The 110982-nt window shown below is 64.2% G+C and carries 111 protein-coding genes (1 of these 111 only partly in view); 58 read left to right on the top strand and 53 right to left on the bottom strand.

Annotated elements, in window-relative coordinates:
• Positions 1 to 630 precede the first annotated feature (630 nt).
• Positions 631 to 1038 (bottom strand): acyl-CoA thioesterase, encoded by a 408-nt coding sequence (locus AAHM40_RS02420; RefSeq protein WP_028626933.1) that lies wholly within the window; start codon positions 1036 to 1038, stop codon positions 631 to 633.
• Between the two features lie 274 nt (positions 1039 to 1312).
• On the opposite strand from AAHM40_RS02420, the gene AAHM40_RS02425 reads away from it, so the two are divergent.
• Positions 1313 to 2602 (top strand): MFS transporter, encoded by a 1290-nt coding sequence (locus tag AAHM40_RS02425; RefSeq protein WP_342243268.1) that lies wholly within the window; start codon positions 1313 to 1315, stop codon positions 2600 to 2602.
• Between the two features lie 172 nt (positions 2603 to 2774).
• On the opposite strand, the gene AAHM40_RS02430 is transcribed toward AAHM40_RS02425, so the two are convergent.
• Entirely contained in the window at positions 2775 to 4079 is a 1305-nt protein-coding gene (locus AAHM40_RS02430; RefSeq protein WP_342243269.1) for a PQQ-dependent sugar dehydrogenase, read from the bottom strand.
• Positions 4080 to 4237: 158 nt separating this feature from the next.
• On the opposite strand from AAHM40_RS02430, the gene AAHM40_RS02435 reads away from it, so the two are divergent.
• From AAHM40_RS02435 to AAHM40_RS02465, 7 genes are all read left to right on the top strand, one after another.
• The gene (locus AAHM40_RS02435) at positions 4238 to 5209 is read left to right on the top strand and encodes a phosphate ABC transporter substrate-binding protein PstS family protein (protein ID WP_342243270.1); all 972 of its coding nucleotides are present in this window, start codon (positions 4238 to 4240) and stop codon (positions 5207 to 5209) included.
• Positions 5210 to 5726: 517 nt separating this feature from the next.
• A complete protein-coding gene (locus tag AAHM40_RS02440; RefSeq protein ID WP_342243418.1) occupies positions 5727 to 7712 on the top strand; it encodes an ABC transporter permease subunit in 1986 nt (661 codons plus the stop codon).
• Positions 7713 to 7879: 167 nt separating this feature from the next.
• The gene (pstA, locus tag AAHM40_RS02445) at positions 7880 to 9550 is read left to right on the top strand and encodes a phosphate ABC transporter permease PstA (RefSeq protein WP_342243271.1); all 1671 of its coding nucleotides are present in this window, start codon (positions 7880 to 7882) and stop codon (positions 9548 to 9550) included.
• Between the two features lie 69 nt (positions 9551 to 9619).
• On the top strand, positions 9620 to 10453 hold the full coding sequence (pstB, locus tag AAHM40_RS02450; protein ID WP_342243272.1) for a phosphate ABC transporter ATP-binding protein PstB: 834 nt from the start codon (positions 9620 to 9622) through the stop codon (positions 10451 to 10453).
• Positions 10454 to 10595: 142 nt separating this feature from the next.
• Positions 10596 to 11339, top strand: coding sequence for a phosphate signaling complex protein PhoU (phoU, locus tag AAHM40_RS02455; protein ID WP_137822267.1), 744 nt, complete (start codon positions 10596 to 10598; stop codon positions 11337 to 11339).
• A 164-nt stretch (positions 11340 to 11503) separates the two neighbouring features.
• Entirely contained in the window at positions 11504 to 12415 is a 912-nt protein-coding gene (locus AAHM40_RS02460) for a response regulator (protein ID WP_342243273.1), read from the top strand.
• A 104-nt stretch (positions 12416 to 12519) separates the two neighbouring features.
• Positions 12520 to 13416, top strand: a complete 897-nt coding sequence (locus AAHM40_RS02465) for a peptidoglycan DD-metalloendopeptidase family protein (protein ID WP_342243274.1) — start codon at positions 12520 to 12522, stop codon at positions 13414 to 13416.
• A 118-nt stretch (positions 13417 to 13534) separates the two neighbouring features.
• Here AAHM40_RS02465 and AAHM40_RS02470 read toward each other — a convergent pair whose 3' ends face one another.
• The 3 genes from AAHM40_RS02470 to phoB all read right to left on the bottom strand — a co-directional run bounded on the left by AAHM40_RS02470 (position 13535) and on the right by phoB (position 16983).
• Positions 13535 to 14875 (bottom strand): hemolysin family protein, encoded by a 1341-nt coding sequence (locus AAHM40_RS02470; protein ID WP_342243275.1) that lies wholly within the window; start codon positions 14873 to 14875, stop codon positions 13535 to 13537.
• Positions 14876 to 14952: 77 nt separating this feature from the next.
• Positions 14953 to 16257 (bottom strand): phosphate regulon sensor histidine kinase PhoR, encoded by a 1305-nt coding sequence (gene phoR / locus AAHM40_RS02475; protein ID WP_342243276.1) that lies wholly within the window; start codon positions 16255 to 16257, stop codon positions 14953 to 14955.
• Between the two features lie 36 nt (positions 16258 to 16293).
• The gene (gene phoB, locus AAHM40_RS02480; protein WP_028626921.1) at positions 16294 to 16983 is read right to left on the bottom strand and encodes a phosphate regulon transcriptional regulator PhoB; all 690 of its coding nucleotides are present in this window, start codon (positions 16981 to 16983) and stop codon (positions 16294 to 16296) included.
• Positions 16984 to 17305: 322 nt separating this feature from the next.
• Here phoB and AAHM40_RS02485 point away from each other — a divergent pair, with 322 nt between their 5' ends.
• Entirely contained in the window at positions 17306 to 17692 is a 387-nt protein-coding gene (locus AAHM40_RS02485) for a COG4315 family predicted lipoprotein (protein ID WP_342243277.1), read from the top strand.
• A gap of 35 nt (positions 17693 to 17727) precedes the next feature.
• Here AAHM40_RS02485 and ubiA read toward each other — a convergent pair whose 3' ends face one another.
• Both ubiA and AAHM40_RS02495 read right to left on the bottom strand, forming a co-directional pair.
• The gene (gene ubiA / locus AAHM40_RS02490) at positions 17728 to 18570 is read right to left on the bottom strand and encodes a 4-hydroxybenzoate octaprenyltransferase (protein ID WP_446731530.1); all 843 of its coding nucleotides are present in this window, start codon (positions 18568 to 18570) and stop codon (positions 17728 to 17730) included.
• Between the two features lie 217 nt (positions 18571 to 18787).
• The gene (locus AAHM40_RS02495) at positions 18788 to 19342 is read right to left on the bottom strand and encodes a chorismate--pyruvate lyase family protein (RefSeq protein WP_342243279.1); all 555 of its coding nucleotides are present in this window, start codon (positions 19340 to 19342) and stop codon (positions 18788 to 18790) included.
• Positions 19343 to 19507: 165 nt separating this feature from the next.
• Between AAHM40_RS02495 and AAHM40_RS02500 the strand changes: the two genes are divergently transcribed.
• The 5 genes from AAHM40_RS02500 (at position 19508) to AAHM40_RS02520 (ending at position 22203) form a co-directional block, all read left to right on the top strand.
• Positions 19508 to 19675 (top strand): rubredoxin, encoded by a 168-nt coding sequence (locus AAHM40_RS02500; protein ID WP_028626917.1) that lies wholly within the window; start codon positions 19508 to 19510, stop codon positions 19673 to 19675.
• 150 nt (positions 19676 to 19825) lie between these two features.
• Positions 19826 to 19993 carry a rubredoxin gene (locus tag AAHM40_RS02505; RefSeq protein ID WP_028626916.1) on the top strand — a complete coding sequence of 56 codons (168 nt, stop codon included), beginning with the start codon at positions 19826 to 19828 and terminating at the stop codon, positions 19991 to 19993.
• A gap of 71 nt (positions 19994 to 20064) precedes the next feature.
• A complete protein-coding gene (locus tag AAHM40_RS02510; protein ID WP_342243280.1) occupies positions 20065 to 21213 on the top strand; it encodes an NAD(P)/FAD-dependent oxidoreductase in 1149 nt (382 codons plus the stop codon).
• A gap of 188 nt (positions 21214 to 21401) precedes the next feature.
• On the top strand, positions 21402 to 21674 hold the full coding sequence (locus AAHM40_RS02515) for an HU family DNA-binding protein (protein ID WP_016495401.1): 273 nt from the start codon (positions 21402 to 21404) through the stop codon (positions 21672 to 21674).
• A gap of 136 nt (positions 21675 to 21810) precedes the next feature.
• On the top strand, positions 21811 to 22203 hold the full coding sequence (locus tag AAHM40_RS02520; RefSeq protein WP_137823846.1) for a helicase: 393 nt from the start codon (positions 21811 to 21813) through the stop codon (positions 22201 to 22203).
• Between the two features lie 112 nt (positions 22204 to 22315).
• On the opposite strand, the gene AAHM40_RS02525 is transcribed toward AAHM40_RS02520, so the two are convergent.
• The 6 genes from AAHM40_RS02525 to exbB all read right to left on the bottom strand — a co-directional run bounded on the left by AAHM40_RS02525 (position 22316) and on the right by exbB (position 29100).
• Complete coding sequence (locus tag AAHM40_RS02525; protein ID WP_342243281.1) at positions 22316 to 23722, bottom strand: HDOD domain-containing protein; 1407 nt, start codon at positions 23720 to 23722, stop codon at positions 22316 to 22318.
• 91 nt (positions 23723 to 23813) lie between these two features.
• Positions 23814 to 25889: an ATP-dependent DNA helicase RecG gene (recG, locus tag AAHM40_RS02530; RefSeq protein ID WP_342243282.1), complete on the bottom strand. Its 2076-nt coding sequence runs from the start codon at positions 25887 to 25889 to the stop codon at positions 23814 to 23816.
• Positions 25886 to 26824 carry a hydrogen peroxide-inducible genes activator gene (locus AAHM40_RS02535; RefSeq protein WP_342243283.1) on the bottom strand — a complete coding sequence of 313 codons (939 nt, stop codon included), beginning with the start codon at positions 26822 to 26824 and terminating at the stop codon, positions 25886 to 25888. Before AAHM40_RS02535 ends, recG begins: the two co-directional genes overlap by 4 nt.
• Positions 26825 to 26911: 87 nt before the next feature.
• Positions 26912 to 27649, bottom strand: coding sequence for an energy transducer TonB (locus AAHM40_RS02540; protein ID WP_342243284.1), 738 nt, complete (start codon positions 27647 to 27649; stop codon positions 26912 to 26914).
• The gene (exbD, locus tag AAHM40_RS02545) at positions 27646 to 28071 is read right to left on the bottom strand and encodes a TonB system transport protein ExbD (RefSeq protein ID WP_342243285.1); all 426 of its coding nucleotides are present in this window, start codon (positions 28069 to 28071) and stop codon (positions 27646 to 27648) included. The genes AAHM40_RS02540 and exbD overlap by 4 nt, the downstream gene beginning before the upstream one ends.
• 3 nt (positions 28072 to 28074) lie before the next feature.
• A complete protein-coding gene (gene exbB / locus AAHM40_RS02550; protein ID WP_342243286.1) occupies positions 28075 to 29100 on the bottom strand; it encodes a tonB-system energizer ExbB in 1026 nt (341 codons plus the stop codon).
• A 211-nt stretch (positions 29101 to 29311) separates the two neighbouring features.
• On the opposite strand from exbB, the gene AAHM40_RS02555 reads away from it, so the two are divergent.
• The 3 genes from AAHM40_RS02555 to AAHM40_RS02565 all read left to right on the top strand — a co-directional run bounded on the left by AAHM40_RS02555 (position 29312) and on the right by AAHM40_RS02565 (position 31662).
• Positions 29312 to 30163: an SDR family oxidoreductase gene (locus AAHM40_RS02555; RefSeq protein ID WP_342243287.1), complete on the top strand. Its 852-nt coding sequence runs from the start codon at positions 29312 to 29314 to the stop codon at positions 30161 to 30163.
• Positions 30164 to 30165: 2 nt separating this feature from the next.
• Positions 30166 to 30966, top strand: coding sequence for a helix-turn-helix transcriptional regulator (locus AAHM40_RS02560; protein ID WP_342243288.1), 801 nt, complete (start codon positions 30166 to 30168; stop codon positions 30964 to 30966).
• A 69-nt stretch (positions 30967 to 31035) separates the two neighbouring features.
• Complete coding sequence (locus tag AAHM40_RS02565) at positions 31036 to 31662, top strand: LysE family translocator (protein ID WP_342243289.1); 627 nt, start codon at positions 31036 to 31038, stop codon at positions 31660 to 31662.
• A gap of 48 nt (positions 31663 to 31710) precedes the next feature.
• Here AAHM40_RS02565 and AAHM40_RS02570 read toward each other — a convergent pair whose 3' ends face one another.
• The 6 genes from AAHM40_RS02570 to AAHM40_RS02595 form a co-directional block, all read right to left on the bottom strand.
• Entirely contained in the window at positions 31711 to 32445 is a 735-nt protein-coding gene (locus tag AAHM40_RS02570) for a hypothetical protein (RefSeq protein WP_342243290.1), read from the bottom strand.
• A 56-nt stretch (positions 32446 to 32501) separates the two neighbouring features.
• The gene (locus tag AAHM40_RS02575; RefSeq protein WP_028626903.1) at positions 32502 to 32882 is read right to left on the bottom strand and encodes a RidA family protein; all 381 of its coding nucleotides are present in this window, start codon (positions 32880 to 32882) and stop codon (positions 32502 to 32504) included.
• A 28-nt stretch (positions 32883 to 32910) separates the two neighbouring features.
• On the bottom strand, positions 32911 to 35019 hold the full coding sequence (spoT, locus tag AAHM40_RS02580) for a bifunctional GTP diphosphokinase/guanosine-3',5'-bis pyrophosphate 3'-pyrophosphohydrolase (RefSeq protein WP_342243291.1): 2109 nt from the start codon (positions 35017 to 35019) through the stop codon (positions 32911 to 32913).
• A gap of 60 nt (positions 35020 to 35079) precedes the next feature.
• Positions 35080 to 35343, bottom strand: a complete 264-nt coding sequence (rpoZ, locus tag AAHM40_RS02585) for a DNA-directed RNA polymerase subunit omega (RefSeq protein WP_016495387.1) — start codon at positions 35341 to 35343, stop codon at positions 35080 to 35082.
• A 174-nt stretch (positions 35344 to 35517) separates the two neighbouring features.
• Positions 35518 to 36138, bottom strand: coding sequence for a guanylate kinase (gmk, locus tag AAHM40_RS02590; RefSeq protein WP_028626901.1), 621 nt, complete (start codon positions 36136 to 36138; stop codon positions 35518 to 35520).
• A gap of 12 nt (positions 36139 to 36150) precedes the next feature.
• Positions 36151 to 37014 carry a YicC/YloC family endoribonuclease gene (locus AAHM40_RS02595; RefSeq protein ID WP_342243292.1) on the bottom strand — a complete coding sequence of 288 codons (864 nt, stop codon included), beginning with the start codon at positions 37012 to 37014 and terminating at the stop codon, positions 36151 to 36153.
• Positions 37015 to 37150: 136 nt separating this feature from the next.
• On the opposite strand from AAHM40_RS02595, the gene rph reads away from it, so the two are divergent.
• Together rph and AAHM40_RS02605 are read left to right on the top strand one after the other, a co-directional pair.
• A complete protein-coding gene (rph, locus tag AAHM40_RS02600; RefSeq protein ID WP_342243293.1) occupies positions 37151 to 37870 on the top strand; it encodes a ribonuclease PH in 720 nt (239 codons plus the stop codon).
• A 28-nt stretch (positions 37871 to 37898) separates the two neighbouring features.
• Complete coding sequence (locus AAHM40_RS02605; RefSeq protein WP_342243294.1) at positions 37899 to 38264, top strand: DUF4870 domain-containing protein; 366 nt, start codon at positions 37899 to 37901, stop codon at positions 38262 to 38264.
• A gap of 55 nt (positions 38265 to 38319) precedes the next feature.
• Here AAHM40_RS02605 and AAHM40_RS02610 read toward each other — a convergent pair whose 3' ends face one another.
• Positions 38320 to 39099 (bottom strand): exodeoxyribonuclease III, encoded by a 780-nt coding sequence (locus AAHM40_RS02610; protein ID WP_342243295.1) that lies wholly within the window; start codon positions 39097 to 39099, stop codon positions 38320 to 38322.
• Positions 39100 to 39179: 80 nt separating this feature from the next.
• Here AAHM40_RS02610 and pyrE point away from each other — a divergent pair, with 80 nt between their 5' ends.
• A complete protein-coding gene (gene pyrE, locus AAHM40_RS02615) occupies positions 39180 to 39821 on the top strand; it encodes an orotate phosphoribosyltransferase (protein WP_028626896.1) in 642 nt (213 codons plus the stop codon).
• A gap of 22 nt (positions 39822 to 39843) precedes the next feature.
• The gene (locus tag AAHM40_RS02620) at positions 39844 to 40437 is read left to right on the top strand and encodes a DUF4124 domain-containing protein (RefSeq protein ID WP_446731528.1); all 594 of its coding nucleotides are present in this window, start codon (positions 39844 to 39846) and stop codon (positions 40435 to 40437) included.
• A 6-nt stretch (positions 40438 to 40443) separates the two neighbouring features.
• Here AAHM40_RS02620 and AAHM40_RS02625 read toward each other — a convergent pair whose 3' ends face one another.
• The 5 genes from AAHM40_RS02625 to coaBC are packed head-to-tail and all read right to left on the bottom strand — an operon-like array spanning position 40444 to position 46177.
• On the bottom strand, positions 40444 to 40887 hold the full coding sequence (locus tag AAHM40_RS02625; protein WP_342243296.1) for an acyl-CoA thioesterase: 444 nt from the start codon (positions 40885 to 40887) through the stop codon (positions 40444 to 40446).
• Between the two features lie 59 nt (positions 40888 to 40946).
• Positions 40947 to 41852: an acetylglutamate kinase gene (argB, locus tag AAHM40_RS02630; RefSeq protein WP_028626893.1), complete on the bottom strand. Its 906-nt coding sequence runs from the start codon at positions 41850 to 41852 to the stop codon at positions 40947 to 40949.
• Between the two features lie 21 nt (positions 41853 to 41873).
• Positions 41874 to 44468 carry a phosphomannomutase/phosphoglucomutase gene (locus tag AAHM40_RS02635; protein WP_446731529.1) on the bottom strand — a complete coding sequence of 865 codons (2595 nt, stop codon included), beginning with the start codon at positions 44466 to 44468 and terminating at the stop codon, positions 41874 to 41876.
• Positions 44469 to 44506: 38 nt separating this feature from the next.
• Entirely contained in the window at positions 44507 to 44962 is a 456-nt protein-coding gene (dut, locus tag AAHM40_RS02640; protein WP_342243297.1) for a dUTP diphosphatase, read from the bottom strand.
• A 6-nt stretch (positions 44963 to 44968) separates the two neighbouring features.
• Positions 44969 to 46177: a bifunctional phosphopantothenoylcysteine decarboxylase/phosphopantothenate--cysteine ligase CoaBC gene (coaBC, locus tag AAHM40_RS02645; protein WP_342243298.1), complete on the bottom strand. Its 1209-nt coding sequence runs from the start codon at positions 46175 to 46177 to the stop codon at positions 44969 to 44971.
• Between the two features lie 134 nt (positions 46178 to 46311).
• Between coaBC and radC the strand changes: the two genes are divergently transcribed.
• Positions 46312 to 46986: a RadC family protein gene (gene radC, locus AAHM40_RS02650; RefSeq protein WP_342243299.1), complete on the top strand. Its 675-nt coding sequence runs from the start codon at positions 46312 to 46314 to the stop codon at positions 46984 to 46986.
• On the opposite strand, the gene AAHM40_RS02655 is transcribed toward radC, so the two are convergent.
• Complete coding sequence (locus tag AAHM40_RS02655; RefSeq protein WP_342243300.1) at positions 46983 to 48557, bottom strand: ABC transporter substrate-binding protein; 1575 nt, start codon at positions 48555 to 48557, stop codon at positions 46983 to 46985. The two genes, radC and AAHM40_RS02655, sit on opposite strands and share 4 nt — an antisense overlap.
• A 357-nt stretch (positions 48558 to 48914) precedes the next feature.
• Here AAHM40_RS02655 and rpmB point away from each other — a divergent pair, with 357 nt between their 5' ends.
• Positions 48915 to 49151: a 50S ribosomal protein L28 gene (gene rpmB / locus AAHM40_RS02660; RefSeq protein WP_028626887.1), complete on the top strand. Its 237-nt coding sequence runs from the start codon at positions 48915 to 48917 to the stop codon at positions 49149 to 49151.
• Positions 49152 to 49161: 10 nt separating this feature from the next.
• Positions 49162 to 49317 carry a 50S ribosomal protein L33 gene (rpmG, locus tag AAHM40_RS02665; protein WP_003464575.1) on the top strand — a complete coding sequence of 52 codons (156 nt, stop codon included), beginning with the start codon at positions 49162 to 49164 and terminating at the stop codon, positions 49315 to 49317.
• A 287-nt stretch (positions 49318 to 49604) separates the two neighbouring features.
• Here rpmG and AAHM40_RS02670 read toward each other — a convergent pair whose 3' ends face one another.
• Positions 49605 to 49970 (bottom strand): cupin domain-containing protein, encoded by a 366-nt coding sequence (locus AAHM40_RS02670; RefSeq protein ID WP_137823062.1) that lies wholly within the window; start codon positions 49968 to 49970, stop codon positions 49605 to 49607.
• Positions 49971 to 49984: 14 nt separating this feature from the next.
• Positions 49985 to 51325, bottom strand: a complete 1341-nt coding sequence (locus AAHM40_RS02675) for an aspartate aminotransferase family protein (RefSeq protein ID WP_342243301.1) — start codon at positions 51323 to 51325, stop codon at positions 49985 to 49987.
• A 230-nt stretch (positions 51326 to 51555) separates the two neighbouring features.
• On the opposite strand from AAHM40_RS02675, the gene AAHM40_RS02680 reads away from it, so the two are divergent.
• Complete coding sequence (locus tag AAHM40_RS02680) at positions 51556 to 53049, top strand: aldehyde dehydrogenase (protein ID WP_342243302.1); 1494 nt, start codon at positions 51556 to 51558, stop codon at positions 53047 to 53049.
• 125 nt (positions 53050 to 53174) lie between these two features.
• A complete protein-coding gene (locus tag AAHM40_RS02685; RefSeq protein WP_342243303.1) occupies positions 53175 to 54326 on the top strand; it encodes an MFS transporter in 1152 nt (383 codons plus the stop codon).
• Between the two features lie 121 nt (positions 54327 to 54447).
• Here the strand turns inward: AAHM40_RS02685 and AAHM40_RS02690 are convergent, their stop codons facing one another.
• Both AAHM40_RS02690 and AAHM40_RS02695 read right to left on the bottom strand, forming a co-directional pair.
• On the bottom strand, positions 54448 to 55770 hold the full coding sequence (locus AAHM40_RS02690; RefSeq protein WP_342243304.1) for an NAD(P)/FAD-dependent oxidoreductase: 1323 nt from the start codon (positions 55768 to 55770) through the stop codon (positions 54448 to 54450).
• Positions 55771 to 55881: 111 nt separating this feature from the next.
• The gene (locus tag AAHM40_RS02695; protein ID WP_016495366.1) at positions 55882 to 56370 is read right to left on the bottom strand and encodes an Lrp/AsnC ligand binding domain-containing protein; all 489 of its coding nucleotides are present in this window, start codon (positions 56368 to 56370) and stop codon (positions 55882 to 55884) included.
• Between the two features lie 158 nt (positions 56371 to 56528).
• Here AAHM40_RS02695 and dadA point away from each other — a divergent pair, with 158 nt between their 5' ends.
• The 5 genes from dadA to AAHM40_RS02720 all read left to right on the top strand — a co-directional run bounded on the left by dadA (position 56529) and on the right by AAHM40_RS02720 (position 60593).
• On the top strand, positions 56529 to 57827 hold the full coding sequence (gene dadA, locus AAHM40_RS02700) for a D-amino acid dehydrogenase (RefSeq protein ID WP_342243305.1): 1299 nt from the start codon (positions 56529 to 56531) through the stop codon (positions 57825 to 57827).
• Positions 57802 to 58155: a RidA family protein gene (locus AAHM40_RS02705; RefSeq protein ID WP_274802367.1), complete on the top strand. Its 354-nt coding sequence runs from the start codon at positions 57802 to 57804 to the stop codon at positions 58153 to 58155. Before dadA ends, AAHM40_RS02705 begins: the two co-directional genes overlap by 26 nt.
• Positions 58156 to 58222: 67 nt before the next feature.
• Complete coding sequence (gene alr, locus AAHM40_RS02710) at positions 58223 to 59290, top strand: alanine racemase (RefSeq protein ID WP_342243306.1); 1068 nt, start codon at positions 58223 to 58225, stop codon at positions 59288 to 59290.
• A gap of 199 nt (positions 59291 to 59489) precedes the next feature.
• Entirely contained in the window at positions 59490 to 60038 is a 549-nt protein-coding gene (locus AAHM40_RS02715; RefSeq protein WP_028626878.1) for a cupin domain-containing protein, read from the top strand.
• A gap of 132 nt (positions 60039 to 60170) precedes the next feature.
• Entirely contained in the window at positions 60171 to 60593 is a 423-nt protein-coding gene (locus AAHM40_RS02720) for a c-type cytochrome (protein WP_342243307.1), read from the top strand.
• Positions 60594 to 60677: 84 nt separating this feature from the next.
• Here AAHM40_RS02720 and AAHM40_RS02725 read toward each other — a convergent pair whose 3' ends face one another.
• Together AAHM40_RS02725 and rep are read right to left on the bottom strand one after the other, a co-directional pair.
• The gene (locus AAHM40_RS02725) at positions 60678 to 61250 is read right to left on the bottom strand and encodes a xanthine phosphoribosyltransferase (RefSeq protein WP_342243308.1); all 573 of its coding nucleotides are present in this window, start codon (positions 61248 to 61250) and stop codon (positions 60678 to 60680) included.
• Between the two features lie 45 nt (positions 61251 to 61295).
• Complete coding sequence (gene rep, locus AAHM40_RS02730; RefSeq protein ID WP_342243309.1) at positions 61296 to 63308, bottom strand: DNA helicase Rep; 2013 nt, start codon at positions 63306 to 63308, stop codon at positions 61296 to 61298.
• A 278-nt stretch (positions 63309 to 63586) separates the two neighbouring features.
• Between rep and AAHM40_RS02735 the strand changes: the two genes are divergently transcribed.
• Positions 63587 to 65239 (top strand): putative bifunctional diguanylate cyclase/phosphodiesterase, encoded by a 1653-nt coding sequence (locus AAHM40_RS02735; RefSeq protein ID WP_446731531.1) that lies wholly within the window; start codon positions 63587 to 63589, stop codon positions 65237 to 65239.
• A 72-nt stretch (positions 65240 to 65311) separates the two neighbouring features.
• On the opposite strand, the gene AAHM40_RS02740 is transcribed toward AAHM40_RS02735, so the two are convergent.
• Positions 65312 to 66703: a NorM family multidrug efflux MATE transporter gene (locus tag AAHM40_RS02740; protein ID WP_342243311.1), complete on the bottom strand. Its 1392-nt coding sequence runs from the start codon at positions 66701 to 66703 to the stop codon at positions 65312 to 65314.
• Between the two features lie 138 nt (positions 66704 to 66841).
• Here AAHM40_RS02740 and AAHM40_RS02745 point away from each other — a divergent pair, with 138 nt between their 5' ends.
• Positions 66842 to 67759 carry a LysR substrate-binding domain-containing protein gene (locus AAHM40_RS02745; RefSeq protein WP_342243312.1) on the top strand — a complete coding sequence of 306 codons (918 nt, stop codon included), beginning with the start codon at positions 66842 to 66844 and terminating at the stop codon, positions 67757 to 67759.
• Here AAHM40_RS02745 and AAHM40_RS02750 read toward each other — a convergent pair.
• From AAHM40_RS02750 to AAHM40_RS02765, 4 genes are all read right to left on the bottom strand, one after another.
• Complete coding sequence (locus AAHM40_RS02750; protein ID WP_342243313.1) at positions 67756 to 68556, bottom strand: TlpA disulfide reductase family protein; 801 nt, start codon at positions 68554 to 68556, stop codon at positions 67756 to 67758. The two genes, AAHM40_RS02745 and AAHM40_RS02750, sit on opposite strands and share 4 nt — an antisense overlap.
• A gap of 127 nt (positions 68557 to 68683) precedes the next feature.
• Complete coding sequence (locus AAHM40_RS02755; protein WP_342243314.1) at positions 68684 to 70660, bottom strand: BCCT family transporter; 1977 nt, start codon at positions 70658 to 70660, stop codon at positions 68684 to 68686.
• Positions 70661 to 70772: 112 nt separating this feature from the next.
• A complete protein-coding gene (locus AAHM40_RS02760) occupies positions 70773 to 72269 on the bottom strand; it encodes a YifB family Mg chelatase-like AAA ATPase (protein WP_342243315.1) in 1497 nt (498 codons plus the stop codon).
• 38 nt (positions 72270 to 72307) lie between these two features.
• Positions 72308 to 72571: an accessory factor UbiK family protein gene (locus tag AAHM40_RS02765; protein ID WP_342243316.1), complete on the bottom strand. Its 264-nt coding sequence runs from the start codon at positions 72569 to 72571 to the stop codon at positions 72308 to 72310.
• A 414-nt stretch (positions 72572 to 72985) separates the two neighbouring features.
• Here AAHM40_RS02765 and glnK point away from each other — a divergent pair, with 414 nt between their 5' ends.
• The 4 genes from glnK to sutA all read left to right on the top strand — a co-directional run bounded on the left by glnK (position 72986) and on the right by sutA (position 75634).
• Entirely contained in the window at positions 72986 to 73324 is a 339-nt protein-coding gene (glnK, locus tag AAHM40_RS02770; RefSeq protein ID WP_003457590.1) for a P-II family nitrogen regulator, read from the top strand.
• 34 nt (positions 73325 to 73358) lie between these two features.
• Complete coding sequence (locus AAHM40_RS02775; RefSeq protein WP_342243317.1) at positions 73359 to 74678, top strand: ammonium transporter; 1320 nt, start codon at positions 73359 to 73361, stop codon at positions 74676 to 74678.
• Between the two features lie 139 nt (positions 74679 to 74817).
• Positions 74818 to 75243, top strand: coding sequence for a secondary thiamine-phosphate synthase enzyme YjbQ (locus AAHM40_RS02780; protein ID WP_342243318.1), 426 nt, complete (start codon positions 74818 to 74820; stop codon positions 75241 to 75243).
• A gap of 76 nt (positions 75244 to 75319) precedes the next feature.
• Entirely contained in the window at positions 75320 to 75634 is a 315-nt protein-coding gene (gene sutA / locus AAHM40_RS02785; protein WP_280285283.1) for a transcriptional regulator SutA, read from the top strand.
• 112 nt (positions 75635 to 75746) lie between these two features.
• Here the strand turns inward: sutA and AAHM40_RS02790 are convergent, their stop codons facing one another.
• The 6 genes from AAHM40_RS02790 to lptM are packed head-to-tail and all read right to left on the bottom strand — an operon-like array spanning position 75747 to position 80315.
• Positions 75747 to 76451, bottom strand: coding sequence for an HAD family hydrolase (locus AAHM40_RS02790; protein WP_342243319.1), 705 nt, complete (start codon positions 76449 to 76451; stop codon positions 75747 to 75749).
• Positions 76448 to 77344 carry a tyrosine recombinase XerC gene (gene xerC, locus AAHM40_RS02795; protein WP_342243320.1) on the bottom strand — a complete coding sequence of 299 codons (897 nt, stop codon included), beginning with the start codon at positions 77342 to 77344 and terminating at the stop codon, positions 76448 to 76450. Before xerC ends, AAHM40_RS02790 begins: the two co-directional genes overlap by 4 nt.
• Before the next feature lie 29 nt (positions 77345 to 77373).
• Complete coding sequence (locus AAHM40_RS02800; protein ID WP_028626862.1) at positions 77374 to 78075, bottom strand: DUF484 family protein; 702 nt, start codon at positions 78073 to 78075, stop codon at positions 77374 to 77376.
• Positions 78072 to 78902, bottom strand: coding sequence for a diaminopimelate epimerase (gene dapF, locus AAHM40_RS02805; RefSeq protein WP_342243321.1), 831 nt, complete (start codon positions 78900 to 78902; stop codon positions 78072 to 78074). Before dapF ends, AAHM40_RS02800 begins: the two co-directional genes overlap by 4 nt.
• Positions 78903 to 78912: 10 nt before the next feature.
• Positions 78913 to 80160: a diaminopimelate decarboxylase gene (lysA, locus tag AAHM40_RS02810; protein WP_342243322.1), complete on the bottom strand. Its 1248-nt coding sequence runs from the start codon at positions 80158 to 80160 to the stop codon at positions 78913 to 78915.
• Between the two features lie 14 nt (positions 80161 to 80174).
• Positions 80175 to 80315 carry an LPS translocon maturation chaperone LptM gene (gene lptM, locus AAHM40_RS02815; RefSeq protein ID WP_003457568.1) on the bottom strand — a complete coding sequence of 47 codons (141 nt, stop codon included), beginning with the start codon at positions 80313 to 80315 and terminating at the stop codon, positions 80175 to 80177.
• A gap of 140 nt (positions 80316 to 80455) precedes the next feature.
• Between lptM and AAHM40_RS02820 the strand changes: the two genes are divergently transcribed.
• The 4 genes from AAHM40_RS02820 to rnk all read left to right on the top strand — a co-directional run bounded on the left by AAHM40_RS02820 (position 80456) and on the right by rnk (position 82577).
• Positions 80456 to 81499, top strand: coding sequence for an AraC family transcriptional regulator (locus AAHM40_RS02820; RefSeq protein WP_342243323.1), 1044 nt, complete (start codon positions 80456 to 80458; stop codon positions 81497 to 81499).
• Positions 81500 to 81510: 11 nt separating this feature from the next.
• Positions 81511 to 81843, top strand: coding sequence for an iron donor protein CyaY (gene cyaY / locus AAHM40_RS02825; protein ID WP_028626857.1), 333 nt, complete (start codon positions 81511 to 81513; stop codon positions 81841 to 81843).
• Complete coding sequence (locus tag AAHM40_RS02830; RefSeq protein ID WP_342243324.1) at positions 81824 to 82027, top strand: DUF1289 domain-containing protein; 204 nt, start codon at positions 81824 to 81826, stop codon at positions 82025 to 82027. Before cyaY ends, AAHM40_RS02830 begins: the two co-directional genes overlap by 20 nt.
• A 142-nt stretch (positions 82028 to 82169) precedes the next feature.
• Entirely contained in the window at positions 82170 to 82577 is a 408-nt protein-coding gene (rnk, locus tag AAHM40_RS02835) for a nucleoside diphosphate kinase regulator (protein ID WP_028626856.1), read from the top strand.
• 96 nt (positions 82578 to 82673) lie between these two features.
• On the opposite strand, the gene AAHM40_RS02840 is transcribed toward rnk, so the two are convergent.
• The 4 genes from AAHM40_RS02840 to argH all read right to left on the bottom strand — a co-directional run bounded on the left by AAHM40_RS02840 (position 82674) and on the right by argH (position 87669).
• A complete protein-coding gene (locus AAHM40_RS02840) occupies positions 82674 to 85511 on the bottom strand; it encodes a class I adenylate cyclase (RefSeq protein ID WP_342243325.1) in 2838 nt (945 codons plus the stop codon).
• A 104-nt stretch (positions 85512 to 85615) separates the two neighbouring features.
• Positions 85616 to 85858, bottom strand: coding sequence for a TIGR02647 family protein (locus AAHM40_RS02845; protein ID WP_028626854.1), 243 nt, complete (start codon positions 85856 to 85858; stop codon positions 85616 to 85618).
• Positions 85859 to 85937: 79 nt separating this feature from the next.
• Positions 85938 to 86216, bottom strand: coding sequence for a hypothetical protein (locus tag AAHM40_RS02850; protein WP_342243326.1), 279 nt, complete (start codon positions 86214 to 86216; stop codon positions 85938 to 85940).
• 58 nt (positions 86217 to 86274) lie between these two features.
• Complete coding sequence (gene argH / locus AAHM40_RS02855) at positions 86275 to 87669, bottom strand: argininosuccinate lyase (RefSeq protein ID WP_342243327.1); 1395 nt, start codon at positions 87667 to 87669, stop codon at positions 86275 to 86277.
• 219 nt (positions 87670 to 87888) lie between these two features.
• Between argH and AAHM40_RS02860 the strand changes: the two genes are divergently transcribed.
• From AAHM40_RS02860 to AAHM40_RS02885, 6 genes are all read left to right on the top strand, one after another.
• On the top strand, positions 87889 to 88971 hold the full coding sequence (locus tag AAHM40_RS02860; protein ID WP_342243328.1) for a sensor histidine kinase: 1083 nt from the start codon (positions 87889 to 87891) through the stop codon (positions 88969 to 88971).
• Positions 88968 to 89714, top strand: coding sequence for a LytR/AlgR family response regulator transcription factor (locus AAHM40_RS02865; RefSeq protein ID WP_016495333.1), 747 nt, complete (start codon positions 88968 to 88970; stop codon positions 89712 to 89714). The genes AAHM40_RS02860 and AAHM40_RS02865 overlap by 4 nt, the downstream gene beginning before the upstream one ends.
• Positions 89715 to 89843: 129 nt before the next feature.
• The gene (gene hemC, locus AAHM40_RS02870; RefSeq protein ID WP_342243421.1) at positions 89844 to 90785 is read left to right on the top strand and encodes a hydroxymethylbilane synthase; all 942 of its coding nucleotides are present in this window, start codon (positions 89844 to 89846) and stop codon (positions 90783 to 90785) included.
• Positions 90782 to 91552, top strand: coding sequence for a uroporphyrinogen-III synthase (locus tag AAHM40_RS02875; RefSeq protein WP_342243329.1), 771 nt, complete (start codon positions 90782 to 90784; stop codon positions 91550 to 91552). The genes hemC and AAHM40_RS02875 overlap by 4 nt, the downstream gene beginning before the upstream one ends.
• 16 nt (positions 91553 to 91568) lie before the next feature.
• Complete coding sequence (locus tag AAHM40_RS02880; RefSeq protein ID WP_342243330.1) at positions 91569 to 92702, top strand: uroporphyrinogen-III C-methyltransferase; 1134 nt, start codon at positions 91569 to 91571, stop codon at positions 92700 to 92702.
• Positions 92699 to 93949, top strand: coding sequence for a heme biosynthesis HemY N-terminal domain-containing protein (locus AAHM40_RS02885; protein WP_342243331.1), 1251 nt, complete (start codon positions 92699 to 92701; stop codon positions 93947 to 93949). Before AAHM40_RS02880 ends, AAHM40_RS02885 begins: the two co-directional genes overlap by 4 nt.
• Before the next feature lie 51 nt (positions 93950 to 94000).
• Here AAHM40_RS02885 and AAHM40_RS02890 read toward each other — a convergent pair whose 3' ends face one another.
• On the bottom strand, positions 94001 to 95080 hold the full coding sequence (locus AAHM40_RS02890; protein ID WP_342243332.1) for a PQQ-dependent sugar dehydrogenase: 1080 nt from the start codon (positions 95078 to 95080) through the stop codon (positions 94001 to 94003).
• A gap of 109 nt (positions 95081 to 95189) precedes the next feature.
• Between AAHM40_RS02890 and AAHM40_RS02895 the strand changes: the two genes are divergently transcribed.
• The 3 genes from AAHM40_RS02895 to AAHM40_RS02905 all read left to right on the top strand — a co-directional run bounded on the left by AAHM40_RS02895 (position 95190) and on the right by AAHM40_RS02905 (position 97814).
• On the top strand, positions 95190 to 95681 hold the full coding sequence (locus AAHM40_RS02895) for a disulfide bond formation protein B (protein WP_342243333.1): 492 nt from the start codon (positions 95190 to 95192) through the stop codon (positions 95679 to 95681).
• Positions 95682 to 96005: 324 nt separating this feature from the next.
• Positions 96006 to 96476 carry an Rsd/AlgQ family anti-sigma factor gene (locus tag AAHM40_RS02900; RefSeq protein ID WP_028626844.1) on the top strand — a complete coding sequence of 157 codons (471 nt, stop codon included), beginning with the start codon at positions 96006 to 96008 and terminating at the stop codon, positions 96474 to 96476.
• Positions 96477 to 96728: 252 nt separating this feature from the next.
• On the top strand, positions 96729 to 97814 hold the full coding sequence (locus AAHM40_RS02905; protein WP_342243334.1) for an AlgP family protein: 1086 nt from the start codon (positions 96729 to 96731) through the stop codon (positions 97812 to 97814).
• Here AAHM40_RS02905 and AAHM40_RS02910 read toward each other — a convergent pair.
• Complete coding sequence (locus tag AAHM40_RS02910; protein WP_342243335.1) at positions 97811 to 98275, bottom strand: TIGR02444 family protein; 465 nt, start codon at positions 98273 to 98275, stop codon at positions 97811 to 97813. The two genes, AAHM40_RS02905 and AAHM40_RS02910, sit on opposite strands and share 4 nt — an antisense overlap.
• 50 nt (positions 98276 to 98325) lie before the next feature.
• Here AAHM40_RS02910 and abc-f point away from each other — a divergent pair, with 50 nt between their 5' ends.
• The 5 genes from abc-f to AAHM40_RS02935 all read left to right on the top strand — a co-directional run bounded on the left by abc-f (position 98326) and on the right by AAHM40_RS02935 (position 104104).
• Positions 98326 to 100236 carry a ribosomal protection-like ABC-F family protein gene (gene abc-f, locus AAHM40_RS02915; protein ID WP_342243336.1) on the top strand — a complete coding sequence of 637 codons (1911 nt, stop codon included), beginning with the start codon at positions 98326 to 98328 and terminating at the stop codon, positions 100234 to 100236.
• On the top strand, positions 100236 to 100775 hold the full coding sequence (locus AAHM40_RS02920; RefSeq protein ID WP_342243337.1) for a mechanosensitive ion channel family protein: 540 nt from the start codon (positions 100236 to 100238) through the stop codon (positions 100773 to 100775). Before abc-f ends, AAHM40_RS02920 begins: the two co-directional genes overlap by 1 nt.
• 72 nt (positions 100776 to 100847) lie before the next feature.
• The gene (gene rhtB / locus AAHM40_RS02925) at positions 100848 to 101480 is read left to right on the top strand and encodes a homoserine/homoserine lactone efflux protein (protein ID WP_342243338.1); all 633 of its coding nucleotides are present in this window, start codon (positions 100848 to 100850) and stop codon (positions 101478 to 101480) included.
• Positions 101481 to 101705: 225 nt separating this feature from the next.
• Entirely contained in the window at positions 101706 to 103595 is a 1890-nt protein-coding gene (locus AAHM40_RS02930; protein ID WP_342243339.1) for a cytochrome c/FTR1 family iron permease, read from the top strand.
• Between the two features lie 56 nt (positions 103596 to 103651).
• Positions 103652 to 104104, top strand: a complete 453-nt coding sequence (locus AAHM40_RS02935; protein ID WP_342243340.1) for a YaiI/YqxD family protein — start codon at positions 103652 to 103654, stop codon at positions 104102 to 104104.
• 75 nt (positions 104105 to 104179) lie between these two features.
• Here the strand turns inward: AAHM40_RS02935 and AAHM40_RS02940 are convergent, their stop codons facing one another.
• The 3 genes from AAHM40_RS02940 to AAHM40_RS02950 all read right to left on the bottom strand — a co-directional run bounded on the left by AAHM40_RS02940 (position 104180) and on the right by AAHM40_RS02950 (position 106285).
• Positions 104180 to 104650, bottom strand: a complete 471-nt coding sequence (locus AAHM40_RS02940) for a thioesterase family protein (protein WP_342243341.1) — start codon at positions 104648 to 104650, stop codon at positions 104180 to 104182.
• A 134-nt stretch (positions 104651 to 104784) separates the two neighbouring features.
• Entirely contained in the window at positions 104785 to 105441 is a 657-nt protein-coding gene (gene elbB / locus AAHM40_RS02945; RefSeq protein ID WP_342243342.1) for an isoprenoid biosynthesis glyoxalase ElbB, read from the bottom strand.
• Between the two features lie 13 nt (positions 105442 to 105454).
• Entirely contained in the window at positions 105455 to 106285 is an 831-nt protein-coding gene (locus AAHM40_RS02950) for a dienelactone hydrolase family protein (RefSeq protein WP_342243343.1), read from the bottom strand.
• A 223-nt stretch (positions 106286 to 106508) separates the two neighbouring features.
• Here AAHM40_RS02950 and AAHM40_RS02955 point away from each other — a divergent pair, with 223 nt between their 5' ends.
• Positions 106509 to 107744, top strand: coding sequence for a sterol desaturase family protein (locus AAHM40_RS02955; protein ID WP_342243344.1), 1236 nt, complete (start codon positions 106509 to 106511; stop codon positions 107742 to 107744).
• 1 nt (position 107745) lies between these two features.
• Here AAHM40_RS02955 and AAHM40_RS02960 read toward each other — a convergent pair whose 3' ends face one another.
• Entirely contained in the window at positions 107746 to 108306 is a 561-nt protein-coding gene (locus AAHM40_RS02960; protein WP_280285311.1) for a DedA family protein, read from the bottom strand.
• Positions 108307 to 108542: 236 nt separating this feature from the next.
• Between AAHM40_RS02960 and hemB the strand changes: the two genes are divergently transcribed.
• Positions 108543 to 109556: a porphobilinogen synthase gene (gene hemB, locus AAHM40_RS02965; protein ID WP_342243345.1), complete on the top strand. Its 1014-nt coding sequence runs from the start codon at positions 108543 to 108545 to the stop codon at positions 109554 to 109556.
• 20 nt (positions 109557 to 109576) lie between these two features.
• Positions 109577 to 110982: the 5' portion of a polyphosphate kinase 1 gene (gene ppk1, locus AAHM40_RS02970; protein ID WP_342243346.1), read on the top strand. 814 nt of this gene lie beyond the right edge of the window; 1406 of the gene's 2220 nt are visible here — the first part of the coding sequence; the start codon lies at positions 109577 to 109579; its stop codon lies off the right edge, out of view.

The raw sequence follows: 110982 nt of genomic DNA on the forward strand, positions 1-110982 counted from the left end.
TAGAACGTCCTGAGCCAAGCTGCTTGCCGAGTTCTGCGGATGTTTCTGGTTTCGCCTTCCCAGGCGAGTCTCTTTTGGCAGTCGTCGGGATGCCGCACCACCCAAAAGAAACCAAAAGGGCTTGCCCCTGCATCCGGCCCCGGCTTGGCCGGGGTTCCCTCGCTCCATCGTTGCTCCGGGGGCACGGCGCGAGGGGCCATCCATGGCCCCGCACGCCTCTCGCGGCATCCATGCCGCTCGTCCCCCTGACTCGCTACGCTCGCCCTGCGGGCCAGCCGTCGGCTGTTACTTCGCTTCGCTCCGTTTCACAACGATTCCGCTCGGCCTCCTGAAGGGGCGTAGTCGCTGCCCCACCTCGTCTGCCCGGTTTCAGGCCCGTGTGGGCTTCAGGATGACTCATGCCTCGCCGGCGCAAGTCACCCCTCGCCCTCTGGGAGAGGGGCGGGGGTGAGGGTTGTATCCGGCTGGCGCGGAAGCCTAGAGGGCCCGCGCTAGAAGGCTTCACTCAACGTTGCAACAGCTAACGCAGACATAGCCATTGAAATCGCCCCTACAGGGCTCCCTTGGATGTCAGTGCGAACCCTGGAAACGAAAAAGGGCCGCTTGCGCGACCCCTTCTGCGATGGCCTGTCAGCCCCGACGCGGTGGGACCGGGCGGGTGCGGCCACTGCCGTCGATGGCGACGAAGACGAACACCGCTTCGGTGACCTTGCGCCATTCGCTGGACAGCGGGTCGTCGCTCCAGACTTCCACGAGCATCTGAATGGAGCTGCGGCCGATCTCCAGGGTCTGGGTATAGAAAGAGAGCTGGGCGCCCACGGCCACTGGCACCAGGAACGCCATGCGGTCGATGGCCACCGTGGCCACGCGGCCCGCGGCGACCTTGCTGGCCATGGCGGTGCCGGCGAGGTCCATCTGGGAGACCAGCCAGCCGCCATAGATGTCGCCGAAGCCGTTGGTTTCCCGCGGGAGCGCGGTGATCTGCAGGGCGAGATCGCCTTGCGGGGTGAGGTTCTCGTCTTCTTCGATCTCGATCATGCCGGGACTGCCTGTTTCGTGTGTGCGGCGCCAATGCCTGGAAAGGGGCTGTGCCCCTTCCTTCCCTGTGCGCCAGCCGACCCACTGCATGCCGACCTGCGCTGAACTGCGGGCAGTATATAGGTACGGCAGGGCGCCAGACGACCGTTGTGGCGCATCAGCGGCGGTTTTGTGGCTGAGACTGTGTACATGTGACGCTTTTTGATATGTTGCCTGGCGATTTGCCGCCAAAGCAGCGGCAAACGCACTGCACCCCCAGACGAGAATCCCCCACATGTCTTCCGTGCTCGCCCCCGAGGCGCCTGCCTCGCGTCCGCTGACCCGCAGCGACTACAAGACCCTGTCGCTTTCTGCGCTCGGCGGGGCCCTGGAGTTCTACGACTTCATCATTTTCGTGTTCTTCGCCGCCGTGGTGGGCAAGCTGTTCTTCCCCGCCGAGATGCCGGAGTGGCTGCGCCAGTTGCAGACCTTCGGCATCTTCGCCGCCGGCTATCTGGCGCGGCCTCTGGGCGGTATCGTCATGGCGCACTTCGGCGATCTCCTGGGTCGCAAGCGCATGTTCACCCTGAGCATCTTCCTGATGGCGGTGCCGACCCTGGTGATGGGCCTGTTGCCCACCTACGAGCAGATCGGCATCTGGGCACCCCTGGCGCTGCTGGCAATGCGCGTGATTCAGGGCGCGGCCATCGGTGGTGAAGTGCCGGGCGCCTGGGTCTTCGTGTCCGAGCACGTACCGTCGCGCTACATCGGCTATGCCTGCGGCACGCTGACGTCAGGCCTGACCGCGGGCATCCTGCTGGGCTCGCTGATGGCGACCCTGATCAACAGCCTCTACACCCCGGCAGAAGTGCTGGATTGGGCCTGGCGCCTGCCGTTCCTGATTGGCGGTGTGTTCGGGCTGTTTGCCGTGTACCTGCGCCGCTGGTTGCACGAAACCCCGGTGTTCGCGGAGATGCAGCAGCGCAAGGCGCTGGCCGAGGAAGTACCGCTGAAGACGGTGCTGCGCGAGCATCGCGGCGCCATCGTGCTGTCCATGCTGCTGACCTGGGTGCTGTCGGCGGGCATCGTGGTCGTGATTCTGATGACCCCGACCCTGCTGCAGACCGTCTACGGTTTCGACGCCGCCACGGCGCTCAAGGCCAACAGCCTGGCCATCGTGCTGTTGTCCATCGGTTGCGTGGCTTCCGGCGCGATCGCTGACCGCATCGGCGCCGGACGCACCTTCCTGGTGGGCGGCCTGCTGCTGGCGATCAGCTCCTGGACCTTTTACACCAGCCTCAAGGCCCATCCGGACTGGCTGTTCCCGCTCTACGCGATTACCGGCCTGTTCGTCGGCACCATCGGTGCGGTGCCTTATGTGATGGTCAAGGCTTTCCCGCCGGTCGTGCGCTTCTCCGGCCTGTCGTTCTCCTACAACCTGGCCTACGCCATCTTCGGCGGCCTGACTCCGATGGTGGTATCGCTGCTTATGAAGTGGGACAGCCTGGGACCGGCTTATTACGTCGCGGCCCTATGCGGCGTGGCGATGCTGATCGGCCTGTTCCTGATGGCGAAGAAGCGTTGATTCTCCGCCAGGCTTGACTGCCCTCACCCCGCCCCTCTCGCAGTGGGAGAGGGCGTTTTCCGTGCAGTCAGTAGGATGGGTAGAGCCCGCGAAACCCATCGTTCCGCGGTGATGGTTTCGCTCCGTTCTACGCCATCCTGCGGGTCTGGCCTATGCCGTCGACGCTCGAACCTCACTTCTTCGCCGCACTCACCCGCCACACTTTATTGCCCACGTCGTCGGTCACCAGCAGCGCGCCCTTGCTGTCGAGCTTCACGTCAACCGGCCGGCCCTGGGCGTTGCCCTTGGCGTCGAGGAAGCCGGTGAGTACGTCGACCGGCTGGCCATGCGGCTTGCCGCCCTTGAAGGGCACGTAGATCACCTTGTAGCCACTGTGGGGCTTGCGGTTCCACGAGCCATGCTGGCCGACGAAGAGACCATTCTGGAATTTCGGCAGTTTGCTGCCCTTGGCGAAGGCGATGCCCAGGGAGGCGGTGTGTGGGCCGAGGGCGTAGTCGGGCACCAGGGCTTTGGCCACCAGATCCGGGCGTTGTGGCTGGACCCGCGCGTCCACATGCTGGCCGAAGTAGCTCCAGGGCCAGCCATAGAAGCCGCCGTCCTTCACCGAGGTGATGTAGTCCGGCACCAGGTCGCTGCCCAACTCGTCTCGCTCGTTCACCGCTGTCCATAGCGTGCCGGTCTGGGGTTCCCAGGCCAGGCCCACCGGGTTGCGTAGCCCGGTGGCATAGAGGCGCTTGCTGCCGCTGTCGCGGTCCAGTTCCCAGATCGCTGCACGGCCTTCTTCGGCCTCCAGGCCGTTCTCGCCCACGTTGCTGTTGGAGCCCACTGTTATATAGAGCTTGCGGCCGTCGCGGCTGGCGATGACGTTCTTGGTCCAGTGATGATTGAGTCCGGCGGGGAGGTCGGTGACCTTGTTGCCCGGCTCGCTGATTTCCGTGGCGCCTTTTACGTAGGGGAAGCGCAGCAGCGCATCGGCGTTGGCGACGTAGAGGTCCTTGCCCACCAGCACCATGCCAAAGGGCGAGTTGAGGCCGCTGAGGAAGGTGCTGCGCAGGTCGGCCACTCCGTCGCCGTTGATGTCGCGCAGCAGGGATATGCGGTTGGCGCTCGGCACCTGGGCGCCGGCGCGCTTCATGAACCAGTCAGCCACCCAGCTCTTGATGCCCGCTGGCTTGTCGGCGTTCGGCGCGGCGCTTTCCGCCACCAGGACGTCACCGTTGGGCAGTACATAGAGCCAGCGCGGGTGTTGCAGGCCTTCGGCGAAGGCGTTGACCCTGGCTCCAGGCGCGGCCACGGGCGTGGTACCTGGCGCCCAACCGGTGGCCGGCGCGATGTTGACGGTGGGGATGAAGGTCTTGTTGGGGGCCGGCAGTTGTGGGTTGGGACCAGTACCGTCCTCGACCTTCAGGGTGGCTTGTTCGCTGCACGCGGTGCAGATCGCCAGCAGCGCGGCGGGCAGCAAGGGATGACGCGTCATGGGGCTGTCTCCAGGTGGTGATTCGAGCGAGATCCCTCGTTGGACAAGCAATGATGGCCATTCATCCAATTGTCACAATCAATTCATAGAGTGGTCATACGGCCTCTCGATACTGGCCCCCGTTGCATTCAACCCCTCGTCCTGCTTAGGAGCAAGGCATGAAACTGAAGCGTTTGATGGCGGCCCTGACCTTCGTCGCCGCCGGCGTTGCCACCGCCAGTGCGGTAGCTGCCGTCGATCCGGCCATTCCGTCCTACCAGAAGACCACTGGTGTTTCCGGCAACCTGTCCAGCGTGGGTTCCGACACCCTGGCCAACCTGATGACCCTGTGGGCCGAGGCGTACAAGCGCGAATACCCGAACGTGAACATCCAGATCCAGGCCGCCGGTTCTTCCACCGCGCCGCCGGCTCTGACCGAAGGCACCGCTAACCTGGGCCCGATGAGCCGCAAGATGAAGGACGTCGAGCTGCAGGCCTTCGAAGAGAAGTATGGCTACAAGCCGACCGCCATTCCGGTTGCAGTCGACGCCCTGGCAATCTTCGTGCACAAGGACAACCCGATCAAAGGCCTGACCATGCAGCAGGTCGACGCGATCTTCTCCGCCAACCGCCTGTGCGGTGGCAAGAGCGACGTCAAGACCTGGGGCGACCTGGGCGTGACCGGCGACCTGGCTTCCAAGCCGGTTCAGCTGTTCGGTCGTAACTCGGTATCCGGCACCTACGGCTACTTCAAGGAAGAAGCCCTGTGCAAAGGCGACTTCAAGCCGAACGTGAACGAGCAACCGGGTTCCGCTTCTGTTGTTCAGTCCATCAGCCAGTCCGTCAACGGCATCGGCTACTCGGGCATCGGCTACAAGACTTCCAGCGTGAAGACTGTTGCCCTGGCCAAGAAAGAGGGTGGCGAGTTCGTTGAAGACAACGAGCAGAACGCTCTGAACGGCAGCTACCCGCTGTCCCGCTTCCTCTACGTCTACGTGAACAAGGCACCGAACAAGCCGCTGGCTCCGCTGGAGGCCGAGTTCGTGAAGCTGGTGCTGTCCAAGCAGGGTCAGGAAGTGGTGGTCAAGGACGGTTACATCCCGGTCCCGGCCAAAGTTGCTGAGAAAGTACTGAAAGATCTGGGTCTGTAATCCAGGCCTGATAAGGGAGCGGTCGCCTCATGCGTGCCGCTCCGCAAGGACGCAAGAGCGACGGGAGACCCTCGTCGCGCGAGCCCACCCGAGGCCTCCTCCGGGTGGGCTTCGCCACGTCAACTCGCTGTAATCTTTCTGTCACACGAAGGCCGTAGTCTGTGCCCCCATCGTAAAAGCCTATGCGCGCTGACTGTGGCAAGAGCCCGAATCCATGACTGACCTGGCCAACTCCCTGACTACCTCGAAGAACCCTCCCGAGCGCATCGACTTCAATACGCCTGCGCTGCAGCGCAAGCGCAAGATGCGTGCGCTCAAGGACCGCCTGACCCACTGGTACGTGCTGGTGGGCGGTCTCGCCGTTCTCGGCGCCATTACCCTGATCTTCTTCTACCTGGCCTATGTGGTGCTGCCGCTGTTCAAGGGTGCGGAACTGGCCGCGCGCAAGGAGCAGAACCCCGCCTGGTTGCAGCAGGATGCCGGAAAGCCCCTGTTGCTGGCCTTGGAAGAGCAGAACATGGTCGGCATGCGCGTTGCCGACAAGGGCGAGGTGCAGTTCTTCTCGGTCAAGGACGGCAGCGCGCTCAAGCGCCAGCAATTGCCAGTGCCGGCGGGGGCCAGCGTGGTCTCCATCGGCCAGGACCAGCCGGGTAGCCCGCTGGTGGTACTGGGCCTGTCCAACGGCCAGGCGCTGATCTTCAAGCACAGCTACAAGATCACCTACCCGGACAACCAGAAGACCATTGAGCCGGTTGTCAGCTTCCCCTATGGCGAAGCGCCTTTGGCGCTGGATACCCAGGGCCGCGCGATCGATCACGTTGCCCTGAGCATCAATGACGAGACCCTGCTCCTGGCCGGTTCCACCGGTAACCAGCTGCTCGTGCAGCAGGTGGTCAGCGAAGAAAACATGATGACTGGCGAGGTCACCCAGGAGCAGGCCCGCATAGAGCTGCCGCAGATCGCCGAGCCCATCAAGGCGATCTACATCGACCCGCGCCAGCAATGGCTCTATGTGCTGAACGGACGAGCCCAGGCCGACGTCTTCAGTCTTCGCGAGCCCGCCCTCAACGGTCGCTACAAGCTGCTGGAAGACGGCGAGCGCGAAGTCACCGCCAGCGCCATGCTGCTGGGTGGTATTTCCCTGATGGTGGGCGACTCCAAGGGCGGCATCACCCAGTGGTTCATGGCTCGCGATCCGGATGGCTCCTCGCGTCTGAAGCACATTCGTGACTTCCAGCTGGGCTCCAGCCCGGTGGTGCAGATTACTGCCGAAGAGCGGCGCAAGGGCTTCGTTGCCCTGGACTCCACTGGCCACCTCGGTGTGTTCCACAGCACCGCACACCGTACCCTGCTGGTGGAGCCGGTAGCCGACAGCTCCGGCCTTCTTGCCCTGTCGCCGCGTGCCAACCGCATCGTGGTCGAAGAGGGCGGCAAGCTGCTGCCGTTCCGCCTCAGCAACCCGCACCCGGAGATTTCCTGGAGCGCGCTGTGGAGCAAGGTCTGGTACGAGAGCTATGACGAGCCGAAGTATGTCTGGCAGTCCACCTCGGCCAGCACCGACTTCGAACCCAAGCTGAGCCTGGCGCCGCTGACCTTCGGTACCTTGAAGGCGGCCTTCTACGCCATGCTGCTGGCCGCCCCGCTGGCCATCGCCGCTGCGATCTACACCGCCTACTTCATGGCCCCGGCCATGCGTCGCAAGGTCAAGCCGGTGATCGAGCTGATGGAGGCGCTGCCCACCGTGATTCTGGGCTTCTTCGCCGGTCTGTTCCTGGCGCCCTACGTGGAAGGCCACTTGCCGGGTATCTTCAGTTTGCTGGTGCTGACCCCCTTCGGCATCCTGCTGGCCGGCTTCATCTGGAGTCGCCTGCCGGAGTCCATCCGCCTGCGCGTGCCGGACGGCTGGGAAGCGGCCATCCTGATTCCGGTGGTGGGCCTCACCGCCTGGTTTGCGCTGGGTATGAGCCCGCTGCTGGAAAACTGGTTCTTCGGCGGTGACATGCGCCTGTGGATCAGCAATGACCTGGGCATCACCTACGACCAGCGCAACGCCCTGATCGTCGGCCTGGCCATGGGCTTCGCGGTGATCCCGAACATCTTCTCCATCGCCGAAGACGCTGTGTTCAGCGTGCCCCGCAGCCTGACCTACGGCTCGCTGGCCCTGGGCGCCACGCCCTGGCAGACCATGACCCGCGTGGTGCTGCTGACCGCCAGCCCCGGCATCTTCTCGGCCCTGATGATCGGCCTCGGCCGTGCCGTGGGCGAGACCATGATCGTGCTGATGGCCACCGGCAACACCCCGGTAATGGAAGTGAACATCTTCGAAGGCATGCGCACCCTGGCCGCCAACGTGGCCGTGGAAATGCCGGAGTCGGAAGTTGGCGGCAGCCATTACCGGGTGCTGTTCCTCTCGGCGCTGGTGCTGCTGACTTTCACCTTCGTCATGAACACCCTGGCTGAGCTGATCCGTCAGCGGCTGCGCAAGAAATACGCATCTCTTTAAGAGCGACGCTCCGGGCGTCGCAACTGATCCCCCTCTCCCTCCGGGAGAGGGGGGTCCGAAGGACCGGGTGAGGGATGGTTGGCCGAGTGCCGAAACCGCTCCCCCAGAAATACGAAACCTCCGGCTTCGGCGGGAGGAACTGAAAGACTCAAGCGGTGGAGAAATCCGTGAAAAAGGTTTCCCTGAAGGACTGGTTCAAAAGTGGCGCACCGGGCGTCTGGATAAGTGGTGGCGCGGTTTCCATCGCGGTCATCATGACCATTGGCCTGCTCGCGGTGATTGCCGTGCGTGGCCTTGCCCACTTCTGGCCGGCCGATCTGGTGGAGGCGCAGTACGCCGTTCCCGGCCAGGCAGCCAAGCCGGTAATCGGCGAAGCGGTGCAGGTCGAGGAAGTGTCCCGCGTGCGCCTGAAAGGTGCCGGCCTGCCGGTGCCGGAAGAAGGCCCCGAGTTCATGACCCGTGAACTGCTCAAAGTAGGCAACCGTGATGTCTACGGTAGCGACTTCACCTGGGTGGTGGGCGAGTGGCTCCAGGACCAGAAGTACCCGACCGAACTGGTGGCGTTGGAGCGCCGCGAGTGGGGCAACTTCTACGGTCGTCTCGTATCGGTGAAGGAGAACGGCCAGGTGGTGGCCGAAGGCGAGGCCGCCATGGCCGAGCTGCAAAAGCGCCTGGAGCGCGTGAATGGGCTTTACGCCCAGCTCTACCAGCTGGAGAAGAAGGACATCGGCGCCATCAACCACGGTCTTGAGCGCCTGCGCCTGCAGACCCGCAAGCTGGAGCTGGATGACGCCCTGACTCCTCAGGCCCAGGCCGACATCGCCAGCGAGCGCGCCGAGCTGGAGGCGCGTTACAAGGGCCTGGAAGAGCAGCTGATGGGGCTGCATCAAGCGTTCAATCGCGACAGCGTGGTGGTCCGTGAAACCGGCGGCAAGGAACAGGAGATCGTCCTCGGTCAGGTGGTCCACGCCTACCAGCCGAACGCCATGGGCCTGTTCGACAAGCTCGGTTTCTACTTCGCCAAACTGTGGGAATTCCTCGCCGACGACCCGCGTGAGGCCAACACCGAGGGCGGTATCTTCCCGGCCATCTTCGGCACCGTGATGATGACCCTGATCATGGCGGTGATCGTCACTCCCTTCGGTGTGATCGCTGCTATCTACCTGCGCGAATATGCCAAGCAGGGCGTGCTGACTCGCATCATCCGCATCGCGGTGAACAACCTGGCGGGCGTTCCGGCCATCGTCTACGGCGTGTTCGGCCTGGGTTTCTTCGTCTACGTGCTGGGCGGCTCCCTGGACCGCCTGTTCTTCCCCGAATCCGCCCCGGCGCCGACCTTCGGTACCCCGGGCCTGCTATGGGCGTCCCTGACCCTGGCGATTCTCGCGGTGCCGGTGGTGATCGTCGCCACCGAGGAAGGCCTTGCGCGCATCCCCCGTGCCGTGCGTGAAGGCTCCCTGGCCCTCGGCGCAACCAAGGCCGAAACCCTGTGGAAAGTGGTCCTGCCCATGGCCAGCCCGGCCATGATGACCGGCCTGATCCTCGCCGTGGCCCGGGCCGCCGGCGAAGTGGCGCCGCTGATGCTGGTGGGCGTGGTGAAGCTGGCGCCGAGCCTGCCGGTGGATGGCAACTACCCGTACCTGCACCTGGATCAGAAGATCATGCACCTGGGCTTCCACATCTATGACGTCGGCTTCCAGAGCCCGAACGTCGAAGCCGCGCGGCCGCTGGTTTACGCCACCGCGTTGCTGCTGGTGCTGGTGATCGCCCTGCTGAACTTCTCGGCCGTCACCATCCGTAACCACCTGCGCGAGAAATACAAGGCGCTGGACAGCTGATCGTCCGCCGCGAACCGCATTGCCTGAGGCTTACAGCTTGTAGCTCGAAGCTACGAACGGAGTGAACACATGCAACACGAAACCCACAGCCACGGCGTCAACATTTCCGCCCTTGGCCGCGACAAGCAGAACCTGCGCCTGGCCGAGGAAACCGTTGCCCTCGAAGTGCCCAGCCTCTCCCTGTTCTATGGCGAGAAGCAGGCGCTGCACGACGTCAGCTTGAACATCCCGAAACAGCGCGTGACTGCCTTCATCGGCCCGTCGGGCTGCGGCAAGTCGACTCTGCTGCGCTGCTTCAACCGCATGAACGACCTGGTGGACGGCTGCCGCGTCGAGGGTGAGATCCTCCTCGACGGCAAGAACATCTACCGCAAGGGCGAGGAAGTGGCTGAGCTGCGTCGCCGCGTCGGCATGGTGTTCCAGAAGCCGAACCCGTTCCCCAAGAGCATCTACGAGAACGTCGTGTACGGCCTGCGCATCCAGGGTATCAACAAGAAGCGAGTACTGGACGAGGCCGTGGAGTGGGCGCTGAAGGGCGCCGCGCTGTGGGACGAAGTGAAAGACCGCCTGCACGAATCCGCGCTCGGTCTCTCCGGTGGTCAGCAGCAGCGCCTGGTGATCGCCCGCACCATCGCCGTGGAGCCGGAAGTGTTGCTGCTCGACGAACCGTGCTCGGCCCTGGACCCGATCTCCACCCTGAAGGTGGAAGAGCTGATCTACGAGCTCAAGAGTAAGTACACCATCGTCATCGTGACCCACAACATGCAGCAGGCGGCGCGGGTTTCCGACTACACCGCGTTCATGTACATGGGCAAGCTGATCGAGTTCGGCGACACCGATACCCTGTTCACCAACCCGGACAAGAAGCAGACCGAAGACTACATCACCGGCCGCTACGGCTAGTGGCCACCCCCAATCGCGCTGGAATGTGTCGGTGAAGCCTGCCGTACTACTCGTACGGTCTGCGCTTCGCCTCCTTGCCCAGCACGATTGGTCGAAGGCCACTGAAACCTGGGAAATTATTCGGTTAAACAAGGGTTAGAAAATGATCGACAAAGACAGCCTCACCCATCACATCTCCCAGCAGTTCAACGCCGAACTGGAGGAAGTGCGCAGCCACCTCCTGGCGATGGGCGGCCTGGTCGAGAAGCAGGTCAACGACGCGGTCACCGCGCTGATCGACGCCGACTCCGGCCTTGCCCAGCAAGTGCGCGAGATCGATGACCAGATCAACCAGATGGAACGCAACATCGACGAAGAGTGCGTGCGCATCCTTGCTCGTCGCCAGCCGGCGGCGTCCGACCTGCGCCTGATCATCAGCATCTCCAAGTCGGTGATTGACCTCGAGCGTATCGGCGACGAAGCGTCGAAGATCGCCCGTCGCGCCATCCAGCTCTGCGAAGAGGGCGTGGCCCCGCGCGGCTACGTCGAGGTGCGCCACATCGGTGACCAGGTGCGCAAGATGGTCCAGGAAGCCCTGGACGCCTTCGCCCGCTTCGACGCCGACCTGGCCCTGTCCGTGGCCCAGTACGACAAAACCATCGACCGCGAGTACAAGACCGCCCTGCGCGAACTGGTCACCTACATGATGGAAGACCCGCGCGCCATCAGCCGCGTGCTCAACGTCATTTGGGCCCTGCGTTCCCTGGAGCGCATTGGCGATCACGCGCGCAACATCTCCGAGCTGGTGATCTACCTCGTGCGTGGCACCGACGTCCGCCACCTGGGCCTGGCGCGCATGGCTGAGGAAGTGAAAGGCAACGGTAGCGACGAAGCTCCCCAGGCCTGATCCCGCGCTTGATCCCAGAACGCCCGGCCCATGCCGGGCGTTCTGTTTTGCGGATACCAGAGCGCATGACCCGTCGGTCGCAGGCAGCCCGGGTGTCGCAAACAGGCTTGGCAATTGGCTATCAGCCAAGGCTATTCTTAGCTCCGTTTTCCAAGGAGTAGCCGATGGGCAAGGTCAATGTGCTGGTGGTGGACGATGCGTCCTTTATTCGCGACATGCTGAAGAAGGGGCTGCGCGACAACTTCCCCGGCATCCAGATCGAGGAAGCGATCAATGGGCGCAAGGCCCAGCAGCAGCTTGCCCGCGCCACTATCGACCTGATCCTCTGCGACTGGGAAATGCCCGAGATGTCCGGCCTGGAGCTACTCACCTGGTGCCGCGAACAGGACAACCTCAAGACCGTGCCCTTCATCATGGTCACCAGCCGCGGCGACAAGGAGAACGTCATCCAGGCCATCCAGGCCGGCGTTTCCGACTACATCGGTAAACCCTTCTCCAACGATCAACTGGTCACCAAGGTGAAGAAGGCGCTGGCGCGTATCGGCAAGCTCGAAGCCCTGATGACCAGTGCACCGGTCAAGCTGCCCAACGCCGGTGGCTTTGCCAACGACTCCCTCGCGGCGCTCACCGGCGGCAAGGCCGAGGTGGTCCGTCCCGCCGCAGCAGCGGCACCGGCGGTGCCCGCTGCCAAGCCCGCCGCGCCCACGGCCTCGGCCAAGTCCGCGTCCCAGGCGCCCGGTGGTCGTGGCCAGGCCCAACTGCGTCTGCCGGCTGGCGTGCTGGCCTGCGTGATCAAGGCTCTGAGCCTGAAGGACGCGCAACTGGTGGTGCGCCGTGGCGAGCCCCTGCCGCAGGTGCTGGAAAGCGCGGTGCTCGACCTGGAGCAGGGCGAAGGTGGTGAAGTGGCGCGGCTCAATGGCTACCTGCACGCGGTCGCGGCCCTGGAGCCCAAGCCTGATAGCGAGTGGCTGCAGCTGACCTTCCGCTTCGTCGACCGTGACCCGCAGAAGCTTGATTACCTGTCCCGGCTGATCGCCCGCGGTACCGCGCAGAAGCATTTCGTCCCCGGCGCCTGACCGTCCAGCCAACCCCGTCACAGGCCGACAGGCAACATCTCGCCGGGCGCAAATCGCGCTGCTAGTCTTCGGCAACACGGAGCACAGAAGAACAACGGGCCGACATGCTGGGGCGATTCATTTCTCTGCTGCTGTTGCTTGGCGCGAGCCTGCCGGCGGCTGCATTGACCATCTACAAGTACACCGACGCCAATGGTGTGGTGACCTACACCGACAAGGCCGTGTCCGGTGCCCAGGTGTTCGTCTTCCGCGACCGCATGGTGGAGCGCCTGGACCTGTCAGTGAAGCTGGAAACCAAGAAGCACGACGCCGGTGAAACCCTGCTGCTGCGCAATGAGCTGTTCGCGCCGGTGGAGGTGGAGCTGCGCATCGACCAGGCGGAGAATGTGTCCGGCGTCCCAGGCCAGCCCATTCGCTGGGTGCTGGCGCCGCGCAGCAGCATGCGCATGGCCACCCTGGCGCCGGCCGACCCGAGCCGGCCAATGCGCTACAAGCCCAAGCTGCGCTATGCGATGGGTGACCCGCGCCTGCAGCCGGTGCTCTATCGCTATCCGCTGCCTTGGCGGGGTGGCCCCTTCCGCCTGACTCAGGGCGCCAATGGCCGCTACAGCCACTTCACTCCCAAGGGTCGCTATGCCCTGGATATCGCCATGCCCGAGGGCACACCCATCGTGGCTGCGCGGCCCGGTATGGTGATCAAGATCGAGAACGACCAGAGCGGCCGGGGTAACAACCCTTCCGGCAACTTCGTACGCATCCTGCATGACGACGGCACCATGGGCGTCTACCTGCACCTGATGCGCGGCTCGGTGCAGGTGCGCGAGGGTCAGCAGGTGGCCGTCGGCGAGCGTATCGCCCGCTCCGGCAATACCGGCAACAGCACCGGTCCGCACCTGCACTTCGTTATCCAGCGCAATAGGGGTCTGGCGCTGGAGTCCATTCCCTTCGACTTCGCCCAACCGGTGGACACCCTGCCGAATTTCGCGGTGGGCGGGGAGTAGCTTCCCCTCTTGCGTTGGGCAGGACTATGTCCTGCTTAGCGATTTCAATCGCCCCTACAGGAAAGTCCTGCCGAATGACGTGAGCCGGGTAGGGTGGGCTTCCGCCCACAAAGGGTGCTCAGTCGAGCTTGAGCACCTTGGCCAGGATAATCTTCGGGCCTTTCATCTTCTTCACGATGATGCGCAGACCGTCGGTTTCCAGCGCTTCTTCCTCTTCCGGCACGCGGTTCAGGGTTTCGTAGATCAGGCCGGCAAGGGTGTCGGCTTCGACGTGGTCAAGGTCGATGCCGAGCAGGCGTTCCACCTTGAACAACGGGGTGTCGCCGCGCACCAGCAGCTTGCCCGGCTGGTAGGCCAGCACGCCGCGCTCGGTCTTGCGGTGTTCGTCCTGGATATCGCCCACCAGGACTTCCAGCACGTCTTCCATGGTCAGGAAGCCCACGACCTTACCGTCGGCCTCCTCGACCACGGCGAAGTGCGAGCCGCCCTGGCGGAACTGCTCCAGCAGGCGCGACAGCGGCATGTGCTTGGTCACGCGCTCCAGCGGGTGGGTGAGTTCGGCGAGGTCGAAGGACTCGGGCAGGCTGTCCAGGGCCGACAAGGCCAGCAGCAGGTCCTTGATGTGCAGCACGCCGATGAACTCGCCCTTCTGGTCGTCATGCACCGGGTAGCGGCTGTATTTGTGGCGGCGGATCACCCTGAGGATGTCGCTCAGGGGCGCGTCGTGCTCGAGGAAGATCAGGTCTTCCCGTGAGTTGGCCCAATCCACCACTTCCAGTTCGCCCATTTCCACGGCAGAGGCCAGCACGCGCATGTCCTGGTCGCTGGGGTCGCGGGCGCGGCTGGAGTGCAGGATCAGCTTCAGCTCGTCGCGGCTGTAGTGGTGTTCGTGGTGCGGGCCAGGTTCGCCTTGCCCTGCGATGCGCAGGATGGCGTTGGCGCTGGCGTTGAGCAGCCAGATGGCCGGGTACATCAGCCAGTAGAAGAGGTAGAGCGGCGCGGCGGTCCAGAGGGACAGCAGCTCCGGCTTGCGGATGGCCCAAGATTTGGGCGCCAGCTCGCCGACCACGATGTGCAGGTAGGAAATGATGAAGAAGGCGGTGAAGAAGGCGATGCCGTGGATCAGCTTCTCCGACTCGATGCCGACGGCGCTCAGCACCGGGCCGAGCAGGTGGGCGAAGGCCGGCTCACCGACCCAGCCGAGGCCCAGGGAGGCCAGGGTGATACCCAGCTGGCAGGCCGACAGGTAGGCATCCAGCTGGTTGTGTACGGTGCGCAGGATGCGGCCTCGCCAGCCGTGCTTGCCGGCGATGGATTCGACGCGAGTGGAGCGCAGCTTGACCATGGCGAACTCGGCGGCCACGAAGAAGCCGTTGAGCAGCACGAGGAAGAGGGCAAAGAGAATCAGACCGAAATCGGCGAAGTACGTGAGGAAGTTGGAACTAGGGGAAGGGTCCATGGATGGTTTTTGCTGACGGAAGACCGGCTAAGGTTGAAGGCTGCACCCCGAGTTTGCAAGTCGGGGTGCGCGGGCGATCAGGTCCGGCGAACCACCTGGGTGGCCGGGAAGTGGCAAGTGAAGGTGCTGCCGTGGTTGAGCACCGAGCTGATGTCGAGACGGCCGCGATGGCGGATCAGCACGTGCTTGACGATGGCCAGGCCCAGGCCGGTGCCGCCGGTGCTGCTGTTACGGCTGGAGTCGACCCGGTAGAAGCGCTCGGTCAGGCGCGGCAGGTGCTTGGCCTCGATGCCGATGCCGCTGTCCTGCACGCTGAGGTGCGCTGCGGTCTCATCGCCCCACCAGCGGATGCGGATCTCGCCCTCGTCCGGGGTGTATTTAACCGCGTTGAACACCAGGTTGGAGAAGGCGCTGCGCAGTTCTGCCTCGCTGCCGCGCAATTTGAAGTTGTGATCGGCCTCCAGGCTGATGCGGTGGTTGCGATTACCGGAGAGGGCGATGGCGTCCGCCTTGATCTGCAATAGCAGCAGGTCGACTGCCACCGGCTGGTTGTCCGAGGGATAGTCGGTGGCTTCCAGCTTGGCCAGCAGCAGCAGGTCGTTGAGCAGGTTCTGCATGCGCTTGCCTTGCTGGCTCATCTGCTGCAAGGCGCGGGTCCAGCGCGGGTTCACATCCTCGACGTTGTCCAGCAGGGTCTCCAGGTAGCCGGCGATCACCGTCAGCGGCGTGCGCAGTTCGTGGGAGACGTTGGCGACGAAGTCCTTGCGCATCTGCTCCAGCTGGTGGAGACGCGTGACATCGCGTACCAGCATCAGGTGCTCGCTGTTGCCGTACTGGGTGATGTGGAACTGCAGGCGCAGGCGGTCATTGACCGGCGAGGGGAGGTCCAGGGGTTCGTTGTATTTGCCCTGTTCGAAGTATTCCTTGAAGCGCGGATGGCGGATCAGGTTGGTCACCGGCTGGCCGCTGTCCTGGGGGGTCTTCAGACCCAGCAGGGTTTCCGCGGCACGGTTCCACCAGTCGAGGTTGCCTTCGCTGTCGAGCATCACCACGGCGTCCTTCAGGGCGGCGGTGGATTCCTGCACGCGGTCGATCACCGCTTGCAGACGGCCGCGCACACGCTGATCGCGGCGCTGGAGGTGGTAAATGCTGTCGAACACTTCACCCCAGAGTCCGTAACCGTCCGGTGGGGGTTCGTCCGGGTGATGCTCTTTGAGCCATTTGTACAGGCGCAGCAGCTGCGCAAGGGTCCAGCCCAGGTAGGCGCCGAGGCCGATTACCAGGGCCCAGGCGTAGTAGCCCGTGACCAGGCCCGCCAGCAGGCAGGCGCCGATCAGCAACAGCAGGCGGCGGATAACTACGCCGCGCCAGTCTTGATTCACCTATCGCGTCCTTGTGGTCGGCCCATCGGGCCCGGGTCAGCTTTTGGTGGAGAAACGATAGCCGGTGCCGCGAACGGTCTGAACCAGATTTTCGTATACCTCGCCGAGGGCCTTGCGCAGGCGGCGGATGTGAACGTCGACGGTGCGCTCCTCGACATAGACGTTGCCGCCCCAGACCTGGTCCAGCAGTTGACCACGGGTGTAGGCGCGCTCCTGGTGAGTCATGAAGAACTGCAGCAGGCGGTATTCGGTGGGACCCATCTCGGCGGGTTTGCCGTCGATGGTCACGCGGTGGCTGATGGGGTCCAGCAGCAGGCCGCCGATGGCGATGGGCGCTTCACTGTCGCTCGGGCCGGCACGGCGCAATACGGCTTTAAGGCGCGCCACCAGTTCACGGGGGGAGAAGGGCTTGGTGATGTAGTCGTCGGCGCCTACTTCCAGACCCTGGATCTTGTTGTCCTCTTCACCCTTGGCGGTGAGCATGATGATCGGGATATCGCTGGTCAGGTCGTCGCGCTTCAGGCGGCGGGCCAGCTCGATGCCGGAGGTGCCGGGCAGCATCCAGTCAAGGAGGATCAGATCGGGTTTGCGGTCGACGATGATGGCGTGGGCCTGCTGGGTATTCTCGGCTTCCAGACAGTCGTAGCCGGCCATCTCGAGGGCGACGGCGATCATCTCGCGGATCGGCGCTTCGTCGTCGACTATCAGGATGTTTTTGCCAACCATGTTCAAGCCTCAGGAAAGGTCGCGTGTATGACTGATTGCGCCGCATTAGATAACGGAATTATTGCAGGGATGTGACACGCGGGGGGGGGTGGGCACGCTTGAGGTTTCGTTGCGGCCACGACAGCGCACCGAACGTTTCCGCTAACTGCCTCGTCTAAGCTGATTGAGGCCGCCGCCATTCCGGGGCTGCCTGGAGTCTGGCACAGGACCCCATCGGCACGATGGGCGTTCGTGGCTCCTTCCGTCCTGTAGTGCTGTGACCTCAAGCCGTGATCCAGCTGCCGCCAGGCTTTCGCTGTTCATTCCGAGGAGAGGTTAGAAAATGAGAAGAATTTCCCCCCGATTCGTTCCGCTGCTAGCGGGTGCTTTGCTGGGTTGGCCATTGTTGGGCCTGACGGCCGAGCCGGCGATGGAGAAGAACGGCATGCTGGTGGATCAAAACGGCATGACCCTCTACACCTACGACAAGGACGCTGACGGCAAATCCACCTGCAACGGCCAGTGCGCGCAGAACTGGCCGCCGCTGATGGCAGACGCGACAGCCAAGGCCGAGGGTGAGTGGAGCGTCGTCAAGCGCGACGACGGCTCCATGCAGTGGGCCTATGACGGCAAGCCGGTGTACACCTTCATCATGGACAAGAAGGCCGGTGACGTGACCGGCGACGGCAAGATGGGGGTTTGGCACATCGTCAAGCCCGAAGCTTACTAGCCGACCAGGAGAGTGGGTGAACTGCGCGCTGTGCCCTAGCGCAGCGCGTAGTCGGCGACGATACCGGCAAAGATTGCCAGACCCGCCCAGTGGTTGTGCAGGAAGGCCTTGAAGCAGGCCTGGGGATCGCGCGTGCGAGTGCTGTAGGACTCCCAGGCAAAGCAAGCGGCTGCAACTACCAGGCCCAAATGGAAATACAGCCCCAACTCGAAGCGATTGCCCGCCAACAGGAGGCAGAGAAGGGCCAGACCCTGGAGGATGGCGATGATGAGGCGGTCGGCGTCGCCGAAGAGGATGGCGGTGGATTTCACCCCGATTTTCAGGTCGTCCTCGCGATCGGTCATCGCGTAGTAGGTGTCGTAGGCCACCGTCCACAGCAGATTGGCGATGTACAGCAGCCAGGCCGCCGCCGGCAGCTCGCCGGTCTCGGCGGTGAAGGCCATGGGCATGCCCCAGGAGAAGGCCGCGCCGAGCACCACCTGCGGGTAGAAGGTGTAGCGCTTCATGAAGGGGTAACAGGCTGCCAGTGCCAGGCCGCCGAAGGACAGCCAGACGGTGGTGGCGTTGGTGAAAAGCACCAGCACGAAGCTGATGGCTACCAGAATGACGAAGAACACCAGCGCCTCACGCGGGGTGACCCGACCGCTGGCCAGGGGCCGCGCGCGGGTGCGGCTGACGTGGCCGTCGAAGTTGCGGTCGGCGTAGTCGTTGATCACGCAGCCGGCGGCGCGCATCAGGTTCACACCAAGCACGAAGATCACCAGATTGGCCAGACTCGGGCTGCCTTCACCGGCGATCCAAAGGGCCCAGAGCGTGGGCCAGAGCAGCAGGTAGATGCCGATGGGCTTGTCCAGGCGCGTCAGCTGGATGAAGTCCATGGCACGCGGGTGCAGGCGGTTCAGCGATTGCAACAGGGTCAGGTACACAGGCGGCTCTCCCTTGAAAGAGCCTGAATACGATCTGCTGCGCGTCGGAATAGCGGCGTTGGGAATGGCTTCAGGCTTGCTCATTTACAGCTCGTAAACTCCGCGCCTTCAGCCATTCCCGCCTTGTTCTTCTCTAGCTCGCGAGATCGTAAACAGGCTCGGCGCCGGATTATACGGCCTCGATGCCGGCCTCGCGCCACAAGGCGGGCAAGAAGATTTCCGCCACCAGGACTCCCAGTTCACCTCGCGAGAAGCAGGAGCGGCGACCCCAGAGGCGTTCTTCGCGCACGTCATTCGGCAGCCAGGGCGCGGGATAGCGGGCGACTTCGATGGCGCCGCGGTCGAAGGCGCGGTCGCTGAACAGCAGCTCGCCCAGGGAGCGGCTGCCCAGTTGGTGCAGGTCCAGGCCCGAGCCTTCCAGGGCGGCACGTGCCGCCACGCTGCGGGCGAACACCCAGATCTCGCCATGACCGCGTAGGTACACCTCGCGCACCCAGCCCTGGCTGCCGGCGGGAATGCCGAGGGCCACGCATTCGTCGGCGCGCAGGGTCTGCCAGCCTTCCTCCAGCGGGGTGACGCTGAAGGCGTTGTCCGAGAGGGCAGTCAGCCGGCGGGTCAGGGAGCCCTGGTCGAACAGCCAGTCGCGGACGCAGGCGGCCGGCGCGGGGTGGAGCTGGGCGGCGGTCAGCCAGCGGGGCGGATGGACGAGGGCGGCGTGGGACACGGGCGGGGCTTGGGCGATGGAAGACGGCGCAGATTAGCACGGCCTTTGCCCGTCGGCTGCCTCTTGCCCGTTGGCGGGATAAACCAGTACAAAGCGCCCCTGAAGTGACCGGAACGCCCACGTGAGGCGACGGTTCGAGAACGCCCGATCGTGGAGAAATGAATGATGAAGAAGTGGCAATGTGTGGTGTGTGGCCTGGTCTACGACGAGTCCCAGGGCTGGCCGGATGACGGCATCGCCGCCGGCACCCGCTGGGAAGACGTGCCGGCAGACTGGATCTGCCCCGACTGTGGCGTGGGCAAGCTGGATTTCGAGATGATCGAAATCAACTGATGCCTCGAGCTGACGAAGCCGGCCAAGCGCCGGCTTTTTCGTGTCCGCCGAGAGGGCCTATCCTCTGTCTGGACTGGTCCGGTGGCGCTTGGCGGTCGCCGGTCGATTGGAGTAGGTTCAATACGGCTTTCCGCGCCGGCGGAGGTGGTCATGCGCAAGTGGCAGTGCATCGTCTGCGGATTCATCTACGACGAGGCGGAGGGGCTACCCGAAGAGGGCATCGCGCCCGGTACGCGCTGGGAAGACATTCCGCCGGACTGGGTCTGCCCCGATTGCGGCGTCGGCAAGATCGATTTCGAGATGATCGAAATCGCCTGATCACCGTTATCCAACCCCATTCAAGCGACGGCCCATGGGCCGTCGCGTCGTTTCATGAGCAGGAGTGAGCAATGAGTGCACCCGTGGTGATAGTCGGCACCGGCCTGGCCGGTTACAACTTGGCCAAGGAGTTTCGCAAGCTGGATAGCGAAACCCCGCTGTTGTTGATCAGCGCCGACGACGGTCGCTCCTACTCCAAGCCCATGCTTTCCACCGGATTTGGCAAGAACAAGGATGCTGATGGCCTGGCCATGGCCGAGGCCGGCGCCATGGCTGAACAGCTCAAGGCGGAAGTCCGCACCCACACCCGCATCACCGGCATCGACCCGGGCCACCAGCGCCTGTGGATCGGTGAGGAGGCCGTGCCCTATCGCGACCTGGTGCTGGCCTGGGGCGCGGACACCATCCGCGTACCGGTGGAGGGTGATGCCCAGGATGCAGTCTTCCCGATCAACGACCTGGAGGACTACGCGCGCTTCCGCATTGCCGCTGCCGGCAAGCGCCGGGTGCTGATCCTGGGTGCCGGCCTGATCGGCTGCGAGTTCGCCAATGACCTCAGCCTGGGTGGTCTGGAGGTGGAATTGGTCGCGCCCTGTGAGCAGGTGATGCCGGGCCTGCTGCATCCGGCCGCCGCCGCGGCGGTGCAGGCTGGGCTCGAAAGTCTGGGGGCACGCTTCCACCTGGGGCCGGTATTGGCGCGCCTGGACCGTAGCGATGTCGGACTGGACGCGCTGCTTTCTGACGGCACCCGCATTGCCTGCGACCTGGTGGTGTCCGCCGTTGGCCTGCGCCCACGTACCGAGCTGGCTGCTGCGGCGGGCCTGGCCGTGAACCGTGGCGTGGCGGTGGATCGCCAGTTGCGCACCTCCCACGCGAATATCTATGCCTTGGGTGACTGCGCCGAGGTGGATGGCCTCAACCTGCTCTATGTGATGCCGCTGATGGCCTGCGCCCGGGCACTGGCGCAGACCCTGGCGGGCAACCCCACTGCGGTGACGTATGGCGCGATGCCGGTGACGGTGAAGACGCCGGTGTGCCCGCTGGTGGTGTCGCCGCCGCCCCGTGGCACGGATGGCAGCTGGACCGTGGACGGCTCTGGGGCGGACATCAAGGCGCTCTGCCGCGATGCCGCCGGCCGCCTGCTCGGGTATGCCCTGACCGGGGCTGCCGTGCAGGAGAAATTGGCCCTGAACCGTGAGCTGCCGCCGCTTATGGCATAAATGTCAGCCCTTCTGTCGGATTAATCCTTCTGTTCTTTCGGAATTCCCGCTGAGGACACTGGCGCAGTGCCAATTGGCGTGCCATCCTCCCCGTGGTCTGCCGCAGCGCAGAGCCGTTGCGGCGCCTTGGGCGCTGTTCTGGAAGGACAGCACGGACACAAAAACAACAAACCGTCAAAGAGGCATCTATGCGTAAACCGGAACTCGCCGCCGCTATCGCCGAAAAGGCCGATCTAACCAAGGATCAGGCCAATCGCGTACTCAATGCGGTGCTCGAAGAAATCACCAACGCGCTGAACCGCAAGGACAGCGTCACGCTGGTGGGCTTCGGCACCTTCCTGCAACGTCACCGTGGTGCCCGCACTGGCAAGAACCCGCAGACGGGGCAGCCGGTAAAGATCAAGGCCAGCAATACCGTTGCCTTCAAGCCGGGCAAATCGCTGAAAGAAGCTGTGAACTAAGCTTCTTCTGCCCGGAGCCGGGGAGGTTCCGGGCAGTTCACCCGTCCTTTCGCTGCGCCCTCCTTTGGCTGGCTGTAGTCCCGCCGGCAAACCGCTACAATGCGCCGCTTTCTCACCCCTTTGAGGCCGTGCGCGCATGAAATTCCGCTTTCTTCTCTGGATGCTGGGCCGCCTGATGACCAAGGCGAGCCGTGACAATGCCGAGTTCCAGCAGCAGCTGGCGGGCAAGGACCTGGTGTTCCAGCTGCACACCCTGGACGGCAAGATTGCCCGTCACTTCATCGTCAAGGACCAGCGAGTGGTCAGCAAACGCGGCACCGCGAGCGCGCCTGCCTTCGCCATCGGCTTCAAGGACGGCGCCTACGGCTTCGCCACCATGAGCGCGAAGAACAAGCAGCTGGCCTTCATGCAGGGTATCCAGAACAAGGACATCCAGATTCAGGGCAACCCAGCGCTGGTGATCTGGTTCCAGGGGCTGACCAAGCACCTGGTGCCCAAGAAGAAGGTTGCCGAGAAGAAAGCGGCCTGACGCTTTCCTTCTCTTGCTGATAGTGGGCTGAAGCCAGCCTACGGAAGTTCCTGACGGGACACAGGCATGAAAAAGGGGCGCCACGGGCGCCCCTTTTTCGTGCCTATGCCGATCAGTGCGGCGTATTGAACTGGGAGGCCAGCTCACGCAGCGCCGCTTCGGCCTGTAGTACTTTGCTCACCGCTTCTTCGGCCTTCTCGCGGGTAATGCCCAAGGCCTCGAACAGATCGTCGGGAATCACCGCTTCCGGGCCGGAGCCGATGCCACGGTTACGCAGCAGGCTGACCGCCAGACACACCAGGTTCGGGTAGGCGGCATTGTCGCTCTGGTAGTCCGGGTCGTGCTGGAAGCGTAGGGCGGTGTAGAGCTCTTCCGGCATATCCCAGAAGCGCATCAGCCAACTGCCGATCTGCTCGCGGGTAATGCCCAGCAGGTGCTGCTCGACGTAGCTGTGGGGCAGGTGCGGGTTGACTTCCAGGTGTCGGCAGATCAGCGAGAAATGCGGCGGGAAGACATGGGCCAGCACCAGGTAGCCGAAGTTGTGCAGCAGGCCGGCAAGGTAGGTCAGTCCGGTTTCCGGGCGCTGGGCGCGCGGCATGGCGCGAGTCAGGCCTTCGATCACCGCCGCGGTATAGATCGCCTGTTGCCAGTAGGGCGTGGCCTGCTGCGGCTGGTCCTTGGGCAGGCTCAGGGATTTGCCTAGGGCCAGGCCGAGGGCGAGGTTGATCACCAGGTCGAAGCCCAGCACACGGACGATGGCGTCTTCCACCGAGCGGATCTTGCCGGGAGCGGCGTAGTAGGGCGAGGCGGCCCAACTGACCACCTGGGCAGCCAGGGCCGGGTCGGTTTCCACCACGCCGGTGATGTCTTCCACGGTAGCGTTGGGGTCGACCCGCAACTTGATGATTTTCTGCGCGGATTCGGCCAGCGGCGGAATTTCGATGGTCTCTTCCAGGCGCTGCTGGATACGGCGGGCGGTGAACGCCTGCACGGCCTGGGTGATCTCGGCGCGGTCGTCGGCCGGGCGATCGAGGTTCGGGCGGATCGCCGCCACCGGCTCGCCTAAGCGTGCGGCGCTGGCTTTGCTCAGCAGGCCACGGAAGTCTTCGCTGGCCAGTTCCAGCAACACGCCGGGTTGACCTGACTCCACCAACAGGCGCGGCTCCTGCAGCAGTCGCTCGTCATACAGGCAGGGCGAGCTGGTCAGCGGTGGCAGGCCGGGAAGGGCGCCCAGCTGGTGCTTGCCGAGCATGCGTTCTAGACGCTCGGGCTTGACCGCCACCAGCTTGCGGCCAGTGAGTTCGGCGAGGCGATTGAGGTCGAGCAACTGGCTGCGCGGGAAAAGCACCAGGAGGGCGCCGACGGCGTCTTCCAGTAGCACCGACTGGACCCGCTGCGCGACGGGTAGCGCCGGATGTTCCAGGCGTACCTGGAAAGCCAGGCCGAGCTTCTCGAGTAGCTGCACTATCACTTCGGGCGGTTGTGGCGAGGAATCCGGGGCGAGGGCGACTTCGGTCATGGCAGCATCCAGCTTTGAATTTTTCTGCCCGGAGTATAACGAGCAGGTCGTAAGAGATCGGCGCGAGGCGACGGCTGAGCTGTGAACTGCGTCACACTTGGCCGTACTGTTGGCCGTGACGCAACCAGCGCTCCAATAGTGGACTGACATGTTGTGGCCAATGGGCCAGCAGGGCCTGTGCGGCGTCGCGAACAGCCGGTAACAGGTCGGCGTCGCGCATCAGGTCGGCCACCTTGAACTGCAGCAGGCCGGTCTGGCGGGTACCAAGCATTTCGCCGGGACCGCGCAGTTCCAGGTCCTTCTCTGCGATGACGAAGCCGTCGCAGGTTTCGCGCATGATTGCCAGGCGCTCGCGGCCGAGTTGCGACAGCGGTGCGTGGTAGAGCAGCACGCAGTGGCTGGCGGCGCTGCCCCGGCCAACGCGGCCGCGCAGCTGGTGCAACTGGGCCAGGCCCAGGCGCTCGGGGTTCTCGATGATCATCAGGCTGGCGTTAGGCACGTCTACGCCCACTTCGATCACGGTGGTGGCCACCAGCAATTGCAGCGCACCGGCCTTGAATTCGGCCATCACCGCCGCTTTCTCGGCGGGCTTCATGCGTCCGTGGATCAGGCCGACACGCAACTCGCCCAGGGCTGAAGAGAGTTCTTCGAAGGTGGTTTCCGCCGCCTGGCAGGTCAGCTCCTCGGATTCTTCGATCAGGGTGCAAACCCAATAGGCCTGGCGGCCTTCGAAACAGGCCGCGCGGACTCGCTCGATCACCTCGATGCGGCGGCTGTCGGCTACCAGCACGGTATTCACCGGGGTGCGGCCAGGGGGTAGTTCGTCGAGGATGGAGGTGTCCAGGTCGGCATAGGCGCTCATGGCCAATGTCCGGGGAATGGGGGTGGCGGTCATGATCAGCTGGTGCGGGCAGAGGCGGCCGTCCACGCCCTTCTGGCGCAGGGCCAGGCGCTGCTGCACACCAAAGCGGTGCTGTTCATCGATGATTACCAGGGCCAGGCGCTTGAACTTCACTTCGTCCTGGAACAGCGCGTGGGTGCCGACCACCATCGGCGTACCGCCGGCGATCTGCTCCAGCGCGGAGGCGCGGGCCTTGCCCTTGAGCTTGCCGGCGAGCCAGGCGACTTCGATGCCCAGCGGCTGCAGCCATTTGCTGAAGTTGAGGTAGTGCTGCTCGGCGAGGATTTCGGTGGGCGCCATCAGTGCCACCTGGTAGCCGGCCTCCAGCGCCTGCAAAGCAGCGAGGGCGGCGACCACGGTCTTGCCGGCGCCGACATCGCCCTGCACCAGGCGCAGCATGGGCTCCTGCTGGGCCAGGTCGTAGGCGATCTCGGCGCCGACGCGCTGCTGGGCCCCGGTGGGCTTGAAGCCGAGGTTGGCCAGGTACTGGGCGGGCAGTTTGCGTGCTGGCGGCAACTGCGGTGCGTGCTGGGCGCGCAGGCTTTCGCGCAGACGCTGCAGTGACAGTTGGTGGGTTAGCAGTTCCTCGAAGGCGAGGCGCTGCTGGGCCCAGTGCTGACCCTCGGCGAGTTCTTCCAGGTCGGCATCCGGCGGCGGCCGGTGCAGGTAGCGGATGGCGTCATCGAGGGAGCCCAGGTGGTAATCGCGAGCCAACTCCTTGGGCAGCCAGTCCGGCAGGCTGTGCGGGCCGAGGCGGGCCAGGGCAAGTTGGCTGAGGCTGCGCAGGCGCTGCTGGGTAAGGCCCTCGGTGGTGGGGTAGATCGGCGTCAGGGTCTGTTCGACCGGCGGCGCCTCATCGCCCGACAGGGAGCGGTACTCCGGGTGGTAGATCTCCAGTCCGGTGGCGCCAGGGCGAACTTCGCCGTAGCAGCGCAACTGGGTGCCGCGTTTGAGGCCTTCCTTCTGCGCCTGGCTGAAGTGGAAGAAGCGCAGGCTGAGGGTGCCGGTGCCGTCCTGCAGGCGTACCAGCAGACTGCGCCGGCGGCCCATGACCACATCGGCGCCGCCGACTATGCCTTCGACCACCGCATCCTGCCCCGGGCGCAGCTCGCCGATAGGGGTGATGCGGGTGCGATCCTGGTAGCGGGTGGGCAGGTGGAAGAGGATGTCCTGCAGGTTCTCCAGGCCGACCTTGGCGAGCTTCTCTGCCAGGGCAGCCCCCACACCCTTGAGTGCGGTAACGGAGACTTGGGCCAGCTCGGTCATGCCGGCTGCGGTTCGCCCTGGGTTTTCGGGTGGGCCACGGAGCAGAGGCGGATGGAGTCCGCCAGGACTTCAATGGCGCGCGGACGCGGGAAGCTGGCGCGCCAGGCGATGGCCACGGTGCGGAAGGGCACTGGTGGGGTCAGCGGACGAATCTCGATCACGCCAGGGGCGTAGTGGTGGCTGTCCACTGCAGAGAAGGGCAGGATCGACACGCCGAGACCGGAGGCGACCATGTGCCGGATGGTTTCCAGGGAGCTGGACTCCACCGTGGTGTGCTTCGCGCTGTCTTCGCCACCTTTGCGCAGGCTCGGGCAGGCTTCCAGCACCTGGTCGCGGAAGCAGTGGCCTTCGCCCAGCAGCAGCAGGCTCTTGTCGTTGAGCATCTCGCTGTCAATGGACTCGCGTTCGGTCCAGGGGTGCCCGAATGGCAGCAGCACGTAAAAGGGTTCGTCGTAGAGCGGCTTGGTCAGCACGTCGGCTTCGGCGAAGGGCAGGGCGATGATGATCGCGTCCAGTTCGCCGGTGCGCAGCTTGTCGCGCAGGACGTGGGTGAAGTTCTCTTCGATGTACAGCGGCATCTGCGGGGCGACCCGGTGCAACTGCGGAATAAGGTGCGGGAAGAGGTAGGGGCCGACGGTGTAGATGGCGCCCACCTTGAGCGGCGCGGCCAACTGGTTCTTGCCGGCCTGGGCCATCTCGCGGATGCCCTGTGCCTGCTCCAGGACCTTCTGTGCCTGGGTAACGATGCCCTCACCAACGGGCGTCAGGCGTACCGCGCTCTTGCTGCGCTCGAAGATAAGCACGCCGAGCTCGTCTTCCAGTTTTTTCACCCCGACCGACAGGGTCGGCTGGCTCACATGGCAACGCTCGGCGGCACGGCCGAAGTGCTGTTCCTGGGCGAGGGTGACGATGTAGCGCAGTTCGGTGAGGGTCATAGCATTTTTCCATTGAGGTCCGGCAAGCATAGCGGCTGGAGTCAATGGAACCAAGCGCCTGCGCGGGGTGGCGCAGGCGCTTGGGAGTCAGCGGCGGTCCAACGAGTAGACGAAGGGCGCGACTACTTCCAACGAGCCGTTGTTCAGCAGCTCCGGCGGGGGAGGCGGCAGCGGTTGGGCGCGGCGGATCATCTCCAGGGTGGCCCGATCCAGCGAGGCACTACCGGACTTGCCGACCAGGGAATAGGAGATCACCTTGCCTTCAGCGTCGACCACGAAGCGCAAGCGGTTGACCCCTTCGAAGCCGCGACGGCGGGCATCGTCCGGGTAGCGCTTGTAGCGGGCCAGGTGGCTGAGCAGCTTGCTCTGCCAGGTTGGCTTGGCGTCCGAAGGTGCGCTGGTGGCGGCCTGTTGTTGGGCTGCGGGCTTGGTGTCGCTCGGGGCCGGGGTGGTCGGCGCCGCAACGCTTTCCTTCACGCTTTCGGTTTCCCGCGGCTTCTCGGGCTTGGGCTCAGGCGGTTTAGGTTGCGGCGGCTTGGGCTTGGGATTCGGCTTGGGCGCGATGGCGATCTTCGGCTTGGGCGCTTCCACCAGCTTGGGCAGCGGCTCGGGCTCGGGCTCGACCTGGCGAGGAGGCGGCGGTGCCGGCTTGGGCGCGGGGGCTGGAAGCGGCTCCAGCTCCACGATCATGGCCGCGGGCGGCAGTTCGATCGGCTCGGCGTGCGGACGCCAGTACAGCGCCCAGAGGCCGAGGCCGATGTGCAGGCCGAGCACGAGGACCAGGCTGACGCCCCATTGCGACAGCTTGCGTTTGCCTTGGCTCATTTAGTCCCGACCGTCTCGAGTCCGACCAGGCCGATCTTCAGGTAGCCGGCGCCGCGCAGGGTGTCCATGACTTCCATCAGACGACCGTATTCCACCACCTTGTCGCCGCGCACGAAGATAGTCTTTTCCTTGTCGGCGTTGGTCAGCTTGTCCAGCACGCTGCCTAACTGCTCCTCGGTGACTTGCTCGTTGTCCAGGTACAGGCTCTTGTCTTCCTTGATGCTCAGGTAGATCGGCTTGTCCGGCCTGGGCGCGGGCTTGGCGGTGGACGCGGGCAGGTCGACCTTGATATCGACCGTGGCCAGGGGCGCTGCAACCATGAAGATGATGAGCAGCACCAGCATTACGTCGATGAAGGGGGTGACGTTGATCTCGTGGGTTTCCTGGAGATCATCGCCACCTTCGTTCAGATGGATTCCCATGGGTCAGCCCACTTTCGCCATTTGCGGAGACTGGCCACGTTCGGCCGGTTGGTGGTCGAGGTCGCGGCTGACCAGCAGCAGCACCTGGGCGGAGGCGTCGGACACCTGGGCCTTGTAGCCGGCGATGGAGCGGGCGAAGACGTTGTAGATGACCACGGCGGGGATCGCTGCTACCAGGCCAAGGGCCGTGGCCAGCAGGGCTTCGGCGATACCGGGGGCGACCACGGCGAGGTTGGTGGTCTGGGATTTGGCGATGCCAATGAAGCTGTTCATGATGCCCCAGACGGTACCGAACAGGCCGACGAAGGGCGCTGTGGAGCCAATGGTGGCGAGTACGCCGGTGCCCTGGCTCATCTGCCGTCCGCTGGCGGCCACGAGGCGCTCGAGGCGGAAGCTGACGCGCTCTTTGATGCCTTCCTTCTCGCGGGTGTTGGTGGACAGCTTCACCTCTTCTTGGGCGTCCAGGACCAGTAGGCGGGAGACGCAGCTGCCATTGCTGACCTGCTCGCCAGCCTCGCCCAGGGTGCGGGCGCCTTTCAGGGCCAGCAGCTCACGGCGCAGGCGGCGCTTGGCCGCGACCAGTTCGAAACCCTTGGCGATCCACACGGTCCAGGTCAGGACGGAGGCCAAGGCCAGGCCGATCATCACGGCCTTCACCACGATGTCGGCGTTCTGATACATGCCCCAGGGCGACAGGTCGTGAGCAAGCATCTGCTCGCCTTCGACTTCGGCGGCCAGCGGGTCGGTCGGCAGGGCGTTCGGGGCCTGGGCGGCGGCATCGACTGGCGCGACGGTGCCTTCGGCTGTCGGAGCGCCGGTTGCTACCGGAGCATCGGCAGGCGCGTTAGCGGCGTCAGCGGTGGGCGCCGGAGCGACTGCCGGAGTGGCGGCAGCCGGCACGGACTGGACGGTCGGCTCTTCAGCGAAGGAGCTGCCGGGCGCCAGCATCAGGCTGATCAGTAAGGCTGCCAGCAGGCGTGGCGGGCGGGCGACGGTATGGGGCTGTGCGTTGCGGGCGTAGGATTTCATGCTGGCCGGACCTGAAGGAAAGGAAGCGGTTTCGTCCATCGGCGCGCAAGCGTCGGCCGGGACCGAAGGGTTGGCATTATTGCAAGTAATTCTTGTTTGTAAAAGTGACTATATAACGATTGTGCCCTCGCCCGGCGATTCGCCCCTCGCCTGAGCGATTGGCGATGGCCGCCCGTGCGCCTATCCTGAGGACTTTTTCGGAGCTTCCCTGATGCCCGCTTCCCTCCTGATCGCCGGCTGCGGCGATGTTGGCAGCCGCCTGGCCCTACAGATGCTGCAGGTCGGCTGGACCGTCCATGGCCTGCGTCGCAACGTCGCAGCGCTGCCGGCCGGCGTGCTGCCGGTGGCAGGCGACCTGGAGCGGGCCGAGTGCCCGGTGGATTGGCCAAAGGGGCCGCTGGACTACCTGGTCTATTGCGTGGCGGCCACTCAGCACGACGAAGCTGGCTACCGCGCCGCTTATGTCGACGGTCTGCGCCATGTGCTCGCCTGGCTGGCCCAGCGCGGGCAGATGCCGCGGCGCCTGCTGTTCGTCTCCAGCAGCGGCGTCTATGCCCAGCGCGACGGCGAATGGATCGATGAAACCTCTCCCGCCGAGGCCGAGGGCTATTCCGGCCGGGTGATGCGGGAAGCGGAGCGGTTGGCCATGGACAGCTGCATTCCTTCGACCCTTGTACGCCTGACCGGCATCTACGGTCCGGGTCGCGAATGGCTGCTCAAGCAGGTCCGCATGGGCTACCGCGTGGTCAGTGAACCTCCGCTCTATGCCAATCGCATTCACGTGGACGATTGCGCCGGGCTGCTGGCCCACCTGCTCAAGGCCGATGCTGGCGGTGTAACACTTGAGGACTGCTATATCGGTGTCGACGATGCTCCGGCTCCGCTCCACGAAGTGGTGGGGTGGCTGCGTGAGCGGATGGGGGTGACCGAGTGGGCCGAGGAGTCCACCGTGCGCCGCTCGGGCAGCAAGCGCTGCAGCAACGCACGTGCTCGCGCGCTGGGCTGGGCACCGCGCTACGCCAGCTTCCGCGAAGGTTACGCCGCCATCCTGGGCGAGCCCTGAGCGTGGATGCCAACCGTATGCTGGCGCGTCCCTGGTTGCCGGGGGTGGAGCTGTTCCATGCGGATTTCTCCGGGCAGCCCTTCGGCCGCCACAGCCACGATGCCTTTGCCATTGGCGCCATTCTCCAGGGCGTGGGCGGCTACCAGTGCCGGGGCGCGCGCCATGCTTTGCCAGCAGGCACCCTGTCGCTGATGAACCCCGAGGAGCCCCATACCGGCCATGCCGAGTCCGAGCGATTGGTCTATCGCATGCTTTATGTGGAGGAGTCGCGCCTGCCGACACTGCTCGGACGCAAGCGTCTACCCAGCGGTTTCCGCGAGCTGAACCCGGCCGATGACGGACTGGTGGCGGCGGGCCTGGCGCGCCTGGCGGCGGAGTTCGAGCGGGGCGATGCGCTGGCCCTGGAAAGCGAGCTGCTGGAGGTGCTGGAGCGGGTGTTCGTGCGTCACGGCGGGTTGCGCGCGACGGCACCCGCCACGCGGGACGGCGGGGTGACGGCCTTTCTGCGCGACTACTTGGAGGCCCATTACGTCGAGGCGGTCAGCCTGGAGCAATTGGCCGCTCTGGTGCAGCGCCATCCGCGCCATCTGATCGAGGCATTCCGCCGCGCCTACGGCGTGCCACCGCACACCTACCTGCTGCAGCGCCGGGTACGTGAAGCCAAGCGCATGCTGCTGAGTGATGAGCCGCCGCTGGAGGTGGCGCTGTCCTTGGGTTTCTACGACCAGGCGCATTTTTCCGGGACCTTCAAACGCTTCACTGGCGTGACGCCTGGGCAATTCCGCCGCGCCGCACGCACCTGAGTTTTCTCCAAGACCGCCAAGCCATCGGGCTTCGACACTGGCCGCCGTGTTCAACGGAGGTGCGTCGTCATGCTTGCGCTGTTCCTGCTGGTCGCCAGCACTCATTTCGCTGCCTTGCTGTCGCCAGGTCCGGATTTTTTCCTACTGCTGCGCGCTGGGTTGGTCAAAGGATTGCGCCATGCCGACGGTGCGGCGGCGGGCATCGCGCTGGCCAACTTACTGAGCATGTTGCTGGTGCTGCTCGCCCTGACCCTGTTGCCCGCTCTGGAGGGGCCTGGGTGGAAACTGCTGCAGTTGGCGGGAGGCGGCTACTTCATCTGGATCGGCGCCCAGGCGCTGCTGGCGACCCGCGATCTGGAACTGCTGCAGGCCGAGGCAGGCGAGCGTGGTTCGTGGCGGCTCGGTTTTTCCGAGGGACTGCTCGCCAGCTGCCTCAATCCCAAGCTGCCGATCTTCTATGCCGGGCTGTTCGGCCTGCTGCGCAATGCGGCCATGCCCGATTGGGGACTGGTCATGAGCATGGGCTGGATGACAGCGGTGGTGCTGTTCTGGGATATGACGCTGGTGCGTTTGCTGGGCCATCCGCGCTGGCGCGGCTGGCTGCAGATGCGGGTGAGGGCGCTGGATCGGCTCTGCGGCGCTCTACTATTGGCGCTAGGGGGATGGTTGGCCGCAGGGGCAATACGCGGCTTGTAGAGTGGGCTTCAGCCCACGCCGAACTGCCCACCCAGGGGTCGCAAAGATTCAGTCGCGCTCCAGCAGCCAGGCGCGTTTGCCGGGGAAGTACTCGGGCATCTCGTCGATTTGAGCGCGATTGCGAGCTTCGAGGATTTCCAGTTCATCGCCATCGTGGACGAAGATCCACGCCGCGCCCTGATTGCCCTGCTGCAGCCAGATACTGTCGTTCTCGCCACTCATGGCTGCACAGTCACCGGCCAGGCACAACGCGTAACGATCAGCGCCCGGTAGGCCTTCGAGGCTGCCGTCGGGGTTGAACTTGACGAGACCGCCCTGACCCTGGCCTTCGACGATCTTCCAGCTGCCGCCGAGGTAGGCGGTGTAGAGCGCGTGTTCGAAGGCGCCGCCAAGTGGGGTGCCCTCGGCGGGAGTCTTTTCCGGGTGAACGAAGCGCTGCTCGGGAAGGTTCTCGCTGGCCTGCTGGACCAGTTGGTTGCCGTCCACTTCCAGCGTTTCGTGGAAGTCGCCATAGAAGTCCACCCGCCAGTTGCCATCTTCCTGGACTGCGAGGCGTCCTTCGCCCAGCTCGAAGCCGTTGCTGTAGTGGGCTTCGCCGGTTTTCTGGTCGATCTGCCACTCCAGGTTCGGGCCATAAGCGAGCAGGGACTCGCGCAGCTTGCCCTCTTTGGCTGCGGCGTTGATTGCCGCCTGGTTGATCCAGATGCCACTGGGGTCAGAGGGCGCGCTTGAGCAGCCGCCGAGAATCGCCGCGCAGAGCAGCAGAGGGAGGGCGTGACGCATGACGGATTCCTTCCGGAACGATGCCACGGGCAAGACGGCCCGTGGCAGAGAGGCTCTTATTCGAGGACCAGGATGGCGTCCATTTCCACCTGGGAGCCGCGCGGCAGGGCGGCAACGCCGATGGCGGCACGAGCCGGGTAGGGCTGCTCGAAGTAGCGGCCCATGACTTCGTTGACCTTGGCGAAGTGGGACAGGTCGGTGAGGAAAATGTTCAGCTTGACGATGTCCTTGAAGGAGCCGCCCGCGGCTTCGGCCACGGCCTTCAGGTTCTCGAACACCTGCACGGTCTGCTCTTCGAAGCCTTCAACCAGTTCCATGGTCTTCGGGTCCAGCGGGATCTGGCCGGAGAGGTAGACGGTGTTGCCGGCCTTGATGGCCTGGGAGTAAGTGCCGATGGCGGCGGGGGCCTTGTCGCTGCTGATGACGGTCTTGCTCATGAGAACTCCTTGGGTTTCTTGGGATCGGCTACGCCCGCACACGGGTGATGCGGATCACCCCCTTGAGCGCACGCAGCTTCTTGATCACGCGGGCCAGGTGTACACGGTCATGCACGCTGACCACCAGTTGGACTACGCTGATGCGGCCATCGCGCTCGTCCATGCTGATTTTCTCGATATTGCCGTCGGCGGCGTTGACGCTGCTGGCCAGCAGGGCGATCAGGCCGCGCTGGTGTTCCAGCTCGACGCGCAGTTCGACGTTGAATTCGCCTGCGACGTCCTTGGCCCACGACAGCTGGATGCATTTCTCCGGGTTGTGCCGGATTTCGCCGATGTTCTTGCAGCTTTCCAGGTGCACCACCATGCCCTTGCCGGCAGAAAGATGGCCGACTATGGGGTCGCCGGGGATCGGCGTGCAGCACTTGGCGTAGCTCAGCACCAGGCCCTCGGTGCCGCGAATCGCCAACGGACCCTCGGGGCTCGGCAACTGTTCACCGTCACTGGCCAGCAGGCGGCGGGCGACGACGTAGGCCATGCGATTGCCAAGGCCGACGTCTTCCAGCAGGTCTTCGATCACGTCCAGGCGGTACTCGCCGAGAACGGCCTGGACACGCTCGGGGCTGATCTTGTCCATGTGACTCTCGAAGCCGGCCAGGGCTTTGTTCAGCAGTCGCTCGCCGAGGTTGATTGACTCGGAGCGGCGCTGCTGCTTGAGGGCGTGGCGGATGTGGGTGCGTGCCTTGCCAGTGACCACGAAATTGAGCCAGGCCGGGTTCGGCCTGGCGCCCGGCGCTGTGACGATCTCCACCGTCTCGCCGCTCTGCAGCGGTTCGGATAGCGGTGCCAGGCGGCGGTTGATGCGACAGGCGATGCAGGTGTTGCCGACGTCGGTATGCACCGCGTAGGCGAAGTCGACCGCGGTGGAGCCTTTGGGCAGCTCCATGATGCGGCCCTTGGGCGTGAACACGTAGACCTCGTCGGGGAAGAGGTCGATCTTCACGCTCTCGATGAATTCCAGGGAGTTGCCGGCACGTTGCTGCAGTTCCAGGATGCCTTTGACCCACTGGCGGGCGCGGGCGTGGGTGCCCTTGGGCTGGTCGTCCTCGGCGGACTTGTACAGCCAGTGGGCGGCGATGCCGTTGTTGGCCATCTCTTCCATCTCGCGGGTGCGGATCTGGATCTCGATGGGCACGCCGTGCATGCCGAACAGGGTGGTGTGCAGCGACTGGTAGCCATTGGCCTTGGGAATCGCGATGTAGTCCTTGAAGCGACCGGGCAGCGGTTTGTACAGGTTGTGCACGGCGCCAAGCACACGGTAGCAGGTGTCGACCTTGTCGACGATGATGCGGAAGGCGTAGACGTCCATGATTTCATTGAACGCCCGGCGCTTGCCGCGCATCTTCTTGTAGATGCTGTAGAGGTGCTTCTCGCGGCCGATGACCTCGCCTTCCATGCCTTCGCGGCGCAGGCAGTTGGTCAGCGATTCCTCAATCTTGTTGACGATTTCCTTGCGGTTGCCGCGGGCGCGGCGGACAGCAGCGCGGATACGCTCGGAGCGCATCGGGTGCATGGCCTTGAAGCCAAGGTCCTCGAACTCCACGCGCATGCTGTGCATGCCCAGCCGGTTGGCGATAGGGGCGTAGATTTCCAGGGTTTCCTTGGCAATGCGTCGGCGTTTCTCGCCGGACAGCACTTCCAGGGTGCGCATGTTGTGCAGGCGGTCGGCCAGCTTGACCAGGATCACGCGGATATCGCGGGCCATGGCCATGGCCATCTTCTGGAAGTTTTCAGCCTGGGCTTCGGCCTTGGACTCGAAGTTCATCTGGGTCAGTTTGCTGACCCCGTCCACCAACTCGGCAACGGTCTCGCCGAACTGCCCGCTGAGGGCTTCCTTGGCGATGCCGGTGTCCTCGATCACGTCATGCAGCATCGCGGCCATCAGGCTCTGATGATCCATGTGCATGTCGGCAAGGATGCTGGCTACGGCAAGCGGGTGAGTAACGTACGCTTCGCCGCTGCGCCGACGCTGGCCATCATGGGCCTGCTCGGCATAGAAGTAGGCCCGGCGCACCAGGTTGACCTGGTCGGCGCCGAGATAGGTCGAAAGTCGTTCGGCAAGGGCGTCTATGCTCGGCAAGATTTTTCTCCTTGCCGACCTTTTCTACCCTGTGCCGTGCGACGTCGACCAGGCATGGAATCAGAGGGCCTCGTTGGCCTCGTCCTCGAATGCGGCAAACAGCGGCTCTTCTTCAACGATGTCTTCCTGGGCGATGACGTCGTAATCGACCAGGCCGGCAGCGATTTCGCGCAGGGCGACTACGGTCGGCTTGTCATTTTCCCAGGCTACCTTCGGCTCTTTGCCGCCGGTGGCCAGCTGACGGGAACGCTTGGTGGCGAGCATGACCAGCTCGAAGCGGTTATCAACGTTGTCCAGGCAATCTTCAACGGTAACGCGGGCCATGGTGTTCCTCGTAGCACGAAATGAATGGCTGATACGGTGCCCGAATGGGCGAGCGGACTGGATAGTCTAAAAAATCGCCAGCAATTAGGGAAGCGCCGATTTTCAGCGTTTCCAGGGTGGAGTCTGGCCCAATGCCGGCTGAGAGGCCAGCTATCGCCTCAATAGAGTGCGCAGTCAGTCGAGCAGGTGGGCCAGCAGGGCGCCGTGGCGGACCTGTTGCGCGTCGTGACGCAGCTGGTTGGCGCGGAAGATGGCCTTGAGGTCTTCCAGCGCGGTGGCGAAGTCGTCGTTGATCACCAGGTAGTCGTACTCGACGTAGTGGCTCATCTCGCTGACCGCCTCGCGCATGCGGCGCTCGATGATCTCTTCGCTGTCCTGGCCGCGGTTGTCCAGACGTTGGCGCAGGGCGTGCTGGCTCGGCGGCAGGATGAAGATGGACTTGGCCCGGGGCATCAGGTGGCGGACCTGCTGGGCACCTTGCCAGTCGATCTCGAGAATCAGGTCATGACCCTCGGCCAGGGTCTGTTGCACCCAGCGCTGGGAAGTACCGTAGAGGTTGCCGAAGACTTCGGCATGCTCCAGGAAATCACCGTGTTCGAGCATCTGCACGAACTCTTCGCGGGTCACGAAGTTGTAGTTGACGCTGTCCACTTCGCCCGGGCGCATGCCTCGGGTGGTGTGGGACACCGAAACGCGGATGTTCGGTTCGGCGTCGATCAGTGCTTTGACCAGGCTGGTCTTGCCGGCGCCGGAGGGGGCGGAAACGATGTACAGGGTGCCGGGGGTGGCGGTCATGGGGGCAGTCTCTTACTCGATATTCTGGACTTGTTCGCGCATCTGCTCGATCAACACCTTGAGGGTGACCGCAGCCTGGGTGCTGCGCGGATCGAACGCCTTGGAGCCCAGGGTATTGGCTTCGCGGTTGAGTTCCTGCATCAGGAAGTCGAGGCGGCGACCGGCGGCGCCGCCGGCCTTGAGCACGCGGCGGACTTCGCCGATATGGGTGACGAGGCGGTCGAGTTCTTCGGCCACGTCGCTCTTCTGCGCCAGCAGGACCATTTCCTGCTCCAGGCGCTGCGGCTCCAGCTCGGCCTTCATCTCATTGAAGCGGTCGAGAATTTTCTGCCGCTGGGCAGTGAGCATCTGTGGAACCAGAGCGCGCAGGGCGGTGACTTCTTCCTGCATGGCGTCGAGGCGGTCATTGAGCAGGCGGGCCAGTTCGCTGCCTTCGCGGGAGCGGCCATTCTTCAGTTCGTTGAGGGCCTGGGCGAAGGCCTCCATGGCGGCGGCGTTCAGTGCTTGCGGGTCGGCGGCGTCGGCCACCAGTACGCCCGGCCAGGCGAGGACTTCCAGCGGGTTGAGCGGGGCCGGTTGCTGGATCAGTGCGGCAACGCTCTCGGCCGCCTGAATCAGCTGGCTGGCGCGCTCGCGGTCCACCTGCAGCGGCTTGCCGGCACTTTCTTCGGCGAGGCGTAGCGTACATTCCACCTTGCCGCGGGAGAGCCCCTGGCGCAGGGCTTCGCGCACCGGGCCTTCGAGGTCGCGGAAGGCTTCCGGCAGGCGCAGGTGGGGTTCGAGATAGCGGTGATTGACCGAGCGGAGTTCCCAGCTCAGGGTGCCGTGGGGGCCGGCCCGTTCTACGCGGGCGAAGGCGGTCATGCTGTGCACCATGGGGTGTCCTCTGGGTTTGGCGATCAAAGGAGGGGATTGTAGCCCAGGCGGACCGCGCCTCCCAACGCGGCGATGTCCCCCGTGCCGCAGGGCCTCTATAATGGCCGGCAGATTTCTCCCGAACAGGTAAGCCCCAATGAAACGTCCTAGTGGCCGCGCGGCCGAACAGCTGCGTCCGATCCGCATCACCCGTAACTACACCAAGCACGCCGAAGGTTCGGTGCTGGTGGAGTTCGGGGATACCAAGGTGATCTGCACGGCCAGCGTCGAGTCCGGCGTGCCACGCTTCCTCAAGGGACAGGGTCAGGGTTGGCTGACCGCTGAGTACGGCATGCTGCCGCGTGCGACCGGCGAGCGTAACCAGCGTGAAGCCAGCCGCGGCAAGCAGGGCGGTCGTACGCTGGAGATCCAGCGCCTCATCGGCCGCTCGCTGCGCGCCGCTTTGGACATGACCAAGCTGGGTGAGAACACCATCTATCTGGATTGCGATGTGATCCAGGCAGACGGTGGCACTCGCACCGCCTCCATCACCGGCGCCATGGTGGCCCTGGTTGACGCACTGAAGGTGCTGAAGAAGCGTGGCGCGCTGAAAGGCGAGCCACTGAAGCAGATGGTCGCCGCCGTCTCGGTAGGCATACACCAGGGTGAGCCGGTGCTGGACCTGGATTACCTGGAAGACGCGGCCGCCGAAACTGACCTGAACGTGGTCATGACCGATGCCGGTGGTTTCATCGAAGTCCAGGGTACCGCCGAGGGCGCACCCTTCCAGCCGGAAGAACTGACCGCCATGCTCGACCTGGCACGCAAGGGCCTGAACGAGCTGTTCGAACTGCAGCGCGCTGCCCTGGCCGACTGACACGACATCCGCACGAGGAGGCGTAGGAATGGACGAACCTACTCAGTATCAGGAGCCGAACCGGGAAGTGCGGCAATGGGCGATGTTCTGCCATTTTTCCGCCTTCCTCGGTCTGGTGTTCCCCTTCGGCAACCTGTTGGGGCCGCTGATCATCTGGCAGATCAAGAAGGATCTCGACCCCTTCGTCGACGCCCAGGGCAAGGAAGCGTTGAACTTCCAGATCACTGTGGCTCTGGCCGTGGTGCTGTGCTTCCTGCTGATGCTGGTGGTGATCGGCTTCCCGCTGCTTGGCCTGGTGAGCATCGGTGCGCTGGTGCTGACCATCATCGCCGGGATCAAGGCCAACGAAGGTCAGGCGTACCGCTACCCCTTCTGCTGGCGCCTGGTGAAATAGGCCGAATCGCGGACAAGAAAAAGCCGGCTCGAACGCCGGCTTTTTTCTGCCTGGATCACACGCTCAGTAGCCAGTCGTAGTCGACGATCAGCGGCGCATGCTGGGAGAAGCGCGGCTGGCGTGGCAGGCGGGCACTGCGCACGAAGCGGCGCAGGCCAGGCGTGAGCACCTGATAATCGAAGCGCCAGCCGAGGTTGAGCATCTCGGCCTGCTCGCTGTCCGGCCACCAACTGAACTGGTCGCCTTCGCGGCTGACTTCGCGCAGGGCGTCGACATAACCCATGTTGCCGAACACCTCGTCCATCCATGCACGCTCGGGCGCGAGGAAGCCGGGGATCTGCTGGCAGTCGCGCCAGTTCTTCACATCCAGCTTCTGGTGGGCGACGTAGAGCGAGCCGCAGTAAATGTATTCGCGACGCTTGCGGCGCTGCTTGTTGAAGTAATGGGTGAGGTCGTCCATGAACTTGAACTTATGGTTCAGATTCTCGTCCCCGCCTTGCCCGGAAGGCAGCAGCAGGGTGGCGATGCTCACTTTGTCGAAATCAGCCTGCAGATAGCGTCCGTACCGATCGCAGGACTCGAAGCCGAGTCCCCAGATAACCGCCTTGGGTTGCAACCGCGAATAGAGCGCCACGCCACCTTGGGCAGGCACTTCGGCATCGCCGGCGTAGAGGAAATAACCATCCAGTTGGAAGGCAGGGTCGTCCAGGTCGAAGGCGGAGGCACGTGTGTCTTGCAGGCAGATCACGTCGGCATTCTGAGCTTGCAGCCAGCTGAGGAGACCTCGCTCGGCTGCCGCTTGAATACCATTCACGTTCACACTGATGATCCGCATAAATGGCCCCCAAAAACACGTGCGTGTATGATACCCGAGCTCTTTCTTTTTAGCTAAATCCGTGCCGTCCGAGGCTTTTCATGCAGGCGTACCAGCGCGATTTCATTCGCTTTGCCATCGAGCGCGGAGTTCTGCGTTTCGGTGAGTTCACTCTCAAATCCGGGCGTACCAGCCCTTATTTCTTCAATGCCGGCCTGTTCAACAGTGGCCTGGCCCTTGCTCAGCTCGGCCGATTCTATGCGGCTGCCGTGGTGGACAGCGGCATTCCTTTCGATGTGCTGTTCGGTCCGGCCTACAAGGGCATCCCACTGGCGGCGGCGACTGCCGTGTCACTGGCCGAGCATCATCAGATCGACATCCCGTGGTGCTTCAACCGCAAGGAAGCCAAGGACCACGGCGAAGGCGGCACCCTGGTTGGTGCACCGCTTGCCGGTCGCGTGCTGATCATCGATGACGTGATCACCGCCGGCACCGCGATTCGCGAGGTGATGCAGATCATCCAAGCGCAGAATGCCCAGGCGGCGGGTGTTTTGATCGCGCTGAACCGTCAGGAGCGTGGTCAGGGTGAACTCTCAGCTATACAGGAAGTAGAGCGCGACTTCGGCATTCCGGTGGTCAGCATCGTGTCCCTGGAGCAGGTACTGGAATACCTGGCCGGTGACGCGGAGTTGAAGAAGCACCTGCCCGCCGTGGAAGCCTATCGCGCCAACTTCGGTATCTGACCATTCGGGGCCGGGATTCCTCATGCTGATGTTGCCTGCACTCCGCTACAGCCTGGCACTGGTTCTGCTGTTGCCGACGCTGGCCGGCGCGGCCGAGCTGTATCGCTACGTCGACGACAAGGGCGTGACCGTCCTTGATCGCCAGGGCGTGCCGCCGGAATACATTAGCAAGGGTTACGAGGTGCTCAACGAACAGGGCCGGGTCATTCGAGTGATCCCGCCTGCTCCGAGTCGCGAGGAAATGCAGCGCCAGCTGGACGCAAAGGCCCGTGCCAGCTCCGATGCGCAGTTGCTGCGGCTTTACACCAGCGTCGAAGACGTCGACCGCGCCCTGGAACGCAAGCTGGCCGAGCTGGATGGCCTGATCGGCGTCGCCCGCGGCAATCAGCAGGCGCTGCGTACCCAGCAGGCCGACCTGCAAAGCCAGGCTGCGGAGAGCGAGCGGGCCGGGCGTGACGTCCCTTCCCACTTGGTGGAGCAGATCAACAACCTGCGCGACCAGCAGAGGGGGCTGGACAAGGACATCGTCCGCTACGAGCAGAGTCGCGAAGCCGCCATGGCGGCCTATGCAGCCGATCGTGCGCGACTGGCCGAGTTGCTCGGCGGTGTTCGCTAGCCGGCCTCAGTCGGTTGGCGCAGTCCGCTCGAACCCCCGCACTTTTTCCCTCAGCCAGTCCGGCAACCGCAGGCTCTTGCGGTTGTCGGCATCGGCATGCACGTAAACCACTTCGCCCGAGGTCAGTTGCTGCTCTTCGCGCCAGATGCCCAGCTCGAAGGCCATGCTGGCGCCGCCTAGCCGGCTGACCCGCACACCCACTTCCAGTTGTTCGTCGAAGCGCGCGGGCGCCAGGTATTCCAGTAGGGTCTTCACCGCGAAAAAATCTCCGCCATCCTTGAGGAGATCGGCCGGATAGGCCACTTCGAGGGCGCGGAAATACTCGGTGATGGCGACGTCAGCGTAGGTCAGGTAGTTGCCGTTGAAAACGATGCCTTGCGGGTCCACTTCGGCCCAGCGCACGCGCAGGGGGTGGAAGAAGCTGAAGTCTTCGCGGGACAGCTTGGCCATTGCGGCTCCTCAAAAAAGAACAGGCCGGATTGCTCCGGCCTGTCTGGGTGTCGCTCCGCTCAGTGACGCTTGCGGTTGGTGATCAGGGTGCCGACGCCGCTGTCGGTGAAGATCTCCAGCAGCACCGCATGGGGCACGCGACCGTCGATGATGTGCGCAGCGTTCACGCCGCCTTGCACAGCATCCAGGGCGCAGCGGATCTTCGGCAGCATGCCGCCGTAGATGGTGCCGTCGGCGATCAGGTCGTTGACCTGCTCAGTGGACAGGCCAGTGAGCACCTGGCCCTGCTTGTCCATCAGGCCGGCGATGTTGGTCAGCAGCATCAGCTTCTCGGCCTTCAGCGCCTCGGCCACCTTACCGGCCACCAGGTCGGCGTTGATGTTGTAGGACTCGCCATTGGCGCCTACGCCGATCGGCGCGATCACTGGGATGAAATCGCCCTTCACCAGCATGTTCAGCAGGTCGGTGTTGACGCTGGCAACCTCGCCGACGTGGCCGATGTCAATGATTTCCGGCTGGGTCATCTCGGGGGTCTGGCGGGTGACGGTGAGCTTCTTCGCCCGGATCAACTCGGCGTCCTTGCCGGTCAGGCCAATGGCGCTGCCGCCATGGCGGTTGATCAGGTTGACGATGTCCTTGTTCACCTGGCCGCCCAGGACCATCTCCACCACATCCATGGTCTGCGCGTCGGTCACTCGCATGCCATCGACGAAGTGGCTCTCGATGGAGAGGCGCTTGAGCAGGTCACCGATCTGCGGGCCGCCGCCATGCACCACCACCGGGTTGATGCCGACCGCCTTCATCAGCACCACGTCGCGGGCGAAGCTGGCCTTCAGCTCGTCGCTTTCCATGGCGTTGCCGCCGTACTTGACCACCAGGGTCTTGCCGACGAAGCGGCGGATATAGGGCAGTGCTTCGGACAGGACCTGGGCGACGTGGGAAGCAGCGTCAAGGCTGAGGGTCATGCTGGGCTCCAGTGACACGGATCAGAACGGCAGGTTGAGTTCAGGGGCGATGAGGGTGAGCTGGCTGCGGAACACCTGTTTGATGCGCTCCAGTTCCTCCTCGGTGTCGGCCTCGAAGCGCAGCACCAGCACGGGAGTCGTGTTGGAGGCGCGGACCAGGCCCCAGCCCTTCGGATAATCGACACGCACGCCATCGAGGGTGGTGAGGTTCGCTTCGCCCCAATTGGCCTCGCGCTGCAGGCGCTCGATCAGGGGGAACTTGCTCTCGTCGGTGACAGTGATGTTGATCTCCGGAGTGGAGACGTCTTTCGGGAACGCCGAGAACACATGTTCGGCGTTACGCTTGTCCTGGCTGAGGATTTCCAGCAGGCGCGCGGCGCTGTAGATGCCGTCGTCGAAGCCGTACCAGCGCTCCTTGAAGAAGATGTGGCCGCTCATCTCGCCAGCCAGCAGCGCGCCGGTTTCCTTCATCTTTTTCTTGATCAGCGAGTGGCCGGTCTTCCACATCACCGGACGGCCGCCGTAGCCGCTGATGAGGGAGGTCAGGCGACGGGTGCATTTGACGTCGAAGATGATGTCGGCGCCGGGATTGCGGGATACCACATCCTTGGCGAACAGCATCAGCAGGCGGTCGGGGTAGATGATGCTGCCTTCGTTGGTCACCACGCCCACGCGGTCGCCGTCGCCGTCGAAGGCCAGGCCCAGGTCGGCCTTCTCTTCCTTCACCTTGGCGATCAGGTCCTCCAGGTTCTCGGGCTTGCCCGGGTCCGGATGGTGGTTGGGGAAGGTGCCGTCGACATCGCAATACAGTGGGATCACGGTGCAGCCGAGGGCTTCGATCAGTTGCGGCGCGATCACGCCAGCGACGCCGTTGCCGCAGTCCACCACGACTTTCATGGACTTGGCCATGGCGATGTCATCGCGGATTTCGCGGAAATAACGGTCCAGTACGTCGACCACCTCAATGCTGCCTACACCGCTGGCCAGGTCGTTGTTCTGGATGCGGGTGTGAAGGGCGGTGATCTGTTCGTTGGCCAGGGTTTCGCCGGCGACCATGATCTTGAAGCCGTTGTAGTCCGGCGGGTTGTGGCTGCCGGTGAGCATTACGCCGGATTTGCCGGCCAGTATGTTGGCAGCGTAGTAGAGCACTGGGGTCGGCACCATGCCGACGTCGCTGACCTGGCAGCCGCAGTCCAGCAGGCCCTGGATCAGCGCCTGGACCAGCTCGGGGCCGGACAGGCGGCCGTCGCGGCCGACCGAGACGCAGGGCTCGCCGCGGGCCAGGCTTTCCGAGCCGATGGCGCGACCCACCCAGTAGGCAGTCTCGGTAGTGAGGGTATCGCCGACCACGCCGCGAATGTCATACGCGCGGAAAATACTGGCGGGCAGGGTGGGAGCGATCTGTTCGATGCTGGTCATGGCGGGGGCTTGCTCCAATCCCAGGAGGTCCTGGTCTTCGTCGAGGATGTCGATATCGAGGATGTCGGTATCTTGGAAAAGCGGGTCGGCCAATTCGGCCGGCCGAGGGGGTGCCGGGGCAACAGGGTTGCTGGCGGCTACCTTGGCCAGGCCATTGTCCGGCGCCGGCTCGGGTTTGCGCCTGGGTTGGCGGGCAAGCGCCTGGGCCAGGCTGTCCAGCGCCGGCAGGCGCAGACTGAAGGCTTTGACGCTCTTGCCGTTCGAGAGTTCTTGCAACAGCTGATTGAGCTGCTGCGCGTCGTCCCGCAGCTTGCGCTGCAGGGCGCCCTGGCTGAGCTTCAGGCCGAGCAGCGCGCCGCTCAGGGCGAGCAGGGCGGCCAGGGCCAGCAGCAAGGGGGAGAAGACGGTTTGGGTCAGAGTCGGACCAGGCGTGAAACTGAGTCTCCAGTTCGGGTTGCCACTGTCCAGGTCGATGGGGGCAGCGCCGGCGGCCTGTCCGCGTTGGGCAAGGAGCTGGGCTGGGGCGTTGCTGAACTGCTGGGTCAGCTGCAGCTGGCCGATCTCCGCCGGCAGCGATGGCAAGCTGCGCAGCAGCCGGTCCAGGTCGAACACCATCAGCAGGGTGCCCTGAGGTGGGCTCTGCTCGTTCAGGCGCAGTGGTGCGGCACTATAGACCAGCCAGCGGTCACCGACCTTGAAGGCTTCAGGGCTGGGCGGCTGGCCATTTTCCAGGCGACGCAGCATATCCAGCGCAGCGAAGTTCATCGGCGCGGCGCGCTGGCTGTTCTGCTGAGCCTGACCAGGCAGGTTGAGGTGTGCGTCAATCACGCCGTCGCGATAGCCCAGGCTGCGTTCGGCGGCCATCAACTGACCGGCGTCACCGCTGTTGAGGGCGTCGATCAGGCTCGGATCATGGGCGGCGGCGGCGGTATCGGCCTGCAACTGGACGATCGCCTGGCGCAGGGTGGCGGCCTGGCTACCGCCCCAAGCCTGGCCGAGCTGGTCGATCCGACCCTGCTCGGCGGGGCTGAGGACGCCAAGCCAGAGCAGGGCGCCAGCGGCGGCCACACCCACGAGGGCGGCCAGCGCGCCTGGGAGCAGGTCGTCGGAGCCTTTGCGGTTGGACTTGGCTTCGGTCGACACTCTGGCCGACCCGTTGCTGGTGGCGTCCTTGCTGCTGCGCTTGAAGAGTTTCACTGAACGTCTCCTAGGCGGTTCGTCCTGATGTTGGACTGTCAGTGGTTGCCGGTGTGACCGAAACCACCGGCACCACGCTGGCTTTCGTGGAACTCGTCAACAAGCTCGAAGTGTGCCTGGACCACGGGCACCAGCACCAGTTGGGCAATGCGCTCGCCAATGGCGATGCGGAATGCCGTCTGACCGCGGTTCCAGCAGGACACCATCAGCTCACCTTGGTAGTCGGAGTCGATCAGGCCCACCAGATTTCCCAGTACCACGCCGTGCTTGTGGCCGAGGCCCGAGCGCGGCAGGATCAGCGCGGCGAGGCCCGGGTCGGCGATGTGGATCGAGAGGCCAGTGGGGATAAGGAGGGTCTGGCCGGGCTCGAGGTCGACTTCTTCCTTGAGCATGGCGCGCAGGTCGAGGCCGGCAGAGCCAGGGGTGGCGTATTGCGGAAGCGGAAATTCGCTGCCGATGCGGGGATCGAGGATCTTGGCTTGCAGTGAGTGCATGGAGTCTCAGGCCTGGTTGAGGCGGTCGGCGATGAAGGTGATCAGCTGGCGGGCGATCTTGCCCTTGCTGGTCTGGGCGAAGCTGGTCTGGGCCAGGTCGCGGTTGATGATAGTGATGGCGTTCTCCTCGCTATTGAAGCCGATGGTGGGGTTGGCCACGTCATTGGCGACGATCAGGTCGAGGTTCTTGTCCTTGAGCTTGCGCGAGGCGTACTCGAGCAGGTTCTCGGTCTCGGCGGCGAAGCCCACGCTGAAAGGGCGGTCGGGACGGCCGGCCAGCGTCGCGAGGATATCGGGGTTGCGTACCAGCTGCAGCAGCAGGCCTTCGCCACTGGTCGGGTCTTTTTTCATTTTGTGCTGGGCGACCACTTCCGGACGGTAGTCGGCCACCGCGGCAGCAGCGATCAGCAGGTCGCAGGGCATGGCCGCTTCGCAGGCGGCGAGCATGTCGCGGGCGCTGACCACGTCGATGCGGTTGACCCGGTCCGGCGTGGGCAGGTGTACCGGGCCGGTGATCAGGGTCACCTTGGCGCCGGCTTCCACCGCGGCTTCCGCGAGGGCGAAACCCATCTTTCCGGAACTGTGGTTGGTGATGTAGCGCACCGGGTCGATATTTTCCTGGGTCGGGCCGGCGGTGATCAGCACATGGCGGCCCGTGAGGGCGCGGTGCTCGAAGCAGTCGGCGGCGCGCTGGGCCAGTTCCTCGGCTTCCAGCATGCGGCCGAGGCCGACATCACCGCAGGCCTGGCTGCCGGCAGCTGGGCCGAACAGGCGCAATCCACGCTTGGCGAGGATTTCCAGGTTGGCTTGGGTGGCCGGATCGCGCCACATGGCCTGGTTCATCGCGGGCGCCAGGGCAACGGGTGCATCGGTGGCGAGCACCAGGGTGGTCAGCAGGTCATCCGCGACCCCTTGCGCCAGGCGTGCCATCAGGTCGGCCGTGGCCGGCGCGATCAGCACCAGGTCGGCCCAACGAGCGAGCTCGATGTGGCCCATGGCGGCTTCGGCAGCGGAGTCGAGCAGTTCGAGGTGGACGGGGTGCCCGGAGAGCGCCTGGAGGGTCAGGGGGGTAATGAACTCCCGGCCGCCCTGGGTCATCACCACGCGGACTTCGGCACCCTGGTCGCGCAGGCGGCGAACCAGTTCAGCGCTCTTGTAGGCGGCAATGCCGCCGCCCACGCCCAGAAGGATGCGTTTCCGATAGAGCCGCTGCATAGGCCTGCCTTTATGAGGTTGAAGATGTGCTGCAGCGAAGGCGCCTCCCCAGGCCGATCGCCGCGCAAAAAGGTGGGTTAAGATAGCACAGCGACCGCACTGGAACAGCGGCGCGGCTCAACCATGGAGGTGTCATGAGCATCCGCAATTGGCCCGCGGCGGAGCGTCCGCGGGAGAAGCTTCTTGAACTGGGTGCGGCGTCCCTGAGCGACGCCGAGCTCCTTGCCATTTTCCTGCGCACCGGCGTAGCCGGTCGCAGTGCCGTCGATCTCGCCCGCCACCTGCTTAACGACTTTGGCAGCCTGCGCGCATTGCTCGAGGCCGAGTTGCATGACTTCAGCCAGCACCTCGGTTTGGGGCCAGCCAAGTTCGCCCAGTTGCAGGCGGTGCTGGAAATGGCCCGACGTCATCTCGCTGAGGAGTTGCGTCGCGACTCCGCGCTGGAGAATCCGCAGGCAGTGCGTGATTTTCTCAAGGCGCAATTGCGCCATTCCGCCCACGAGCAATTCGCCTGCCTGTTCCTCGACGCCAAGCACCGGGTACTGTCCTTCGAGGTGCTGTTCCACGGCACTATCGACGGCGCCAGCGTCTACCCGCGTCAAGTGGTCAAGCGTGCCCTGGCGCACAATGCAGCGGCGCTCATTCTCAGCCATAACCATCCTTCGGGCGTCGCAGAGCCCAGCGAAGCCGATCGCCAGCTGACCCTGCGCCTCAAGGAGGCGCTGGCGCTGATCGACGTGCGCGTGCTCGATCACTTCATCGTCGGTGATGGTGAGCCCCTGTCGATGGCGGAGCGAGGCTGGATCTAGTCCAGTTTCACCTTGGCGAAGTCCTGCCGGCCGAAGGGGTTGACCTGGTAACCCTCGACATTGGTGCGGGTCAGGGTGAAGGCAGTGGGATGGGCGAGCGGCAGCCAGAGGGCCTGTTCGCGAATGATCTGCTGGGCCTTTTCGTAGAGGGTGGTGCGTTCAGCCGGGTCGGCATGGGTCTTGCCGTCTGCGATCAGCTTGTCGAGTTCGGCGTTGCAGTAGCGCGCGAAGTTGAGCCCGGACTGCACTGACGCGCAGGCAAACTGCGGGGTAAGGAAGTTGTCCGGATCGCCGTTGTCGCCCGCCCAACCCATGAATAGCAGGTCATGTTCGCCTGCTTTCGCGCGCCGGATAAGTTCGCCCCACTCGATTACGCGGATTTCCGCCTGAATGCCGACCTTGGCGAGGTCAGCCTGCAGCAATTGGGCGCCCAGGCTGGGGTTGGGGTTGAGCAGGCTGCCGGAAGGGCGGGTCCAGATGGTGGTCTTGAATCCGTCTTTGAGCCCGGCTTCAGCAAGCAGCGCTTTGGCCTTCTCGGGGTCATGGGGGTAGGCCGGCAGCTGTCCGGCGTAGCTCCAGGTGTTCGGCGGGTAGGGGCCGTCGGCGGCCGTGGCGCTGCCTTCGAAAACCGCCTTGAGGTAGCTGGCCTTATCAAAGGCGAGGTTGATCGCCTGGCGCACCTGGAATTTGTCCAGCGGAGGGTGCTGACTATTGATGCCGACAAAGGCAGTCATGAAGGCCGGTACCTGGATAACCTTGATGCTCTTGTCGCTGGCGGCGGATCGCACATCCAGGGGTTTGGGTGACAGGGCGATCTGGCATTCGCCGCGGCGCAGCTTCTGCAAGCGCACGTTGGCGTCGGGGGTGATGGCGAAGACCAGGCCGTCGACCCCGGGCTTGCCGTCGAAGTAGTCCGGGTTGGCGGCATAACGCACCGCGGCGTCCTTCTGGAAGCGACGGAAGACGAAGGGGCCGGTGCCTATGGGCTGGGCGTTGAGCTTCTCGGGCGTGCCCGCTTTCATCAGTTGGTCGGCGTACTCTGCGGAATAGATGGAGGCGAACCCCATGCTGAGGGTGGCGAGGAACGTGGCGTCCGGTTTGTTCAGCGTGAAGCGCACCTGCAGGTCGTCGATTTTTTCGATGTGCTTGATCAGGTTCGGGAGCTGCATGGACTGGGCGTGGGGAAAGCCGCTCTGGGCTACTTTGTGCCAAGGGTTGGCCGGATCCAGCATGCGCTGGAAGCTGAACACCACGTCATTGGCATTCAGTGGGCGACTCGGCTTGAAGTAGTCGGTCGAATGGAAACTCACGTCGGGGCGCAGTTGGAAGGTGTAGGTCAATCCGTCGGCGGCAACCTCCCACTTCTCGGCCAGCCCCGGTATCAATTTGCCGTTCTGCGCGTCGAATTCCACCAGGCGATTCATCAGTACGTCGGCTGAGGCATTGGTGGTTGTCAGGGAGTTGTACTGCACGACGTCGAAGCCCTCGGGGCTGGCCTCGGTGCAGACGCTGAGTGTCGCGGCCTGGGCGAGCAGCGGGGCGAACAGAAGCGGGAGGGCGGCAAGACGCATGGCGGCTCCTTTGCGATGGCTGGTAAGCCCGTGGCGGGCCAAAGGCCTTACCCTAGACCAAGGCCGGTCGGCGAACAATGCGTAGTGGGCGACGAGCGGTCGCTTAGGTTGGCGGCCCTGATGTGGCGGCGTAAGCGCGGTTTCTGGCGTGGCCTGCCTGTGGGTAAAACGCTACGGCCCTTGCTGCACTAGGGTCTTTCTGATATAAAGCAGCGCTCTTTTCTGGGGGCCCGGTCTTTCGCAGTCTATGTGCGGCCGGTAAGACCCTGACGAGACGGGCGCTTCAGCGCCCATTAAAGTGAGAGTTCAAGCGGCCAACCCATGCCGGGTTGGGCATGTGGTTTAGAGGGCTGAGGCATGTCGAGAGTCTGTCAAGTGACCGGTAAGGGTCCGGTTACCGGGAACAACATTTCCCACGCTAACAACAAAACCCGTCGTCGTTTCCTGCCGAACCTGCAGCATCACCGCTTCTGGGTCGAGTCCGAGAAGCGCTTCGTGCGTCTGCGCGTTTCCGCCAAGGGCATGCGTGTTATCGACAAGCGCGGTATCGATGCCGTGCTGAGCGAGCTGCGTGCTCGCGGCGAAAAGGTTTAAGGAGCTAATCATGCGTGAACTGATCCGTTTGGTGTCCAGTGCCGGTACCGGCCACTTCTACACCACCGACAAGAACAAGCGCACCACTCCCGACAAGATCGAAATCAAGAAATTCGATCCGGTTGTGCGTAAGCACGTGATGTACAAGGAAGCCAAGATCAAGTAATTGATCCGGCCCTTGTCGAAAAAGCCCGCCCTGTGCGGGCTTTTTCATGCCTGCGATTTGCTGCCGGCTATGGGGCCGGGCTACAGACTTGGCTTGCCGATTCGTTGTGGGGGCGAATTCATTCGCTAAGGGCGGTGAAACCGATCCATTGAGGGCCAGAGGGCAGACCGGCGGCCTGCTCAACGATTGAAGTCGCCCCCACAGAAAAGACAGCCCTCCGCTCTTGTCCATAAAAAAGCCCGCCAATGGCGGGCTAAAGGGTGACAAGCATAAAGGGTGAACAAGGCTTAGCGAGTGGCCTGTTCGAAGATTACGTAGACCTTGCGGCAAGGCTCCAGCACTTCCCAGGTACCAGAAAAGCCGGCCGGGATGACGAAACGGTCGCCAACGCGCACGGTCTTGGCGTTGCCGTCAGCATCGCGAATCACCGATACGCCCTGGAGAATCTCGCAGTACTCGTGCTCGGTGTAGCTCACTGTCCAGTGGCCCACCGCGCCTTCCCATATGCCCACATTGAACTGGCCGCAGGGGCTGCCGTAGTGATTGCGTACACTCTGCTCGGGGTCGCCCTTGAGGATCTTCTCGGGTGCCGGGCGGTAATGCTCCGGTGCGGTAGTGGCCTGGGCGAAGTCGACGATCTGCTGGATATTCATTGTGCGCTCCCTGTTCAGACGGCCTTGCGGATGGAGTCGGCGAGCTTGCCGACGAGAATGTCGATCTGTTCCTTTTCGACGACCAGCGGTGGCGACATGGCGATGGTGTCGCCAGTGACGCGCACCATCACGCCGTCCTGGAAGCATTGCTCGAAAATCTGGAAGCCACGTTTGCCGATGCCTTCGGTACTTGGTGCCAGTTGCACGCCACCGACCAGGCCCGCGGCGCGGATGTCGATCACGTTGGGCAGGTCTTTCAGGCTGAGCAGGGCATCCTGCCAATAGCTTTCCAGCTCGATGGCGCGCTCGAACAGACGCTCGCCCTGGTAGATATCCAGAGTCGCCAGAGCGGCGGCGCAGGCTACCGGGTGGCCGGAATAGGTATAGCCGTGGAAGAACTCGATGGCGCTTTCCGGTCCCTGCATGAAGGCCTGGTAAATCTCCTCGGCGACGAACACCGCGCCCATGGGGATGGCGCCGTTGGTCAGCCCCTTGGCGCAGGTGATGATGTCCGGGGTGACGCCCCAGCGCTGGGCGGCGAAGGCCTCGCCAATGCGGCCGAAGCCGGTGATCACTTCATCGAAGATCAGCAGGATGCCGTGCTTGCGAGTGATCTCGCGCAGGCGTTGCAAGTAGCCCACCGGCGGCAGGATCACACCAGCCGAGCCGGACATGGGCTCGACGATTACGGCGGCGATGTTCTCGGCGCCATGCAGCGTGACCAGGCGCTCGAGCTCATCGGCTTTCTCGATGCCGAATTCCGGCAGGCCGCGGCTGAAGGCGTTGCGCTGGATATCCAGGGTATGCGGCAGGTGGTCGACGTTCGGCAGCAGAGCGGGGAAGGCCTTGCGGTTGTTGACCATTCCACCGACGGAAATGCCGCCAAAGCCGACGCCGTGATAGCCCAGTTCGCGTCCGATCAGGCGGGTCCGGGTGCCCTGGCCGATGGCGCGCTGGTAGGCGAGAGCGATTTTCAGGGCGGTGTCCGCCGACTCCGAACCGGAGTTGGTGAAGAAGACCTTGTTCAGGCCCTTGGGCGCGACCTCGGCCAGACGCTCGGCCAGCTCGAACGGCAGCGGGTGGCCCATCTGGAAGGTGGGGGCGAAGTCGAGCTTGGCGATCTGCCGGCTCACCGCTTCGGTGATCTCGCGGCGGCCGTGACCGGCGTTGCAGCACCAGAGGCCGGCGGTGCCGTCGAGGATCTGGCGTCCGTCGGAGCTGGTGAAGTACATCCCCTCGGCGCTTTCCAGCAGGCGTGGATTGGCCTTGAACTGGCGGTTGGCGGTGAAGGGCATCCAGAAATCGTCCAGACTGTTGGATATTCTGTTCGGTTGCGGCGCAAAGGCGTTTGTCATTCGTGACCACCAGAATAGGCAAGGTGCGGTGTTGTAGTGATTTTGCCGAAGTCTATGTTTAATATAACGAACATGACAAGGGCGTTTGGTGGGCCTCTGTAAAATATATTGAAAAGGCTGGCCCGGCTGGTTTAGGGTTGCGAGGATGGCCATTAGTAGGTTGGCCTTGCAGAATTTTTGACAGTGCATGCCTGAGCTGGCGGCACTCTTCTAATAAGAGGAAAGCTCCAATGACCACCCTGACCCGTGCAGACTGGGAACAACGCGCCAAGTCCGTGCAGATCGAGACCCGCGCTTTCATTCATGGCGAGTACACCAACGCCGTTTCCGGCGAGACCTTCGATTGCATCAGCCCGGTCGATGGCCGTCTGCTGGGCAAGGTCGCCAGCTGTGACCTGGCCGATGCCGAGCTGGCGGTGAAGGATGCCCGTGCCGTGTTCGAGTCCGGCGTGTGGTCGCGCCTGGCGCCGGTCAAGCGCAAGGAAGTGATGATCCGCTTCGCTGACCTGATCGACGCCCACGCCGAAGAGCTGGCCCTGCTGGAAACCCTTGACATGGGCAAGCCGATCAGCGACTCGCTGAGCGTCGACGTCCCGTCCGCATCCCGCGCCATTCGCTGGAGCGGTGAAGCCATCGACAAGATCTACGACGAAGTCGCCGCCACTCCGCACAACGAACTGGGTTTGGTGACCCGCGAGCCGGTGGGCGTTGTCGCCGCTATCGTGCCGTGGAACTTCCCCCTGCTGATGACTTGCTGGAAGCTCGGTCCGGCCCTGTCCACCGGTAACTCGCTGGTACTCAAACCGTCCGAGAAGTCGCCGCTGACCGCCATCCGCCTGGCCCAACTGGCCATCGAAGCCGGCATCCCTGCTGGCGTGTTGAACGTCCTGCCGGGCTTCGGTCACACCGTGGGCAAGGCCCTGGCCCTGCACATGGACGTCGACACTCTGGTGTTCACCGGTTCCACCAAGATCGCCAAGCAGCTGATGATCTACGCTGGCGAATCCAACATGAAGCGCGTCTGGCTGGAAGCCGGCGGCAAGAGCCCGAACATCGTCTTCGCCGACGCTCCTGACCTGCAGGCTGCCGCTGAGGCTGCTGCCGGCGCCATCGCTTTCAACCAGGGCGAAGTCTGCACCGCCGGCTCGCGCCTGCTGGTGGAGCGTTCCATCAAGGACAAGTTCGTGCCCATGGTGGTCGAGGCGATCAAGGCCTGGAAACCGGGCAACCCGCTGGACCCGGCGACCAACGTTGGTGCCCTGGTGGATACCACCCAGATGAACAACGTACTGTCCTATATCCAGGCTGGTCATGACGACGGCGCCAAGCTGGTGGCCGGTGGCAAGCGTGTGCTGGAAGAAACCGGCGGCACCTATGTCGAGCCGACCATCTTTGACGGCGTAAGCAACGCCATGCGCATCGCCAAGGAGGAGATCTTTGGCCCGGTGCTCTCGGTCATCGCCTTTGACAGCGAAGCAGAAGCCATCGCCATCGCCAACGACACCATCTACGGCCTGGCCGCAGCGGTGTGGACCAACAACCTGTCTCGCGCCCACCTGGTCGGCAAGGCCCTGCGTGCCGGCAGCGTCTGGATCAACCAGTACGACGGCGGCGACATGACCGCGCCCTTCGGCGGCTTCAAGCAGTCCGGCAACGGCCGCGACAAATCGCTGCATGCGTTCGACAAGTACACCGAGCTGAAGTCCACCTGGATCAAGCTCTGAGTCCCAACTGAGGTCCGCCCCCGTCATCGGGGGCCGGCTCTACGAGCCACGCCTGCGGCCGGGTTTCCAGCGATGGAGCCCGGCCGTTTTTGCTTTGCCCAACACGGAAAGGGAGGACATCGGCAATGCGTTGGGGAACCTATTTCGCCGTTTGCGGCGCGGTCATCAGCATCGGCCTCGCCCTGGGCGTGACCATGCCGCTGGTGTCGCTAAGGCTGGAGAGCTGGGGCTACGACAGCTTTGCCATCGGCGTGATGGCGGCAACCCCGGCCGTGGGTGTGTTGCTCGGCGCAGCGATTGCCGGGCGCCTGGCTGCACGCTTCGGCACGACCACTCTGATGCAGCTTTGTCTATTAGTAGGTGCGTTGTCGGTGGCCTTGCTGGCGCTGGTGCAGGACTACCCGGTCTGGCTGGTGCTGCGCCTGCTGATCGGCGTCGCCCTGACGGTGGTGTTCATTCTTGGCGAAAGCTGGATCAACCAGTTGGCGGTGGAGGAGTGGCGTGGCCGCCTGGTGGCGCTCTACGGCACCGGCTATGCCCTCAGCCAGCTGTCCGGCCCACTGCTGCTGACGGCCCTTGGCACCGGCAACGATCTCGGCTTCTGGACCGGCACTGGCCTGTTGATCGGAGGCTCTCTGCTGTTGCTCGGCCGCACCGGGGCGCCCACTGTCGACGCCCATAGCGTTTCGGGGCGCGGCCTCTGGTCCTTCTGTATGCGCTTGCCGACCATCGCCTGGGCGGTCGTGCTGTTCGCCGCCTTTGAAGCGATGATGCTGACCTTGTTGCCGATCTACGGCTTGCGCCAAGGGTTCACCCAGGAAGTGGCCTTGTTGATGGCCAGCGTAGTGGTGGTCGGTGATGCCGCTTTGCAGCTCCCCATCGGCTGGCTGGCAGACCGGATGTCCCGTCTCAGCCTGTTCCGCGTTTGCGGCGTCACGCTGCTGGCGAGCAGTTTGGCCATTCCGCTATTGCTGCATACGCCGCTGATCTGGCCGGTCTGGGTGCTGTTCGGGGCCAGTGCGGGCGGACTCTTTACCTTGGCGCTAATTCTGATCGGCGAGCGCTATCGCGACGACGAACTGGTCCGGGCCAACGCCCATATCGCCCAGCTGTGGGGGATCGGCTGCCTGATCGGACCGCTGGTGACCGGTGCGGCTAGCCAGTGGATCAGTGGCCACGCGCTGCCATTGATGATGGCCCTGGGTGCAGCCGGATTCGTCTGGCTGGCCTGGACGCGGGAATTGTTCGGGGACGATGCCGAGGCCGTTCCCGACTGAAATCCGTGTCCAGGTAATTGGATGGGGTGGAGCGAAGCGAAACCCATCGCGGCGGAACGGCCAATTGATGGGGTTCGCAGGCTCAACCCGTCCTAGGGATCTCGCTCCCGGAGGGTGGGGATCAGACGACTCCCACCGCTTCCTTCATCCGGTACCAGAGCATGCCGAGTGCCAGCAGCGGCGAGCGCAAGTGGCGGCCGCCGGGGAAGGTGATGTGCGGGACTTTGGAGAAGATGTCGAAGCCGCTGCTTTGCTCACCGCAGATGGCCTCGGCCAGCAATTGGCCCGCCAGGTGGGTGGCGTTTACGCCGTGGCCGGAGTAGGCCTGGGCGAAATAGACGTTGGGCTGATCCGGCAGTTTGCCGATTTGCGGCAGGCGGTTGGCGCCGATGCCGATCATGCCGCCCCACTGGTAATCGATGCGCACGTTTTCCAGCTTCGGGAAGACCTTGATCATCTTCGGCCGCATGTAGGCACCGATGTCCGCCGGGTCACGCCCAGAGTAGTGGCAGGCGCCGCCGAACAGCAGGCGGTTGTCGGCGGAGAGACGGTAGTAGTCCAGGGCCACGCGCTGGTCGCAGACCGCCATGTTCTGCGGCAGCAGCTCGTGGGCAAGGTCTGCAGGCAACGGTTCGGTGGCGACCACGTAGCTGCCTGCCGGGAGCACCTTGCCGCCGAGGGTGGCGTTCAGGTCGTTCATATAGGCGTTGCAGCCCAGCACCAGGGTCTTGGCGCGGACCTGCCCTCGGGCGGTATGCACCTTTACCTCGGGACCGTAGTCGATGCGGGTAACGGCGGAATGCTCGAACAGGCGTACGCCAAGGGACTGGGCTGCGGCGGCTTCGCCCAAGGCGAGGTTGAGCGGGTGCAGGTGGCCTGAACCCATGTCGATCAGGCCGCCAACGTACCGGTCAGAGCCCACCACGCTGTGCATTTCATGGGGCTGTACCAGGCGCAATTCATGGCGGTATCCGAGGCCTTTCAGTTCTTCCATGTCTTCGGCGAATCCGGCCAGGTCGCGCGGCTTGTTGGCCAGGTCGCAATAGCCCCAGGTCAGGTCGCAATCGATGGAAAACTCCTCGACACGGCGGCGGACGATCTCCACCGCTTCCAGGCCCATGAGCTTGAGCGAACGCACGCCCTCGGCGCCGATCACCGACTCGAACTGCTCGACACCATGTCCGACGCCACGAATCAATTGCCCGCCATTGCGCCCGCTGGCGCCCCAGCCAATCTGCCGGGCTTCCAGCAGCACTACGGAACGACCGCGCTTGGCCAGTTCGATCGCCGTGTTCAGCCCCGAGAAACCGCCACCGACAATGCACACGTCGGCCACCTCCTCTCCCACCAGGGGCGGGTACTCGATACGCCGATTGGCGGTCGCTGTGTAATAAGAAGGAGCGTGCTGTTCGGTATGCACCGGGATGCGAACGCGGGCGTTCATGTGCGAAATCCTGATTTTGTTGTTTGGAAAATTTTACGCCCAGGCAGAATAAGGCGAACCCCCTGGCGCTGCCAAGGGATTTGCCGGTGGAAATGGAACAGCGGTTCCGAATCAGTCTGGAATCGGCAGGTTCAATGATTCCTTCACTTCTTCCATGACGATGTAGGACTTGGATTCGCGCACGTGGGGCAGTTTCAGCAGGATGTCGCCGAGCAGCTTGCGATAAGAGGCCATCTCGTTGATCCGCGCCTTCACCAGGTAGTCGAAATCGCCCGATACCAGGTGGCACTCCAGTACGTGGGGCAGTTTGAGCACCGCACGGCGGAAGTCTTCGAAGGTGTCGCCGGACTTGTAGTCCAGGCTGATCTCGACAAACACCAGCAGGCTAGCCTTCAGATGCTGGGGGTTCAGTCGTGCGTTGTAGCCGAGGATGATGCCCTCGCGCTCCAGGCGGCGGACGCGCTCGGTGCAGGGGGTGGTGGAAAGCCCCACGCGCTCGCCCAGCTCGGTGAAGGAGATCCGGCCGTCTTCCTGCAGGATTCGTAAAATATTCCGGTCTATCTTGTCCAGTTCACGACGGGATTGATGCTGCGTGCGCATGGTGGATGCCCCTCCGTTGGGGCGCATTCTGCCGAGAATTATCGCCAAATATAGCTGGCTATATAGTGAATATCACTGGTGTTGTCTCCCTATACTTCGCGCCAACGACGCTCAAAATAACAAACGCAGCGGATTCCCCGTTGCGAGTGGAGACAGACATGCGAGTGATGGTCCTTGGCAGTGGTGTGATTGGTACGACTAGCGCCTATTACCTGGCCCAAGCAGGGTTCGAGGTGGTCGTAGTCGACCGCCAGAATGCCGTGGCCATGGAAACCAGCTTCGCCAACGCTGGCCAGGTTTCTCCCGGTTATGCATCGCCCTGGGCGGCGCCCGGCGTGCCGCTGAAAGCCGTCAAATGGATGCTGCAGCAGCACGCGCCGCTGGCCATTCGCACCACCAGCGACATCGACCAGTACCTGTGGATGACGCAGATGCTGCGCAACTGTACCGCCTCCCGTTATGCCGTGAACAAGGAGCGCATGGTGCGTCTTTCCGAGTACAGCCGCGACTGCCTCGACGAGCTCCGCGCTGAAACCGGCATCAGCTATGAAGGCCGCGCCCTCGGTACAACCCAGTTGTTCCGCACCCAGGCCCAGGTAGACGCCGCGGCCAAGGACATCGCCGTCCTCGAGCGTTCCGGCGTGCCTTACGAGTTGCTCGACCGCGATGGCATCGCCCGCGTCGAGCCGGCCCTGTCCAAGGTCAAGCACAAGCTGGCCGGCGCCCTGCGCCTGCCCAACGACCAGACCGGCGACTGCCAGATGTTCACCACCCGCCTCGCCGAGATGGCGGAGAAGCTGGGCGTGGAATTCCGCTTCGGTCAGAACATCGAGCGCCTGGACTTCGCCGGCGACCGCATCAACGGCGTGTGGATCGACGGCAAGCTGGAAACCGCAGACCGCTACGTGCTCGCCCTCGGCAGCTATACCCCGCAAATGCTCAAGCCGCTCGGCATCAAGGCGCCGGTCTATCCGCTCAAGGGGTATTCGTTGACCGTGCCGATCACCAATCCGGCCATGGCTCCGACCTCGACCATTCTCGACGAGACCTACAAAGTCGCCATCACTCGCTTCGACAACCGCATCCGCGTGGGCGGCATGGCCGAGATCACCGGCTTCAATCTGGACCTGAATCCGGCTCGTCGCGACACCCTGGAAATGATCACCGCCGACCTCTACCCGGAAGGTGGCGACCTGAACCAGGCCAGTTTCTGGACCGGTCTGCGCCCGGCGACTCCGGATGGTACCCCGATCGTGGGCGCCACTCCGTTCCGCAACCTGTTCCTCAACACCGGACACGGTACCCTTGGCTGGACCATGGCCTGCGGCTCCGGCCGGCTGCTGGCGGACCTGATGGCTCGCAAGCGTCCGGACATCAGCGCCGACGGCCTGGACATCTTCCGCTACGGCAATTCCAAGGAGACCCCGAACAATGTCAATCCAGCGCCTGCGCACTGAAACCCGCTACAGCGAAATCGTCATCCACAACGGCACGGTCTACCTCGCCGGCCAACTGGATGAGAAGCACAGTGCGGGCATCGGCCAGCAGACTCGCGAAACCCTGGCCGCTATCGACGCGATGCTGGCCGAAGCCGGTACCGACAAGAGCAACATCCTGTCGGTGACCATCTACCTGAAGGACATGGAGGCGGACTACGCCGCGATGAACGCGGTGTGGGATGCCTGGGTGCCGAAGGGTGCTGCCCCGGCCCGTGCCTGCGTCGAAGCGAAGATGTACTCGCCCGACGTGCTGGTGGAAATGACGGTCGTCGCCGCGCTTCCTTAGGTTTCTTGCTCAGCCCGGCGTTCGCGCCGGGTTTTTTCCACCCGATCAATTGGAAGAAGTCCTCGCCATGCGTCCCGCCCGTGCCCTGATCGACCTCGAAGCCCTTTGCCACAACTACCGCCTCGCCCGCGAAGTCAGCGGCGCCAAGGCGCTCGCCGTGGTCAAGGCCGACGCTTATGGGCATGGTGCGGTGCGCTGCGCCCAGGCTCTGGAATCCGAGGCCAATGGCTTTGCCGTGGCCTGCATCGAAGAGGCGCTGCAACTGCGCACGTCCGGCATCCGCAAGCCGATCCTGCTGCTGGAAGGCTTCTTCGAGGCTGATGAACTGGAGCTGATTCAGGAGCACGACTTCTGGACAGTGGTGCATTCCAACTGGCAGTTGGAGGCCATCGAGCGCGCTGCAGTGCGCAAGCCGCTGACCGTCTGGCTCAAGCTGGATTCGGGTATGCACCGCGTCGGCCTGCACCCTGCCGAGTACCGCGATGCCTGGCAGCGTCTTTCCACCAGCGGAAAGGTCGAGAAGATCGTGCTGATGAGCCACTTCGCCCGCGCGGATGAACTGGACTGCCCCAGCAGCATCGAGCAGGTTGCCGTCTTCGAACAGGCTCGTGCCGGCCTCGAAGCGGAGGTCAGCCTGCGCAACTCGCCCGCCGTCCTTGGCTGGCCGCAGGTACCGAGTGATTGGGTGCGTCCCGGCATCATGCTCTACGGCGCCACCCCCTTCGAGCAGCCGCATTCGCTGGCAGATAGCCTGAAGCCGGTGATGACCCTCGAATCGAAGATCATCAGCGTGCGCGAGCTGCCCGCCAGCCAGCCGGTTGGCTACGGTGCGAGGTTCGTCACCGAGCGCCCGACCCGTGTCGGCGTGGTCGCCATGGGATACGCCGACGGCTATCCGCGCCACGCGCCCACCGGCACTCCGGTGAGCATCGACGGCCAGCCGAGCCGACTGATCGGCCGGGTGTCCATGGACATGCTCACCGTCGACCTCACCGACCTGCCCAATGCCGGCCTTGGCAGCCGCGTCGAACTCTGGGGCAACGACGTTCTGGCCAGCGATGTGGCTGCCCATGCCGGAACGATTCCCTATCAGATCTTCTGCAATCTGCGCCGGGTGCCGCTCGTCTATAGCTGATCACTGGCGTAGATGGCGAGTGATCAGGAAAACGATCATTTCGCCGACGTTGTTTACTAGCTCATTGCTTTTACTGAGATTTTTCTTGGGACGGGGAAAGTTCGCGCAGTATTGACGGCCCGCGTGTTGTAAATACTGAACGCTGTTGCCATGATACGGCGACCGTGACTACCCCTGATCCCCAAGGAGGATCCCGCCATTGGACGTCGGTGTACGACTGCAAGCCATCCGTAAGCTGAAAGGCCTGTCCCAGCGTGAGCTTGCCAAGCGCGCGGGTGTCACCAACAGCACCATTTCCATGATCGAGAAAAACAGTGTCAGCCCCTCCATCAGTTCGCTGAAGAAGGTGCTGGGGGGGATTCCCATGTCGCTGGTGGAGTTCTTCTCCCTCGATCTTGAGCAGGAAAACCAAGTCCAGGTGGTTTATCGGGCTTCCGAACTCACCGATATCTGCAGCGGCGCCATCACCATGAAGCTGGTGGGCAAGGCCCATCCCAGCCGCGCCCTGGCTTTTCTCGACGAGACCTACCCGCCGGGGACTGATACCGGTGACGAGATGTACGCCCATGAAGGTGAAGAGGCCGGCATGCTGGTGGAAGGCCGTCTGGAACTGACCATCGGCAGCGAGGTGTACATCCTTGAGCCGGGCGACAGCTACTATTTTGAAAGCAGCAAACCGCACCGCTTCCGCAATCCGTTCGATGCTCCGGCACGCCTGATCAGCGCGACCACGCCGGCGAACTTCTGAATTCCATAACCGCCACGCCCATGTCCCTGCGACAAGTTGGGTTGTTTCAGCGTGGCGGACTAACCGTATATACTTGCGCCCGCTCGCGAAACCGTGGCCGCGGGCGAAACTAGCCACGATGAGGGTGTAAGGGTGAACCTAATCAAGAAGATGCTGGCGGCCCACGCTGCCGTATTGGCCCTGTGGGCTGTTAGCGCCCAGGCCGCGACCGACGACGCCGTTGCCGAGCGCATCAAGCCGGTAGGCGAGGTCTGCGTACAGGGTCAGGAATGCAAGGGCGTTGGCGCCGTGGCAGCCGCTGCTGGCGGCGGTGCACGTACGCCGGACGACATCATCGCCAAGTACTGTGGCGCTTGCCACACCGCTGGTGTGCTGGGCGCGCCGAAGATCGGCGATACCGCTGCCTGGAAAGAGCGTGCTGACCACCAGGGCGGCCTCGACGGCATCCTGGCCAAGGCCATCTCCGGTATCAACAGCATGCCGCCAAAGGGCACCTGTGCTGATTGCACCGATGATGAGCTGAAAGGCGCCATCAAGAAGATGTCCGGCCTGTAACTTCGCCGCCATCGATGAATGAAAAAGCCGCCCAAGGGCGGCTTTTTCATGCCTGTTCGCTGCGACCTGTTGTCGCAGCCAGTTTTAGTCAAGGAAGGTGACCTGGCCGTCGTTGAGCGAGGCCACCCGTGCCAGCGCCTCGACCCGGTAGCCCTCGCTTTCCAGCAGGCCACGGCCTTCCTGGAAGGATTTCTCGATGACGATGCCCAGCCCTGCGACGCTGGCGCCGGCCTGGCCGATCAGATCCAACAGGGCCTTGGCGGCATGGCCGTTGGCGAGAAAGTCATCAATCACCAATACGTGGTCGGCGGCGGTCAGGTGCTTGGCCGAGATGGCGATGGTGCTTTCGCTCTGCTTGGTGAAGGAGAACACCTTGGAAATGTAGAGGTTGTCCTTCAGGGTCAGCGACTGGTACTTGCGAGCGAAGATCACCGGCACGCCCAGTTCCAGGCCGGCCATCACGGCTGGCGCGATGCCGGAGGCTTCGATGGTGACGATCTTGGTGATGCCCTGGCCGCGGAAGCGTTCGGCGAACTCATGGCCCACCTGCTGCATCAGGCGCGGATCGATCTGGTGATTGAGGAAGGCGTCGACCTTCAGTACCTGGTCGGACAGTACGATGCCTTCTTCGCGAATCTTCTGTTTCAGCGCTTCCACGCCATTTCCCTCATGTATGGCCCGGTCTTCGCCGGGGTGCTTTAATTACGGCTTCTTCAGCATGGCACGAATGTCGGCCAGGGCGGTGTTGCCGCGCGCGGCCTTCACCTCCACGGGCGCATCGTCCATGCCTTCCCATTCCAGGTCTTCCTGAGGCAGTTCCTCGAGGAAGCGGCTGGGTGAGCAATCGATGATCTCGCCGTATTGCTTGCGTTTGGCGGCGAAGGTCATGGCCAGATTCTGCCGCGCGCGGGTGATGCCCACGTAGGCCAGGCGGCGTTCTTCCTCGATGGTGTCGGCTTCGATGCTGGAGCGGTGGGGGAGGATGTCTTCTTCCACGCCCATGATGAAGACGTAGGGGAACTCCAGGCCCTTGGAGGCGTGCAGGGTCATCATCTGCACGCCGTCGGCACCTTCCTCTTCCTCCTGCTGGCGTTCGAGCATGTCGCGCAGCACCAGCTTGGCAATGGCTTCCTCGATGGTCATGCCGCCTTCTTCATCGCGCTCCAGGGTGTTCTTCAGGGCGTCGACGAGGAACCAGACGTTGCCCATGCGAAAGTCAGCGACCTTGTCGCTGGACGCGTTCTGGCGGATCCAGTTCTCGTAGTCGATATCCATCACCATGCTGCGCAGGGCGGCGATGGGATCGTTCTGCGCGCACTGCTGGCGCACCCCGTCGATGAAGCGCTTGAATCGCTGCAGGCGGTCGGTGAAGCGGCTGTCCAGGTGTTCGGTCAGGCCCATTTCGTCGCTTGCGGCGAACATCGAGATGCCGCGCTCGGTGGCGTAGTTGCCGAGCTTCTCCAGGGTGGTGGAGCCGATCTCCCGGCGCGGCACGTTGATCACGCGCAGGAAGGCGTTGTCGTCGTCCGGGTTTACCAGCAGGCGGAAGTAGGACATCAGGTCCTTCACTTCCTGGCGCCCGAAGAAGCTGGTGCCGCCGGACAGCCGATACGGAATCTGGTGGTGCTGCAGCTTCAGCTCCATCAGCTTGGCCTGATGGTTGCCCCGGTAGAGGATGGCGAACTCGCTGTAGGGCCGCTGGGTGCGCAGGTGCAGGGTGAGAATTTCCATGGCGATGCGCTCGGCCTCGGCGTCCTCGTTGCGGCAGCGGATCACCCGGATTGGATCGCCCACACCCATCTCGCTCCACAGTTGCTTCTCGAACACGTGGGGGTTGTTGGCGATGAGGATGTTTGCGCACTTGAGGATGCGGCTGGTGGAGCGATAGTTCTGCTCCAGCATCACCACCTTCAGCGACGGGAAATCTTCCTTCAGCTGCATCAGGTTTTCCGGCCGCGCGCCGCGCCAGGCGTAGATCGACTGGTCGTCGTCACCCACCACGGTGAACTGTGCACGATGCTGCACCAGCAGCTTCACCAGCAGGTACTGGCTGGCGTTGGTGTCCTGGTATTCGTCCACCAGCATGTAGCGCACGCGGTTCTGCCACTTCTCCAGGATGTCCGGGTTGTCCTGGAACAGTTTCACCGGCAGCAGGATCAGGTCGTCGAAGTCCACTGCGTTGTACGCCTTGAGCGTGCGCTGGTAGTGCATATAGACGACGGCGGCGGTCTGTTCCTTCGGGTTGCGCGCCTTAGCCAGCGCTTCCTCGGGCAGGATCAGGTCGTTCTTCCAGTTGCCGATGTAGCCCTTGATTTCGTCGGCGCCATCATCCCCGGCATATTCCTTCTGCATGATGTCGGTCAGCAGCGCCTTGATATCCGACTCGTCGAAGATCGAGAACCCCGGCTTGAAGCCCAGGCGCGCGTGTTCCTTGCGGATGATGTTGAGGCCGAGGTTGTGGAAGGTGGAAACCGTAAGGCCCTTGCCCTCGCTGCCGCGCAGCAGGGTGCTGACGCGCTCCTTCATCTCGCGCGCCGCCTTGTTAGTGAAGGTCACCGCGACGATGTACTGCGCGCGGATCCCGCACTGCTGCACCAGGTAGGCGATCTTCCGGGTGATCACGCTGGTCTTGCCGGAGCCTGCGCCGGCGAGCACCAGGAGCGGACCACCGACGTAGTTCACGGCTTCCTGCTGCCGAGGGTTGAGTCGGGACATGCTGGGGCTGGATCAAGGCGAATGGCCGCGCATTCTAGCAGGCCGGCCGGGTTGTACCGAAGTACCTCTGGGCAACTGTGATACAAGCGCGATTGCTGGTGGGTTGAGCTTGGAAATTTCCGTGCAGCCAGTACGATGGTGCCGTCTTTGGCGGCGAATTGGCGAAGATCTCGTAGGGATGCGTGGTAAGAACGACGCCGATAACGGCGCAGTCTGGCGCGAAAGTGCCGCACTATCTGTGACCCCAGGGAGGTCATTTGTCCGCGCTCATTGAGCCCATGCGCATGCTCCTGCTGGCAGAAACGCCGGCCTGGGCTGAACTTTTTCGCGAACTGCTTTCCGCGATGGGTAGCGCATCCCCCCTGATTACCGCCGCTTCCTGGGACGTTGCCAGCAGCTTGGTGGGCGACCTTGGTTGTGCCCTGGTGCTTTGTACTCCGGCCCGGCTGCCGTCGGCCGGGCGTTGCCCACTGCCCATCATCTTGCTGCTGGAAGAAGAACCGGACGAAGCTCCCCAGGGCGTCAGTGACTGGCTGGTGCGCGAACACCTGAGTGCCGACACCCTTCGTCGCACCCTGCGTCATGTCCGCGAGCGACGTAACCTGCAGCACGCCCTGGAACGCCTGGCCGAGCAGGACCCGCTCACCGGAATCGCCAACCGCCAGGGCTTCCAGACCTTGCTGGCCGCGCGGCTGGTGGAGTACGACGGGCGCGGTCTGGCCCTCGGTCACCTGGATCTGGATAACTTCCGCCATGCCAACGACGCCCTCGGCTATCAGGCCGGTGACCGCCTGATCCTGCAAGTGGTCGCGCGGCTCAAGGCCCAGCTCCGCGCTGGCGACCAGGTAGCACGCCTGGGCAGCGACGAGTTTGCCCTGCTGCTGGATACCCGTCGCGACCCGGCTCGCGCCGAGCGAATTGCCGAGCGTATCGCCGAGGCCTTGGCTGAACCCTACCATGTAGACGGCGAGAGCTTGCTGCTCGGCTGCAGCCTGGGTATCGCCCATTCCCGAGCCAGCGAAGGAGCCGACCCGCTGATGTGGCACGCCCACATCGCCATGCAGCAGGCCAAGGCCGGCCAGGGCTGCACCTTCCATGTATTCGATGAGCGCATCAATCGCAGTGCCCGCAGCCGCGCCGACCTGGAAAGCGAGCTGCGCCGGGCGTTGCGCCGGGACGAACTGGAGCTGCACTACCAGCCACGGCTCTGCCTCAAGACCGGCAACATCCTGGGCCTGGAAGCCTTGGTGCGCTGGCGCCACAGCGAACGCGGCCTGCTCACGCCCAATGAGTTCGTGCCGCTGGCCGAAGAAAGCGGCCTGATCGTACCGCTGGGCTACTGGGTGATCTCCCGCGCCCTGCGCGATATGCAGTGGCTGCGCGGGCGCGGCCTGCCGCCGCTGCACATGGCGGTGAACCTGTCTTTCCGCCAGTTCCAGGACAGCCAGCTGCTTTCCACTTTGAGCCGGTTGATCCACGAACGCGGTGTCGATGCCCGCTGGCTGGAATTCGAGCTTACCGAAACCGCCGTGATGCGCCGCAGCGAACAGGTGCGCCAGACCATGGACGCCCTGGGGCGGTTGGGCGTGCGCTTTTCTCTGGACGACTTCGGCACCGGCTTCTCCTCCTTCGTCCACCTCAACAGCCTGCCCATTGCACTGCTGAAGATCGACAAGAGCTTCGTCGGCGGCATGCATGATCGTCCGGAGAATCGCCTGTTGGTGAAGGCCATGATCAACCTGGCGCAGAACCTCAAGCTGGAAGTCGTGGCCGAGGGCGTAGAAAACACCGAGCAACTGGCATTGCTGCGCCAATTCGGCTGCGACCAGGCCCAGGGCTACTGGATCAGTCGGCCGTTGCCCCTGGCCGAGCTGGCACGCTTTCTGGTGTTCGGTGCGCGCCAGGCGCTGTTTGCCAGCCAGGAGCCCTGAGCCGCTGTGTGTGCGAGTTCATTCGCGATTGAAGACTCGCAGGGTGGTGCTGACTCCCATACATAGGGTGGGTCACGAGCGGGCGCCGAGGGGCGCTGTAGATAACCCGTCCGGCCGCAGCAACCGTGCGGTCTTCCATTCGAAGCCCAGGGTCAGCCCCAGCGCAGCGCAGGCCAATCCCAGCGCCAGGCCCCACCAGACGCCGGTTGCGCCCCAGCCCAGGGGGAAGGCCAGCAGCCAGGCTGCCGGCGCGCCCACCAGCCAGTAGCAGCCGAGACCGACTAGAAAGGTGGTCTTGGCGTCCTTGAGGCCTCGGATCGCGCCCATGGCGATGGTCTGGATGCCATCGAACAGCTCGAACCAGGCGGCGACTGCCAACAGGCTCACAGCCAGTCGCACGATGTCCTGGTACTCGGCGGCGTGGCGGTCGAGGAACAGCCCCACCACCCATTCCGGTGCTACCCAGAACAGCACTGCGAACGCGAGCATGCAGCCGGCACCGAAACCGATCCCCAGGCGCCCGGCGCGGCGCGCCTCTTCCAGTCGGCCGGCGCCGTAGTGCTGGCCGATGCGGAAGGTCACTGCGTAGGAAATCCCCACTGGCACCATGAAGGCTACGTAAACCGACTGGATGGCGATCTGGTGCGCGGCGAGTTGGGTGCTGCCGAGGGCGCCCATGCACAGCGCGGCGAAGGCGAACAAACCGGATTCCACCGCATAGGTGCCGCCAATCGGCAGGCCCAGTCGCACCAGCTCGGTCAACGCCTCACGGGACGGTTTGGAAAGGCCCTTGAGCAGCGGGTAGGCCGCGTAGGCCGGATTACGCACGATATGCCAGGCAAGGAGCAGCGCCATGCTGTTCATCACCACTGCAGTTACCAGGCCGATGCCCGCGAGGCCCATGTTCGGCAGGCCGAACATGCCGTGGATCAGCGCGTAGTTGAGCAGGAAGTTGGCCAGGGCACCGCCGATACTGATGGCCATTACCGGGCCGGGGCGGCCGATGGCGCTGGTGAAACCACGCAGGGCCATGAAGCCAAGGTAGCCGGGCAAGGCGAAGGTCAGAGTGGAGAGGAACTGCATGGCGCCGTCCACGCTCTCTGGCGCCTGACCGACTGCGAGCAGGATGGGCTTGAGGTTCCACAGCAGCAGGCCCGCGCCCAGAGCCATGGCGAAGGCCAGCCAGAGGCCGCTCTGGGTCAGGCGGGTGGCGCCGGCCTTGTCGTCGGCGCCATGGCGGATGGCGACCAGGTTGCCCACGGCTGCGATCACGCCGACGCAGAAGATTGACACGAAGGAATAGCTGGCCGCGCCCAGGCCGCCACCGGCCAGTGCTTCGGGACCGAGCAGGCCCATCATCACGGTATCGGTAAAGACCATCAGCACGTGGGCCAACTGGGCCGCGATCAGCGGGCCAGCCAGGCGCAGGATGGCCATCAGTTCAGTGCGTAGGCTCTGCGGCATGAGTAAGGCTCACTGTTTAAAAGGGCCGGCCAATTCCTTTGGCCAGCGCGTCAACCAGCAATTCTCCGAGCCTTGAACCGGCAGCACAAAAGGAAAAAAATGATGCAATCCATGACTTTGACTCATAGGTAAAGGCATATGTCGCGTCGCCTGCCGCCGCTTTACGCCCTGCGTGCCTTCGAGGCCGCCGCTCGCCATGCTTCCTTCACCCGCGCCGCCGAGGAGCTGGCCATCACCCAGAGCGCGGTGAGTCGGCACATCCGCACCCTGGAAGATCATTTCGCCTGTCGATTGTTCGAACGCCAGGGGCGCAATCTGCAGCTCACCGAGCCGGCGCGCATGCTGCTGCCCGGCCTGCGGGATGGTTTCGATGCCCTGGAGCGCGCCTGCATCACGCTGCGCGTCGATGACGCAACCCTGCGCCTGAAAGCGCCATCGACGCTCACCATGCGCTGGTTGTTGCCGCGTATCAGCCGATTTCGCCACCTCAACGACGACATCGAGGTGCAACTGACCAGCGCCTGGATGGATGTGGACAAGGTGGATTTCCAGCACGAGCCCTTCGATTGCGCGGTGCTGCTCAGCAACGGCCAGTTCAGCCAGGACTGGGAGGTGACCCTGCTGTTTAGCGAGTGGCTGATCCCGGTCTGCGAGCCGGGCCAGGGGGCTGAACCCTGGAGCCTGGACCGACTGCAGCGCACTGAACTGCTGCACCCGACACCGGACCGTCGCGACTGGCGGCGCTGGTTGCAGCGCATGTCGCTCGACGAGCAGGTGTCGCTCAAGGGCGGGCAGGTGTTCGACACCCTGGAACTGGGCATAGTCGCCGCCGCGCGCGGCTATGGTGTGTCCATTGGCGATCTGGTGATGATCGCGGAAGACGTTGCCGAGGGGCGCATCGGCTTGCCCTGGCCCACGGCGGTGGCCAGTGGCGAGAGCTACTACCTGGTCTGGCCGCGCGCCCGCAGCGGCCAGGACCGCCTGCGGCGCTTGCGCGACTTTCTGCAGACGGAAGTGGCGACCATGCAGCTTCCGAAAGTGGAACTGCTGGGTTAGGGCAGCTGGCGTAGCCCGTGCTCGAGACTGGCGCTGGAAAGTTCGCCCATGTGGCTATGGTTCAGCCTTCCGTTGACGTCGTAGAAAAGGGTGGTGGGCAGGCCGAAGGAGCCAGTGGCCTGGCCCAGGCGATTACCGCTGTCGAGCACCACATCCCGAGGCGCCAGTCCCTGTTCGGTGAGGTAACGGGACACGGCCTTGGCGTGCTCACCCTGATTCACCAGCATGAAACGCACGTCAGGGTGCGCCTTCTGCGCGGCCACCAGTACCGGCATTTCGCGACGGCATGGTGGGCACCAGGTGGCCCAGAGGTTGATCACCAGGGGGCGGCCATCCAGTTCACGAAGTTCCACCGGGTTGCCCTGCAGGTCCATCAGGCTAAGTGCCGGTAGCTGGCGGCTGCGCTCCAGGGCTGAAACCAGCGCCTGGCCGCTGCCCCAGAGGCTGCCTCCCACCAGCACGGCAATGGCCAGCGACTGGCGCAGGACCGGTCTGCGCCAGGCGAGCACACCACCGACGAGGGTGGCGGCGAGCAGGCCCGGCCAAAAGAGGAAGCCACCGTCGCGGATATCCACAAGGCTCAGGGGCGCTGCGGCGTATTGCTCGAAGTACTGTCCGGCGAAGGCCAGTCGCGCCACCAGCAGGCCGCCGATCAGCATGGCGAACAGCGCACCCTCGGGATTGGTCTTGCGCTTGCGCCCGGCTACCCAGCCGGCTAGCAGCGCCGCGAAGAAACCAAGGTAGAGCAGCGCATGCTGCATGGGGATAGCGAGTGGGCCGAGGTTTAGGCTGGTCATGCCGGACTCCGTAAAACGGGGCGGCGAGTATCGCAGCCTGGCGCCCCTGGGGCTGCGTCAGGCTGTGGATAAATGTTTCCGCTGGCCTGCAGGGGCGAATGAGTCCGCCCCTGCAGTAACAGGGGCCTCAGCGGACGACGTGCAAGAAGTGCAGGTGCTTCTCGTACTGGTCGAGTAGATCGCCGATCACCTCGTCACGGCTCCAGCCCATCACGTCGTAGTCCTGCCCGCCTTCACGCAGGTACACCTCGGCGCGGAAGTACTTGCGTGAGTCGACGCTCTCCTCGCCATTGTCACGCGCGACGAAGCGCGGCAGAGGCAGGGCGCGGGGGCGCACCTCATAGCTGAAGTCCACCTCGGTGCCGTGGCCGACGTTCAGTTTGCAGCGCCCATCCTCGCCATTCTGTACCTCGACCCCGTAGCCCTGCTTGCGCAGCTCCTCGGACACGTCCTGACAGGCGGGGCGTACGACTTCCTCGATGAAGCGGGTGACATGGGTGCGGCGCGGGAACATCAGGATATTGCGCAGGCGTCGTTGCCAGCCACCCTGCTGGCGCTGGGCCGGGCGGGAGAGATTGAGTGCCTGGTAGCGGATTCCGCGTTTGGTGGCGTCCAGGCGCAGGGCCTTGAGCAAGCCCCAGGTAGCCGCCAGCAGCACCACGGCGAAGGGCAGGGCGCTGGCGATGGTTGCGGTCTGCAGGGCCTTGAGGCCGTCGGCCACCAGCAGCGCCATGGCCACCACGCCTGTCAGGATCGACCAGAACAGGCGCTGCCAGAGCGGCGTTACCTCGCGGCCGCCGGAGGCCAGCATGTCGACCACCAGGGCGCCGGAGTCGGCCGAGGTGACAAAGAACACCACCACCATGAGTACCGCAACGATGGACAACAGCGAAGCGAAGGGGAATTGCTCAAGGAAGGCGAAGAGCGCCAGCGAGCTGTCCCGGGCCACGGTGTCCAGCAGGCTGTGGACGCCGTCCTGCAGCACCATGTGAATGGCGGTGTCGCCGAACACCGTCATCCACAGCAACGTGAAGCCGGCTGGAACGAACAATACGCCGGAGACGAACTGGCGGATGGTGCGTCCGCGGGAGATGCGCGCGATGAACAGCCCGACGAAGGGCGACCAGGACAGCCACCAACCCCAGTAGAGCAAGGTCCAGCCGCCGATCCAGTCGCTCGATTCATAGGCGTACAGGTTGAAGGTCTTGCTGACGATCTCCGACAGGTAACCGCCGGTGTTCTGCACGAAGGTCTTCAGCAGGAACACGGTGGGCCCCAGCACCAGCACCACGGCCAGCAGGATCACAGCCAGCACCAGGTTGAGCTCGGAGAGGATCTTTATCCCCCGGTTCAGCCCGCTGGCTACCGACAGGGTGGCCAGAGCGCAGGTGCCGGCGATCAACCCCAGCTGTACCGGCACGCTGACCGGCAGGCCGAACAGATGGTTGAGGCCGCTGTTGATCTGCAGTACGCCATAGCCGAGGGAGGTGGCCACGCCGAACACGGTGCCGAGGATGGCGAAGATATCCACAGCGTGGCCGATGGGGCCGTATATGCGGTCGCCGATCAATGGGTAGAGCGCCGAACGCAGGGTCAGCGGCAGATCGTGGCGGAAGCAGAAAAACGCCAGGATCAGCGCGACGATGGCGTAGATCGCCCAGGCGTGCAGGCCCCAGTGAAAGAAGGTCAGCTTCATCGCCTCTTTGGCGGCGGCGACGGTGTTGGCATCGCCCACTGGCGGGTTGGCGTAATGCATCAGCGGTTCGGCAACGCCGAAGAACATCAGGCCGATGCCCATGCCCGCGGAGAACAACATGGCGAACCAGGAGCTGTTGCGGTACTCGGGGCGGCTGTGGTCGGGACCGAGCTTGATGTCGCCAAAGCGACTGACCGCGAGGAAGACCACGGTGATGAGGATCAGCGCCACGGTCAGGACGTAGAACCAGCTGGCATTGACGACGATCCAGTTCTGGATGTGGCCAAACAGGGTCTGGGCTTGTTCGCGGGCCAGGGTGCTGTAGAGCACCAGGGCAATGATGAGGAAGGCGGAGCCGAAAAAAACCGGCGGATTGAGGGTGGATTGCGAAGACGAACGTGCCTCCATTGAGCTAGCTCTCCTTTTAATCGGATGGCCGCCAAGGGCGGAAGGCGCAGCATTCTAGCAAAAATGATAGGTAAATTCTCTTATCTGCATTTTATCAATAGCTTTAATTGCTTCATGTCAGTGCCTCGGGCCGGTATTGCAGGGCCTCTCCGAGATGATGGCGGGCGATCTTCCCGGCCTGTTCCAGGTCGGCCAGGGTTCGCGCCACCTTGAGGATGCGGTGGGCGGCGCGCAGGGACAGGTTCAGGCGCTCGCAGGCGTCTTCAAGCCAGGCGCGGTCGGAGGCGTCCAGGGCGCAGTGCCGACGCAGGCCCTGCAGGTCGAGGAATGCGTTGGCGCAGCCCTGCCGCTGAAGCTGCAGGCGCCGTGCCCGAGCCACTTCGGACGCGGCTTCCGCACTGCCCGGGCCTACGCTGGTCGGTGGCTCCAGGCTGGTGGATTCGCGGGCGACGGTCAGGTGCAGATCGATTCGGTCGAGCAGGGGGCCGGACAGCTTGGCGCGGTAGCGCTGAATCTGCTCTGGGGTGCAGCGGCAGCGGCCACCGGGGTCGCCCAGATATCCACAGGGGCAGGGGTTCATCGCCGCCACCAGTTGGAAACGCGCCGGGAAGCGCACCTTGTCATGGGCACGGGCGATGACGATTTCGCCACTTTCCAGCGGCTCACGCAGAACTTCCAGCACCTTCCGGTCGAATTCTGGCAGCTCGTCAAGGAACAGCACCCCCTGATGCGCCAGGGTTATTTCCCCCGGTTTGGGTCGACTGCCGCCACCGACCAGCGCGGCGCCCGACGCACTGTGATGCGGTTGTCGAAAGGGTCGCTGTGGCCAGGATTGTAGAGGTGCGTGGCTGGCTACCGAATGGATGGCAGCCACTTCCAGCGCCTCCTGCTCTCCCAGGGGAGGCAACAGGCCGGGCAGGCGGCTGGCGAGCAGGGTCTTGCCGGTGCCCGGAGGCCCGCAGAAGAGCAGGTTGTGACTTCCGGCTGCGGCCACCAGCAGGGCGCGTTTGGCGGCTGCCTGGCCCTGGACATCGGCGAGGTCAGGGTAGGGCGGTCGCTCCTCCAGCAAGCCCCTGGGCTGATACGGGGCGAGCGGGGTATGGCCGGCGAAGTGCGCGGTAAGTTCCAGCAGGTGCGCGGCAGCGAGCACCTTGAGACCGCTGGCGAGGCTGGCTTCCTCCGCGTTCTCCTTGGGTACCACCAGGATCCGCCCGGCTGCACGAGCGGCCAGCGCGGCGGGCAGTACACCCTGAACTGGGCGCAGGGCCCCGGAGAGCGCCAGTTCTCCCAGGCACTCGACTTCTTCCAGGGCATTGGCCGGTAATTGGCCGCTGGCGGCGAGGACGCCGAGAGCGATGGCCAGGTCGAATCGGCCGCCATCCTTTGGTAGGTCAGCCGGGGCGAGGTTGAGGGTGATGCGGCGGGGCGGGAAGTCGAACCCGCTGTTCAGGATCGCGCTGCGCACACGATCCTTGCTTTCCTTTACGGCCGCTTCCGGCAGGCCCACCAGGGCCAGGGACGGCAGGCCGTTGGCGAGATGGGCTTCGACGGTCACGGCAGGGGCTTCGACGCCGACCTGCGCGCGGCTGTGGACGATGGCCAGGGACATTGATCACTCCTTGATCGGACCGCCGGGCCGGAGCGGGATCACTCCGCTGGCGGCGGGTTCAGCTTGGCTTCCAGTTCCGCGACCTTGGTCTCAAGGGCTTCCAGGCGTGCACGGGTGCGGGCGAGGACCACCATCTGGCTGTCGAACTCGTCGCGACTGACCAGGTCGAGCTTGCCGAAGGCGCTCTGCAGCAATGCCTTGAACTGGGCCTCGACCTCGGCGCGGGGCAACGGGCTGTCGCTGCTGAACAGGCGCGAGGCAGTGGCGGCGAGGGTATCGAGCAGGGCTTTGGGCGGCAGCATGGTGGGTATCCGTAGGTGAATGGGCGGCAGTCTACCACGGTGCTCCCGGGGTCGGACTGGCGATGGGCGGCGCACACTTTTTGAGCAGGACACTGGGGCGCTGCGCACTTTTTTGGTGCGATAGGGGGGTCGGTTCCGGTCATGTGGAACAGGCACTCGGCCAGTATCTGCTTGAAAAAAGGCACTTTGTTCGGAGCTGGCAAGAAATCTGCTTGGAGGTGGGCGACGCATGCACCGATGCAGTTCCGGTGCACCGGGCGAGGCGGGGGAGTGTTTCGCCAGAAGCGGTTGGTTGATGTCGGCGTGCCGAGGCAGGGTGGGCCGATGCGTTACAAAAGCCAGACACTGCGCTTAGACTTGAGCCGGGTTCGCGTTTTTCCTGGGGCAAGTCAACCAAACACGGGAGAGAGTTTCATGAAGCTAGTCACCGCCATCATCAAGCCTTTCAAGCTCGACGACGTGCGTGAGTCGTTGTCGGAGATCGGTGTGCAGGGCATTACCGTCACCGAGGTCAAGGGCTTCGGACGGCAAAAAGGCCACACAGAGCTGTACCGTGGCGCCGAATACGTTGTCGATTTCCTGCCGAAGGTGAAGATCGACGTGGCCATCGCCGACGATCAACTGGATCGCGTGATCGAGGCCATCACCAAGGCAGCCAATACCGGCAAGATCGGTGACGGCAAGATTTTCGTCGTCAATCTGGAACAGGCCATCCGTATCCGTACCGGCGAAACCGGCACAGACGCGATCTAAGCCTCCGAACCCCAACGCCCCAGGAGAAAACAACATGACTCTGCGTAAAGCCGCAGGGCTAGGAGCCCTTTTGTCCCTCGTTACCCCCGGCCTGGCCATGGCCGCCGACGAGGTTGTGCTGAACAGTGGTGACACGGCGTGGATGATCGTCGCTACTGCACTGGTGCTGTTCATGACCGTCCCCGGCCTGGCGCTGTTCTACGGCGGCATGGTGCGCTCCAAGAATGTTCTGTCGGTGATGATGCAGTGCTTCGCCATCACCGGCCTGATCAGCATCCTGTGGGTGGTCTACGGCTACAGCCTGGCCTTCGACACCACCGGCATGGAACAGGGGGTGATCAACTTCAACTCCTTCGTGGGCGGCCTGTCCAAGGCCTTCCTCAGCGGCCTGAACACCAGCAGCCTGGTGTACGCGATTCCTGAGAGCGTGTTCATCACCTTCCAGATGACCTTCGCCATCATTACCCCGGCCCTGATCGTAGGTGCCTTTGCCGAGCGCATGAAGTTCTCCGCCATGCTGATCTTCATGGCTGTCTGGTTCACCCTGGTCTATGCCCCGATCGCCCACATGGTGTGGAGCGGCAATGGCGGGCTGATGTGGGACTGGGGCGTGCTCGACTTCGCCGGTGGCACCGTGGTGCACATCAACGCGGGTGTCGCCGGTCTCGTAGCCTGCCTGGTGCTGGGCAAGCGCAAGGGCTATCCGACCACTCCGATGGCTCCGCACAACCTGGGTTACACCCTGGTCGGCGCCGCCATGCTCTGGGTGGGCTGGTTCGGATTCAACGCCGGTTCCGCAGTAGCCGCCAACGGCACTGCCGGCATGGCCATGCTGGTTACCCAGATCGCCACCGCCGCTGCCGCCCTGGGCTGGATGTTCGCCGAATGGCTGACCCACGGTAAGCCGAGCGCCCTGGGCATCGCGTCCGGTGTGGTCGCCGGCCTGGTTGCCATCACCCCGGCTGCCGGCACCGTCGGCCCGATGGGCGCCCTGATCATCGGCCTGGTTGCCGGCGTGGTCTGCTACTTCTGTGCGACCAGCCTGAAGCGCAAGCTGGGCTACGACGATTCCCTGGATGCCTTCGGTGTACACGGCATCGGCGGTATCGTCGGCGCGCTGCTGACCGGCGTGTTCGCCGCACCGGCCCTGGGTGGCTTTGGCACCGTGGAAGACATCGGCGCCCAACTGCTGATCCAGTTCGAGGGTGTGGCCTTCACCGTGGTATACACCGGTATCGTGACCTTCGTGATCCTGAAGGTGCTGGACGTGGTCATGGGCCTGCGTGTCAACGAAGAGGAAGAGACCGTCGGCCTCGACCTGGCTCAGCACAACGAGCGCGGCTACAACCTCTGATGCAGATGATTTCCCCGTTCGGCAGCTGCCGACGGGGAAGTCGACAGAAAAAGCCGAAAAGGGCGCCGCAAGGCGCCCTTTGCTTTTTCAACGGCCGCGCTAGAATGCCGGCCGTACAAGCCGAGACAGGTATTTGCGGATGTGGCAGCAGACCCTGATTACCTTGCGCCCGAAGCCGCGTGGCTTCCACCTGGTGACCGAGGAAATCCTGGCCGCATTGCCGGAACTGCGGCGCTATCGCGTCGGTCTGTTGCACCTCTGGCTGCAACACACGTCGGCTTCCCTGACGGTGAACGAGAATGCCGATCCCTCTGTGCGGCGAGATTTCGAGCGATTCTTCAATCGCCTGGTGCCCCAGGGTGAAAGCGGCTATGAACATGACTATGAAGGACCGGACGATCTGCCCGCGCACTTCAAGGGCAGCCTGCTCGGCTGTCAGTTGAGTCTGCCGCTCCGAGACGGGCAACTGGCAATGGGCACCTGGCAAGGTGTCTACCTGGGTGAACACCGCGACCAGGGCGGTGCTCGCCGACTGTTGGCGACCTTGCACGGCGAGGCGCCCTGAATTTTTTCCAGCCGCGTTAGTAAGCTGGCGTAGCTGGGCTATAACTAACCTGCTTTGGCAAGGCATGAGGTAGAACATGAGCGACGAAGAACTGGAACAAGACGAGCTGGAAGCGGCCGACGAGGAAGACGGCGAAGAGCTGGCTGCAGCCGATGATGGCGAAAGCGACGACGATGGCGAGGCTCCTGCCCCCTCTGGGAAGAAGGCCAAGGCTGCGGTCGAAGTCGAAGAGATGCCCAGCATCGAAGCCAAGCAGAAAGAGCGTGATGCCCTGGCCAGGGCCATGGAAGAATTCCTGGCCCGCGGTGGCAAGGTGCAGGAGGTCGAACCCAATGTGGTTGCCGACCCACCGAAGAAGCCAGATAGCAAGTACGGCAGCCGCCCCATCTGAGGACGGCCCCCGTCGAAAGAGCCCGCCATTGCGCGGGCTTTTTCATGCATGCAGTGGAAGAAAGCGCCGCAATCGGTGTGCTAGCGGCCTCATCTGCGAAAGCACTGGCTCTCTAGTGCCACTTCGCCCAGCGCGCCAGTACCTCAGGCAACTCCCGCAGGCTGGTGATCTCCGCATCCGGCAGTTGTTCGCCGCTCCATTCCTTGCCCAGCGGGTTGAACCAGATGGCGCGCAGGCCGGCGCGGCGGGCGCCTTCTATATCGTCGGCCGGGTGGTCGCCGATATGTACGGCTTCCCGCGCGCTGACACCGCCACGCTTCAGCGCTTCGAGGAAGGGCATCGGGTCGGGTTTGCCAATGCCCAGCTCCTCCGCGCAGAGGGCGAACTTGAAGTAGTCGGCCAGGCCCAGGCGGCGCACGTCGGCATTGCCGTTGGTAATCACGCCCAGGTTGTAACGGATGGCCAGGCGTTCCAGAGTGGGTACAGTGTCGGGGAAGAAGGTGATGCGGTGACGAGCGTGGAGCATGGCCTGGAAGGCGCCTTCGGCCAGGTCGATGGCATCGTCGGCGGAGTAGCCAACACCTTCCAGTGCGCGACGCAGGGTACGACGGCGCAGTTCGCTGAGACGGTGCTTGAGACTCGGTTCTGCAGCCAGGATTTCGCCGCGAATGGCCCAGAGGTGTTCCACGGGCAGGGTGCCCAGGGCAGGAGTGTGCTCCATCAGCCAGTCGCGCATGGCGGATTCCGCGCCCTCGATGACCGGTCGGTTGTCCCAGAGGGTGTCGTCCAGGTCGAAAGTGATCAGCTGGATACTCATTCGTCCGCTCCCCGTCGCTTTGCCCTCGGGTGGGCCTGGTCGTAGACCGAGGCCAGGTGCTGGAAGTCCAGGTGGGTGTAGATCTGGGTGGTGGAAATGTCGGCGTGGCCGAGCAGCTCTTGTACCGCCCGCAGGTCCTGGGATGATTCCAGCATATGACTGGCGAAGGAATGCCGCAGCATGTGCGGGTGCAAATGCTGGCCCAGTTCACGCACTCCGGCCTGGCGCACCCTCAACTGGATGGCGCGCGGTTTCAGGCGCCGGCCCTGTTGGCTGATGAACACCGCACCGTCGCCGGGATTGGCGGCTGCGCGCAGGGGCAGCCAAGCCTCAAGCGCCTCACGGGCCTTGCTGCCCACGGGCAACTCTCGGGTCTTGTTGCCCTTGCCGCGCACTCGCACGAGGCCCGCAGAAAGATCGAGTCCTTCAAGGTCCAGGCCGACCAGTTCGGACAGCCGTAGGCCCGAGGAATAGAAGAGCTCCAGCATGGCCTGGTCGCGGCGGGCGATGAAATCGTCTTCCACACCGCCGTCCAGCAACTGCTGGGCACGGTCGGCGTCCAGTGCTCGGGGCAGGCGGCGAGCGCCCTTGGGGGCGGCAAGACCATTGGCCGGGTCGTGGCGGCAACGACCTTCACGGATCAGGTATTGGTAGAGACCACGCACGGCCGAGAGCAGGCGTGCCAGGCTGCGACTGGACAGGCCGTCCTGGTGCAATCGGGCAATAAAGCTGCGCAGGCTGCGGACGTCCAGGTCCTGCCAGTCGGCAACGCCGAATTTCTCGCAGAGCGCACGTACCTTGAGCAGGTCGCGGTGGTAGCCGTCCAGGGTGTGAGCTGAAACCTGACGTTCGCTGCGCAGGTGATTCAGGTAGGCATCCAGGTCGGCTTGCATGGGACTTCCTTGGAGTGCGTGGTGGTGGGCTATCTCACCGAACGCAGGGGTGTGGCGAAGCGTGGCAGTACCCGGGCCAGCACTTCGGCGATGTAGCCGAGGAACAGGGTGCCAAGGGAGCTCTTGTAGTGCTGCGGGTCCGGGCTGCCAATGGCGAGTACGCCGTGCAGGCCCTGGTAGGTCAGGCTGACTACGGCAGCGGAGCCGACCTGGTCGCGCTCCTCGGCGCCGAACAGGAACTCCAGCTCATGGCCGCGCAGTACGCCGCAGATGGTCTTGCCGCCGGCCAGCAGTCCACCGATGCTCTGGTGCGCTTCGGCAACGGTAACGCTCCGACCTACCGGCAGGGTGCTCTCGCTAAACAGGATGAGGCTGACGAAGGGCACCTGGAACTCGTGCCGCAGGCTGTCTTCCACGGCTCCCACCACTTCTTCCAGGCTGGAGGCATCGAGCAGGTCGAGCACCAGGCGGCGGGTCTTGTCGAAGAGCCGGTCGTTCTCCCGCGCGACATCCATCAATTGCGCCAGGCGATGGCGCATCTCGATGTTTCTCTCGCGCAACAGCTTCACCTGGCGTTCCACCAGGGACACAGCGTCACCCGGCTGGTGCGGGATGCGCATTTCGGGAATCAGCTCTTCATGCTGGACGAAGAACTCCGGATGGAGGCGCAGGTAGGCCGCCACCGTCTCGGAGTCGAGGTGCTGTGGCGGGTCCTGATGCTGGTCGGTCATAGGCGAACCTGTCCTTCGAATACGCGGACGGCGGGTCCGGTCATCATAACGGGATGGCCCGGGCCGGCCCATTCGATAGAGAGCCGGCCGCCCGGCAGTTCAAGTTGCACCGGTGAGTCCATCCACCCCTGGCGGATCGCGGCCACTGCGGCGGCGCACGCGCCGGTTCCGCAGGCCAGGGTTTCCCCGGCGCCGCGCTCCCAGACGCGCAGTTTCGCCTGCTTGCGGTCGACGATTTGCAGGAAGCCCACGTTCACACGCTGCGGGAAGCGTGGGTGGTGCTCCAGTTTCGGCCCCAGGCTGTGTACCGGTGCGCTGGCGACATCATCGACGCGCAGTACCGCATGGGGGTTGCCCATGGAAATGGCTGCCAGTTCGACTGTCTGGCCGTCTACGTCGACCGGGTAGCTCAGGGCTTCGGCGTCGGCCACGAAGGGAATCTGTTGCGGGACCAGGCGCGGCGGACCCATGTCCACGGTGACCTGGCCATCGGGGCGCACATCCAGTTCGATGATGCCGCTCTTGGTCTCGACGCGAATACGTTTCTTCACCGTCAGGCGTTTGTCGAGGACGAAGCGGGCGAAGCAGCGGGCGCCGTTGCCGCACTGCTCCACTTCCGAACCGTCGGAGTTGAAGATGCGGTAACGGAAGTCGACATCCGGGTTGGTCGGGGCTTCGACGATCAGCAACTGGTCGAAACCGATGCCGGTGTTGCGGTCGCCCCACTGTTTGGCGTGCTTGGGCTGGATATGGGCGTGCTGGCTGACCAGGTCGAGGACCATGAAGTCGTTGCCGAGGCCGTGCATCTTGGTGAAGCGCAATAGCATGGATGCGCCCTCACTGCGGCAGCAGGCTTTCGCCGGCGTAGAGGTCTTCGATTGTCTCGCGGCGGCGCACCTCGAAGGCTTGCTCACTGTCCACCAGCACCTCGGCGGCGCGGCCGCGGGTGTTGTAGTTGGAACTCATCACGAAACCGTAGGCGCCGGCGGAGCGTATCGCCAGCAGATCGCCCTCGGCCAGCACCAGATTGCGCTCACGGGCGAGAAAATCGCCCGTTTCGCAGATCGGGCCGACCAGGTCGTAGGTGCGCTCGATGCCGGCATGGGGCTGCACCGGTACCACGTCCATCCAGGCCTCGTAGAGCGCCGGGCGGATCAGGTCGTTCATGGCCGCGTCGATCACGGCGAAATCCTTGTGTTCAGTGTGCTTGAGGTATTCCACCTGGGTCAGCAGCACGCCAGCGTTGGCGACGATGGAGCGACCGGGTTCGAACAGCAGTTCCAGGTTGCGGCCCTGCAGGCGCTGGCGCACGGCCTGGATGTAGTCGCCGGGCTGCGGTGGCTGCTCATCGCGGTAGCGCACGCCGAGGCCGCCGCCGAGGTCCAAGTGACGAATGTTGATGCCACGCGCGCTCAGGCGGTCGATTAGTGTCAGCAGGCGGTCGAGGGCATCGAGGAAGGGTTCCAGGCTGGTGAGCTGGGAGCCGATATGGCAGTCGACGCCGATCACATCGAGGTTCGGCAGGCTGGCGGCCTGGGTATAGACCGCTTCGGCTTCGTCGATGGAAATGCCGAACTTGTTTTCCTTCAGGCCCGTGGCGATGTACGGGTGGGTGCCGGCGTCCACGTCGGGGTTGACCCGCAACGAAACCGGAGCCTTCACCTCCATGGTGGCGGCCACGTTCTGCAGGCGTTCCAGCTCGTTGCGCGACTCGACGTTGAAACAATACACGCCGGCCTCCAGGGCCCGGCGCATGTCGTCACGGCTCTTGCCTACGCCCGAGAAGACAATGCGTCCAGGTGCGCCGCCGGCGGCCAGCACACGCTCCAACTCACCGCTGGAAACGATATCGAAGCCCGCGCCGAGGCGCGCCAGCAGGTTCAGCACGCCGAGGTTGGAGTTGGCCTTGACTGCATAGCACACCATGCCCGGCGTTCCGGCCAGCGCATCGGCATAGGCCTTGTAGCCGGCTTCGATGGCCGCGCGGGAATAGACATAGGTGGGCGTGCCGAAGCGAGCGGCGATGTCGGACAGCGCTACGCCTTCCGCGAACAGCTCGCCGTCGCGGTAAGTGAAAGCGTCCATGACTGCTCCCCCGATCAGCGGATGTACACGTCTTTCTGGTGTTCTTTCGCTGCTTTTTCGTCGTCAGGCATGTAGAGCGGGCCTTTCTGGCCGCAGCCAGCCAGCAGGCAGGCAACAGCGAGCAGGGCGACGAAGGGGGCGTGGAGTCGCTTCATGACGGAATCCTTGCAGAAAACGTGAATTGTTCCGGAGTATACCGACCCCCCGACGCCTTGCCTATTCGCCGGAAAACCCGTCCGGCGTGGCCTGCGGGCCTGTGCAGAGCTAGCATTGGCGGCTGGAAAAAGGAGATCCCATGGATAACGCCGCATCCCTTGCCGGTTCGGTCTCGGTTGCCTATCTGCAGGGTCTGATGGAGCGGCTCGAGCCGCTCGGCGTGGCCCCTGCCGACCTGCTTGGCCATGTCCAGCTGACGCCCGCGATCCTCGCCCAACGTGACCAGCGCATCGCCGCCAGCGCCTACCTCGAGCTGCTCGGACATGCTGCACGGCTGTCCGGCGATCCGCACCTTGGGCTGCATTTGGGCGAGGCCGTGCGCCCCGGCCACTACGGTGTACTGGGCTTCCTGCTGATGAGTTGCGCGACGCTGGCCGACGCCCTGCACCGCCAGGCGCGCTACGCCGCCCTGGTGGGTAACCTGGGGCGGGTCGAACTGGCCGACGAGCCACCCCGTGAGGGCCTGGAGCCCCAGGTGGCGCACAGTTGGGAGTCTATCCTGCCGCAGCAGCGCGCTCTGCTGGCGGAAGAAACCCTGTCCGGCTGGGTGACCTTCGGGCGCTGGATCACCGGACTGGATATCCCGCCCACCGAGGTGCGCTTCCAGCATCCGGCGCCGGTGGACATCTCGGAGCACCAGCGGATCTTCCGCTGCCCGATACGCTTCGGTCAGACGGACAACGCCCTGGTCTTTCCCAAGCGTCTGCTGGCCACGCCGCTAGGCCAGGCCGACGCCGAGGTGCGCCGGCTATTCGATGGCTATGCCGAACGCCTTCTCGGCGAACTGCGCCAGGGCCATAGCGTGCTGGACCGCGCCCGCGAGATGCTCGCCGCCCAGCTGTCTGCCGCCGGGCCGGATCTGGAACGCCTGGCTGACGCGCTGACGTTGAGTCCGCGTACCCTGCAGCGCCGCCTGCGCGAGGCCGGGTTATCCTTCAGCCAACTGGTGGACGAGACGCGCCAGCAGCTGGTGCTGCACTATCTTCGGGATCCGACGCTGGAGCTGGCCGACATTGCCTTTCTGGTCGGTTTCAGTGAACCCGGCTCCCTGGGTCGCGCCTTTCGCCGCTGGACCGGACAGAGTCTCGGCGAGTACCGTCGCCCTTCATCCCCTATGCCCTGAGGTAATCCCTGATGAGTTTGAGCGAAGCCCAATTCCACGACTTGGTCGATGAAGCCCAGGAGCGCGTGGAAGACGCATTCGATGACAGCGACCTGGACCTGGACCTGGAAAATAGCGCTGGTGTGCTCACCGTGCGCTTCGAGAACGGCAGCCAGGTGATCCTCAGCCGCCAGGAGCCTCTGCGCCAACTCTGGGTCGCAGCGCGTTCGGGGGGCTTCCACTTTGACTATGACCAGGCCAGCGGTCGCTGGATCTGCGACAGCAGCGACGAACCGCTGGGCGAGCTGCTCAGCCGCGTAACCCGCGAACAGGCGGGCGAAGACCTTGAGTTCGACGAACTCTGACAGGCCACCCCTGGCTCGCCATCCGTCGCCGTGCATCCGACGCTGCTGTCTGGACGATACGGACATATGCGTAGGCTGCGGCCGAACCCTTGCGGAAATCTGCGAGTGGAACCAGGCCAGTGATCCGCGCCGCCGCGAAATCTGTGCCGCCGCCGAACTGAGACGGCGACCGATGCGCGGCTGACCGGCTGGTCTTGCCAATCGCGGGTGCCCTGACGTACTGTCGGGCTTCCGGGCAAGTCGTCCGGTTAGACAGAATCTGAAACCCCGCCTTCGGGCGGGGTTTCGCTTTTTTCGCTACCTGCATAAGGAGTCGCGCGTTCGCCATGAACACCCACCCGCCCATCACCATTACCCGTCTCGACCTGCAACGCCTGGAGCGCCTGCTCGACAGCCTGGAGGAGTTCGGCCCCGCCGCCGAGGCGCTGGAGCGCGAGCTGGCTCGCGCCCAGGTGGTTGGCCATGAGGAAGTTCCGCCGGGCGTCGTCACCATGAATTCCCGCGTGCATTGCCGCGAGGAAAGCAGTGGCAAGGACTATCACCTGACGCTGGTCTACCCGGAAGACGTGGGTGGGGAAGGCAAGGTATCCATCCTCGCACCGGTGGGCAGTGCGCTTCTCGGCTTGTCCGTCGGTCAGCATATCGATTGGCCGGTTCCCGGTGGCAAGACCCTCAAGCTGACCTTGCTGGAAGTCGAGTACCAGCCCGAAGCGGCCGGCGAGTACAGCCGCTGATCCTTCCTGTTGTAGAAGGGGCGATTTCAATCGCCGGGCGGACCGAAGGTTCGCCGCTTGAGATTCGCCCCTGCAAGGCCCGTCCTCCCGGCCAACTCAGTCGCCTCGCAACGCCCTGTTCAGCCGTTCTTCCAACTCCACCTTGTAACGCAGGTAGTGGACGGTCTGCGCCTGACCCTTGCCAGGCACCCGCGACAGGTCGAGGTCGGTGATGTAGCACGGGTAGCGCTCAGGCGTACGACGCTGGGCGAGGATGTGTCGGGCTACGGCGGCGAAAAGGCCGTTGCCGTACTCCAGTTCTGAGAACTCGCGGTGGTTGCAGTACAGGGTCACATGCACCAAGCCCTGTTCGGCCGGCTCGACGATGGCCTGCACGTCGTAGAAGGGGTGGCTGACCGCCGCTGAGGGCGCCGGGCGTCGTTCCAGATGGCGGCCTTGGCGAACCACCTCGTAATAAAGGATTTCCGGCACCAACGCAGCGTGCGGACTGTCCAGTGGCAGCAAGGCATAGCGTCGGTAGAGCAGCGACTGCAGGAAGCGGTGCAGTGGCGTCAGCAGGCTCTGCTCGTCACGGAAGGGCAGACGTTGGCGCCAGAGAGCGTTGTGCTCGTCCAGCAGGCTGATCTCGGCACAGTCGCCCTCCCGGCGGTAGAACACCTGGATGCACTCCGGCCGGCCGAGGGGCAGGATCACAGCGAGGTCCTGATCTTCCAGGGCGTGGCGATCCAGTTGCAGAGGGCTGTACGCCGGAAGGTCGCGCCCCAGGTGCTCCACCAGTCCCGTCAGATCGACCAGGCTGGCGTGACTCACCTGGCCTGGCTCCAGTTGTAGTACGTGGAAGCGCTGCTGGATTTGCAGCAGGAAGCGCGGCATTCCGGCTGCGCCGAGTAACTCCTGGGCGTCCTCGAAGAGTTCTTGTACGCGCTGGCCGATGGCCTGGGCCCGGTTGCGGCAGAAACAGCGTACCCGCAGGCCGGGGCGTGCGCTTTTGCTAGGCAGACTGTTGAGGTAGTCACGCAGGCAAGAGAGCAGGGCTTCAGGACCTTCGAAGCGGTTGACCAGCATCTCGTTCCAGCTGTTCAAGATCACTTGATCGATGGTCAACACCAGGTTTTCGCGCGCCCCGGAATAGCCCAGGGCATTAGTGCGCTCGGTGGTGAGGTGGAGGTTCTTCTGGCTGTGCTGCTTCAGGGGGTCGACGCCGATATTCACCAGCAACAGCACCTCGGTCGGCGCGCCGGCCCGTAACAAGGTGCTCTCATCCACCTGTCCCAGAGGCTGGGGGAAGGCCTGCTGCAGACTGGTCAGCAGGTTGGACAGTTCGTACTCGGTCAGATCGCTGCTCCCCGGGTGCAGGGAGACGCGGGTACTGGTGTCGATCACACCGTTGCGATGGCACCAGGCGAGGAGCGGCATCAGTTCGCGGCTGCGTTTCAGCGGCGCGAAGTCCTGCCATTCCAGGGCATTCAGGCTGCCGGAAAATAGCGCCCACTGGGTTTCGCCCTCGGCGTCCGGGCTGGTGCATTGCACCAGGGTGAGGGTGTCTTCGGCGATGTCCGGGGCGATCCCGGGGTTGATGAATTCCACCTTGCCCGCCTTGCGCTCGAAGGCAGCGTAGAGTCGCCGGCCAAGTACCCCCAGGTCGCGACTGCTGAGAGTGCCGCTGGCCTGTTCGCTGCGGGCGAACTGGGAGAGGAAGCGGTAGCTGTAGGTCAGCTCATTGACCAGGGCGCGGCGCTCGGCCAGCACCTGGCGTACTTTCCACTGGCTGCGGCTGTCGAGCATCGCCAACTGGCGGTGCTGCCAGTGCCATTCGGCGGTCAGGCGCTCCAGCAGCAGGCGCTGCCAGCTCTTGTTGCGGTTGCGTGGCGGCCGGCTGAGTTTTTTGTTCACCTTCAGGTAAAGGCAGCGGCGGATCAGCTCGAGGCGCTCGGTTTCGTTGCGCCCGCGCAGGTACTCTTCCAGGCGGCGGTAGACCACCATGTAGGGGTCCAGCTCGTCCAGGTCCAGGCGGTTGGCATAAACCGCTTCCTTGAAACGCAGGGACAGGCAGGCCACCTGCGGATGCTCGCTGGCGTAGACCTCGGTGAGCAGCAACTTGAGCACCGACTTGTAGGGCGATTCGATGCCCTTGAACAGCTGCCACATGCTGGCACCAATGAACTCGCCGGGCGGAATGTGCGCGAGGTGCCCAAGGTCTAGAACTTCTTCGGCGCGGATGAAACGCTTGGACAGCAGAGTCTCGGTGTAGTCGGTGTAGCGTGCCTCTTCGTACACCGGTACCAGCCACCACAGCGGGGTGCGCCCCGCGAGCCAGATGGCAGTGCGATAGAACTCATCGAGCAGCAAGTAGTGCTGGGTGGTGCCGCAGTCGTCGGAGGTCAGTCGTGTCTCGCGATCGCCCTGGGTGAAGCGGGCCGGGTCAATGAGAAAGAAATGCGCTTCGGCACCCTGGCTGGCCGCCCACTCCTCCAGGGCGCTGCACTTGCGTTGCAGTTCGGCGGTGGCGGCGGCGTCCATGTTCGGCGCGTGGCAGACCCAGATGTCCATATCGCTCTGTTCGGCCTGGGCGATGGTCCCCAGGCTGCCCATCAGGAACAGGCCATGGATGGGTGTTGGCTGCGGGCCGCGGCGCGGCTTGTAGGCGAAGGAGCGGGTGAGCCGCTGGACTTCGGCCAGCAGGTCGTCATCGGGCTCATAGGCGGCGACCCCGGCCGGCGCGGTACCGGATACGTAGCCGGGCAGCAGTGGGTGGTTGACGTGGAACAGCAGCGGCAACAACTTCAGGACCAGTTGCTGGCGCGTGGACAGCGCCTGCATGGCACGATCCAGGCGGCCATTGTTGACCTTGAGGAAGCGGGTGCGCAGTTGCGCGAGGACCTTGCGGTCGATGCCGTCGTCGATGTCCGGGCGGATTTCCTGGGTGCGCGTCATGCTCTGTTCGTGTCCCGATGCTGGCAGCCTGCCGTCAGCCTTCACTGCCGGCAGGCGTCCGCATTGTATCGCCCGTTATGTTGCCGACTTGAGCGGCAGCGGCTTCAGGCGGGCTGGGGCTGGAGAATGGTGCGCAGGGACTGGACGTGTTCGGCAGCATCCAGGCCGAGGCTGGTCAGGTAGCCGCCGTCGGGCTGGGTGATCAGGCCCTTCTGGTGCAATCGCATCACTGCGGCCTGGGCCTTGGGGTTGGCATTGTTGTGGACTTTCAGGCCTTCCTGGGTGTTATCCAGGTTGAACAGGGCCAGCAGTTCGAATTCGGCAATGAGTTCGGGGGTGAAGACCATGGTCGCTCCTAGTTCTTGTTGTACCGCGGAGACCGGCAATGGCCGGCTGGAATCGGGAGTCTATGGAGTGTAAGAGAGGTCAGGCCTGATCTTCAGGCAGGTCCGGCAGTGCCCGCAAGGCCTTTTCGTACCATTCGGTGTCGAAGGCGCGGTCGGCCGCGAGCATGGCATCGATCTCGTGCGCCAGGACCAGCGCCATCAACTGGAGAATCTCCTCGCGCTCGTAGCCCACCAAGCTGAGCTTGTTGAGGGTGGCGCGGGCGGCGGGCGGTTCGCCGGCCTCGATCTGGTTCTCGATGGCCTGGGTCAGCGTGGCTTCGGCGAAGGCTTCTTCGCCCTCATCAATGTCGTCGGTCATTGCGATTTCCTGTCATCGAGAAAACCGGGCGGTGCATGGGCGCCACCCGGCAGGAGGGTCAGCGGGCGGCGAGCAGGGCCTTGCCGCGCTGGACGGCTGCACGGACCTGGTTCGGCGCAGTACCGCCAATGTGGTCGCGGGCATTGACCGAGCCTTCCAGGGTCAGCACGGCGAAGACGTCGTCGCCGATCTGGTCGCTGAACGTGCGCAGTTCGTTGAGGCTCATCTCGGCAAGGTCCTTGCCGGTATCCACGCCGTACTTCACCGCGTGACCAACGATCTCGTGGCAGTCACGGAAGGGCAGGCCCTTGCGCACCAGGTAGTCGGCGAGGTCAGTGGCGGTGGAGAAGCCGCGGCGGGCCGCTTCACGCATGATCTCGCGCTTGGGCTTGATCGCCGGAACCATGTCGGCGAAGGCGCGCAGGCTGTCGCGCAGGGTGTCGGCGGCGTCGAACAGTGGTTCCTTGTCTTCCTGGTTGTCCTTGTTGTAGGCCAGCGGTTGGCCTTTCATCAGGGTCAGCAGGCCGGTGAGGGCACCGAATACCCGGCCGGATTTGCCACGCACCAACTCCGGCACGTCGGGGTTCTTCTTCTGCGGCATGATCGAGGAGCCGGTGCAGAAGCGGTCGGGCAGGTCGATGAACTGGAACTGGGCGCTGGTCCAGAGCACCAGCTCTTCGGAGAAACGCGACAGGTGCATCATCGCCAGGGAGGCGGCGGCGCAGAATTCGATGGCGAAGTCGCGGTCGGACACGCCGTCCAGGGAGTTGCCGCCAACGGCATCGAAGCCGAGCAACTGGCAGGTGACTTCGCGCTGGATGGGGTAGGTGGTGCCGGCCAGGGCGGCGGAACCGAGCGGCATGCGGTTGACCCGCTTGCGGCAGTCCACCAGGCGCTCATGGTCGCGGCTGAGCATTTCGAACCAGGCCAGCAGGTGATGGCCGAAGGTCACCGGCTGGGCGGTCTGCAGATGGGTGAAGCCCGGCATGATGGTGTCGGCTTCCGCTTCGGCCAGACCCAGCAGGCCCTGCTGCAGGCGTGTGATTTCGCTGAGGATGATGTCGATCTCATCGCGCAGCCACAGGCGGATATCGGTAGCCACCTGGTCGTTGCGCGAACGGCCGGTGTGCAGCTTCTTGCCGGTGATGCCGATGCGGTCGGTCAGGCGCGCTTCGATGTTCATGTGCACGTCTTCCAGGTCCACGCGCCAGTCGAAGCTGCCAGCCTCGATTTCGCCCTGGATCTGCTTCAGGCCGTCGATGATGGTGTCGCGCTCTGTCTCGCTGAGTACGCCGACCTGTGCCAGCATGGTGGCATGGGCGATGGAACCCATGATGTCGTGGCGGTACAGGCGCTTGTCGAAGTCTACGGACGCGGTGAAACGGGCGACGAAGGCGTCGACGGGCTCGCTGAAGCGGCCACCCCAGGACTGGTTGGTCTTGTCGGTGCTCATGGGTTCACTCGGTGAGGATGGTGAAAGAAAGCCGATGGGCCGGAAAATACCGTCGATAATAACAGTGTTGCCGAAAAAACCGGCGCGGCCTGTCCGGTCGGGGACTGGGCAGATTGCTGGAGCCTTTCACGGACGTGCCGTGGATTTGGTGGTTCAGTACAGGCTTTTGCCCGGCGACCCCGATTTGTCGCCTGCCGGGCCATTGGGGATATGTCCGGGATGCCGAAGCGCCTGAAAAAGAAAGCGCGTTCCAGAACCGCCAACGACGACTTCTTTCTGCCGGAGCTGTGCCTGCCCGAGGCATTGCTCGGGTTGGTACTGCTGGCGGAACTGCTGGTGCTGGTGCTGGTGCTGGCCGAGCCCATGCTGCCCAGCTTCAACTGGGTGCGCCTGGCCCTGACCTCGCTCTTCGTGCAATGGATCGTCCTGCTCTCCGCTGCGCTGCTGTGCCAATTGCGGCCGCTGCTGGCGCGCTTGCGCGCCGCGCTGGCCGGTGGTCTTTGTTGCGCCTTGGTGGTGAGCCTGACCCTGGCCGGCACCGTGGTGGCCGACTACTTCGATCTCGGCGGGCCTTTACCGCGTGATGGTGAGGTCAACCTCTACCTGCGTCACGGGCTGATCAGCCTGATCATGTCGGCGTTGCTGCTGCGCTATTTCTACCTTCAGAGCCAGTGGCGCAAGCAGCAGCAGGCGGAACTCAAGGCGCGTATCGAGTCCCTGCAGGCCCGCATTCGGCCGCACTTCCTGTTCAACAGCCTGAACAGCATCGCCAGCCTGGTGGTGATCGACCCGGACAAGGCCGAGCAGGCTGTGCTCGACCTCTCCGACATATTCCGTGCCAGTCTGGCCAAGCCTGGCACCCTGGTTGATTGGGGCGAGGAACTGGAGTTGGCGAAACGATATCTCTCGATCGAGCAATATCGTCTCGGAGAACGGCTACAGTTGGATTGGCAGGTGAATGAAGTACCGGACGATCTGCCCATCCCCCAGTTGACGCTGCAGCCCTTGCTGGAGAACGCCCTGATTCATGGCATCCAGCCGCGCATCGAAGGGGGGCTGGTACGGATCGAAGCGGATTATCGCGACGGCATGTTCCGCCTCTGCGTGAGCAACCCCTACGAAGAGGTCCAGGGGCAGTCGCCATCGCGTGGTACCCAGCAGGCTCTGCGCAATATCGACGCCCGCCTGACGGCACTTTTCGGGCCGCGGGCAAGTCTCAGCGTGGAGCGCCGTGACGGCCGCCACTTCACCTGTCTACGCTATCCTTGTGCGAGACTCACGCAGGAAGCCCGTGCGATATGAATGTCCTGATCGTCGACGATGAACCCCTTGCCCGCGAGCGCCTCAGCCGTCTGGTCGGCGACCTCGAGGGGTACCGTGTACTGGAGCCCGCCGCCAGCAATGGCGAGGAGGCGCTTACTCTGATCGACAGCCTCAAGCCGGATGTCGTTCTGCTCGACATTCGCATGCCCGGCCTGGACGGGTTGCAAGTGGCCGCCAGGCTCTGTGAGAAGGAGGCACCGCCAGCGGTGATCTTCTGCACGGCACATGACGAGTTCGCCCTGGAGGCTTTCCAGGTCAGCGCCGTGGGCTACCTGGTCAAGCCCGTGCGCTCCGAGTCGCTGGCCGAGGCGTTGAAAAAGGCCGAGCGACCAAATCGTGTTCAACTCGCTGCGCTGACCCGTCCTGCTGCGGTCAGCGGGAGCGGTCCCCGAAGTCACATCAGCGCCCGTACCCGGAAAGGCATCGAACTGATCCCGTTGGATCAGGTGATCTTCTTCATCGCCGACCACAAGTACGTGACCCTGCGCCACGAACACGGTGAAGTGCTGCTGGACGAGCCGTTGAAAGCTCTAGAGGACGAATTCGGTGATCGTTTCGTCCGAATCCACCGCAACGCCTTGGTGGCGCGCGAGCGCATCGAGCGCTTGCAGCGCACCCCGCTGGGGCATTTCCAGCTCTATCTCAAGGGGATGAACGGGGAGGCCCTGACCGTCAGCCGCCGCCACGTCGCGGGCGTACGCAAGCTGATGAACAATCTTTAGCGGCCGGTCGTTCGGCGAGCGCTCGTTCGCTACGTTTACTCGACAGTCCGTGTCGTTCCGCGACAACCGCCCGCGCCCTCGCCGCACGCGGGCCTGTTATGATTCCGGGCATTACCGTTTCCGGAAATGATCATGTCCCGCGAGATCCGCATCGCCACCCGCAAGAGTGCCTTGGCCCTGTGGCAGGCCGAATACGTCAAAGCCCTTCTCGAGGAGGCGCACCCTGGCCTCAAGGTCAGTCTGGTGCCCATGGTCAGCAAGGGTGACAAGCTGCTCGACGCGCCGTTGGCGAAGATCGGTGGCAAGGGCCTGTTCGTGAAGGAATTGGAAACCGCCTTGCTGGAGAACGAGGCCGACATCGCCGTGCACTCCATGAAGGACGTCCCCATGGACTTCCCCGAAGGTCTCGGCCTCTATTGCATCTGCGAGCGTGAAGACCCGCGCGACGCCTTCGTCTCCAACCGTTTCGACAGCCTCGACACCCTGCCTGCCGGCAGTGTGGTCGGCACCTCAAGCCTGCGTCGCCAGGCCCAACTGCTGGCACGCCGACCGGACCTGAAGATCCAGTTTCTGCGCGGCAACGTGAACACCCGTCTGGCCAAGCTGGATGCCGGCGAGTACGACGCCATCATCCTCGCTGCTGCCGGCCTGATCCGTCTCGGCTTCGAGGATCGCATCCGTTCCTCGATCAGCGTCGAAGACAGCCTGCCAGCCGGCGGCCAAGGTGCCGTTGGCATCGAGTGCCGTACCGCTGACAGCGAGATCCATGCGTTGCTGGCGCCGCTGCACCACCGGGACACTGCCCTGCGTGTCACCGCCGAGCGCGCCCTGAACAAACGCCTGAACGGCGGCTGCCAGGTGCCTATCGCCTGCTACGCCGTACTTGAAGGCGACCAGCTCTGGCTGCGTGGACTGGTCGGCCAGCCCGATGGCGGTCAGTTGCTGCGCGCCGAAGCCCGCGCTGCTGTCGCCGATGCCGAGGCCCTGGGTGTGAAGGTCGCCGATGAACTGCTGGAGCTGGGTGCCGAGGATATTCTCAAGGCCGTCTACGGCGAGGCCGGTCACCCGTGACGGGCTGGCGGTTGCTGTTGACGCGCCCCCTTGAGGAGTGCGAAGCCCTGGCCGCGACTCTGACGGAGCAGCAGGTCTTCAGCAGCAGCCTGCCGCTGCTGGCCATCGAACCTCTCGAGGAAACGCCCGAACAGCGCGGCGTCATCCTCGAGCTCGACCGTTACTGTGCTGTCGTAGTGGTCAGCAAGCCTGCGGCACGCCTCGGCCTCGAGCGGCTCGACCGCTATTGGCCACAACCTCCGGCGGACCAACACTGGTTCAGCGTCGGCGCAGCCACCGGCACCCTGCTCCAGGACCACGGCCTGCCTACGGCCTGGCCGGAGGCAGGTGACGACAGCGAGGCCCTGCTGACGCTGCCGCAACTGGCCGAAGCGTTGTCCGTGCACGACCCCAGGGTGCTGATCATGCGCGGCGAAGGTGGCCGAGAATTCCTTGCCGAGCGCTTGCGCGGCCAAGGCGTCGCGGTCGACTATCTGGAACTCTACCGGCGCTGCCTGCCGGATTACCCGGCCGGCACCCTGGTGTCTCGTGTCGAGTCGGAACGCCTGAACGGCCTGGTGGCCAGCAGTGGCCAGGGGCTGGAGAACCTCCAGCGTCTGGCCGGGGACGCCTGGCCAGAGCTGGCCCGCCTGACCTTGTTTGTACCCAGCCCGCGGGTGGCTGAACAGGCTGCCGAGGCGGGCGCGAAGAATGTTGTGGATTGCCGTGGCGCCAGTGCCGCGGCCTTGTTGGCCGCGCTCAGGCAGTATCCGGCGCCGGCCCACTGATGCGAAGGATGGATACGTGAGCGAAGCAGAAGCCCCGAAACAAGAGCAACACACCGCAGCCGCCGAACCCGTCACCCCCAGCAGTGCTGCGCCTGCCCCTCGGGGCAATGGCCTGGCCCTGTTCGCCCTGCTGCTGGGCGCCGCCGGCATCGCCGCGGGCGGCTGGGGCATCTGGCAGGTCCGTAGTCTGGAAGCCCGCGACCAGCAGCAGCTCAGCATGGTCGAAGACGCGCGTGGCCAGACCCGCGCCCTCGCTCAGCGTGAGCAGCAACTCACCCAGCGCCTGGAAGAGCTGCCCAGCGCCGCCGAGCTGGATGAGCGTCGCCGCCTGCTGGTGGACCTACAGGGCGACCAGCAGCAACTGCGCCAGCGCCTGGAAACCATCCTTGGCGCCAGCCGCAAGGACTGGCGCCTGGCCGAGGCCGAGCACCTTCTGCGTCTGGCCAGCCTGCGCCTGTCCGCATTGCAGGACATCTACAGCGCCACCGCACTGGTGCAGGCGGCCGATGACATCCTTCGCGAGCAGGATGACCCTGGAGCCTATGCTGCCCGCGAACAGCTGGCGAAAAGCCTGGTCGCCCTGCGCAGTACCGCGCAGCCGGACCGCACCGGCCTGTTCCTGCAACTGGGTGCCCTGCGTGAACAGGCAGCCCAGCTCAATCCGCTGGTACCTGCCTTCGAGGACAAGGGCGGTGTGCTGATGGACATGGCCGCCGAAGGCGATGGCCGCAGTCGCTGGTCCGAGTGGCTGGAAAAGCTCTCGCACTACTTCCGCATCCAGCTGAATGCCAGCCAGGACATCAAGCCGCTGCTTGCCGGGCAGAGCCTGTCGCAGGTCCGGCTCGCCCTGTCGCTGGCTCTGGAACAGGCGCAATGGGGCGCGCTGCACGGCCAGACCCAGGTCTACCAGCAGTCGTTGCGCCAAGCCCGTGAAGTGCTCAGCGGCCACTTCAACGAAGAGAACCCTGACAGTCGCGCCCTGCTGGCCCGCCTCGACGAACTCGCAGGCAAGCCTGTGGAAGTCCAGGCGCCTGATCTCGCGCCGGCGCTGAGCGCGTTGCAGTCCTATCTGCAGCGTGTTCCTGGCGCGACTCCCGCCGAAACCGAGGAGCCGGGTGCTGCCGAGCCGGCCAAGGAGGCCGGCCAATGAAGCGCCTGTTCAAGGTCCTGCTGATCCTCCTGGTGATTGGCGCTGCCGCTACGCTCATTGGCATGGCGGTGGCCCAGCACAAAGGCTACGTGCTGGTGGCCTACAAGGGCTTCCGCTACGAATCCACCCTCTGGGCCACCCTGGCGCTGCTGGCGGTGCTCTGGTTGCTGTTCGCTGGCCTGCGATACCTGCTGCGGCTAGTGGCGGTGTCCGGTGGTGTGGTCAATCCCTGGTCGCGACGCAATGCCCGGCGCCGGGCGCGTCTGGCCTCCGAGCAGGGCCTGCTGGATCTCGCCGAAGGCCGTTGGGCGCGTGCGCTACGTCATCTCAAGCGTGCCGCCGAAGGCGATTCGCAGCCGCTGATCTATTACCTGGGCGCCGCCCGCGCCGCGCAGAAGATCGGCCAGACCGAAGAAGCCGAGCAACTGCTGGAGCGTGCCCTGGAGCGCCAGCCCCAGGCCGAACTGGCCATCGCCCTGGCCCATGCCGAGTTGCAACTGGATCGCGGTGACTCCGTTGCCGCACTGGAAACCCTCAAGGCCGTTCACGAGCGTCATCCGCGTCATCACCAGGTACTGCGCCAACTGCTGCATCTGCATGAGGTGCGCGGCGACTGGTCCTCCCTCGTTGGCCTGCTGCCGACCTTGCGCAAAGAGAAGGCGCTGCCGGAAAGCCAACTGGCTGAGCTCGAGCTGCGTGCCTGGAGTGCGCGCCTGCACCAGGCTGGCGAGGAGGGGCTTAACGAAGGCGAAGCCGCCCTGCAGCCTCTCACCCGAGCCTGGCAGCAACTGACGTCCTCCCAACGCAACGAACCCCACCTGGTGCTCGCCTTCGCCGAGCAACTGCGCCGGCTGGGAGCGGAGGAAGAGGCCGAGGAATCCGTGCGCAGTGCAATCAAGCGCGGCTACGATGATGCCTTGGTGCGACTTTACGGCCTGCTCAGAGGTCGCGATCCGGCCCGTCAGTTACAGACGGCCGAAGGCTGGTTGAAGGAGCACCCGAGTGACGGGGCGCTGCTCCTCACCCTTGGCCGACTGTGCTTGCGCAACCGCCTCTGGGGCAAGGCAAGGGAGTACTTCGAGAGCAGCCTGAGTTTCCGTCGTGATCCGGAAACCTGCGCGGAGCTGGCTCGCCTGCTTGCGCAGATGGGAGAGGTGGAACGCAGCAACCAGCTCTTCCAGGAAGGGCTCGGCCTGCTCGACCAGCGCCTGCCGGTCTTGCCCTTGCCGGCCGAAAAGATCGCCTGATGCGAAAAGGCCTGGGAGCCCCCGGGCCGTTTTCATCGCGGCTCGCTCGGTTCAATTCCCCACATAGTCGATGCGGTAGATAGCCCCGGCGTGGTCGTCGCTAACCAGCAGGGCGCCATCCGGGGTAACCAGCACGTCCGCCGGGCGGCCCCAGACTTCCCCATCCTCCAGCCAACCCTCGGCGAACACGCTCTGGCGTTTCAGGCTGCCGTCGGGGTTAAGCTCAACCCGCTTGATCCGGTAGCCAATTTTCTCGTTGCGGTTCCAGGAGCCGTGTTCGGCGATGAACAGATTGTTGCGGTACTCCGCCGGGAACTGGCTGCCGGTGTAAAAGCGCAGACCGAGTGGCGCCACATGAGGACCGAGCTTGGCCACGGGGGAGACGAATTCGCTGCAGGGTCTCAGGGAGAACTTCGGGTCAGCCACCTCGCCGGCATGGCAGAAGGGAAAGCCGAAATGCTGGCCGGCCTTTTCCAGGCGGTTCAGCTCGCAGTCCGGCACATCGTCACCCATCAGGTCGCGGCCGTTGTCGCTGAACCAGAGCTCACCGGTCTGCGGGTGCCAGTCGAAGCCCACTGTGTTGCGCACACCGCGCGCCACCAGCTCCATGCCACTGCCATCGGCGTTCATGCGGTGGATGGCGGCGTAGAGGTCGGGGTTCTCGTTGCAGACATTGCACGGTGCGCCCACCGGCACATAGAGCTTGCCGTCAGGGCCGAAGGCGATGAACTTCCAGCCGTGGTGGGTTTCTCGCGGCAGGTCCGCATAGACCACCTCAGGCTCGGGCGGGGCATCCAGCCGCGACTCTACATCGCGCAGGCGCAGGATTCGGCTGACCGCCGAGACGTAAAGGTCGCCTCCCTTGTAGGCGACGCCGACCGGCAGCTGTAGGCCGCTGGCGACGGTGCGAACCTGGCCGCTGGAGGGCTCCAGTGCGTAGACCTTGCCCGCCGCATTGCTGCCGACGAACAAAGTCCCGCGTTCGCCCCAGGCCATCTCCCGGGCATTGGCAACCTGATCGCTCACCAGCGTGATGCGAAAGCCTTCGGGCAGCCTGATGCGATCCAGAGGCAGGGCAGCAATCGCCAGCCCAGGCAGCAGCAGAAAGGTAAGCACCAGTAGCCGACACATGGCAGTGTTCTCCGGATAGACGACCTCCACCAGCCTAGACGGTCGCCTTGAAAGCCCAAGGTGCTTTCCACTACCGTATCGCCCTTTCCGATAACCCAACGGAGCCGCCATGTCCCTGGCAAGCCCGCGTTCGCTTTTCCTGCTCGCCTTCCTCGGCTGTGTCGCCATCATGGGCGGTGCGCTTTATCTCGAACACGCCCTCGGTCTCGAGCCTTGTCCGCTGTGTGTCGTCCAGAGAGTGTTCATCATCGCCTTTGGCGTCATCTGCCTGATCGCTGCACTGCATGATCCAGAGCACATCGGGCGGCGCGTCTACGCCGTACTGGCGCTGCTGTTCTCCGCAGGCGGCGCTGCTGCTGCCGGGCGCCAGATCTGGTTGCAGAGCGTGCCGGCAGACCAATTGCCTGCCTGCCTGCCGAGCTTTGACTACATGATCGAGGCGTGGCCTTTCCTCGATATCCTCAAAACCATGCTCCACGGTACTGCCGATTGCGCGGAAGTGACCTGGACCCTGTTCGGCATGAGCATCCCCGAGTGGAGCCTGCTGGCCTTTGCCGGTTGCGTGCTGTTCTCGCTCTACCAGCTGCTGCGCCGCGCCTGACCGAATTGGGCGCATGACCTGTCATGCGCCCTTCGCTTGCGAGTTCCCGCCTGTTCTCCTGCGTTCTTTCTCTGCGCCAATCCGTCGCGCAGCGCTCAAGACTCCGGCCAGACAAGCCGCGGCCTGCCAATTAAACGCTCGTATGAATTTTTTCCCGCCAGTGCCTTGCTGGTAGTGCCCCGCGGGCATAATCTGGCCCGCACGCGCCGCCGGAATATTGCCGTTTTGGCGGTGTCTTCCCAGGATCTTGCACCGGTCGACAAAAAACCGTCTCGGAGCGGACGTATAACGGCATTACCGAATTAGGGAAGTGAGGTCGTCACCATGCTCGAAAGTTGTCAGAACGCTCAGGAACGTTGGGGTGGCGTGCACCAGCTGATCGACCGCTGGTTACAGGAACGCCAAGAGTTGGTTCGCGTCTACAGCTCGCTGAGCGACAAGCCCCAGGCCCCCAGCGCCAATGCAGAAGGGCTGCAAAGGTTTTGTGAGGTCCTGCTGGACTACGTTTCCGCAGGGCATTTCGAGGTCTACGAGCAACTGCTCAACGAGGCGAAAGCGTTTGGTGACCAACGCGGCCTCGACCTCGCCAAGCAAATCTATCCTCGCATCGAAGCCATCACCGAAGTTGCGCTGGCCTTCAACGACCGCTGCGACAACGGCGACTGCCGTGACCTCAGTTTGACGACCGAGTTGACGAATCTCGGGCAACTGCTTCACGAACGCTTCGAGCTGGAAGACTGCCTGATCGAAGTGTTGCACAACGCCCACCAGGGACAGGCCTCGCAACCGGCCTGACTGCACCCTGCTGGCGCTGGAATCGGGCCGGGGTACGCCCCGTAGGCCTTATTCCAGAGCCCTCCGGGCGTTGCCCAGCTGTCGGCGCGAACAGGGTTCCCCGGCCTTGCATTGCCAGGTTCGGATCGCTCCAGCGGAACTCTGTACCGACACCTAGTCGCAAGGCCTGTGCGGGCGGAATGGCTTGGCCTCTGGCGACTCGCGAAACAGGCGACTAGTATGGGCCAAATAACGCCCGCCAGGAGGCATACCATGTCGGCCAAGAAGAAGCCCGTAAGCACCCCGCTGCACCTGCTGCATCAGCTTTCCAACAGCCTGCTCGAACACCTCGAAAAAGCCTGCGCCCAAGCCTCGGTCGACGCTGAAAAGTTGCTGACCAAGTTGGAGAAACAGCGCGGCAAGACCCAGGAAAAACTGCATGCCGCACGCACCAAGCTGCAAGACGCGGCCAAGGCTGGCAAAGCCAAGGCGCAAGCCAAGGCCAAGGACAGCATTGGCGAACTCGAAGCCTTGCTGGACACCCTGAAGAATCGCCAGGCCGAAACCCGGACCTATATCGCCCAGCTCAAGCGCGACTCCCAGGAAAGCCTGAAGCTCGCCCAGGGCGTCGGCAAAGTACGTGAGGCTGCCACCAAAGCACTGACCTCCCGCGAAGCCAAGCCTGCTGCCGCCAAGGCGGTCGCGAAGCCGTCTGCTAAACCTGCAGCCAAACCCGTTGCCAAGGCCGTTGCTGCCAAGCCCGCGGCGAAACCAGTTGCAAAAACTGCTGCGAAGCCGGTTGCAAGGGCTGCTGCCAAGCCTGTTGCGAAGCCGGCTACCAAGGTTGCCGCTGCGAAACCTGCTGCCAAGCCAGCGGCCAAACCCGTTGCCAAGGTTGCAGCCAAGCCGGTTGCAAAGGCCGCCGCTGCCAAACCTGCCGCAGCTAAACCTGCTGCCAAGGCTGCAGCCAAGCCTGCTGCGAAGCCAGTTGCGAAGGCCGCTGCTGCCAAGCCTGCCGCAGCCAAACCTGCGCCTAAAGCTGCAGCTAAACCGGCCGCGAAACCAGCTGCTAAAGCGGCAGCCAAGCCGGCAGCGAAGCCCGTCGCTGCGGCGAAACCCGCCGCCGCCAAGCCTGCCGCCAAGCCAGCTGCGACTGCTGCCAAGCCTGCAGCCGCTGCCAAACCCGCGGCGAAGAAGCCAGCGGCTATACCGGCCGTGAAGAAAGCCGCTCCGGCCAAGCCCGCCGTAGCACCGGCTGCCGCTGCTCCGGCTGCTCCGACTGTGCCGGCTGCTGCGCCGGTTGCCAGCGTGGCGCCGACCAGCAGCAACGGTGCTTCCCCGACCTCGCCGTCGAACTAAAGCGCCAGGGCCGCGACGCGCAGTAGATCGAGCGCGTCGCGGTCCGCTCCTTCCAGCCCTGGGCAAATCCCCAGAAGCCAAGGCTGAACCTGCTCCATCCCTCCTTCTGCCCAGCCATCGGTGGCGCCTTCCAGGCGCGCCAGCAGTTTGCGCTCGGCGTCCATCTCAAGCGCCTTGATCTGCTCTCGTAACCCGGCCAACGCCTGATCGTCCTGCGCTTGCGTCCGCCAGTTCTGGCGGAGTTCACGTAACGGTTTCACCACTTGTTCCTGCCAGGGCTCGCATACCTTGTTCAGGGCGTCCAGGCGTGAGGCGTCGAACGTTGCGCCGCGTCGTCCCAGCCAGCAGGCTGTGAGCAACAGGCAGACGTCGGCGCCAGCCTCCTGAAGGCGCAGGCAGGCCTGCTCGACACCGGGCTCGGTGTAGAGGCGAAGGGCGAAAGTCCACAGGTCTGAAGTCATGGCGCTCCTCGGGCGATGGGGCGACGAAGCTGATAAACTCCGCCGCCATCATGATCCGACTGCAAAATCTCACTCTACAGCGTGGTCCGCAGCGCCTGCTAGAAGGCGCTGAAATGACCCTGCACGCCGGCCAGAAGGTCGGTCTCATCGGCGCCAACGGTGCCGGCAAATCCAGCCTGTTCGCCTTGCTGCGCGGCGAGCTGGGGCCGGATGCCGGCGATTGCCTGCTGCCCACTGATTGGCGCATAGCCCACATGCGCCAGGAAGTGGACAACCTGGAGCGCCTGGCCGTGGACTATGTGCTCGACGGCGACCAGCATCTGCGCCAGGTACAGCGTGACCTTGCTGCCGCTGAAGCTGGCCACGACGGCACTGCCATTGCCCGCCTGCACATCGAGCTGGACAGCGCCGACGGCTACACGGCGGACGCCCGCGCGCGCAAGCTGTTGGCCGGCCTTGGCTTCACCTCGGAGCAAATGGACCGCCGCGTCGGCGACTTCTCCGGCGGCTGGCGGATGCGCCTCAACCTTGCCCAAGCGCTGATGTGCCCGTCCGAACTGTTGCTGCTCGACGAGCCCACCAACCACCTGGATCTCGACGCCATCCTCTGGCTCGAAGAGTGGCTCAAGGGCTACCCGGGCACCTTGCTGCTGATCTCCCATGACCGAGACTTCCTCGACGCGGTCGTCGACAACGTCGCGCATCTGGAGCAGCAGAAGCTGACCCTGTACCGCGGTGGCTACTCGGCCTTCGAGCGCACCCGCGCCGAGCGACTGGCGCAGCAGCAACAGGCCTACGAAAAGCAGCAGGCCCAGCGTGCGCACATGGAGAAGTACATCGCCCGCTTCAAGGCGCAGGCGACCAAGGCTCGCCAGGCACAGAGCCGGATCAAGGCGCTGGAACGCCTCGAAGAGCTGGCGCCCGCCCATGTGGATTCGCCCTTCGACTTCAGCTTCCGCGAGGCCGACAAGATCTCCAGCCCGCTGCTGGATCTGTCCGAAGGCCGCTTGGGCTATGGCGACAAGGCCGTGCTCCAGCAGGTCAAGCTGCAGCTGGCGCCGGGCGCTCGCATCGGCCTGCTGGGCCCCAACGGTGCCGGCAAGTCGACCCTGATCAAGACGCTTTCCGGCGACATCGAGCCCCTCGGCGGGCGCTTGGCACGCGGTGAGAACCTGGCCATCGGCTACTTCGCCCAGCACCAGTTGGATGCGCTCGACGCCAAGGCCAGCCCGCTGCTGCACCTGCAACGTATCGCACCGAGCGAACGTGAACAGACCCTGCGCGACTTTCTCGGTGGCTTCGACTTCCGCGGTGATCGCTGCGATGAAGCGGTGGTCAATTTCTCTGGCGGCGAGAAGGCGCGTCTGGCCCTGGCATTGATCGCTTGGCAGAAACCGAACCTGCTGCTGCTCGACGAACCGACTAACCACCTCGACCTGGAAATGCGCCTTGCCCTGACCATGGCGTTGCAGGATTTCGCGGGTGCCGTCCTGGTCGTGTCCCACGACCGTCACCTGCTCAAGAGCACCACCGACGAGTTCCTGCTGGTGGCCGATGGTCGCGTGCAGAGCTTCGATGGCGACCTCGACGACTATGCCCGCTGGCTGGTGGATTACCGCGCGCGCCAGGCTCCCGTGACCGGTACACCGGTGAACCCGGACAAGACCGACAAGCGCGCCCAGCGCCAGGCCGCGGCCGCCCTGCGTCAGCAACTGGCGCCGCACAAGAAGGAAGCCGACAAGCTGGAGAAGGACCTGGGCAAGGTGCACGAGCAGTTGGCGGGCATCGAGGAACGCCTGGGCGATTCCGCCCTTTACGAGGCGGCGCGCAAGGACGAACTGCGTGAACTGCTGGCCGAGCAGGCGCGCTTGAAGTCCCGCGAGGCCGAACTGGAAGAAGCCTGGCTCCTGGCCCTGGAAACCCTGGAGGAGCTGCAGCGGCAACTGGAGACCGCGGACTGATGGATGACCTGCAACTCCTGACCGCCTGGAGCGAGCCGCTGATCCGCGCAGCGCAGGTACTGCTGATCGTGCTGCTGGCCTGGCTGGTGCAGCGCATCGTCACCCGCGGCATCACCCGTCTCGGGCAACGTTATCCCCAGCTGCCTTCCGAGCTGATGTTGCCCCTGCGTGGGCTCCTGCGCTGGATGATTCTCGGCAGTGCTTTCATGCTGGTGCTGGAGCGCTTCGGCGTGTCGGCCGAAGTGCTGTGGACCGCCCTGACCGGATTTGCAGCCGTGGCCGCCGTCGCTTTCTTTGCCATCTGGAGTGTGCTCTCCAACATGTTCTGCGCGGTGCTGATCTTCTCCCTGGGGCCGTTTCGCCTGGGGGACAAGGTGGAGGTCATAGAAAGCGCTGACAAGCCGGGCGTGAAGGGCAGGGTGATCGCCATCAACCTCTTCTACACCACCCTCGAAGATCTCAGCGAAGGCAGCCAAGGCGCGCTGGTGCAGGTGCCCAACAGCCTGTTCTTCCAGAAAGCGGTGCGCCGCTGGCGCTGACGGTACTGGGCAGCGGTTGGACGAAGGGGTAGGCTCTGCGGCCTGCCTTTTTTCGTTTCCGAGGTATCTGCCGTGGCGCTTCAGACTTGGCTCGCTTTCCTGGTCGCCTGCTGGGTGATCAGTCTGTCACCGGGTGCCGGTGCCATCGCCTCCATGTCTTCCGGCCTGCAATACGGCTTCCTGCGTGGCTACTGGAACGCGCTTGGCCTGCAGATCGGCCTGGCCCTGCAGATTGCCATCGTCGCCGCCGGCGTCGGCGCCATCCTCGCCACCTCCGCCCTGGCCTTCAGCCTGATCAAGTGGTTCGGCGTGATCTACCTGATCTACCTCGCGGTGAAGCAGTGGAAAGCATTACCCAGCGACCTCAGCAACGATTCCGCCGAACGCCCCATCGGACGCCCGCTCACCTTGGTGCTGCGCGGCTTTTTGGTGAACTTCAGCAACCCCAAGGCGATTGTCTTCATGCTCGCCGTGCTGCCGCAGTTCATTGATCCCCACGCGCCGCTGGTGGAGCAATATCTGGTGATGGGCGTGACCATGATCACCGTCGACCTGATCGTCATGGCCGGCTACACCGGCCTCGCCGCCCGCGTCCTGCGTCTGCTGCGCACGCCGGGTCAGCAGCGGGTGATGAACCGCAGCTTCGCCGCACTGTTCGTCGGTGCCGCAGCATTGCTGGCGACCGTGCGCCGGGCGCCAGTCTGAGCTGCGCATCTCCCGGCGAGCAGGCGCTCGCCGGGCGTCTTCCTGTCGGAAAACTCTTTCCGGCGATCTGTCCAAAGGATTTTTAACCCTGCTACAGGCCACGTTTGGCGGGGTCTGTAGCCAAGTCGTGCGACAAATCACCGCAGCGGGTCAAGCTATCCGGGGTTGAGCTGAATCGTTAGGAAGGTAACAATTCCACTCCCCATTCTCATTTGAGATTGACTCATGTTCCCGATTCCGAGATTGCTCAGCTGGCTCCTGATGCCGCTGATGGCGCTCTGCAGTTTCAGCCTGATGGCCGACCCGGCCGACGGCGCCGCCCAGGCACTGCACCTGCTCAGTTACATTGGTGCCGACTACCCTGCCACCGTGGTCGATGGCAAGGTCATCGACCACGGTGAATACCGCGAACAGATCGAATTCCTCGGTGTGCTGCAGGGCCTGATCGTTGCCCTGCCGGCTCGTGATGGCCAGAAGGACCTGGAACAGGGCGTCGCCAGCCTGCACCGGGCCATCGAAAGCAAGCAGGATGGGGCCGCCGTGGCCCGTCAGGCGCGTCAGTTGGCCACCCGACTGGCGGCGACCTACGAGGTCAGCCAGGCTCCGCTCATCACCCCTGACCCCGCCCGTGGCGCACCACTTTATGCCCAGCATTGCAGCGTCTGCCACGGTGACACCGGTGCTGGTGACGGCCCGGCGGGCCTGGGGCTGGAGCCGCCACCGGCCAATCTGCGCGATCAGGCGCGGATGGACCGGATGAGCCTCTACGACCTCTACAACACGCTCGGCCTGGGCGTTGAAGGCACCGATATGCCGGCCTTCATCGACCAGCTGGATGATCGTCAGCGCTGGGATCTGGCCAGCTACGTCGCCGGCTTCAGCGCCGATTCTTCGGTGAAAGGTCAGGCCATCTCCCTCGGGGAGTTGGCAGGCCGCACGCCGGAGGAAGTCGGCGTCAGCCAAGGCGCTGCGGCCCAGGCGTTGTTCCGCGCCCAGCGGGCCCAGCCGCCGATACAGCAGCGCGGGCCCAAGGAGCTGATCGGCCATACCCGCGCGACCCTGGAACAGAGTCTCAAGGCCTACCGTGATGGCGATGCCGACCAGGCCTACGACCTTTCGGTCGCTGCCTACCTCGAAGGCTTCGAGTTGGTGGAAAGCTCCCTCGACAACCTCGATGCGGTGCAGCGCAAGGCCACCGAGCGTGCGCTGATGGCTTACCGGCAGGCCCTGCAGGATCGCCAGTCCGTGGGGCAGGCGGCGCAGTTGCTGGAGCAGGCAAAGTCTGAGCTGGACAAGTCCGCGAACTTGCTGGGTGGCGACGGGTTGAGCGGCTCGCTGAGTTTTATCTCCAGTCTGCTGATCCTGTTGCGTGAGGGCCTGGAGGCGATCCTGGTGCTGGCGGCGATCCTCGCCTTCCTGCGCAAAACCGGCCAGGAGCATGCGGTACGCGGCGTCCACGTCGGTTGGGGGCTGGCCGTCGTTACCGGCTTCGCGACCTGGGCGGTGGCGGCCTTCCTGATCGATGTCGGTGGTGCCCAGCGCGAGCTGATGGAAGGCTTCACCGCGCTGTTCGCCTGCGTGATGGTGCTCTGGCTCGGTGTGTGGATGCACGACCGCCGCCATGCGGCTGCCTGGCAGAGCTATATCAAGGAACATCTGCTGAGCAGCAGCGGCCGCTTCGGCTTTGCGACCCTGGCGTTCTTCTCGGTGTACCGCGAGCTGTTCGAAGTGATCCTTTTCTACGAAACCCTCTGGCTGCAGGCCGGCCCGGCCGGTCACAGCATGGTGATTGCCGGTGCGGTGACTGCGCTGGTGCTGCTGGTGGGACTGGCGTGGCTCATCCTGCGCGGTTCGGCGAAGCTACCGCTTGGAACTTTCTTCATGGCCAACGCCATCCTGCTTTGTGCCCTGTCGGTGGTGTTCGCCGGCCACGGCGTGGCGGCGCTGCAGGAAGCCGGGGTGCTGGGCACCCGTCCGGTAGCCTTCTTCGAGTTCGACTGGCTGGGCATCCATCCGGACGCCTACACCCTGTCGGCGCAGGCGCTGTCGCTGTTGGCCATCGCGGCGCTCTATGGACGCAGCTGGCTGCGCGAGCGCGACGCGGCCCCGGCCTGAATCCGGGGCGAGGGGTGTAAACTCCTCGCCCTTTTTCATTTCGGAAGGTGAAACCAATGCGCGTCTGGATCGATGCCGATGCCTGCCCCCGGGCGGCCAAGGACCAGGTGATCAAGTTCGCCCTGAAGCGCAAGTTCGAGGTGGTGCTGGTGGCCGGGCAGAGCCAGGTCAAGCCGGCCTTTGCCTGTGTGCGATTGGTAGTGGTGCCCAGCGGCCCGGATGCGGCCGACGACTACCTGGTTGAGAACGCCGTCCCCGGCGAACTCGTGATCTGCAGCGACGTGCCGCTGGCCGATCGCCTGGTGAAGAAGGGCGTGGTTGCACTCGATCCGCGCGGTCGTGAGTTCGACGAACGCAACATGGGCGAGCGCCTGGCGGTGCGTAACCTGCTCACCGACTTGCGCGACCAGGGCCAGATGGGCGGTGGCCAGGCGGCCTACGGTGAGAAGGAGCGGCAGGCCTTCTCCAACGCGCTGGATCGGCTGCTAACGAAACTTAGCCGAGGCTGATGTGGAGGGCACGCCTGCGGCCTGCTTGGCGAATGAATTCGCCCCTTCTACAGGATGAGCCCGGTCACGATCTGCTCAGCCACAGAGGTAAGTACCGGTGCCCACCGCCACCAGCGTGCCGTCGTCGGCGTGCAGTTCCGAACGCACCACGGCTACCTTGTTGCCTGAGCGCAGCAGCACGGCGGTGGCGGTGAAGTGCTGGCCACGACCGGGGCGCAGGTAGTCGATACGCAGGTCGATGGTGCCGAGCTTGGATAGCCGCGCCATGCGCTCCGTTGTGGATAAGTGCTGGTGCCGTTCGAAGGCGCCGATCAATGCCATGGCACCACCCACTACATCGAGCAGGCTGGAAATCACCCCGCCGTGGAGGATGCCGTGGACGAAGTTGCCGATCAGTTCGTCCTTCATGGGCAGGTGCATGACCACTTTCCCGGTGCTCATCTCGCCGAGCTGGATGCCGAGCACTCGATTGAACGGAATGCGTTCGAAGAAGCCCGCAACGGCCTGTTGCAGGTCAGGGGTGAGGATGAAGTCGGTCTGGCTCATGGCGCCTCCTGGATACATCGATGCTTCGACGCTGCCGCAGAAACGGCCGGGGTGCCAGAGGGGCGGCGGGAGAGGCGGGAGGATTGGCCGGATCGACACGGAGCGGGTGGCTGGCGCCACCCGCTCGGGGGACTTCAGTGGGCCAGTTCCAGCACCCGGTCCACCAGTTTGTAGATGCCGGCGGCGGCTTCGCTGATGGACTGCGCCAGCATGTAGGCCGGGGTGGTCACCAGCTTGCGCCTCTCGTCTTCGACGATTTCGCTGACCACGCAGTCCACGTGCTGGGCGCCCATTTCCGCCAGGGCAGCTGCAGTACCGGCGTCGTTGCCGATGGTGCAGCTCACGCCCTCGCCGTAGATCTTCGCCGCCAGCGCCGGGGCGATGCAGATCAGACCCACGGGTTTGCCCGCCTCGGCAAAACCTCGGGCGGCGGCCAGCACGTCGGGCTGGACGGTACAGTTGGCGCCGCTGATGGCGAAGTCAGAAAGGTTCTTTGCTGCGCCGAAGCCACCGGGAACGATCAGGGCGTCGAAGTCGGCGGCATTCAGTTCACGCACGTCCTTGATCTCGCCACGGGCGATACGAGCTGATTCCACCAGCACGTTCCGGCTCTCCGGCATCTCGTCGCCGGTGGTGTGGTTGATCACATGGTGCTGTGCGATGTTCGGTGCGAAACACTGGACCTTGGCACCGCGCTGGTCCAGGCGCAGCAAGGTGACCACGCTCTCGTGGATCTCCGCACCGTCATAAACGCCACAGCCGGACAGGATCACGGCAACTTTCTTGGTCATGGACATCTCCAGGTCATTGGGCCGGCCCGAGATTTTCGCGCAGGAACGCAAGCGCGCGTCGCTGGGCATCCTGGGCTGGGCCGGGTTGGTAGGTATTCAGGTCGCTGCGCTGGTCGAAGACGTGGTCGGCATCGCCGTACTGCACCAGTTCCAGACGTGCATCGTCCAGACTGTCGAGGGCCGAGAGGCACTGCTTGTGGTCGGTGATGTGGTCCTTGCCGCCGAGGAACATCAGCACCGGCGTGTTGTGGCCAAGGCCTGCACGCAGGTGGGCGGGGAAGCCGCAGTAGGGGTAGTAGGCGATCACGCCACGCACGCCGGCCAGCGCTCCTTTGCCTGTGGCAGGGAAGCCGTGGCCGGCACTGCCGTCATAGGAGAGGGCGTCGAGGATGGTCCAGCCGCCGTGGGAATAACCAAGCAGGGCCAGCTTGCTACTGTCGATGGCCGGGTTCTTCCGTGCCAGTGCCAGGGCAGCGTATACGTCGATGGCGCGTTCGTTGCCCCACAGGCGCTTGCCGTCGCAAACCGGACGCCAGTTCTCGATGCCGCGCGCGGCGTGGCTGTCGACGAACATCACGGCGTAGCCGGCGGGCAGTAGCCAGGCGTTCACGTTGCGCACGAACAACGGGCTCTGACCGCTGCAGCCGTGGAACACCAGCACGGTGGGAAAGGGGCCGCTGCCTTCCGGCGTGAACAGATCCAGGTGAGGTGCCAGGCGCTGCTCCGTCGCAGGCAGGTCGGCGGTTTGCGGGAGCAGGGCAGCGCGATAGGGATAGAGTCCAAGCAGGGCCGCGCAGGCCAGGAGAAGCAGGACTATCAGGGCGGGTTTCAGGAGTTTGCGCATGCTGTCGTCATATGCCGCTTGGGTTGGCACGCCATGCCGAGGGGGCGGGTCGGCTGCGGGAGTAGCATCCCGGGTACTGAACGAAAGTAGCCTGTGCTTGGCGAGCTTTCGTCCAGACCCTGACGAGCAATCCTAGCAGGCCGGAGAATCGGGTCGCGAGCGCTGCGCCAATCCTCTTTGCCGCCTGTGGGTCACCGGACAAGAACGACGACAAGGCTGCCCCATGAATTACGTCCTCTATGCAGTGCCCTTCTTCTTCCTGCTGATCGGTATCGAACTGATCGCCGACCGCTGGCGCGGAATGAACACCTACCGTACCGCCGACGCCTTGAACAGCCTGAGCGCTGGCGTGCTGTCCACTACCAGCGGACTGCTGACCAAAGTGGTGGGGGTGCTGACCTATTCCGTCGCCTGGGAGCACCTGGCGATCTTCGAGCTGTCGGCGTCGAACCTCTGGGTATGGCTGCTGGCGTTCGTCTTCTACGACTTCTGCTACTACTGGAACCACCGTTTGGGCCACGAGCGCAACGTGCTCTGGGCGGCTCACTCAGTGCATCACCAGAGCGAGGAGTACAACCTCTCCACCGCCCTGCGCCAGACCAGTACGGGGTTTCTTTTCGGCTGGATCTTCTACCTGCCCATGGCCCTCGCCGGCGTGCCTCCCCTGGTGTTCCTCACCGTGGGCGCGATGAACCTGCTGTACCAGTTCTGGGTGCACACGCGCCATGTGCCCAAGCTGGGCTGGTTCGAGTGGATCTTCATCACGCCGTCCAACCACCGCGTCCATCATGCGCAGAACCCGGTCTACATGGATCGTAACTACGGCGGCGTTTTCATTCTCTGGGACCGCCTGTTCGGCACCTTCCAGGAAGAGCTTGACGAGGAGCCGGTGATCTTCGGTGTGACTACGCCGCTGGCGAGCTGGAACCCGATCTGGGCCAACCTGCAGTTCTATGTGCAGCTCTGGCGCGACGCGGTGCGCGCCGAATCCGGGTGGGACAAGCTGCGCATCTGGTTCATGCGCACGGGCTGGCGTCCGGCGGATGTTGCTGAACGTTATCCACAGGCCAAGCCCGATCTGTCGCGCTTCGCCAAGTTCGAGGTGCCCCTGGGCCTTGCGCAGAAGTGGTATGCCGGGTTGCAGTTCGCCCTCTACGTCGTGGCCGGTACCTGGTTGCTGGGCAGTGGTAGCGAGGCTTCGCTGGCCGGGCTCTGGCTGGCCTGGGCCTGGATGGCCTTTGGGCTTTATGTGATCGGTAGCTGGCTGGAGAACCGCCCTTGGGCACGCTGGCTGGAGTTGGCGCGGCTGGCAGTCAATTGGCCGACCCTCTGGGCTGGCGCGGCGCTGGGGCTGCTGCCGCTGGGGGCGATGGGGTGGGGATTGCTGGCGCTTTACAGTCTGGTCAGTCTGGTCGCACTGTTCGGCCTGCCGCGCCGCGAGGCAGCGCTGGCTGTCTGAATCAGTTGTCCTTGCCGTTGTTGCGCAGGCGGCGTCTCAGCCAGAGTAGGCCGCCAAGGGCGAGCAGGCCGCCGAGTACCATCAGCTCGTAGCGTTTGAGGTTGCCCAGCATGCCTTCGAGCACGGCGCCGAAGTGGAAGGCGGCAAAACCGAGGGCCAGGGCCCAGACCAGCGCACCGATGCCATTGAGGATCAGGTAGCGCAGTGGCGGGTAGCCGGACAGGCCGATGGCCACTGGCATCACGGTGCGCAGTCCGTAGACGAAGCGGAAGCTCAGGACCCAGATATCCGGGTGACGGCGGATATGTGCCAGGGCGCGGTCGCCCATGGCCTGCCAGCGCGGCTTTCGGGCAAGGATCTGACGGCCCTTGTGGCGGCCCAGGTAGTACCAGAGCTGGTCGCCGGCATAGCTGCCGAAGAACGCCGTGGCAACCACGGCGTTGATGTCCATGTAGCCCCGGAAGGCGAGAAAGCCGGCCAGGACCAGGATCGTCTCACCCTCGAAGAAGGTGCCGAGGAAGAGGGCGAAGTAGCCGAAATCCTGGAGAAATTGTTGCAGCATGGTTGGGGTGCGCAGCGAAATGAACGCGCAGCCTAACCGGGTTGGCGCCCCGGGAAAAGCTCCGGCCCGCGCCGATTGCCATCAGATTGACCCCGGACAATGCTCACATGGCGCCTACAGAGGCGCATTACGCCGGTCGACGTGACCGTGAGTCGCTGTCGCGCGTTGTTACCATTCGGTCATAATCGGCGCTTATATTTGTCACACTGCGTCCGTTCCGGGCCCTGGAGTCTGCTGTGAGCTTTACCCCCGCCAATCGCCTGTTCCCTGCAACCCGCCTGCGCCGCAATCGTCGTGACGATTTCTCCCGCCGCCTGGTACGCGAGAACGTCCTGACCGTAGACGACCTGATCCTCCCCGTATTCGTGCTGGACGGTGAAAACCGCCGCGAAGCCGTGCCTTCGATGCCGGGCGTTGAGCGCCTGTCCATCGATCTGCTGCTCAAGGAAGCCGAGGCCTGGGTCAACCTGGGCATCCCGGCGCTGGCGCTGTTCCCGGTGACGCCGCTGGAAAAGAAATCCCTCGACGGCGCCGAGGCCTGGAACCCGAATGGCATTGCCCAGCGCGCCATCCGCGCCTTGCGTGACCGCTTCCCGGAACTCGGCGTGATCAGCGACGTGGCCCTGGACCCCTTCACCACCCACGGTCAGGACGGCATCCTCGACGAGAACGGCTACGTGCAGAACGATGTGACCGTCGATGCGCTGGTGAAGCAGGCGTTGTCCCATGCCGAAGCCGGCGCCCAGGTAGTGGCCCCCTCGGACATGATGGACGGCCGCATCCAGGCCATCCGCGAGGCCCTGGAGCTGGCCGACTTCCCCAACGTACGCATCATGGCCTACTCGGCCAAGTACGCCAGCGCCTACTACGGCCCCTTCCGTGATGCGGTCGGCTCCGCCGCCAACCTCGGCAAGGGCAACAAGGCCAGCTACCAGATGGACCCGGCCAACACCGACGAGGCCCTGCATGAAGTGGCCGCGGACCTGGCCGAAGGCGCCGACATGGTGATGGTCAAGCCCGGTATGCCCTACCTCGACATCGTTCGTCGGGTGAAGGATGAATTCCGCGTGCCGACTTTTGTCTATCAGGTCAGCGGCGAGTACGCGATGCACATGGCGGCGATCCAGAACGGCTGGCTGAGCGAGGCCGTCATCCTCGAATCCCTGGTGGCCTTCAAACGCGCCGGCGCCGATGGCATCCTCACCTATTTCGCCGTACGCGCCGCAGAAATGCTCAAGACGGGAGCTTGATCTCCCCCCAGGAACTGCAGATGAACACCGAAGGACTCAATCCAAGCGCTTTGCTCGAACCCCTGAAAGAGGCCACAGAGATTCCGGTGGCCCCGGAGGAACCGGTCGCCGAGGCGGCACCTGCCCCCGCTCCGGCGCCCGCTCCGGCACCACTGGTGTTGCCGAGCCTGGATGACAGCAGCCTGTACATTCATCGTGAGCTGTCTCAGTTGCAGTTCAACATCCGCGTGCTGGAGCAGGCGCTGGATGAGTCCTATCCATTGCTCGAACGTCTGAAGTTCCTGCTGATCTTCTCCAGTAACCTGGACGAGTTTTTCGAAATCCGCGTCGCCGGCCTGAAGAAGCAGATCACCTTCGCTCGCGAACAGGCTGGCGCCGATGGCCTGCTGCCGCACCAGGCGATGGCGCGCATCAGCGAGCTGGTGCACGAACAGGTCACCCGCCAGTACAGCATCCTCAACGACATCCTCTTGCCGGAGCTGGCCAAGCATCAGGTCAACTTCATCCGTCGCCGCTACTGGACCGCCAAGCTGAAGGCCTGGGTGCGCCGCTACTTCCGCGACGAGATCGCGCCGATCATCACCCCCATCGGCCTGGACCCGACGCACCCCTTCCCGTTGTTGGTGAACAAGAGCCTGAACTTCATCGTCGAGCTGGAAGGTGTGGATGCCTTCGGCCGCGACTCCGGCCTGGCGATCATCCCCGCACCGCGCCTGCTGCCGCGGGTCATCCGGGTGCCGGAAGACATCAGCGGAGCGGGAGACAACTTCGTCTTCCTGTCCTCGATGATCCACGCCCATGCCGATGACCTGTTCCCCGGCATGAAGGTGAAAGGCTGCTACCAGTTCCGCCTGACCCGTAACGCCGATCTCTCGGTGGACACCGAAGACGTCGATGACCTTGCCCGCGCTCTGCGTGGCGAGCTGTTCTCGCGCCGCTACGGCGACGCGGTACGGCTGGAAGTGGCCGACACCTGTCCGAAGAACCTCTCGGACTACCTGCTCAAACAGTTCGGCCTGGCTGAGAGCGAGCTGTATCAGGTCAACGGTCCGGTGAACCTGACGCGCCTGTTCAGCATCACCGGCCTGGAAAGCCATCCGGAACTGCAGCACTCGACGTTCACCCCGGTGATCCCCAAGCTGCTGCAGAAGGCCGAGAACCTGTTCGGCGTGGTGGGCAAGCAGGACATCCTGCTGCTGCATCCCTTCGAATCCTTTACCCCGGTGGTGGATTTCCTGCGCCAGGCCGCCAAGGACCCCAATGTCCTGGCGATCAAGCAGACCCTCTACCGCGCCGGTGCCAACTCCGAGATCGTCGACTCCCTGGTGGAAGCGGCGCGCAACGGCAAGGAAGTCACCGTGGTGATCGAATTGCGCGCGCGTTTCGACGAGGAGTCCAACCTGCAGCTGGCGAGCCGTCTGCAGCA

Origin of the sequence: Pseudomonas sp. OTU5201, from assembly GCF_038440135.1 — a bacterium.
Lineage (GTDB): Bacteria > Pseudomonadota > Gammaproteobacteria > Pseudomonadales > Pseudomonadaceae > Metapseudomonas > Metapseudomonas resinovorans.

Bases quoted from the DNA above. Each gene is read 5' to 3' on its own strand.
- AAHM40_RS02780 (WP_342243318.1), top strand. From the start codon at position 74,818: ATGTGGCAGCAGACCCTGATTACCTTGCGCCCGAAGCCGCGTGGCTTC.
- glnK (WP_003457590.1), top strand. From the start codon at position 72,986: ATGAAGCTAGTCACCGCCATCATCAAGCCTTTCAAGCTCGACGACGTG.
- AAHM40_RS02800 (WP_028626862.1), bottom strand. From the start codon at position 78,075: ATGACCGACCAGCATCAGGACCCGCCACAGCACCTCGACTCCGAGACG.
- AAHM40_RS02755 (WP_342243314.1), bottom strand. From the start codon at position 70,660: ATGGAGGCACGTTCGTCTTCGCAATCCACCCTCAATCCGCCGGTTTTT.
- AAHM40_RS02895 (WP_342243333.1), top strand. From the start codon at position 95,190: ATGTCCCTGGCAAGCCCGCGTTCGCTTTTCCTGCTCGCCTTCCTCGGC.
- AAHM40_RS02940 (WP_342243341.1), bottom strand. From the start codon at position 104,650: ATGAGCCAGACCGACTTCATCCTCACCCCTGACCTGCAACAGGCCGTT.
- AAHM40_RS02865 (WP_016495333.1), top strand. From the start codon at position 88,968: ATGAATGTCCTGATCGTCGACGATGAACCCCTTGCCCGCGAGCGCCTC.
- AAHM40_RS02510 (WP_342243280.1), top strand. From the start codon at position 20,065: ATGAGTGCACCCGTGGTGATAGTCGGCACCGGCCTGGCCGGTTACAAC.
- rpmG (WP_003464575.1), top strand. From the start codon at position 49,162: ATGCGTGAACTGATCCGTTTGGTGTCCAGTGCCGGTACCGGCCACTTC.
- exbB (WP_342243286.1), bottom strand. From the start codon at position 29,100: ATGAAATCCTACGCCCGCAACGCACAGCCCCATACCGTCGCCCGCCCG.
- rpoZ (WP_016495387.1), bottom strand. From the start codon at position 35,343: ATGGCCCGCGTTACCGTTGAAGATTGCCTGGACAACGTTGATAACCGC.
- xerC (WP_342243320.1), bottom strand. From the start codon at position 77,344: ATGCAAGCCGACCTGGATGCCTACCTGAATCACCTGCGCAGCGAACGT.
- AAHM40_RS02685 (WP_342243303.1), top strand. From the start codon at position 53,175: ATGCGTTGGGGAACCTATTTCGCCGTTTGCGGCGCGGTCATCAGCATC.
- AAHM40_RS02515 (WP_016495401.1), top strand. From the start codon at position 21,402: ATGCGTAAACCGGAACTCGCCGCCGCTATCGCCGAAAAGGCCGATCTA.
- AAHM40_RS02420 (WP_028626933.1), bottom strand. From the start codon at position 1,038: ATGATCGAGATCGAAGAAGACGAGAACCTCACCCCGCAAGGCGATCTC.
- AAHM40_RS02910 (WP_342243335.1), bottom strand. From the start codon at position 98,275: ATGACTTCAGACCTGTGGACTTTCGCCCTTCGCCTCTACACCGAGCCC.
- AAHM40_RS02775 (WP_342243317.1), top strand. From the start codon at position 73,359: ATGACTCTGCGTAAAGCCGCAGGGCTAGGAGCCCTTTTGTCCCTCGTT.
- phoB (WP_028626921.1), bottom strand. From the start codon at position 16,983: ATGGTTGGCAAAAACATCCTGATAGTCGACGACGAAGCGCCGATCCGC.
- AAHM40_RS02595 (WP_342243292.1), bottom strand. From the start codon at position 37,014: ATGGTGCACAGCATGACCGCCTTCGCCCGCGTAGAACGGGCCGGCCCC.
- elbB (WP_342243342.1), bottom strand. From the start codon at position 105,441: ATGACCAAGAAAGTTGCCGTGATCCTGTCCGGCTGTGGCGTTTATGAC.
- AAHM40_RS02620 (WP_446731528.1), top strand. From the start codon at position 39,844: ATGCTGATGTTGCCTGCACTCCGCTACAGCCTGGCACTGGTTCTGCTG.
- AAHM40_RS02610 (WP_342243295.1), bottom strand. From the start codon at position 39,099: ATGCGGATCATCAGTGTGAACGTGAATGGTATTCAAGCGGCAGCCGAG.
- pstB (WP_342243272.1), top strand. From the start codon at position 9,620: ATGCAACACGAAACCCACAGCCACGGCGTCAACATTTCCGCCCTTGGC.
- exbD (WP_342243285.1), bottom strand. From the start codon at position 28,071: ATGGGAATCCATCTGAACGAAGGTGGCGATGATCTCCAGGAAACCCAC.
- AAHM40_RS02605 (WP_342243294.1), top strand. From the start codon at position 37,899: ATGGACGAACCTACTCAGTATCAGGAGCCGAACCGGGAAGTGCGGCAA.
- AAHM40_RS02840 (WP_342243325.1), bottom strand. From the start codon at position 85,511: ATGACGCGCACCCAGGAAATCCGCCCGGACATCGACGACGGCATCGAC.
- AAHM40_RS02675 (WP_342243301.1), bottom strand. From the start codon at position 51,325: ATGACAAACGCCTTTGCGCCGCAACCGAACAGAATATCCAACAGTCTG.
- AAHM40_RS02860 (WP_342243328.1), top strand. From the start codon at position 87,889: ATGCCGAAGCGCCTGAAAAAGAAAGCGCGTTCCAGAACCGCCAACGAC.
- rpmB (WP_028626887.1), top strand. From the start codon at position 48,915: ATGTCGAGAGTCTGTCAAGTGACCGGTAAGGGTCCGGTTACCGGGAAC.
- AAHM40_RS02890 (WP_342243332.1), bottom strand. From the start codon at position 95,080: ATGTGTCGGCTACTGGTGCTTACCTTTCTGCTGCTGCCTGGGCTGGCG.
- AAHM40_RS02960 (WP_280285311.1), bottom strand. From the start codon at position 108,306: ATGCTGCAACAATTTCTCCAGGATTTCGGCTACTTCGCCCTCTTCCTC.
- lysA (WP_342243322.1), bottom strand. From the start codon at position 80,160: ATGGACGCTTTCACTTACCGCGACGGCGAGCTGTTCGCGGAAGGCGTA.
- pyrE (WP_028626896.1), top strand. From the start codon at position 39,180: ATGCAGGCGTACCAGCGCGATTTCATTCGCTTTGCCATCGAGCGCGGA.
- argB (WP_028626893.1), bottom strand. From the start codon at position 41,852: ATGACCCTCAGCCTTGACGCTGCTTCCCACGTCGCCCAGGTCCTGTCC.
- AAHM40_RS02505 (WP_028626916.1), top strand. From the start codon at position 19,826: ATGCGCAAGTGGCAGTGCATCGTCTGCGGATTCATCTACGACGAGGCG.
- gmk (WP_028626901.1), bottom strand. From the start codon at position 36,138: ATGACCGCCACCCCCGGCACCCTGTACATCGTTTCCGCCCCCTCCGGC.
- ubiA (WP_446731530.1), bottom strand. From the start codon at position 18,570: ATGGACTTCATCCAGCTGACGCGCCTGGACAAGCCCATCGGCATCTAC.
- AAHM40_RS02690 (WP_342243304.1), bottom strand. From the start codon at position 55,770: ATGAACGCCCGCGTTCGCATCCCGGTGCATACCGAACAGCACGCTCCT.
- AAHM40_RS02430 (WP_342243269.1), bottom strand. From the start codon at position 4,079: ATGACGCGTCATCCCTTGCTGCCCGCCGCGCTGCTGGCGATCTGCACC.
- AAHM40_RS02905 (WP_342243334.1), top strand. From the start codon at position 96,729: ATGTCGGCCAAGAAGAAGCCCGTAAGCACCCCGCTGCACCTGCTGCAT.
- abc-f (WP_342243336.1), top strand. From the start codon at position 98,326: ATGATCCGACTGCAAAATCTCACTCTACAGCGTGGTCCGCAGCGCCTG.
- AAHM40_RS02625 (WP_342243296.1), bottom strand. From the start codon at position 40,887: ATGGCCAAGCTGTCCCGCGAAGACTTCAGCTTCTTCCACCCCCTGCGC.
- AAHM40_RS02525 (WP_342243281.1), bottom strand. From the start codon at position 23,722: ATGACCGAAGTCGCCCTCGCCCCGGATTCCTCGCCACAACCGCCCGAA.
- recG (WP_342243282.1), bottom strand. From the start codon at position 25,889: ATGACCGAGCTGGCCCAAGTCTCCGTTACCGCACTCAAGGGTGTGGGG.
- dadA (WP_342243305.1), top strand. From the start codon at position 56,529: ATGCGAGTGATGGTCCTTGGCAGTGGTGTGATTGGTACGACTAGCGCC.
- AAHM40_RS02760 (WP_342243315.1), bottom strand. From the start codon at position 72,269: ATGTCCCTGGCCATCGTCCACAGCCGCGCGCAGGTCGGCGTCGAAGCC.
- AAHM40_RS02440 (WP_342243418.1), top strand. From the start codon at position 5,727: ATGGTCGGCATGCGCGTTGCCGACAAGGGCGAGGTGCAGTTCTTCTCG.
- AAHM40_RS02735 (WP_446731531.1), top strand. From the start codon at position 63,587: ATGCGCATGCTCCTGCTGGCAGAAACGCCGGCCTGGGCTGAACTTTTT.
- lptM (WP_003457568.1), bottom strand. From the start codon at position 80,315: ATGAAGCGACTCCACGCCCCCTTCGTCGCCCTGCTCGCTGTTGCCTGC.
- rnk (WP_028626856.1), top strand. From the start codon at position 82,170: ATGAACACCCACCCGCCCATCACCATTACCCGTCTCGACCTGCAACGC.
- AAHM40_RS02435 (WP_342243270.1), top strand. From the start codon at position 4,238: ATGAAACTGAAGCGTTTGATGGCGGCCCTGACCTTCGTCGCCGCCGGC.
- argH (WP_342243327.1), bottom strand. From the start codon at position 87,669: ATGAGCACCGACAAGACCAACCAGTCCTGGGGTGGCCGCTTCAGCGAG.
- AAHM40_RS02680 (WP_342243302.1), top strand. From the start codon at position 51,556: ATGACCACCCTGACCCGTGCAGACTGGGAACAACGCGCCAAGTCCGTG.
- AAHM40_RS02425 (WP_342243268.1), top strand. From the start codon at position 1,313: ATGTCTTCCGTGCTCGCCCCCGAGGCGCCTGCCTCGCGTCCGCTGACC.
- AAHM40_RS02695 (WP_016495366.1), bottom strand. From the start codon at position 56,370: ATGCGCACGCAGCATCAATCCCGTCGTGAACTGGACAAGATAGACCGG.
- AAHM40_RS02500 (WP_028626917.1), top strand. From the start codon at position 19,508: ATGAAGAAGTGGCAATGTGTGGTGTGTGGCCTGGTCTACGACGAGTCC.
- AAHM40_RS02570 (WP_342243290.1), bottom strand. From the start codon at position 32,445: ATGCGTCACGCCCTCCCTCTGCTGCTCTGCGCGGCGATTCTCGGCGGC.
- dapF (WP_342243321.1), bottom strand. From the start codon at position 78,902: ATGCTATTGCGCTTCACCAAGATGCACGGCCTCGGCAACGACTTCATG.
- AAHM40_RS02790 (WP_342243319.1), bottom strand. From the start codon at position 76,451: ATGAGTATCCAGCTGATCACTTTCGACCTGGACGACACCCTCTGGGAC.
- AAHM40_RS02885 (WP_342243331.1), top strand. From the start codon at position 92,699: ATGAAGCGCCTGTTCAAGGTCCTGCTGATCCTCCTGGTGATTGGCGCT.
- AAHM40_RS02920 (WP_342243337.1), top strand. From the start codon at position 100,236: ATGGATGACCTGCAACTCCTGACCGCCTGGAGCGAGCCGCTGATCCGC.
- AAHM40_RS02705 (WP_274802367.1), top strand. From the start codon at position 57,802: ATGTCAATCCAGCGCCTGCGCACTGAAACCCGCTACAGCGAAATCGTC.
- AAHM40_RS02460 (WP_342243273.1), top strand. From the start codon at position 11,504: ATGGGCAAGGTCAATGTGCTGGTGGTGGACGATGCGTCCTTTATTCGC.
- AAHM40_RS02485 (WP_342243277.1), top strand. From the start codon at position 17,306: ATGAGAAGAATTTCCCCCCGATTCGTTCCGCTGCTAGCGGGTGCTTTG.
- AAHM40_RS02670 (WP_137823062.1), bottom strand. From the start codon at position 49,970: ATGAATATCCAGCAGATCGTCGACTTCGCCCAGGCCACTACCGCACCG.
- AAHM40_RS02655 (WP_342243300.1), bottom strand. From the start codon at position 48,557: ATGCGTCTTGCCGCCCTCCCGCTTCTGTTCGCCCCGCTGCTCGCCCAG.
- AAHM40_RS02575 (WP_028626903.1), bottom strand. From the start codon at position 32,882: ATGAGCAAGACCGTCATCAGCAGCGACAAGGCCCCCGCCGCCATCGGC.
- AAHM40_RS02520 (WP_137823846.1), top strand. From the start codon at position 21,811: ATGAAATTCCGCTTTCTTCTCTGGATGCTGGGCCGCCTGATGACCAAG.
- rep (WP_342243309.1), bottom strand. From the start codon at position 63,308: ATGTCCCGACTCAACCCTCGGCAGCAGGAAGCCGTGAACTACGTCGGT.
- dut (WP_342243297.1), bottom strand. From the start codon at position 44,962: ATGCACTCACTGCAAGCCAAGATCCTCGATCCCCGCATCGGCAGCGAA.
- AAHM40_RS02900 (WP_028626844.1), top strand. From the start codon at position 96,006: ATGCTCGAAAGTTGTCAGAACGCTCAGGAACGTTGGGGTGGCGTGCAC.
- cyaY (WP_028626857.1), top strand. From the start codon at position 81,511: ATGAGTTTGAGCGAAGCCCAATTCCACGACTTGGTCGATGAAGCCCAG.
- AAHM40_RS02950 (WP_342243343.1), bottom strand. From the start codon at position 106,285: ATGCGCAAACTCCTGAAACCCGCCCTGATAGTCCTGCTTCTCCTGGCC.
- rph (WP_342243293.1), top strand. From the start codon at position 37,151: ATGAAACGTCCTAGTGGCCGCGCGGCCGAACAGCTGCGTCCGATCCGC.
- AAHM40_RS02845 (WP_028626854.1), bottom strand. From the start codon at position 85,858: ATGGTCTTCACCCCCGAACTCATTGCCGAATTCGAACTGCTGGCCCTG.
- AAHM40_RS02465 (WP_342243274.1), top strand. From the start codon at position 12,520: ATGCTGGGGCGATTCATTTCTCTGCTGCTGTTGCTTGGCGCGAGCCTG.
- alr (WP_342243306.1), top strand. From the start codon at position 58,223: ATGCGTCCCGCCCGTGCCCTGATCGACCTCGAAGCCCTTTGCCACAAC.
- AAHM40_RS02850 (WP_342243326.1), bottom strand. From the start codon at position 86,216: ATGACCGACGACATTGATGAGGGCGAAGAAGCCTTCGCCGAAGCCACG.
- AAHM40_RS02745 (WP_342243312.1), top strand. From the start codon at position 66,842: ATGTCGCGTCGCCTGCCGCCGCTTTACGCCCTGCGTGCCTTCGAGGCC.
- AAHM40_RS02935 (WP_342243340.1), top strand. From the start codon at position 103,652: ATGCGCGTCTGGATCGATGCCGATGCCTGCCCCCGGGCGGCCAAGGAC.
- AAHM40_RS02540 (WP_342243284.1), bottom strand. From the start codon at position 27,649: ATGAGCCAAGGCAAACGCAAGCTGTCGCAATGGGGCGTCAGCCTGGTC.
- AAHM40_RS02765 (WP_342243316.1), bottom strand. From the start codon at position 72,571: ATGCTGCCGCCCAAAGCCCTGCTCGATACCCTCGCCGCCACTGCCTCG.
- AAHM40_RS02930 (WP_342243339.1), top strand. From the start codon at position 101,706: ATGTTCCCGATTCCGAGATTGCTCAGCTGGCTCCTGATGCCGCTGATG.
- radC (WP_342243299.1), top strand. From the start codon at position 46,312: ATGAGCATCCGCAATTGGCCCGCGGCGGAGCGTCCGCGGGAGAAGCTT.
- AAHM40_RS02565 (WP_342243289.1), top strand. From the start codon at position 31,036: ATGCTTGCGCTGTTCCTGCTGGTCGCCAGCACTCATTTCGCTGCCTTG.
- AAHM40_RS02750 (WP_342243313.1), bottom strand. From the start codon at position 68,556: ATGACCAGCCTAAACCTCGGCCCACTCGCTATCCCCATGCAGCATGCG.
- coaBC (WP_342243298.1), bottom strand. From the start codon at position 46,177: ATGCAGCGGCTCTATCGGAAACGCATCCTTCTGGGCGTGGGCGGCGGC.
- AAHM40_RS02820 (WP_342243323.1), top strand. From the start codon at position 80,456: ATGGATAACGCCGCATCCCTTGCCGGTTCGGTCTCGGTTGCCTATCTG.
- AAHM40_RS02955 (WP_342243344.1), top strand. From the start codon at position 106,509: ATGAATTACGTCCTCTATGCAGTGCCCTTCTTCTTCCTGCTGATCGGT.
- phoU (WP_137822267.1), top strand. From the start codon at position 10,596: ATGATCGACAAAGACAGCCTCACCCATCACATCTCCCAGCAGTTCAAC.
- sutA (WP_280285283.1), top strand. From the start codon at position 75,320: ATGAGCGACGAAGAACTGGAACAAGACGAGCTGGAAGCGGCCGACGAG.
- AAHM40_RS02470 (WP_342243275.1), bottom strand. From the start codon at position 14,875: ATGGACCCTTCCCCTAGTTCCAACTTCCTCACGTACTTCGCCGATTTC.
- AAHM40_RS02555 (WP_342243287.1), top strand. From the start codon at position 29,312: ATGCCCGCTTCCCTCCTGATCGCCGGCTGCGGCGATGTTGGCAGCCGC.
- AAHM40_RS02535 (WP_342243283.1), bottom strand. From the start codon at position 26,824: ATGACCCTCACCGAACTGCGCTACATCGTCACCCTCGCCCAGGAACAG.
- AAHM40_RS02740 (WP_342243311.1), bottom strand. From the start codon at position 66,703: ATGCCGCAGAGCCTACGCACTGAACTGATGGCCATCCTGCGCCTGGCT.